We start from the raw sequence: 113,926 nt of genomic DNA, 5'->3' as shown, positions 1-113,926 counted from the left end.
GCGTTGCCGGTCAAACCGGCGGTATAAAACAGCGCATCCACATTGCGGCTGTTAATGATTGAGATGTCATCCAGCGTCAGCAAACGGCTGATGGCGATAACGATCATGACGATAAACGCCATGATCAGTACCTTGCCAAACAGAATACTGCGCGCCTGCGGTCGTACGGCGCTTTTCGCAAAGCGCTGGATGCACGGGGTAAAGTTAAATGTAAAAAGAAAAATCGGCAGCAGCAGCCACGTCTGCAATGAAATGCCAGGCACCGCCTGCTGCCCCCCCGCTGGTTGTAACAGGAAAAACACCGCCAGGATCGCCACCAGTACGATAGAAACCAGTGCCATTCTGGAAATCAGGTGCTCGATTCGCTGACTAAACGCCAACCATGCCGCTGACAGCGCGGCACTCAGCAACAGCGAAATGCCGCCCCTGACCCAGAATCCGTTGTGGAAAAAAGACGCGACAACGTTGACCAAGGTGATGAAATTTATCAGCACGATAATAATCATCGACAAAATAAACAGCACACAGACGATTGCCGCTGCCCGCTCGCCGATAAATGTCGATGATGCCGCCAGGAAATCTTTCTCCGGGTGCGAAATGATGAATTTGAAAAAAAGATAGTGCGCCATCATCGATACCGACATGGCGATAACGATAAACAGCATGAACACGTTCATCCCCAGCACGCCCGGCCCCACCGCCTGTGGCAAAAAGAAAATCCCGGCGCCGAATGCCGTGGAGAAGAAAGTGACAGGCCAATACAGGTGTGAGATTTTCATGATGATGCTCGACCATCATGGCTATGCGTGACGCATAGCCAGCTGGCACAAAAATGTCATTCGAAACAGGATTTGCCGAAGAAGACCAGTAAAGAAGGCAAAGTGAAGTTATCGTAAAAAGTTGCGGCCGCACGATAGCCGTTAAGCACGTTGACGCGTGAACACAGCGGAAAAACACCAATATGCGACGTGTAATTATCAAAGATTTTATTGGAGGAAATGCGATACCGAATAGCCCTGAACGTCGCGGCATTTCCCGCCGCGCAGGTCGGTTTATTTTCCTTGATGATATCGAACGCGTGTTCACCCACCGTCATCTTCACATTTCCGTCTTGGCGCTGAAAATACGCCTCTTTATCCATACGGTTTTTAATGTGGCGTTTAAAGCGATCCGCCATGTTTTTCTCACTAACATAAAATGCTTTGATATCAATGCCATGACGTTGATTCGACGCCAGAATGTAGTCGTTTATTTTTTCCGGAATAATGTACGGCGATGTCGCCATCTTCCTGAATTCGTTAGCGCCGTCTATCTCGCTGCCATCACTTTTTTCCATATAGAAATCATTTATTTCCATCAAGAAGTCAGGCTGAACACTGAGCCGTCTGATGGATTCGGCAATGTAGTCGATGCAGAAGCGCGCGGACTTTTCCACTTCACTGCTGACAGAAAAACGATCGTCCAAATTAACCACGGTATGCCCACCGGAAATCACCACCTTATCCGTCAAAAAAGACGATGCCAGCGCGATGAGGTCTTCAACGTTGTTATTTGAAACCTCATTGTTGATAACCTCAGCGATCCCATTCTGATCGGCTTTGTAGACAATAAAGCGATCTTCACCCTTCCAACCTTTTTTGCAGTTACATTTATATTCTTTAAAAACAACACGTTCAGCTGTCTTATAAAAATCGGCGCTTTGCAGCGGCATTAATTCGAGATCTGGCATACCCTTCTTCCCTATTCGTAGCCAATGACGCCAACTTTTTATAACAATAGCTAATGTAAATTTAGTGACCTGACTCTGATAATTAATAAACACCCACAATAAATAGGGTTTTTGTGGGTTTGCTCACATTTTCAAGTTCAGGTTATTTTAACCATTTTTATTATGTGGTTTTATATTTCCAACAAACGAATGCGGAGAGGTGGGCGAGTGGTTTAAGCCAGATTTAAGAAACTAACCGTTTCTTAAATCCACACGAGTCATCGTGTCGTAGGTTCGAATCCTGCTCTCTCCGCCAACTTTTTCTTATCAGGCGATATTTTATGGGTTCATTGGACGCCGTCGATTCGAAAGCGGCTGGCTTCGGAACTGATTAATTTTATGCACGACCCCGTTACGCAACGCGATTTGAGGTCTGAATAACCTTCGCCTTGCATGCCCCCATCCCCTCCTGCACAGCGCAAAAGCCAACAAATCGGATAATCCGCATAGTGTTTTTTGATGATAAATCCTCAACTTAGTCTTAATCTAACACCCCTGCGTTCTTAGCGACCCTCTGTCATGGAGTGAACAATGGCGTGTCATTTTGCCCGATGGACCCCGGCCTCCGCTGTCCTGGATACCCAGAGACTCTCCGACGAAGTGATAGCCGCCACCCGCACCTTTTCCGTTAAGCGCCGCACGCGTTACCTGCAAGGGCGCATTCTGCTCGCCGAAATGATGTTTTACCTGTACGGCCTGCCGACGCTTCCCCCTATAGCCACCACCCCGACCGGCCGCCCCTGCTTCGCCGATCATCAGCTGCCCGATTTTAGCCTCGCCTACGCCAGCAACACCGTGGGCGTGCTGCTCAGCGACGAAGGTAAAGTCGGACTGGATATCGAAGTGATGCGGGCGCGCGGCACCCGGCAAAGCGCGCTGCAACACGCGCATCAGACGCCGGCGGAAAGTGCCTGGATCGGCGCGCAGGACGATCGGCTGGAGGCGGAAACTCAGCTGTGGAGCATCCGGCAAAGCGTGCTGAAAATTTCCGGCCTGGGCAACAGCGGCCAGTCTACGCTGCGTCTGCATCCGTTCTCCGGGCACCTGCGCTCCAGCGCCACGCCGGACGTTCAGGTGATGAGCGACGCCGATGAATACCTGAGCTGGGCCTGCGCCGGCAGCCCCGGGCTGGATCGCCTGCTGTGCTGGCGCTACGAAGAGCGCCGCGGCCTGCACAAAGACGGGGAAATCTCGCCCCGCAGCCCGGCGGCGTCCTCGCGATTCGTCAAACTGACGGGCCTGAAGACGCCCGGTTAACGTGGCGCAAGGCGGATAAAGCCGTTTTTACCGCACGAATTTCTGCCGTAATTTGTAAAAACAGCTAAATGTTGAGCAATCGCCTATTCTCGACCCGAGCTTTAGCCTACTATTCGCCCATGTTGTCCGCTGAATCTGCTCATTCGAAAGGGAGAATCATCATGTCAGACCAAGCCTTAAAAATCGTCACTCTGCTCGGCAGCCTGCGCAAAGGCTCCTACAACGCCATGGTGGCCCGCGCCCTGCCAGGCCTGGCTCCGCAGGGTGTCACCATTGAAGCGCTGCCTTCCATCCGCGATATCCCGCTGTACGACGCCGACATGCAACAGGGTGAGGGTTTCCCTGCCGCGGTCGAAGCGATAGCAGAGCAGATCCGCCAGGCCGACGGCGTGATCATCGTCACCCCCGAATACAACTATTCCGTGCCCGGCGGGTTGAAAAACGCCATCGACTGGTTGTCTCGCTTGCCGAATCAACCGCTGGCCGGCAAGCCGGTGGCCATTCAAACCAGCTCGATGGGGCCCATCGGCGGCGCGCGCTGCCAGTACCACCTGCGCCAGATCCTGGTGTTCCTGGATGCGATGGTGATGAACAAGCCCGAGTTTATGGGCGGCGTGATCCAGAACAAGGTCGATGAACAGGCCGGTGAACTGAGCGATCAGGGAACGTTGGATTTCCTGACCGGCCAGCTGTCCGCGTTCAGCGATTTCATTCGCCGCGTGGAATGACGGTCTCGCGGCGCCCGCAGGGCGCCGCAACAGGACATGAAGTCCGCCAATTTATTGAAATTAAAGCCATAGCATCATGTATTTTTTCATTTTAGCGTTATTTTTCGTTTCCATCACCAGTCCCGCTTTCGCCGCAGACATGCGTTATCCCGCCGGTGAAGAGCCGCTGGAGCTGCCTGCGCACAGTGCGCTTAACGCCCAACTGTCGCGATCCGCGCAAAACCAGGAAGATAAAAAGCTGGGCGCCATGTCGCTGTACCTGACGCTGATGCGCGAAGACGGCCGCAACGTCTGGGCCCCCTACCAGTTGGCGGTATCGTCGGCGGAGAAAGGGCAAACCGAGCTGGCGGAGCGCTATCTGCAGCTGAGCGCCGATCGCGGCCTGTGGTACTACTACAATCTGCTGGAGGACGACGCCTTCAACAGCATCCAGCATTCCGCCACCTACCAATCCATTCTGGCCGCCACCAAAGCGCGCTATCTGCAGCACGCCCGCCGCTATGAAGGCAAAGCCAGCTACGCGATACCGGACGGCGAAGCGCCGCCCGAAGGTTGGCCAACGGTGATCTTCCTGCATACCTACGGCAAGGCCGCCGCCATCAGCCCCGAGGAACGGCTGCTGTTCGGCGAAATGGGCGTGGCCTATATCGAGATCAACGGCACGCAGATGTTGTCGGAAAACAGCTTCCGCTGGTCGAATTACAGCGACGAAAGCACCCAGGCCGCCCTTCAGCGTACGGTGCAACAGCTGGCTCCACAGTTAAAGCTGAACCCCCAGCGGATTTATCTCAGCGCTCGCGGCCAGGGTGCGCTGCACGCCGCCAATCTGATCGCGAAGTACCCGCAGTTTTACGCCGGCGCGCTATTGATCGCCCCCAACGGCGAGATCAAGCCGGCCCAGCAGTCGCTGGCGGCGAAAAAGAAAATCGTGATGGCGTATTACGATCGGCAGAACTTCAGCGAGCAGGCGCTGGCATTGCACTTCGCCAATCTGTTCGGAGAGGATAATCAGGTGCAGACGCTGCACTTCGCCCAAGGGGAGGATGCCGCCGGCAGTTGGCAGGCGCGCTTCAGGCGGCCATTGCAATGGGTGCTGGATCGGGCGCCGGATGCGACGCCGGGAGTCTAGGGTTTCAGGGCCGACGGACGTCGGCCCTTTGGCTGTCAATGGCCGTCGACGAAGACGATCTTCAGCACGAACAGCAGCGCCACGACCACCACGCACGGGCTGATTTCACGCCAGCGGCCGGTGCCGAGCTTCATCACGCAGTAGGAGATAAAGCCGAGCGCAATGCCTTCGGTGATCGAGAAGCTGAACGGCATCATCACCGCGGTGACAAACGCCGGTACCGCTTCGGTCAGATCGTCCCATTTCACCCGCGCCAGGCTGGAGGTCATCAGCACGCCGACGTAGATCAGCGCGCCGGCGGCGGCATACGCCGGCACCATACCCGCCAGCGGCGACAGGAAGATCACCAGCAGGAACAGCAGGCCGGTGACCACCGCCGTCAAACCGGTGCGGCCGCCCACGGCGACGCCGGATGAGCTTTCGATGTAAGCGGTTACGGAAGAAGTGCCCGCCAGCGAACCGGCCACCGAGCTGATGCTGTCAACGTACAGCGCCTGCTTCATGCGCGGGAACTTGCCCTGATTGTCGGTCAAACCGGCTTTATCGGTGACGCCGATCAGGGTGCCGGAGGAGTCGAACAGGTTCACCAGCATAAACGAGAAGATGACCCCGGCCAGCCCGATGTTCAGCGCGCCGGCCACGTCGACCTGGCCCACTACCGAGGTGATGCTCGGCGGCAAGGAGAACAGGCCGCCGTATTTCACGTCGCCCAGCATCCAGCCGATCAGGGTGGTGACCACGATCGATACCAGCACCGCCGCGTGGAAGTTGCGCGAAGAGAGCACGGCGATGATGAAGAAGCCGAGTGCCCCCAGCAGCACATTGTGCGAGGTCAGGCTGCCAATGGCCACCAGCGTGTCCGGGTTGGCCACCACGATGCCGGCGTTTTTCAGCCCCATCATGCCGATGAACAGACCGATGCCGCTGGTGATGCCGACCCGCAGGCTGACCGGAATGTTGGCGATCATCCAGTAGCGAATGCGGAAAATGGTCAGCAGCAGCAGGCCGACCGCGCCCCAGAAGATGGCGCCCATGCCCACCTGCCAGGAGATGCCCATCGCGCCGACCACCACGAAGGCGAAGAAGGCGTTCAGGCCCATCGCCGGCGCCAACGCCACCGGCAGGTTCGCCAGCAGGCCCATAAAGATGCTGCCGAAGGCGGCAATCAAACAGGTGGTGACAAATACCGCCTGGGTATCCATGCCCGCCGCGCCCAAAATTTGCGGGTTAACGAACACGATATACACCATGGTGAGGAAAGTGGTGATACCGGCAATCGTTTCCGTACGCGCCGTCGTGCCATGTTGCTTGAGTTTAAACACGCGCCCAAGCAAGCCTTGCTCAGCGTCAAGGCCAGATACTGGTTTGGTCATTATCAGAATTCCGAAAATGGGAATGGACAGTCGCCGGCTATCCTATAACAAAAAATGGGGCTTTTGACGCCGGTCACAGGTTTTTTTCGCCGTCTTTACGGCTAAACGCGTCAACGGCTTGTATTTACAGGCATTCATTCTCCATCACAGCCCGCCGCGTTGCCGTTTGCCGACACGGCCGATAAAATGGCCTATCGCATCTCTTACCCTACCCGCTAAAAAAACAGGAACCCGCATGTCTTCGACCTTTATCGATAAGCTCGCGTTGATCGCGCTGAAAGATGACAAAGTGGCGCTGGTGCGCTCGCACAACAAGACGCTGTTTTATGTACCGGGCGGAAAGCGCGAAGCGGGTGAAACCGATGAGCAGGCGCTGTGCCGCGAAATCGACGAAGAGCTGACCGTTGCGCTGCAGCCGCAATCCATCGCGTTTTACGGCGAGTTCACCGGCCCGGCGGACGGCAAGCAGGACGGCACTCAGGTGCGCATTCGTTGCTACCAGGCCGACTTTACCGGGCAGTTGCAGCCGGCCGCCGAAATCGCCGAGCTGAAGTGGTGCGACAGCCGCGATCTGCCGCAGTGTTCACACGTCGCCGCGCTGATTTTGCACGATCTCAAGGCGCGTAGCCTGATCAAGTGATCGCTGAGCGGCCTCAGCGGCGTTAACCCGAAGGAACCTGTCCCGCATGAATCAGATTGACTGCATTTTGTTCGACTGCGACGGCACGCTGGTGGACAGCGAAGTGCTGTGCAGCAAAGCCTATGTCCATATGTTCGCCCGCTACGGCATTCATCTGTCGCTGGAAGAGGTATTCAAGAAATACAAAGGGGTGAAGCTGTACGAGATCATCGATCGGGTCAACGCCGAGCAGGGCACGGACCTGGCAAAAGAGACGCTGGAGCCGCTGTATCGGCAAGAAGTGGCGCGGCTGTTCGACAGCGAACTGCAACAGATTGCCGGCGCCCGCGAGCTGCTGGCGCAGGTGACGGTGCCAGTCTGCACCGTCTCCAACGGGCCGGTCAGCAAGATGCAGCACTCGCTCGGCCTGACCGGCATGCTGCCTTATTTTGATGACCGGTTGTTCAGCGGCTATGACATTCAGCGCTGGAAGCCGGACCCGGCGATCGTGTTTCACGCCGCCGAACAGATGCAGGTGCCGGTGACGCGCTGCATCCTGGTGGACGATTCGCCCGCCGGCGCGCAGGCCGGCATCAATGCCGGCATCCCGGTCTTTTACTTCTGCGCCGATCCGCATAACCCGCCGATCGACCACCCGCTGGTGACAACGTTTGACGACCTGGCTCAATTGCCCGCGCTGTGGCGCGAACGCGGCTGGCGGCTGACGGCCGATTAACTGGCCGGCAACGGCGGCTTGTTGCGCCACCAGCGCCAGGAGCGCTTCAGGCCGCGGGTTTGCGCGCCGAAGCGGCGGTTGACCGCGTTGGCCAGCAGATCGAGCGCCAGGCAGAACACGAAATAGACCAGCGCCACGAACAGGAAGACTTCCATCGGGTAGACCATGCTGCGGTTGTTGACCTGGGTCGCCAGGAAGGTCAGTTCGCCAACGCCGACGATATAAGCCAACGAGGTGTCTTTGATCAGAGAAATCCACTGATTGATGAACGACGGCACCATCATGCGCAGCGCCTGCGGCAGCACGATCATGCGCAGCGTCTGCCAGCGGGTCAGCCCCAGAGAAAGCCCGGCCTGCCACTGGCCAGGGCCGATCGCGGCGATGCCGGCTTTCACCGCATGGGCCAGATAGGCCGAGGCGATCAGCGCCAGCGCGCACACGACGGTGGTGATTTCCGGGATCTCGACGCCAAACACCATCGGCAACAGGAAATAGGTCCAGAAGATCAGCATGATGACCGGAATGGCGCGGAAAAAGCCCAACACCGCCGCCAGCAGCCCGGCGGCGATGCCGCGCGACATCGCCAGCGCCACGCCGAGCAGGGTGCCGAGCACCGCCGAGGCGACCCCGGCCATCAGGCTTATCGCCAACGTCAGCGCCGCGCCGCCCAGCGGCCCATCCGGCCAGGTGCCCCACAGCAGGTAGCCCAGGTTGTCGTGAATCACGCTGAAATCCATCTCAATGCCCTCCCAGCGGTTTACGCTGTTGTCGCCACATGCCCCAGCCTTCCAGCAGCGCGATGATGGCGATATACAGTACCGTCGCCACGCCGAACGCCTGGAAAGTGCGCAGGGTTTCGGTTTCGACCTGACGCGAGGCGTAAGAGAGTTCGGCCACGCCGATCGCCATGGTCAACGACGAGTTCTTGATCACGTTCATGTATTGGCCCAGCAGCGGCGGCAGCGCGATTTTCAGCGCCTGCGGCAGCACCACATAGCGCATCGCCTGCCAGCCGGTCAGCCCCAGCGCCTGAGCGGCATATTTCTGCCCGCCGGCGACGCCGCGAATACCGGAGCGGATCTCTTCGGCGATAAAGGCGGTGGAGTACAGCGTCAGGCCGAAGAAACCGGCGAGAAACTCGAACGACGGCCACTCAAGCGGGCCAACCTGATGGGCGCTGTTCAGCCACTGCATGGCGGCGGACGGCAGGATCTGCCCGGCGGCGAAGTACCAGAAGAACAGCTGCACCAGCAGCGGCGTATTGCGAAACAGCGAACTGTACCCCATCGCCAGCCAGCGCAACGGCCGCAGGCTGCTGTCGCGCATCGCCGCCAGCACAAAGCCCAGCAGCGTAGCCGCCAGCCCCGCACAGGCGGAAAGCCACAGCGTCAGCAGAAAACCGTGCCACAGCCAGCTCAGGTATTGCGGCGCCAGCAGCCAGTCCAGGTTCATGTTCAATCCTTGTCTTGCAGAATGCATCAGGGGCGCAGCAAGCTGCGCCCCTCCGTGCCTATCTCACCGCAAGCGGTTAAGTCAGGCTTTTGGTTGCTGATCCAAAGGCGCGATTTTGAAATCGCCGCGCGGTTGAGCGGATTTGGTTTCCGGCCCGAACCAGCGATCGTAAATCTTAACCGCTTCGCCGTCTTTTTCCAGCTTGATCAGCGTCTCGTTCACCGCGGCGGTCAGGCGATCTTCACCCTTGGGAATGCCGACGCCCTGATACTCTTTGGTCAGGCTGAACGGCGAAATTTCAAACTCCGCCTTTTGCGCCGCCGGCAGGTTGCCGAGCAGGCCGACCAGCTTGGCGTCGTCCTGAGTGATCGCCTGCACGTTGCCGTTACGCAGCGCCACGAACGCCAGCGGGGTATCATCGTAGGAGATCACTTTCGCCGTCGGGAAACGCTCGCGCAGGGTGATTTCCTGCACCGTGCCCTTATCCGCGCCGATGCGCAGCTTCTTGATGTCTTCCGGCGTTTTCAACACGCCTTTGCGGGCGATGAATTTCTGGCCAGTGGCGAAGTACGGCACGCTGAAGTTCACTTCCTTGGCGCGCTCGTCGGTAATGGTGAAGTTGGCGGCAATCAGGTCAACCTTCTTCGACACCAGCAGCGGAATGCGGTTGGCCGGGTTGGTGGCGCGCAGCTCCACTTTCACCCCCAGCGCTTTGCCGATCGCGTCGGCGACATCCACATCGTAGCCCACCAGCTTCTTGCTCTGCGGATCGATGTAGCCGAACGGCGGGTTGCTGTCGAACACCGCGATGCGCACCACGCCGGCTTGCTTGATATCGTCAAGTTTGTCCGCGTGCGCGGCGCCGGCGGCGAAACCGGTCAGACTGGCTAACAACGTTAAGGCCAAAGCGCGATGTTTCATAGAAAGCTCCTAAGTGGTTGATGTCCTGCTGGCGGATAAGCTAGCAAGCGCCACATAGGTCAGGAAATAATATAAAAAGCTATATTTATAACCTTTTTATCTTTACGAGCTTAAGATGGAATAAAGGCGCGGGAAACCGCGCCTTGGAAGGATATTACCCGGAAAGGGTTAGTCGTCTTTTTCGTCTTTACCGCCCGGAGACAGCAGCTTTTCCAGGGCGTCGCCGCCCAAATGACGGAAATCCTGTCCTTTGACGAAATAGAAGATAAATTCGCAGATGTTCTGGCAGCGATCGCCGATACGCTCGATAGAACGGGCGCAGAACAGCGCGGTCAGCACGCTCGGAATGGTGCGCGAATCTTCCATCATGTAGGTCATCAGCTGACGTACGATGCCTTCGTATTCCTGGTCGACCTTTTTATCTTCACGGTAAATACGGATCGCTTCGTCCAGATCCATGCGCGCGAACGCGTCCAGCACGTCGTGCAGCATCTGAACGGTGTGGCGCCCCAGCGACTCCAGGCTGACCAGCAGCGGCTGGTGCTGGTGCGAGAACTTCTCCAGCGCGGTGCGGCAGATCTTGTCCGCCACGTCGCCGATGCGTTCCAGCTCAGAAATGGTTTTGATGATCGCCATCACCAGACGCAGATCGCTGGCGGTCGGCTGGCGCTTGGCGATAATGCGCACGCAGGCTTCGTCGATCGCCACTTCCATCATGTTGACCTTGGCGTCGCCTTCGATCACGCGCTTGGCCAGCTCGCCATCCTGATTGTGCATCGCGGTGATGGCGTCGGTCAGCTGCTGCTCCACCAGCCCGCCCATGGTCAGCACCTGGGTGCGGATATGCTCGAGCTCTGCGTTGAACTGGCCGGAAATGTGTTTGTTTAAATTCAGGTTATCCATGATGCTTCCTATCAACCATAACGGCCAGTGATGTAATCTTCAGTCTGCTTTTTCTGCGGCGCAGTGAACAGGTTATCAGTATCACTGAACTCGATCAGCTCGCCCAGATACATAAATGCGGTAGAGTCGGAACAGCGCGCCGCCTGCTGCATGTTGTGCGTCACGATCACCACGGTGTAATCAGCCTTCAGCTCGCTGATCAGCTCTTCAATCTTGCCGGTGGAGATCGGATCCAGCGCTGAGCAAGGCTCATCCAGCAACAACACTTCCGGACGAATGGCGATGCCGCGGGCGATGCACAGACGCTGCTGCTGGCCGCCGGAGAGGCTGTAGCCGCTCTGGTGCAGCTTGTCCTTGGTTTCGTTCCACAGCGCCGCTTTGGTCAGCGCCCACTGCACGCGCTCGTCCATATCGGCGCGCGACAGCTTTTCAAACAGGCGAACGCCGAAGGCGATGTTGTCGTAAATCGACATCGGGAACGGCGTCGGCTTTTGGAACACCATGCCGACCTTGGCGCGCAGCAGCGCGATATCCGAGTTGTCGGTCAGGATGTTCTGGCCGTCCAGCAGAATGCCGCCTTCCGCACGCTGTTCCGGGTACAGCTGGTACATCTTGTTGAAGGTGCGCAGCAGGGTGGACTTGCCACAGCCGGATGGGCCGATAAACGCGGTGACCTTGTTCTTGGCGATATCCAGCGTGATGTTCTTCAGCGCATGGAATTTGCCGTAGTAGAAGTTCAGATCGCGTACCTGAATTTTGCTGCTGGAAGCGTCAGTAACCATACTCATCAAGACTTCTCTCTTTTCATCAGCGCCGCCAAAGCGGCGCTCAAAATTTTATGAATGCTTTTTCTTGGCGAAAATCACGCGCGCCAGGATATTCAGTAACAGTACGCACAGGGTGATCAACAGCACCCCGGCCCAGGCCAGCTGTTGCCATTCGGCGAACGGGCTCATGGCGAATTTGAAGATGGTCACCGGCAGGTTGGCTATCGGCTGCATCAGGTCGGTGCTCCAGAACTGGTTCGACAGCGAGGTGAACAGCAGCGGCGCCGTTTCCCCCGCAATGCGCGCAATCGCCAGCAGCACGCCGGTGATGATGCCGGACACCGACGCCTTCAGCGTGATGGCGGAAATCATGCGCCATTTCGGCGTGCCCAGCGCATAAGCGGCCTCGCGCAGCGTATCCGGCACCAGTTTCAGCATGTTCTCGGTGGTGCGAATGACGATCGGCACCTGCAGCAGCGCCAGCGCCACGATGCCGGCCCAACCGGAGAAGTGTTCCATCTTCGCCACCACAATGGTGTAAACGAACAGGCCCACCACGATCGACGGTGCGGACAACAGAATATCGTTGATAAAGCGGATCACTTCCGCCAACCAGGATTTACGTCCGTATTCCGCCAGATAAATACCGGCCATGATGCCCAGCGGCGTGCCGAAGATGGTCGCCCACAGGATCAACAGCCCGCTGCCGGCGATGGCGTTGGCCAAGCCGCCGCCCGCGGTGTTCGGCGGCGGGGTCATCTCGGTGAACAGCGCCAGCGACATACCGTCGAAGCCTTTGGTCACGGTGGCGATAAGGATCCAGATCAGCCAGAACAGCCCGAACGCCATGGTCGCCATCGACAGGAACAGCGCGAGGCGGTTTTTCTGGCGGCGCCAGGCCTGCATTTTGCGGCGGCTTTCCGCCAGAACGACTGCGTTTTGCATATCCATCGTCGCCATGTTAACGCCCCTCATTCTTGGCCAGACGCATGATCATCAGTTTCGACAGCGCCAGCACGATAAAGGTGATAACAAACAGAATCAGGCCCAGCTCCATCAGTGCGGCGGTGTGCACGCCGGACTCGGCTTCGGCGAATTCGTTGGCCAGCGCCGAGGTGATGCTGTTGCCCGGCATGTACAGCGAAGCGCTGTCGAGCTGGTAGGTGTTGCCGATGATAAAGGTTACCGCCATGGTCTCCCCCAGCGCTCGGCCCAGACCCAGCATCACGCCGCCGATGACGCCGTTTTTGGTGAACGGCAGCACGATGCGCCAGATGACTTCCCAGGTGGTGCAGCCGATGCCGTAGGCCGACTCTTTCATCATTACCGGCGTCTGCTCGAACACGTCGCGCATCACCGCGGCGATGTAAGGAATGATCATGATAGCCAGGATCACCCCGGCGGCCAGAATGCCGATGCCGAAGGCCGGGCCGGAGAACAGCTCGCCGACGATAGGAATGCCCGACAGCACGTCGCCCACCGGCGTCTGGAAATATTCGGCGAACAGCGGGGCGAACACGAACAGGCCCCACATGCCGTAGACGATGCTCGGGATGGCCGCCAGCAGCTCAATGGCGATGCCCAGCGGCCGCTTCAACCAGTTCGGCGCCAGTTCGGTCAGGAACAGCGCGATGCCGAAACTCACCGGCACGGCGATAATCAGCGCGATGAGCGAGGTGACCACGGTGCCGTAGATAGGCACCAGCGCGCCGAACTGCTCCGCCGGCGCATCCCACTCTTTGGTCCACAGGAAGGCGAAGCCGAATTTCTGCATGCTTGGCCAGGAGGCGAAGATCAGCGAAACGATGATGCCGCCCAGCAACAATAGGGTAATCAGCGCAGCCAGTCTCACCAGCGCGCTGAAAATGATGTCACCGTTTTTGCCCGGTGCTTTGATGGTCGGCTTGTACTCAGCCATAGATTACTCTCTGTTTGAACCCTGGCAGCCCCAACCGGGATCGGAGCCTGAAGAACTGTGTGGGGCGCGGCGAACCCGCGCCCCTGCGTTGTTAGTACAGCGCTTTACCTGAACTGTCTTTTACGTTGGTTTTCCAGGCCGCACGCACCTGCTCAACCACTTCTTTCGGCAGGGTGGCGTAATCCAGTTCGTTAGCCTGCTTGCCGCCGGTTTTGTAGGCCCAGTCGAAGAACTTCAGCACTTCGGCGCCCTGAGCAGGGTTTTTCTGCTCTTTATGCACCAGGATGAAGGTGGTGGAGGTGATTGGCCACACGTTGTCGCCTTTCTGGTCAGTCAGATCCTGAGCGAAGGTTTTGCTCCAATCCGCACCCTTGGCGGCGTTGCTGAAGCTCTCTTCGGTCGGGCTGACCGGTTTGCCGTCGGCGGACACCAGCTTGGTGTAAGCCAGGTTGTTCTGCTTGGCGTAAGCGTATTCTACGTAGCCGATAGAGCCAGGCAGACGCTGAACGAAGGCGGCGATGCCGTCGTTGCCTTTGCCGCCCAGACCGGTCGGCCAGTTAACGGTAGAACCGGCGCCGATCTTCTCTTTCCACTGCGCGTTCACCTTGGACAAGTAGCTGGTAAACACGAACGAGGTGCCGGAACCGTCGGCGCGGCGCACCACGGCAATGTTCTGGTCAGGCAGTTTCACGCCTGGGTTCAGCTTGGTGATAGCCGGATCGTTCCACTTTTTGACGTTGCCCAGGTAGATATCGCCCAGGGTTTTACCGTCCAGCGTCAGTTCGCCGGATTTGATGCCCGGGATATTCACAGCCAGCACCACGCCGCCGATCACGGTCGGGAACTGGAACAGGCCATCGGCCGCCAGTTTGTCGTCAGACAGCGGGGCGTCGGAAGCGCCAAAGTCAACGGTGTTGGCCACGATTTGCTTCACGCCGCCAGAGGAGCCGATGCCCTGATAGTTAACTTTGTTGCCGGTTTCTTTCTGATAAGAATCTGCCCACTTGGCGTAAACCGGAGCGGGGAATGTCGCACCTGCACCGGTCAGGCTGGCAGCAGCGAACGCGGACACGGCGGTCAGGGAGAAGGTCGCTGCCACAATACTGGCGACGGTGGTACGCATCAGTTTCATAATCCCTCCTAATGGGATACTTAAAATCGACGTCGAGTCGTTTTAATCAGAGTAAGTATTGCTGCAGGAGGGAAAATAGGACAGTTTGGTGACAGAAAAATGTACGCAATATGACAGTTATATTACAGTGCATTTGAATGGGGTTTGTTTATTTAAAAATCAATCAATTAAATCAAAAATAGCGCAATTGCCAAACAACAAAAAAACCGTTTGGGCACGGCCTATCCGCTTGAATATGACAATGTTTATCGCCGAATCGGTCGCGCTGTCATCTTTAAGGTCACTCATGAAAAAAGCCGGCGCGAAGGCCGGCTTTTGCAGTTTACCTGCGGCAAATTACTCTACGGTGACAGACTTCGCCAGGTTGCGCGGCTGGTCAACGTCGGTGCCCTTGATCAGCGCCACATGGTAAGACAGCAGCTGCAACGGCACGGTGTAGAAGATCGGCGCCACGATTTCCTCAACGTGCGGCAGAGGAATGATGGTCATGCCTTCGCTGCTGACGAAGCCGGCGTCCTGATCGGCGAACACGTACAGCTGACCGCCGCGCGCGCGCACTTCTTCAATGTTGGACTTCAGCTTTTCCAGCAGTTCGTTGTTCGGCGCCACCACGATCACCGGCATATCGGCGTCGATCAGCGCCAGCGGGCCGTGTTTCAACTCACCCGCCGCATAGGCTTCAGCGTGAATATAGGAGATCTCTTTCAGCTTCAGCGCCCCTTCCATGGCGATCGGGTACTGATCGCCGCGGCCGAGGAACAGCGCATGATGTTTGTCCGAGAAACCTTCCGCCAGCGCTTCGATCTCTTTATCCATCGACAGCATCTGCTCAATACGCGCCGGCAGCGCCTGCAGGCCGTGCACAATCTCCTGCTCCACGCTTTCCGCCATGCCTTTCAGACGGCCCAGGCGCGCCACCAGCATCAACAGGACGGTGAGCTGCGTGGTAAAGGCTTTGGTCGAAGCAACGCCGATTTCCGTGCCCGCTTTGGTCATCAACGCCAGATCGGATTCGCGCACCAGCGAAGACCCCGCAACGTTACAAACGGCCAGCGAACCGAGATAACCCAGCTCTTTGGACAGACGCAGCGCCGCTAACGTGTCGGCGGTTTCGCCGGACTGCGACAGGGTGATGATCAGGCTGCCCGGACGCACCGCCGATTTGCGGTAACGGAATTCGGACGCGATCTCGACATCGCACGGCACGCCGGCCAGCGCTTCGAACCAGTAACGCGCCACCATCCCGGAGTGGTAAGAAGTCCCACAGGCGATGATCTGCACGTGCTGCACCTTGGCCAGCAGCTCGTCGGCGTGCGGGCCCAGCTCGCTCAGGTTGATTTGGCCATGACTGAAACGCCCTTCCAGGGTGTTTTTCAGCGCCAGCGGCTGTTCGTAAATCTCTTTTTGCATGTAGTGGCGGTAAGCGCCCTTGTCGCCGGCGTCATACTGCACCTGGGATTCGATCTCAGGGCGCTCGATGGCGTTACCCTGTTTGTCGAAGATGTTGACGGTGCGGCGAGTCACCTCCACCACATCGCCTTCTTCCAGGAAGATGAAGCGGCGGGTGACCGGCAGCAACGCCAGCTGATCGGAAGCGATGAAGTTTTCCCCGACGCCGCGGCCGATAACCAGCGGGCTGCCGGAGCGCGCCGCGACCAATACGCTCGGATCGCGGCTGTCCATCACCACGGTGCCGTAAGCGCCGCGCAGCTGTGGGATCACGCGCTGAACCACTTCGAGCAGCGTACCGCCCTGCAGCTGTTCCCAGTGCACCAGATGCGCGATCACTTCGGTGTCGGTTTCGGAGCTGAAGCGGTAACCGCGTTCGATCAGCAGTTCGCGCAGCGGCTCGTGGTTTTCGATGATGCCGTTATGCACCACGGTAATGTAGTCGGAAACATGCGGGTGCGCGTTCGCCTCGGTCGGTTCACCGTGCGTTGCCCAACGGGTGTGAGCGATGCCGGTGCCGCCGTGCAGATCGGTCTGCTCCGCCGCTTCGGCCAGTTTTTGCACCTTGCCTACGCGACGCAGGCGACTGACGTTGCCTTGATCGTCGACCACCGCCAGACCGGCGGAGTCGTAACCGCGGTACTCAAGACGACGTAAACCTTCCAGCAGAATTTCTGCGATATCACGTTGCGCTACTGCGCCTACAATTCCACACATTCGGTTATATTCCTAATGAACGCCTTTTATGGGCGTTTTCGATGCCTTGACCTGATTTTTGCCGGTTTTACCGTGCGTCCCCCGAGCCTGTAGATGGTGGGGGTTATTATGTTTTGTATTGGGCTCGTGAATGGAGCCCAACGCAAAACACACTATGACTTCTTCTTCACCGGGCGCTGCCAGCCCTGAATGTGCACCTGCTTGACGCGGCTCAGCACCAGTTCGTTTTCGGCGATATCTCGCGTCACCGTGGTGCCGGCGGCAATGGTGGCCCCTTTGCCGACCGACACCGGCGCCACCAGCTGAGTATCGGAACCGACGAACACGCCATCGCCGATCAGCGTCTTGTGCTTGTTGGCGCCATCGTAATTGCAGGTGATGGTGCCGGCGCCGATATTCACGTCATCTCCAATGTCGGCATCGCCCAGGTAGCTGAGGTGACCGGCCTTGGAGCCTTTGCCCAATCGCGCCTTTTTCATTTCCACGAAGTTGCCGACGTGGGCCCCTGTTGCCAGCTCCGCGCCAGGGCGCAGGCGGGCGAACGGCCCAACGGAGCAGGCGGCTTCCAGCACGCTGTCTTCCAGGACGCTGTAAGGGCTGATCTCGCAGTCATCACCGATCACGCAGTTTTTCAGCACGCAGCCGGCGCCGATTTTCACCCGGTCGCCCAGCTTGACGTGACCTTCGATAATCACATTCGCATCAATAGTGATGTCGCGGCCGTGAACAAGTTCACCGCGCAGGTCGAAACGCGCCGGATCCAACAGCATTACGCCGGCCAGCAGCAGTTTTTCAGACTGTTCCGACTGGAACACGCGCTCCAGGGTCGCCAGCTGCTGTCGGTTGTTCACGCCTTCCACTTCGCTCAAACGCGATGGGTGCACGGCTTCGATTTTCTTGCCGTCGGCATGCGCCAACGCAATGATATCGGTGATGTAAAACTCGCCCTGAGCGTTGTCGTTGTTCAACATCCCCAGCCAGCGCTTCAGATCGCGCCCATTCGCCACCAGGATGCCGGTATTGATCTCATTGATCTGACGCTGCGCTTCGCTGGCGTCCTTGTGTTCGACGATGCCCACCACGTCACCCTGCTCGCGCACGATGCGGCCATAGCCACTCGGATCGTCCAGCTTGACCGTCAGCAGGCCGATGCCGCCCTGCGGCTTGGCCGCCAACAGGCGCGTGAGCGTATCGACGGAGATCAACGGCACGTCGCCATACAGCATCAACACGTCTTCATCGTCGGCAAAATGCGGCGCCACCTGCTGCATCGCATGGCCAGTGCCCAGTTGCTCGGCCTGCAGCACCCAGTTCAGCGCGCCTTCGGTCAACGTGCTTTTCAGCAGATCGCCGCCATGGCCGTATACCAGGTGTACATGTTGCGCGCCCAGTTTCATCGCGGCATCAATGACGTGTTGCACCATCGGCTTGCCGGCCAACGGATGCAACACTTTGGGAAGATCGGAATACATGCGCGTACCCTTGCCTGCGGCGAGGATAACCACGCTCATTGCGCTGTTCGACATAAGCAACCTGATAACTCCATTTTGATAGACGAAAGTAAAACCGTTTAGCGACGATATTACTACATATTTCTCATCACGAAACCGTCGCAGGCCGCGCAGCGCTTGGCCTGCCACCATCATGTCCAATTAGGCTTCAGGACGAAAAAACTGTCGGTGATTGGCGACGGCTCCACCCTGGATATCAGGGTTACATACCACTTTCTACGCCGGGCTGAAATACTTATTTTAAAGTAAAAAAAAAGCGACCCTATAGGCCGCTTTCTTAAAGTTGGGTGCTCTGCACCCAAACATTACATCGCTTTTCTGGTGAGCTCGATAACGCGCAGTTTTGCGATCGCTTTCGCCAGTTCAGCGGATGCCTGAGCATAGTCGACATCGCCATGAGAGCTGCGAATGTGTTCTTCAGCTTTACGCTTAGCTTCCAACGCTCTCGCTTCGTCGAGGTCAGTACCACGGATAGCAGTGTCCGCCAGCACGGTAACCACGCTCGGCTGCACCTCGAGGATGCCGCCGGACAGGTAGATGAACTCTTCTTCACCGTGCTGCTTAACAATACGCACCATGCCAGGCTTGATGGCAGTCAGCAGCGGCGCATGGCCAGGGAAGATCCCCAGTTCACCTTCGCTGCCTGTCACCTGGATCTTCTGCACCAGGCCGGAAAACATCTGTTTTTCCGCGCTGACTACATCCAGATGGTAAGTCATAGCCATATCACCCTCCTCTCAAGGCGTTACAGTTTCTTGGCTTTTTCCACTGCTTCTTCAATGGTGCCAACCATGTAGAACGCCTGCTCCGGCAGGTGGTCATAGTCGCCGTCCATAATGCCTTTGAAACCACGGATGGTGTCTTTCAGCGATACGAACTTGCCCGGAGAACCGGTGAAGACTTCTGCCACGAAGAACGGCTGAGACAGGAAGCGTTGGATCTTACGCGCACGGGATACGACCAGTTTGTCTTCTTCAGACAGCTCGTCCATACCCAGGATCGCGATGATATCTTTCAGTTCCTGGTAGCGTTGCAGAATGGACTGCACGCCACGCGCTACGTCGTAGTGCTCCTGGCCAACAACCAGCGGATCCAGCTGACGGCTGGTGGAATCCAGCGGGTCAACGGCCGGGTAGATACCCAGAGAAGCGATGTTACGGCTCAGTACCACGGTTGCGTCCAAGTGCGCAAAGGTGGTGGCTGGAGACGGGTCAGTCAAGTCATCCGCAGGAACGTAAACGGCCTGTACGGAAGTGATGGAACCGGTCTTGGTCGAGGTGATACGTTCTTGCAGAACGCCCATCTCTTCCGCCAGCGTCGGCTGATAACCTACCGCGGATGGCATACGGCCCAGAAGTGCGGACACTTCGGTACCGGCCAGGGTATAACGGTAGATGTTGTCAACGAACAGCAGAACGTCACGGCCTTCGTCACGGAATTTCTCCGCCATGGTCAGACCGGTCAGCGCAACGCGCAGACGGTTACCTGGTGGCTCGTTCATCTGGCCGTAAACCAGGGATACTTTGTCCAGAACGTTGGAGTCGGTCATTTCGTGGTAGAAGTCGTTACCCTCACGAGTACGCTCGCCCACGCCCGCAAACACGGAATAACCGGAGTGCTCGATCGCGATGTTACGGATCAGCTCCATCATGTTTACGGTTTTACCTACGCCCGCACCGCCGAACAGACCGACTTTACCGCCCTTGGCGAATGGACAAATCAGGTCCATTACCTTGATACCGGTTTCCAGCAGTTCCTGGGAGCTGGACAGCTCTTCGTAGCTTGGCGCCGCGCGGTGAATCGCCCAACGCTCTTCTTCGCCGATGTCGCCTTTCATGTCGATGGGTTGACCCAATACGTTCATGATACGGCCCAGGGTAGCTTTACCCACCGGCACTTCAATCGGGTGGTCCAGGTTGTTCACTTTCAGACCGCGACGCAGACCGTCGGAGGTCCCCATTGCGATACAGCGAACCACGCCACCGCCCAGCTGTTGCTGAACTTCCAACACCAGTTTTTCGGTGCCGTTTTCTACCTCAAGGGCGTCGTACACTTTTGGTACGGCATCCTGAGGGAACTCGACGTCCACCACGGCGCCGATTACCTGGATAATCTTTCCAGTAGCCATCTTGAATCCTCTACGTAATTCGTAAACCTAGCTTAAACCGCGGAGGCTCCCGAAACGATCTCGGTGAGTTCCTGAGTGATGCTGGCCTGACGCGCCTTGTTGTATACCAACTGCAGCTCTTTGATCAGGCTACCGCCGTTATCGGTTGCGGCTTTCATCGCGACCATTCGTGCGGCCTGCTCGCTGGCCAGGTTTTCCACGACGCCCTGATAAACCTGCGACTCCACATAGCGGCGCAGCAAGGTATCAAGCAGCACTTTTGGATCCGGTTCATACAGGTAATCCCAAGGCGTTTTCTTCAGCTCTTCGTCATCGGCTGGCGGTAACGGCAGCAGCTGAAGCACCTGCGGCTCTTGGGACATCGTATTAACAAATTTGTTGCTGACAATGTACAGCTTGTCCAAACGACCTTCGTCGTAGGCCTGCAGCATCACTTTCACCGGCCCGATCAGATCCGACAGGGAAGGTTTATCCCCCATGCCGGTCACCTGGGCAACCACGTTGCCGCCCACGGAACCAAAGAAAGAGGCCGCTTTAGAGCCAATCAGCGCCAAATCGGTTTCGACGCCTTTTTCGGACCAGGCTTTCATCTCCGCCAGCAGCTTTTTGAACAGGTTGATGTTCAAGCCGCCGCAGAGACCACGGTCAGTAGACACCACCAGATACCCGACGCGCTTAACGTCACGCTCATCCAGGTACGGGTGCTTGTACTCCAGATTCCCTAACGCAAGGTGACCAATCACTTTGCGCATGGTCTCTGCATAAGGACGGCTGGCCGCCATGCGATCCTGCGATTTACGCATTTTGGAGGCGGCGACCATTTCCATCGCTTTAGTGATCTTTTGCGTGTTTTGCACGCTAGCGATCTTACTACGTATCTCTTTTGCGCCGGCCATCTCTGCTTCTCCTCAGTGCCAGACGGCCTGCTGTCTTTCAACAGCAGGACCGTTCGGCGTTACCAGGACTGGGTTTTCTTGAAGGTCTCGAGGACGTCTTTCAACTTGCCCTCGATCTCATCATTGAAGTTGCCAGTTTGGTTGATGTGGTTCAGCAGTTCGGCGTGCTCGCGGTCCGCATAGGCCACCAGCGCGGCTTCGAAGCTCACCACTTTGGCGACTTCGACGTCGTTCAGGTAACCGCGTTCTGCGGCAAACAGCACCAGAGACTGTTGTGCAACCGACATCGGCGCATACTGTTTCTGTTTCAGCAGCTCGGTCACTTTCTGACCGTGGCTCAGCTGTTTGCGGGTCGCGTCGTCCAGATCGGAGGCGAACTGGGAGAACGCAGCCAGTTCACGATACTGCGCCAGGGCGGTACGGATACCACCGGACAGTTTCTTCATGATCTTGGTCTGCGCGGCGCCACCAACACGGGATACGGAGATACCCGGGTTAACTGCCGGACGAATACCGGAGTTGAACAGGTTGGATTCCAGGAAGATCTGACCATCGGTAATCGAGATTACGTTGGTCGGAACGAACGCGGAAACGTCACCCGCCTGGGTTTCAATGATCGGCAGAGCGGTCAGTGAACCGGTTTTACCTTTAACTTCACCTTTGGTGAAGGCTTCAACGTACTCGGCGTTAACGCGCGCTGCACGCTCCAGCAAGCGGGAGTGCAGGTAGAATACGTCGCCTGGGTAAGCTTCACGACCTGGCGGACGACGAAGCAGCAGGGAAATCTGGCGGTAAGCAACGGCCTGCTTGGACAGGTCATCGTACACGATCAGCGCATCTTCACCGCGGTCACGGAAGTATTCGCCCATTGCGCAACCGGCGTATGGCGCCAGGTATTGCAGTGCAGCGGATTCGGAAGCGGTCGCCACCACCACGATGGTGTTGGCCAGTGCGCCGTGCTCTTCCAGTTTGCGCACCACGTTAGCGATGGTGGACGCTTTCTGGCCGATAGCCACGTAAACGCATTTGATGCCGGAGTCGCGTTGGTTGATGATCGCATCGATCGCCAGCGCGGTTTTACCGGTCTGACGGTCACCGATCACCAGCTCACGCTGGCCGCGGCCGATTGGAATCATGGCGTCAACGGATTTGTAGCCAGTCTGAACCGGCTGATCAACGGACTGACGCTCGATAACGCCTGGGGCGATAGCTTCTACCGGAGAGAAACCGTCGTTTTCAATCGGGCCTTTGCCGTCGATTGGCGCGCCCAGGGTGTTAACGACGCGGCCCAGCAGACCACGACCGACTGGAACTTCCAGGATACGGCCGGTGCATTTAACCTTCATGCCTTCGGCCAGATCCGCGTACGGCCCCATGACCACGGCACCAACGGAGTCGCGCTCCAGGTTCAATGCGATTGCGTAACGGTTGCCAGGCAGCGCGATCATTTCGCCCTGCATAACTTCGGCCAGGCCGTGTACGCGGATGATCCCGTCGCTGACGGAAACGATAGTACCTTCATTGTGAGCTTCGCTCACTACATTGAACTGAGCAATGCGCTGCTTGATCAGTTCGCTGATTTCGGTGGAATTCAGTTGCATGCTCCAGTCCCCTTAAGACTGCAAGACGTCTGTCAGGCGTTCAAGACGACCGCGAACGCTGCCATCAATCACCATATCGCCGGCGCGAACAACGATGCCGGCCAGTACAGACTTGTCAATTTTGCAATTCAGCTTAACTTTGCGTGACAGACGTTTTTCCATCGCAGCGGCGATTTTCGCCTGCTGTTCGTCGCTCAGCGCGCTCGCAGAGAGCACTTCGACTTCGACGGTGGATTCCAGCGAGGCGCGCAGTTCGATGAACTGCTGCAGCACGGCAGGAAGAACCAGTAAACGTCCATTTTCGGCCATTACACGGATAAAGTTCTGGCCATGTTCGTCGAGCCGATCGCCACAAACCGCGATGAACGTCTTGGACAGCGTTTCTGGCGCAACCGCGCCAGACAGCAGTTCAGAAATCTGTTCATTGCGAGTGACTTCAGCCGCAAACGCCAGCATGTCCTGCCAGCGCTCTACGCTTTGGTGCTCAACGGCAAAGTCAAAAGCTGCTTTGGCGTAGGGGCGAGCTACAGTTACAAATTCAGACATCAGCCCCTCCCTCCTTACAGTTCAGCGACCAGTTTATCAACGATGTCGCTGTTAGCAGCTTCATCCACGGAACGTTCGATGATCTTCTCGGCGCCGGCAATTGCCAGCATCGCGACTTGCTTACGCAACTCTTCACGAGCGCGCTTACGTTCGGCTTCGATCTCAGCCTGAGCCTGCGCCACGATTTTGTTACGTTCCTGCTCGGCTTCGGCTTTCGCTTCATCCATGATCTGAGCTTTGCGTTTGTTCGCTTGCTCGATGATCACCTGAGCTTCTGCTTTGGCAGTTTTCAGCTGGTCGGTCGCATTGGCTTGCGCTAAGTCCAGATCTTTTTTGGCACGCTCTGCAGAAGCGAGGCCGTCAGCGATTTCTTTCTGACGTTTCTCGATGGCAGCCATGATCGGCGGCCATACGTACTTCATGCAGAACCAGACAAACAGAACGAACGCGATGGCCTGGCCGAGGATTGTTGCGTTAAGATTCACAGCACAATGCCTCTTTAAAAGTTAATAGTTTGGTTACGTCGTAGAGGGTTGCTCTACTTACGCGACGGCGAACATCACGTACAGACCCAGACCTACAGCGATCATCGGGATGGCGTCGACCAGACCCATAACGATAAAGAACTGTGTACGCAGCAGAGGAATCAGGTCAGGCTGACGAGCAGCGCCTTCCAAGAATTTACCACCCAGGATGCCGATACCGATCGCAGCACCGATTGCCGCTAAACCCATCATCACAGCGGCAGCCATGTACAGCAGATCCATACTCAGGTTTTCCATGACAGTCTCCAGTTTGTTTCAGTTTAAAAGTGCAAGTGTTTTAAGAAAATCAGTGCTCTTCAGATGCCATCGACAGATAGACGATCGTCAGAACCATGAAAATAAAGGCTTGAAGCGTAATGATCAGGATGTGGAAGATAGCCCAAGGCAAGCTCAGGACCCACTGTGACCACCACGGCAACAGGCCGGCAATCAGGATGAAGATCAACTCACCCGCATACATGTTGCCGAACAGTCGCAGACCCAGTGAAACAGGTTTGGACAGCAGGCTGACACCTTCAAGAATCAGGTTGATAGGAATGAATACAGGGTGGTTGAACGGCTGCATGGTCAACTCTTTAACGAACCCGCCAACGCCTTTCATTTTGATGCTATAGAACAGAATCAGGATAAACACGCCCAGCGCCATCGACAGCGTGACGTTCACATCGGCGGTAGGCACGACGCGCAGCGCAGGCAGGCCGAGGATGTGTTCGCCAACGTAAGGCAGGAAGTCGATGGGCAGCAAGTCCATCAGGTTCATCAGGAACACCCAGACGAACACGGTCAGCGCCAGCGGCGCAATCACCTTGCTCTTGCCGTGGTACATGTCGCGCACGCTGCTGTCGACGAAACCGACTACCAGCTCCACGGCGGTTTGCAGTTTACCCGGCACGCCGCTGGTGGCGTTTTTGGCCACTTTGCGGAAGATCACCAGGAAAAGCGCCCCGAGGACGACGGAGAAAAACATCGAGTCGATGTTGATCGACCAGAACCCAGTCCCGACCTGAAGCTGCGTCAGGTGGTGACCGATATACTCCTGTGGAGTCAAGACTTCTCCTGCAGACATGATGCCTCTTACCCTTATTTAGTTAAGTTCGGTAACTGTTAATCACGGCCGGTGCCACTATCTGCACCACTAACACCGCTAAATAGGTCAGGCCAAGCGGTATAAACTCCGCCTTGAACACCCCCAGCGCCACGATCAGCAAAACGATGGTGATCACGACCTTTAGCCCCTCGCCGATGGCGAACGACCAGGCAACCCTACCGGGCGCCGGCGTTTGCGCCTGATGGCGCAAGGCAAACAGCATAAACATTGCACTCGGCAACCAGGCGGCGAGACCGCCTGCCAACGCCGAAGCGCTCCATTCCGGGCTTTTCAGCCAGAAAGCAACGCTGATCAGAACAAAAGTCATTAACTGCAAAAACAGCAGTTTGCGTGCGACTTTCCCGCTGTATAGGGACACAGACATGACGTTTGTTCTCTCCGTACCCCAGAGGGGGTATGCTGAGTGACGTATACAACTGTTTTTGCTGTCCTGAGTCAAGCAGCAAAAAACGAGCAAATTATACGGGGCATACCAACGAATTCAATCGATAAGTAGCGAAAAGGTGAACAATTATTTAAATTTCCCTATTCCAGCCTATTTTCACAAGAAAACGGTCGGAATAATAGGGCGCATTTAATTGTCTGATTATTCCAGCGTTGCGTTTAGAAACGCGAAGCCGATCACAATAATGCCCTTCACTGATTTATAGCCGATGGACAATCAAACCGTCTTTAGCAATTTGAGCGATCAAAAAATTATATAAATCAAAACATTATCAGTTAACTGTTCAAAAACAATCCGTATACCCGATGAAAACCTTTTATTGACAAGCAACGGGGCAATATTCCAACAGCCAATTAACATTAGCAGCAAAGGCCAATCTTTCGCACATGATTGCTAACGTGACTATTTCTAATTGCAATTACTCTATTGTCGCTAATTAGCCGCGTTTTTTGTGTTAATAGAAAGTAAATTAACTAAAAAAAGCGACCAATTAATTAGCCTGCTTACCTTTACACGCCGTACTACCGTTAATTCACGCTTGTTTGATCAAAAACAAACTCAGTTTGCCTTAAGCACCACCAGATGGCGTTCGCCTTCCAGTTCAGGCACCTGCAACCGCACGATAGACTCCAGGCTAACGCCCTCCGGCAGGTGCGCCAATTCTTCATCCGGGCGCACGCCTTTCAATGCGTAAAAACGCCCCTGCCCTTTCGCCGGCAGGTGATGGCACCAGGACAGCATATCCTGCAGCGAAGCGAACGCCCGGCTGATCACGCCGTCGAACGGCGGCTCGGCCGGAAACGCTTCAACGCGGCTCTGAACCGGCTCGATATTGTTCAGGCCCAGTTCATGCTGCACCTGGCGCAGGAAACGCACGCGCTTGCCCAGGCTGTCGAGCAGCGTGAAATGCGCATCCGGACGCACGATCGCCAGCGGAATGCCCGGTAAACCGGGGCCGGTGCCGACATCGATAAAACGCGATCCCTGCAGATGCGGGTTGACCACGATGCTGTCGAGGATGTGGCGCACCAGCATTTGCTGCGGATCGCGCACCGACGTGAGGTTATAAGCCTTGTTCCACTTATCCAGCATGCCGACATAGCCCAGCAGCTGCTGTTTCTGCTGATCGGGCAGCTCAATGCCTGCTGCCGCGAGCAGCGAGTCTAATTTTTTTTGCACAACGGATCCTCTGGCAGGCGCTGAACGACCAGCGGATGGTTAGCTGGCGTAATGAGGCGCCTATGATAATTCAGCGCGCAGGTGATGTCAGCGGCCGTTTGGCTACGGGTTGAGCAAACGGCCGCCTGGATGCGGGATTTATGCGCTGCGGCGCAGCAGCCCCTGCTTTTTCAGCCAAATCAGCAAAATCGAGATCGCCGCCGGCGTAATGCCGGAGATGCGTGAAGCCTGGCCGATGGAGTTCGGTTTGTGATCGTTCAGTTTGGCGATCACTTCGTTCGACAACCCCGAAACCTGACGGTAGTCGAGGTCCAACGGCAACACGGTGTTCTCGTTGCGCTGCTGTTTTTCGATCTCTTCCTGCTGACGAGCGATGTAGCCTTCGTATTTGACCTGGATCTCAACCTGCTCGGCGGCTTGTACATCGTCTAACGGCGGCGCGAAGGCCTCGGTGGCGGTCAATTGCGCGTAGTCCATTTCCGGACGGCGCAGCAGCTCTTCGCCGTTTGCTTCGCGTGACAGCGGCGCTTTCAGCAACGCATTGACCTGTTCGACGTTCTCGGCGTGCGGGTGCATCCAGATGTCGCGCAGGCGCTGACGTTCACGTTCGATCCGCTCCAGCTTCTCGCTGTAGCGCGCCCAACGCACGTCGTCCACCAGGCCGAGTTCACGGCCTTTTTCCGTCAGGCGGAGATCGGCGTTGTCTTCGCGCAGCATCAGACGATACTCGGCGCGTGAGGTAAACATGCGGTACGGTTCTTTGGTGCCGAGGGTGCTGAGGTCGTCCACCAGCACGCCGAGATAAGCCTGATCGCGACGTGGCGCCCAGCCTTCTTGCTCGGCGGCGAAGCGACCGGCGTTCAGACCGGCCAGCAGCCCCTGTGCGGCGGCTTCTTCATACCCGGTGGTGCCGTTGATTTGACCGGCAAAGAACAGCCCCTGAATGAATTTGCTTTCCAGCGTCGGTTTCAGGTCGCGCGGATCGAAGAAATCGTACTCGATAGCATAACCAGGGCGAATAATACGCGCGTTTTGCATTCCTTCCATCGAACGGACGATCTGCATCTGCACATCGAACGGCAGGCTGGTGGAGATCCCGTTAGGGTAAATCTCATTGCTGGTCAGGCCTTCCGGCTCGAGGAAGATCTGGTGCGCGTTGCGATCGGCAAAGCGCATAACCTTGTCTTCGATCGACGGGCAGTAACGTGGGCCGATCCCTTCGATGATCCCGGCATACATCGGGCTGCGATCGAGGTTATTGCGGATCACGTCATGGGTTTTCTCATTGGTATGGGTGATATAGCACGCCATTTGTTCCGGATGCTGGCTGGCATCGCCCAGGAACGAGAATACCGGCACCGGCGTATCGCCGTGTTGCGGCGCCAGTACGCTGAAATCGATAGTGCGGGCGTCGATGCGTGGCGGTGTCCCGGTTTTCAAGCGGTTGACGCGCAGCGGCAGTTCACGCAAACGCTGAGACAGCGAGATCGAAGGCGGATCCCCGGCGCGGCCGCCGCTGTAATTTTCCAGGCCGATATGGATCTTGCCGTCCAGGAAGGTGCCTACGGTCAATACCACCGCTTTGGCGCGGAATTTCAGGCCCATTTGGGTGACGGCGCCCACGACGCGATCGTTTTCGACGATCAGATCCTCAACCGGCTGTTGGAAGATCATCAGATTGGGCTGGTTCTCCAACGCGGTACGGATAGCCTGGCGATACAACACGCGATCCGCCTGAGCGCGTGTGGCGCGAACGGCTGGGCCTTTGCTGGCGTTTAGTATCCTAAACTGGATGCCGGCGTGGTCGATCGCTGTCGCCATCAAGCCGCCGAGCGCATCAATTTCCTTAACCAGATGCCCTTTACCAATACCGCCAATCGCCGGGTTACAGGACATCTGTCCCAGCGTGTCGATATTGTGTGTCAATAATAAAGTCTGACGTCCCATGCGCGCCGCGGCCATGGCGGCCTCGGTACCTGCATGGCCACCACCGATGATGATGACGTCAAATTGATCTGGATAAAACATGGAACTGCACCTCGCCGTATTGCGAACGATCGTATTTGCCCTGGGGTCGGGGATTCTACTCAAGTTTAGACGATCGACCAAGTGGTCAGGATCGTCGGTAATTAAAAGAAGATCTTTTTTATTTAAAGATCTCTTTATTAGATCTCTTATTAGGATCACGATCCTCTGTGGATAAGTGACTATTCACGATGAAGATCAGCAGATTAAGGAGGATCGTTTGCTGTGAATGATCGGTGATCCCGACGCTGATAAGCTGGGATCTAAAAGGCTTGTTATGCACAGGACAAAAAGCGCACTACGGTTGTTATTGGGATAACTACGGCTTTTACCCTGCTTTTAAGCTTAGTTATCCACAATCTTTCGCGCGATCTTTAGGCGAATTAGAGTAAATTAATCCAGTTTTTTACCCATTCCTCGGCCGGATCCTCGGGAATTTCATGCTCGGTCACGTCGATCTCGAGACGATCGCCGATCCTTTTAGCGCCTCTGGCGATCAATAGATCGTCGATCTGTTTGATCGCACCGCAGAAGGTGTCGTATTCCGAACTGCCTAAACCGACGGCGCCGAACTGCACCTCGGAAAGATCCGGCTGCTGCTCAGCGATCTGTTCCAACAGCGGCTGAAGGTTATCCGGCAGTTCGCCGGCACCGTGCGTGGAAGAGACCACCAGCCAGCGGCCGTTCAACGGCAGTTCATCCAGTTCAGGGCCGTGCAGCATCTCGGTAGAGAAGCCGGCGTCTTCCAGCTTTTCAGCCAAATGTTCAGCCACGTATTCGGCGCTGCCAAGCGTACTGCCACTGATCAGAGTAATGTCTGCCATGAACCAACGATCCCAACCTTCTCACTCAAAGTGGCTGCATTGTACGCTGTGAATCGGCTGGGATCTACCTGTGGATAATGTGGGTATGCAATTTGACGGGTTACGGCACGATGGTGCGCATAATGGGGTTCTGCAGCGAGATCAGCGTTTCGGTGGACTGGATCTCGTCGATGGTCTGGATCTTGTTGATAAGTACCTGTTGCAACGCGTCGATCGAGCGGCACATCACTTTAATAAAGACGCTGTAATGGCCGGTGGTGTAATAGGCTTCCACCACTTCCTCCAGGCTTTCCAGCTTCTTCAGTGCCGAAGGGTAGTCCTTGGCGCTCTTTAATATGATGCCGATAAAGCAGCACACGTCGTAGCCCAGCTGTTTGGGACTGACGTCGATACGCGCGCCGGTGATGATCCCGGCCTGTTTCATCTTCTCCACCCGCACGTGAATGGTGCCGGGGCTGACGGCGAAGTTTTTCGCCAGTTCGGCGTACGGTGTGCGCGCATTGTCCATCAGGGCGTTGAGGATGCCGCGATCGAGATTATCGATCTGATAAATTTCCGCCATTTAATCCCCCATTAATTAACGATTGTTGAATTCAGTCCGGGTAAAAATGAACGATTAAAAGTGAAAAGGCAATATTGATTAACGGATATTGAATTGGCGTATCGTTTTGTTGCTTAATCGATGGCAACAGAGACAGGTTTACAAGAGATACGGCAATGAAAAAACAGTTTATCCAAAAACAACAACAAATCAGCCAGGTCAAATCCTTCTTCTCCCGCCAGCTGGAACAGCAGCTCGGTCTGATCGAAGTGCAGGCCCCGATCCTTAGCCGCCTGGGCGACGGCACGCAGGATAACCTCTCCGGCAGCGAGAAAGCGGTGCAGGTCAAAGTCAAAACTTTGCCGGACGCCACCTTCGAAGTGGTGCACTCACTGGCGAAATGGAAACGCAAAACCCTGGGCAGCTACGATTTCGGTGCCGGCGAAGGCCTGTATACCCATATGAAGGCGCTGCGCCCGGATGAAGACCGCCTGACGCCAATCCACTCGGTGTACGTCGATCAGTGGGACTGGGAGCGGGTGATGGGCGACGGTGAGCGCGGTCTGGACTATCTGAAAAGTACCGTGCGCAGCATTTACGCCGCGATCAAGGCGACGGAAGCGGAAGTCAGCCGTGAGCATGGCCTGACCCCGTTCCTGCCGGAACAGATCCACTTCGTGCACAGCGAAACCCTGCTGCAGCGCTATCCGGATCTGGACGCCAAAGGGCGTGAGCGGGCGATCGCCAAAGAATTGGGCGCGGTGTTCCTGATCGGCATCGGCGGCAAGCTGTCGCACGGCAAATCGCACGATGTGCGTGCGCCGGATTATGATGACTGGACCACGCCGACGGCGGATGGCCTGGCGGGCCTGAATGGCGATATCGTGGTGTGGAACCCGGTGCTGCAGGACGCTTTCGAGCTTTCTTCCATGGGCATCCGCGTCGACGCCGCGGCGCTGAAACATCAGCTGGCGCTGACTGGCGATGAAGATCGCATGAAGCTGGAATGGCATCAGTCGTTGCTGCGCGGCGATATGCCGCAGACCATCGGCGGCGGCATCGGTCAGTCGCGTTTGGTGATGTTGCTGTTGCAGCTGTCGCATATCGGCCAGGTGCAGTGCGGCGTGTGGTCACCGGAAGTGCGCGGCGCGGTTGAAGGCCTGCTCTGATTCTGCCTAGCGCCGCCAGCGGCGCATCAACCGGCTTTTCAACCCGGTATCGAAGCGCCAGATGTGATCGAAGATGCGCATGATGCCGGGTTTGCCGTAGGCGGACATCGCCACCGCGTGGAAACGCTGCTGGTGGCTTTGCTGCTGCTGTTTCACCTTCTTTATTACCTCCTCCGGCAACCGCTGGGCGATAAAATCAGAAATGATCACCGCATCGGCATCGAACCAGCCGCTCTCCGCCATTTTGGTGACGGTGGCGTTCAGGCAGGCCGCCAGATCGGTGCCGCCGCGAAACTGCTGGCCGAGAAAACGCACCGCCTGCTCAATGCCGCTGGCGGCGGTGAGTTCGTAATGTACGATCTGGTTGGCGAACAGCATGATGTAGCAGCGGCGGTTGTCCGCCAGCGCAATGCGCAGCAGCGCCAGACAGAACGCCTTGGCGCACTGTTCGTTGAAGCCGCCCATCGATCCTGAGGTGTCCACGCAGACGATAAACGGCCCGCGCGGCTGCTGATCCTGCTGCTGGTGGGTGACCTGACGGATCAGGATCTGTTCCTGCCAGACGTCGCCCTGCAGGCGGTAGCTCAGCAGTCGCTTTTCCAGCAGGCGGCGATAAAACTCGAATTCCAGCTCTTCAATCCCCAGCGTCGCCAGCTCCGGCGGCAGCAGGCGCAGAATGTCGTCGCTTTGATGAATGCCGCTCACTTCTTCCGGCAGCGTGGCCGGCACCTGCACCATAACCCTGAACGGCTCCGGCTGCGCGTCCTGTTGCTGCACCGCTTTGGCCTGATAGCTGCGGCCCAGCTGTTGCGCCAGCTTTTTCAGCTCCGGCTGCTGCTGCAAAAAGTTGCCGTACTCCACCAGCCGCTGGTAATCGCCGCGCTGCAGCTGGCCTTTGCTCATGTCCCACAGCCTGCCGGCGGCGGTGTCGTTTTCCGACAGCAGCGGTTCCAGCGCGCCGCTCAGCGCCAGGCGTTCCTGCAGTTCCGCCATCAACTGCTCGCGCTCTTGTTCCAGCAGCTGGTGGTGCAGCATGGTGGCCTGCAGCGTCAGGCTGATGCGCCAGCGCTGCAGAAACAGCGTTTGAAAACTGTCGTCCAACGGATGATTGGGCAGATCGGCGGCGTCCACCAGCGCGCGCGCCTGTTCATAAAACGGGGAAACCAGCTGGCGCAGCAGCTCCATCGTGTCGTTGAGGTTGTGATAGAACTGGGTATTGTTCTCCAGCTGGCACTGTTGGTAGCGGTAAAATTCCTGCGCCAACGCCGGCGGCACCATGGCCTCCTGCAAACGCTCCTTTAGCTGCAGCTTCCAGCGCGGCAGATCGCGATCCAGCGCCCGCCGTAGGGCCGGAAACTTTTTAAAGAATACCGACAGCTGCGGCGCGGCCAGCATGCCGACGATCATCTCCTCGATCATCTCGCCTTCGGTGATCGCCAGCAGCAGATCGAGCGTCTCCAGACTGAGCATGGTTACTGGCCGCGCATTTGCTGCTGTTGCTGTTTAACCTGTTCCGCGACCTGCAGCAAACTGGCTTCGATCTTGGCCAGACCGGCGGCGGACGTGAACAGGCAGGGCTGATGTTGGCTGAAGGCGCGGCGCTGTTCCGCAAGGCGCTGGGCCAATGCGTCCATTTCATCCAGCAGCGCCTGCGGCGTAGCGGTAGCCTGTTTGCCCGGCAGCGCCAGCAGCGACGGCTGACGGCTGACGTCCAACACCGTGAGGTGCAGTTGATCGTCCACTTCCAGGTCGATCGGCTGCGCAAAGCCGATGCCGTTCAGCTTGGCGCGCACGTCGCCGCCTTTTTGCAGCCAGTTGTCCAGCGCGCTGCTTTCGATGCTCAGATGATTGACCTGAATGTCATGCAGCTGCAGCGGTTTTTGCAGCAGCAGGGTAAGGGTGCCGCCGGCGAACGGCGTGGCCGGCGCGTATTGCGGTTTGCGGCTGAACATCCCGCCTTTTTTCACCAGGCTGATGGCCTGTCGGTCGCTTTGTTGCTGCTGGTCCTGCATCCAGCGGGTATGGATCTGTTGCAGTTGGATCAACATCGACTGCTGCTGATAGGCCGATTCGGTCAGCAGTTGATCGATCTGCTGTTGCAGCAGCTTCAGCGAGGTGAGATCGTGCCACAGGCAGTCTTTCAACAGCATCAGATCGAGCGGGGCGATGGCGTCGCGCCCGCTGAAGAAGGCGCAGGCCTGCAGCAGGCGCAGGGCTTTCTTCCAGCGCCGATCGGAGACGTACGGCGCCTGTTCCAGCGCGTCCAGCCGCTGGCGCAGTTGGAAAATCAGCTCAAAGCAGGCTTCCGGCAGCGCCACCTTATCGATCTGCGGCTGCCACTGCAGAAACTCTTCGTCGCTGACGCTCAGCGCCGCCGGCACCGGGTTTTGGCTTTCGCTCTGGCGGTTGACCAGCAGCGAGCGGAAATTCTGTTTATCCTGCACCTTGTCCAGCCACAGGCGAATCAGCATGCGGTCATACAGGGCTTCGAGGCTGTTGTCCGCTTCGGGCAGTTCGTTGGAAGCGGTGACCAGCAGGCGCAGCGGGATCGGTTCTTCGCTGTTGCCGTTGCGAAAACGCCGTTCATTGATCGCCGTCAGCAGGGTGTTGAGGATCGCCGGGCCGGCCTTCCAGATCTCGTCCAGAAACACGATCTCCGCTTCTGGCAGATAGCCGGCGGTCAGGCGTTGATAGCGCCCTTCATCTTTCAGCGCCTGAATCGAGAGCGGGCCGAAGACCTCTTCCGGCGTGGAAAAGCGCGTCATCAGGTATTCAAAAGAGCGAGCGTTGCGGAAGGCAAACTTCAGCCGGCGCGCGATCAGGCTCTTGGCGATGCCGGGCGGGCCGAGCAAGAATACGCTTTCGCCGCTCAGCGCCGCCAGCAGGCACAGGCGGATCGCCTCTTGCCGCTCATAAAGGCCGCTCTCCAGCGCGCTGCTGAGGCGGGAAATTCGTTCTGCCAGAAGGGATGATGGCGTCATATAATCGTCGTATTGTCCGAGAGTTAGCCAATCTTGGTCGATAATTCGATGATAAACCACCATTATTTTTAATGGTATAGCTTATTGATTAGTAAAAATTTTCTCAGTTGAGTCGGATATCCGGTTCACATTTTGTTTATTTTTCGGCTCTGATATAAGGGTAGGCAAGCCGTATAAATGGTGCATACTGTGCGGCTTTCTGGTGGGCGTGACGGATCTTTGAGCCCGTATTTTGCCTGATGCGGATGCATCGCTAACGGATGTTCTGATAAAGAAACGAATTATGAGCGCAGAGCATAAGCAGTCCCTATCGGCGGTAACCCTGGCTGCCATCGGCGTGGTCTACGGTGATATCGGCACCAGTCCTCTCTATACGTTGAGAGAGTGTTTCTCCGGCCATTACGGCTTCGATGTTCGTCCAGACGTGGTTTTCGGCTTCCTGTCGCTGATTTTCTGGATGCTGATCGTGATCGTTTCCCTCAAATATCTCACCTACGTGATGCGGGCGGACAACGCCGGCGAAGGCGGCATTTTGACGCTGATGTCGCTGGCCGGGCGCAATACCTCGGCGCGCACCACCGCAGTGCTGGTGATACTGGGCCTGATTGGCGGCAGCTTCTTCTATGGCGAGGTGGTGATCACCCCGGCGATCTCGGTGATGTCGGCGATAGAGGGGTTGGAAATCGCCGCGCCTGCGCTCGACGCCTATATCGTGCCGCTCTCGATTCTGGTGCTGACCCTGCTGTTCGTTATCCAAAAACACGGCACCGGCAGCGTCGGCAAGCTGTTCGCCCCGGTAATGCTGTTGTGGTTCATCGTGTTGGCGGTGCTGGGCGCGCGCAGCATCATTTCGAACCCGGAAGTGCTGCAGGCGCTGAATCCCAAATGGGCGCTCAACTTCTTTATGGAATATAAGAAGGTGTCGTTCTTCGCGCTGGGGGCGGTGGTGCTGTCGATCACCGGCGTTGAGGCGCTGTATGCCGACATGGGGCACTTCGGCAAGTTCCCGATCCGCCTGGCTTGGTTCACCGTGGTGCTGCCTTCGCTGGTGCTCAACTACTTCGGCCAGGGGGCGTTGCTGCTGAAAAACCCTGAAGCGATCAAAAACCCATTCTTCCTGCTGGCGCCCGACTGGGCGCTGATCCCGCTGCTGATTCTGGCAACCCTGGCAACGGTCATCGCCTCGCAGGCGGTGATTTCCGGCGTCTTCTCGCTGACTCGCCAGGCGGTGCGCCTGGGGTATTTGTCGCCGATGCGCATCATTCACACCTCGGAAATGGAATCCGGCCAGATCTACATTCCGGTGATCAACTGGACGCTGTATATCTCCGTGGTGCTGGTGATCATCGGCTTCGAACACTCCAGCAACCTGGCGGCGGCGTACGGCATCGCCGTCACCGGCACCATGGTGCTGACCAGCATACTGGTCACTTCGGTGGCGATTAATAACTGGCACTGGAACCGCTTCCTGGCGATCGGCATCGTAACCATCTTGCTGATCATCGACGTGCCGATGTTCTCCGCCAACGCCCTGAAGCTGTTCTCCGGCGGCTGGCTGCCGCTGACCCTGGCGCTGGTGATGTTCATCATTATGACCACCTGGAAGAGCGAGCGTTTCCGCCTGTTGCGCCGTCTGCATGAGCACGGCAACTCGCTGGAGGCGATGATTGCCTCGCTGGAGAAATCGCCGCCGGTACGGGTGCCGGGCACCGCGGTCTTCTTGTCGCGCGCCACCAATGTCATTCCTTTTGCGCTGTTGCATAACCTGAAACACAATAAGGTGCTGCATGAGCGCGTGGTGCTGCTGACGCTGCGCACCGAGGATGCGCCTTACGTGCACAACGTGCGCCGGGTGACCATCGAGCAGCTGTCGCCGACCTTCTGGCGGGTGGTGGCCAGCTACGGCTGGCGCGAAACGCCGAACGTGGAGGAAGTGTTCCACCGCTGCGGGCTGGAAGGGTTGCCGTGCCGCATGTCGGAGACGTCGTTCTTCATGTCCCATGAATCGCTGATCCTCACCAAGCGGCCATGGTACCTCTACCTGCGCGGCAAACTGTTCGTTGCTCTGAGCCGCAATGCGCTGCGCGCGCCGGATCAGTTCGAAATCCCGCCGAACCGGGTCATCGAGCTCGGCACGCAGGTCGAGATCTAACCCGCCTGACAGGGGCTCAGCTAGGCTGAGCCCCTTTTGTTTGCGCTTTCTCCGTGCGCGAACGAAACGTTTCGATGACGATCACACTTCTGCATTGTCCGGGTTGCCTTCCCCTGCCGTTTTTTTACACTCCTCCAGAGAGCGAAACGTTTCGCTAGCGGAGTGAGAAGATGAAAAAAGGCGTATTACTGAATTCCGACGTGTCTGCCGTGATTGCCCGGTTGGGGCATACCGATCAGCTCACCTTGTGCGATGCGGGTTTGCCGATACCGGCGGTGACGCAGCGCATCGATCTGGCGCTGACGCAGGGCGTGCCGACCTTCATGCAGGTGTTCGCGGCGGTCACGCAAGAGATGCAGGTAGAAAGCGCCATCCTGGCGGAAGAAATCGTGAAACAAAATCCGTCGCTCCACGAGGCATTGTTGGCTGAACTGACCGCACTGGGCCAACGCCAGGGCAATACCATCGGCGTGCGTTATATCAGCCATCAGGCGTTTAAAGCGCAAACCGAGCACAGCCGGGCGGTGATCCGCAGCGGGGAGTGTTCGCCTTACGCGAACGTGATCCTGTGCGCCGGCGTAACTTTCTGAGGCGTTTATGCAACCTTTACTGCAACTGAAAGGGATTGATAAAGCCTTTCCCGGCGTGAAGGCGCTTTCCGGCGCCGCTCTCAGCGTTTATCCCGGCAAGGTGATGGCGCTGGTGGGGGAAAACGGCGCCGGGAAGTCCACCATGATGAAAGTGCTGACCGGCATCTATCAGAAAGACGCCGGCAGTCAGTATTTTCTCGGTAAAGAGGTGGCGTTCAACGGGCCTAAAGATTCGCAGGAAGCGGGCATCGGCATTATCCATCAGGAGCTGAACCTGATCCCGCAGCTGACGATTGCGGAAAACATCTTCCTCGGCCGCGAGTTCGTCAACCGTTTCGGCCGCATTGACTGGAAGCGCATGTACGCCGAGGCCGATCGCTTGCTGGCGCGCCTCAACCTGCGCTACAGCAGCCACCGGCTGGTGGGCGAGCTGTCGATTGGCGATCAGCAGATGGTGGAGATTGCCAAGGTACTGAGCTTCGAATCGAAAGTGATCATCATGGACGAACCGACCGATGCGCTGACCGACACCGAAACCGCCTCGCTGTTCAAGGTGATCAACGAGCTGAAGGCCGAAGGGCGCGGCATCGTCTATATCTCGCACCGTCTGAAAGAGATCTTTGAAATCTGCGACGACGTGACGGTATTTCGCGACGGGCAGTTCATCGCCGAGCGGCCGGTGAGCGAGCTGCAGGAAGATTCGCTGATTGAGATGATGGTCGGTCGCAAGCTGGAAGAACAATACCCGCGCCTTGATTTACCGCGCGGGGAAAAGCGGCTGGAAGTCAGTCATCTTTCCGGACCCGGCGTTGAAGACGTCAGCTTTACGCTGTATCGCGGTGAGATCCTCGGCGTGGCCGGCTTGATGGGCGCCGGGCGCACCGAATTGATGAAGATTCTGTACGGCGCCGCGCCGCGCAAGGCCGGCACCGTCAACCTCGACGGCCGCGAGGTAGTCACCCATTCGCCGCAGGATGGATTGGCGAACGGCATCGTCTATATCTCGGAAGACCGTAAGCGCGACGGCCTGGTGCTGGGCATGTCGGTAAAGGAAAACATGTCTCTGACCGCGCTGCGCTACTTCAGCCGCGCTGACGGCAGCCTGAAACAGGCCGACGAGCGGCAGGCGGTGGGGGACTTCATCCGCCTGTTCAATATCAAAACGCCGTCGATGGAGCAGCCGATAGGTCTGCTTTCCGGCGGTAATCAGCAGAAAGTGGCGATCGCCCGCGGCCTGATGACCCGGCCGAAGGTGCTGATCCTCGATGAGCCGACGCGCGGCGTCGATGTCGGGGCGAAAAAAGAGATCTATCAGTTAATCAACCAGTTCAAGCAGGAAGGGCTGAGCATCATTCTGGTGTCTTCGGAAATGCCGGAGGTGATGGGCATGAGCGATCGCATTCTGGTGATGCACGAAGGGCATCTCAGCGGCGAGTTCCCGATTGAACAGGCCACCCAGGAAGCGTTGATGGCGGCAGCCGTCGGCAAGCAATACGGCGTAAAGCAGGAGTAATCAGATATGAGTTCCCAGACTATCGCAGCTAAGCGCTGGTTCAGTAAAGAATGGCTGTTAGAGCAGAAGTCGTTGATTGCGCTGCTGGTGCTGATCGCCGTGGTCTCTTCCATGAGCCCGAATTTCTTCACCCTGAACAACCTGTTCAATATTCTGCAGCAGACCTCGGTCAACGCCATCATGGCGGTGGGGATGACGCTGGTGATCCTCACTTCCGGCATCGATCTGTCGGTGGGATCGCTGCTGGCCCTGACCGGCGCGGTGGCGGCGTCGATCGTCGGCTTTGAAGTCAACGCGCTGGTGGCGGTGGCGGCGGCCTTGGCGCTGGGCGCCGCGATTGGCGCCTGCACCGGGGTGATCGTCGCCAAAGGCAAGGTGCAAGCCTTTATCGCTACGCTGGTGATGATGCTGCTGCTGCGCGGCGTCACCATGGTGTACACCAACGGCAGCCCGATCAATACCGGTTTCACCGACGTGGCCGACACCTTTGGTTGGTTCGGCATCGGCCGTCCGCTGGGCGTGCCTACGCCGATCTGGATCATGGCGATCGTGTTCATCGCCGCCTGGTATATGCTGCACCATACGCGCCTGGGCCGCTATATTTATGCCCTGGGCGGCAATGAAGCGGCGACACGCCTGTCCGGTATCAGCGTCGATAAAGTGAAAATTATCGTCTATTCGCTGTGCGGCCTGCTGGCGGCGTTGGCGGGGGTGATCGAAGTGGCGCGCCTCTCGTCGGCGCAGCCGACCGCCGGCACCGGCTATGAGCTGGACGCCATCGCCGCCGTGGTGCTGGGCGGCACCAGCCTGGCTGGCGGCAAGGGACGCATCGTCGGCACGCTGATCGGGGCGCTGATCCTCGGTTTTCTGAACAACGGCCTGAATTTACTGGGTGTTTCTTCCTACTACCAAATGATCGTGAAGGCAGTGGTGATACTGCTGGCGGTTCTGGTAGATAACAAAAGCAACAAGTAACCTCCCCCTACAGGAATCACGATGATGAAAATGAAAAAACTGGCAACCTTAGCTTCCGCCATCGCGTTGAGCGCCACCCTGAGCGCCAATGCCATGGCCAAAGACACCATCGCGCTGGTGGTGTCCACCCTCAACAACCCGTTCTTCGTCTCGATGAAGGATGGGGCGCAGCAAGAGGCCAACAAGCTGGGTTATAACCTGGTGGTGCTGGATTCCCAAAACAACCCGGCGAAAGAGCTGGCCAACGTGCAGGATCTGATGGTGCGGGCGCCCAAGCTGCTGTTGATCAACCCGACTGACTCCGATGCGGTGGGCAACGCCATCAAGATGGCCAACCAGGCTAAGATCCCGGTCATCACGCTGGACCGCGTGGCGAGCAAGGGTGACGTGGTGAGCCATATCGCTTCGGATAACCGCGTGGGCGGCAAAATGGCCGGCGACTTCATCGCCAAGAAAGCGGGCGCCGACGCCAAGGTGATTCAGCTGGAAGGCATTGCCGGCACCTCCGCCGCGCGGGAACGCGGCGAAGGCTTTAAACAGTCGCTGGATCAGAATAAATTCAAGCTGCTGGCCAGCCAGCCGGCCGATTTCGACCGCACCAAGGGCCTGAACGTGATGCAGAACCTGCTGACCGCTCACCCGGATGTGCAGGCGGTATTTGCCCAGAACGATGAAATGGCGCTGGGCGCGCTGCGTGCGCTGCAAACCGCCGGTAAAACCGACGTGATCGTGGTAGGCTTCGACGGCACCGCCGACGGCGTGAAAGCGGTTGAAGGCGGCAAGCTGGCGGCGACCGTGGCGCAGCGTCCCGATCAGATCGGCGTGATAGGCGTGGAAACCGCCGATAAAGTGCTGAAAGGCGAAAAAGTGCCGGCGACCATTCCGGTCGATTTGAAACTGGTCACTCAGTAAGTCATACCAGCGCCATCGGGACGGGGCGTTTACGATGGCGCGCAATTCAGGAATCAATGCGATGGAAACAGGTAAGCTGGTGGTTCTTGGCAGCATCAATGCCGACCATATCCTCAATATTGAACAGTTCCCCCACCCGGGCGAAACGGTGATCGGGAAACAGTATAAGGTGGCGTTTGGTGGCAAGGGCGCGAATCAGGCGGTGGCGGCCGGGCGCAGTGGGGCGGAGATCGCCTTTATCGCCTGCGTGGGCGCCGACGATATCGGCGAACGTGTCCGCCGGCAGCTGGCGAGCGATCGCATTGATACCCAACCGATTGAAGCCATCGCCGACAGCACCACCGGCGTGGCGCTGATCTTCGTCAACGCCGAAGGCGAGAACGTGATCGGCATCAATGCCGGCGCCAACGCCGCGGTGACGCCGGATTACCTGGCGCGCTACCAACAAAAAGTGATCGACGCCGATGCCCTGCTGATGCAGCTCGAGTCGCCGCTGGAGACGGTGATCGCCGCCGCCCGCCTGGCGAAGCAACATCAAACGCAGGTGATCCTCAACCCGGCCCCGGCGCGTGAGCTACCTGACGAGCTGCTGGGCATGATCGATATGATCACCCCGAATGAAACCGAAGCCCAGCGCCTGACCGGCATCGCCGTGGACAACGACGCGGATGCGGCGCGTGCGGCGCAGGCGCTGCACGACAAGGGCATCGCGACGGTGATCATCACCCTCGGTAGCCGCGGCGTGTGGCTGAGCGAAAACGGCAACGGCAAACTGGTGCCCGGCTTCAAGGTGCAAGCGGTGGATACCATCGCCGCCGGCGATACCTTTAACGGTGCGCTGGTGACTGCCCTGTTGGAAGGCAAAGTCATGGCCGACGCGGTGCGTTTCGCCCATGCGGCGGCGGCGATCGCCGTGACCCGCCCCGGCGCGCAGCCTTCGGTGCCGTGGCGTGAAGAGATCGACGCCTTCTTGCAGCAGCAGGGGTGATCCTTTGGCCACCATGAAAGATGTCGCCCGCCTGGCGGGCGTTTCAACCTCTACCGTTTCGCATGTGGTCAACAACAATCGCTTTGTCAGCGACAGCGTGCGCGACAAGGTCATGGCGGCCGTGGAACAGCTGAACTATGCGCCTTCCGCGCTGGCGCGCAGCCTGAAGCTCAATCAGACGCGCACCATCGGCATGCTGGTGACCGCCAGCAACAACCCGTTTTATGCCGAAGTGGTGCGCGGCGTGGAGCGCAGCTGTTATGAACGCGGCTACAGTTTAATCCTGTGCAATACCGAAGAAGACGCCGCGCGCATGAACCGCAGCATGGAGACGCTGCTGCAAAAGCGCGTCGACGGTTTGCTGCTGATGTGCACCGAAAACCACCGACCATCGCAAGATGCTCTGAGCCGTTACCCGTCACTGCCGATCGTGATGATGGACTGGGCGCCGTTCGAGGGCGCCAACGACATTATTCAGGATAACTCGCTGCTGGGCGGTGAGATGGCGACCGATCATCTGATCGCCCGCGGCTACCGCAAGATTGCCTGCATCGCCGGCCCGCAGGATAAAACCACCGCTCGCCACCGGCTGGAAGGCTACCGCAACGCGATGCGTCGCGCTGGATTGCCGGTTCCGCCAGGGTATGAAGTGCATTGCGACTTTGAGTTTGAGGGCGGGGTGAACGCCATGCGCCAACTGCTGGCGCTGGATGAGCCGCCGCATGCGGTGTTTGCCGGCAACGACGCGGTGGCGGTAGGCGTTTATCAGGCGCTGTATCAGGCCGGGCTTTCCGTGCCGCAGGATATGGCGGTGATGGGCTACGATGACATTGAGTTGGCCCGTTATCTGGCGCCGCCGCTGAGCACCATTCATCAGCCGAAGGATTCGCTGGGCGAGCTGGCGATCGATGCGCTGATCAACCGCCTGCAAAACCCGGAGCGTGCTCCCCAGGTGCTGGTGCTGACGCCCGAGCTGGTGGAACGCGCCTCGGTGGGCCACCGTTAACTGGCCGCCTTCGCTTCTTTCTTGCTTTCCTGGCCGCTGATCAAGTTGCGGCCATCTTTCCTTCTCAGCAACATAAATACCAGCGCCGACGCCACGGTGACGATCCCCATGGTGATAAAGGTGTAATGGAAGTGGTCGATCATCGTGCCTAACGACAGGGATTCGTAAAAACGCAGCACCGCCGCGCTGATCGCTACGCCGAAACTGATGGACAGCTGTTGGGTGACCGCCAGGACGCTGTTGCCGGCGCTGGCGTTGGCGTCGTTCAAATCCGCCAGGCTGATGGTATTCATGGCGGTGAACTGGGTGGACATCGCCATGCCCAGTACGAACAGCGGCAGGATCATCAGCCACAGCGGCATGCCTGGGCTCTGCAGGGCGAACTGCGCGATCAGCGCTCCGATGATAACGGTGATGCCGACCAGCGTTTTACGGTAGCCGAACCAGCGCAACACCTGAGTGACGGTGGATTTCGCCATCAGCGAGCCGATGGCGGTCGGTGCCATCATGCAGCCGGCGACGATCGCCGTGTAGCCAAATCCCACCTGCAGCATGAGCGGCATTAAAAATGGCACGCAGCCGGTGCCCAACCTGGACGCGACGTTGCCGGCGATGCCGACCGAGAAGGTGCGGGTTTTGAACAGGTCGAGGCCGATCAGCGGCTGAGGATGACGGCGGGCGTGCGCGATGTAGCCGAACAGCATCACGAAGCCGCTGAGCAGAATGCCCAGCGAAACGTAGCTCGCCAGCACCCGCTCGCCAAACAGCTCCAGCCCGGTGGAGATCAGCACCAGGCTCAGGCCGAACAGCATAAAACCCAGAAAATCGAAGCGGCGCTTGGGCGTGGTGAAGTCCGGCATGTATTTGCGCGCATAGAAGATGCCGAGCAGGCCGATAGGGATATTGATCAGGAAAATCCAATGCCAGGTGGCGTAGGTCACCAGCCAGCCGCCCAGCAGCGGCCCCAGAATCGGCCCGACCAGGCCGGGCATGGTGACGAAGTTCAGCACCGGCAGCAGTTCGCTGCGCGGGTAGGCGCGCAGCAGCGCCAGTCGCGCGACCGGCATCATCATCGCGCCGCCGATGCCCTGCAGCACGCGAGAGGCAACCAGCACGCTCAACGTGGGGGAGAGGGCGCACAACAGCGAACCGAGGGTGAATAACGTGACGGCGAAGATGAACACGCGGCGGGTGCCGAAGCGGTCCGCCAGCCAACCGCTGACTGGGATCAGCATCGCCACCGTCAGCGTATAGCTGATGACGGCAGATTGCATCGCCAGCGGCGAGTGCCCGAGGCTGTGGGCGATCGCCGGCAGCGCCGTGTTGAGGATGGTGGCGTCCAGCGCCTGCATAAAGAACGCCATTGCGGCGATCCACGGGAGTCCTGCCATACTGCGCGCGGATTGGGTCATGGTCGGTCCTGGTTAAATGGTCGTCTCTCCCTCATCTCTTTCTTCTATCTATAAGCGGGGAGCGTGTCTAGTCTTTCTCTTTCAGCAAAACTTGGCAGGCGACGAGGGCGCCTGCGCTGTCTCCGGCGAGTATCGCATCGACGATAGCCTGATGGTGGCGCAGCTTGATCACTTCATTGCCTGTAATGGCGCGGAAGTAACTCTGATACACCGAACTGAACAGGTTAGCGAACGAGGTCAGGAACGGATTACCGCTGGCCTCGTAGATGAGCTGGTGGAATTGGGTATCGACCTGGATCCAGCGCTCGCGATCAAACTGGGTATGCAGCGCGCGCATCTCCGCCATCAGCTCCGCCAGCAGTTTGGTTTGCTGCGGGCTGGCGTGGTCTGCCGCCAACGCGCAGGCCTGCGGTTCCAACGAGGTGCGCAATATAAGGAAATGTTGCATCACCTGATCGAAGTTTTCCCGCGTCATCCACCAGGTCAGTAAATCCTGATCGAGGAAATTCCATTGGCTTTGCGGCATCACGCGGGTGCCAATGCGCGGGCGCGGCAACAACATGCCTTTGGCGGCTAACATCTTTACCGCTTCGCGCACCGCTGTGCGGCTGACGCCGAATTGCTCGCCCAGTTCCATTTCACCGGGCAGGATGCTGCCGGCCTGATAATCGCCCGCCAGAATTTGTTGGCCGAGTTTCTCTGCAAGCAGATAAGAAAGATTGCGTTGGGCGGCCTGTTGTTGTGCATTTAACGGCATGGCTGCGGGTCCTTACTGACATCGTTATTTCTATTTTACTCCAGCGATCGCCAGCTTTTATGGCTGTTTGCCTGAAAAAGTGACATAAATTCGCCGCTTTTTCGCTCTTTTGCCGAAAAAATCCGCGCTTGAAAAGTTTTTTGCATTTAGGGGTTGCGGCCTGCCGAGAACTCCCTATAATGCGCCTCCACTGACCGGGAACAACGACTGACAAGCCGCCGGGTCAGCGAGAGGAAAGCGAAATAAACGCTTGACTCTCCGGGTGAAAAGCGTAATATACGCAGCCCGCGCCGATGAGTTTCTCGGCACTGCTCTTTAACAATTTATCAGACAATCTGTGTGGGCACTCCACAAGACGATATCCAGCATCTTCGGATGCAAAAAAATATCAAGTCTTGAAGAGTGACTAACTGAAGTAAAATTCATGCAGTAAATCTTTGAGCATCGCTTATCGAGTGGAAGCACATCAAGCTTTTAATTGAAGAGTTTGATCATGGCTCAGATTGAACGCTGGCGGCAGGCTTAACACATGCAAGTCGAGCGGTAGCACAGGGGAGCTTGCTCCCTGGGTGACGAGCGGCGGACGGGTGAGTAATGTCTGGGAAACTGCCTGATGGAGGGGGATAACTACTGGAAACGGTAGCTAATACCGCATAACGTCGCAAGACCAAAGAGGGGGACCTTCGGGCCTCTTGCCATCAGATGTGCCCAGATGGGATTAGCTAGTAGGTGGGGTAATGGCTCACCTAGGCGACGATCCCTAGCTGGTCTGAGAGGATGACCAGCCACACTGGAACTGAGACACGGTCCAGACTCCTACGGGAGGCAGCAGTGGGGAATATTGCACAATGGGCGCAAGCCTGATGCAGCCATGCCGCGTGTGTGAAGAAGGCCTTCGGGTTGTAAAGCACTTTCAGCGAGGAGGAAGGTGGTGAGCTTAATACGCTCATCAATTGACGTTACTCGCAGAAGAAGCACCGGCTAACTCCGTGCCAGCAGCCGCGGTAATACGGAGGGTGCAAGCGTTAATCGGAATTACTGGGCGTAAAGCGCACGCAGGCGGTTTGTTAAGTCAGATGTGAAATCCCCGGGCTCAACCTGGGAACTGCATTTGAAACTGGCAAGCTAGAGTCTCGTAGAGGGGGGTAGAATTCCAGGTGTAGCGGTGAAATGCGTAGAGATCTGGAGGAATACCGGTGGCGAAGGCGGCCCCCTGGACGAAGACTGACGCTCAGGTGCGAAAGCGTGGGGAGCAAACAGGATTAGATACCCTGGTAGTCCACGCTGTAAACGATGTCGATTTGGAGGTTGTGCCCTTGAGGCGTGGCTTCCGGAGCTAACGCGTTAAATCGACCGCCTGGGGAGTACGGCCGCAAGGTTAAAACTCAAATGAATTGACGGGGGCCCGCACAAGCGGTGGAGCATGTGGTTTAATTCGATGCAACGCGAAGAACCTTACCTACTCTTGACATCCAGAGAACTTTCCAGAGATGGATTGGTGCCTTCGGGAACTCTGAGACAGGTGCTGCATGGCTGTCGTCAGCTCGTGTTGTGAAATGTTGGGTTAAGTCCCGCAACGAGCGCAACCCTTATCCTTTGTTGCCAGCGGTTCGGCCGGGAACTCAAAGGAGACTGCCAGTGATAAACTGGAGGAAGGTGGGGATGACGTCAAGTCATCATGGCCCTTACGAGTAGGGCTACACACGTGCTACAATGGCGTATACAAAGAGAAGCGACCTCGCGAGAGCAAGCGGACCTCATAAAGTACGTCGTAGTCCGGATTGGAGTCTGCAACTCGACTCCATGAAGTCGGAATCGCTAGTAATCGTAGATCAGAATGCTACGGTGAATACGTTCCCGGGCCTTGTACACACCGCCCGTCACACCATGGGAGTGGGTTGCAAAAGAAGTAGGTAGCTTAACCTTCGGGAGGGCGCTTACCACTTTGTGATTCATGACTGGGGTGAAGTCGTAACAAGGTAACCGTAGGGGAACCTGCGGTTGGATCACCTCCTTACCTAAAGATATTAGTTCGAGTGGCGTGCTCACACAGATTGTCTGATGAAAAAGTAACGAGCAAAAGCGTCATAAAAGTACGGTGTCGTGTCCCCTTCGTCTAGAGGCCTAGGACACCGCCCTTTCACGGCGGTAACAGGGGTTCGAATCCCCTAGGGGACGCCAAGCTTCCGACCCACCCGGTGAAAGCGGCGGTCTCAAGTATCTGACGATACACCATATCTTAAAGATGACTTCCGAGTCATGTTTAAGATATTGCTCTTTAACAATCTGGAACAAGCTGAAAATTGAAACATGACGGCTGAAATTTATCCCTCCGTAGATGTATTGGGATGAAGAGTAACCTGTCATAGAGTCTCTCAAATGTTTGCAGCGCGAACGATGGAAACATCTTCGGGTTGTGAGGTTAAGTGACTAAGCGTACACGGTGGATGCCTAGGCAGTCAGAGGCGATGAAGGGCGTGCTAATCTGCGAAAAGCGTCGGTAAGGTGATATGAACCGTTATAACCGGCGATACCCGAATGGGGAAACCCAGTGTGTTTCGACACACTATCATGTCATGAATACATAGTGGCATGAGGCGAACCGGGGGAACTGAAACATCTAAGTACCCCGAGGAAAAGAAATCAACCGAGATTCCCCCAGTAGCGGCGAGCGAACGGGGAGGAGCCCAGAACCTGAATCGGCTTGTGTGTTAGTGGAAGCGTCTGGAAAGTCGCGCAGCAAAGGGTGATAGCCCCGTACACTAAAATGCACAGGTCGTGAGTTCGATGAGTAGGGCGGGACACGTGACATCCTGTCTGAATATGGGGGGACCATCCTCCAAGGCTAAATACTCCTGACTGACCGATAGTGAACCAGTACCGTGAGGGAAAGGCGAAAAGAACCCCGGCGAGGGGAGTGAAATAGAACCTGAAACCGTGTACGTACAAGCAGTGGGAGCACCTTCGTGGTGTGACTGCGTACCTTTTGTATAATGGGTCAGCGACTTATATTTTGTAGCAAGGTTAACCGTATAGGGGAGCCGTAGGGAAACCGAGTCTTAACTGGGCGACTAGTTGCAAGGTATAGACCCGAAACCCGGTGATCTAGCCATGGGCAGGTTGAAGGTTGGGTAACACTAACTGGAGGACCGAACCGACTAATGTTGAAAAATTAGCGGATGACTTGTGGCTGGGGGTGAAAGGCCAATCAAACCGGGAGATAGCTGGTTCTCCCCGAAAGCTATTTAGGTAGCGCCTCGTGAACTCATCTTCGGGGGTAGAGCACTGTTTCGGCTAGGGGGCCATCCCGGCTTACCAAACCGATGCAAACTCCGAATACCGAAGAATGTTATCACGGGAGACACACGGCGGGTGCTAACGTCCGTCGTGAAGAGGGAAACAACCCAGACCGCCAGCTAAGGTCCCAAAGTCATGGTTAAGTGGGAAACGATGTGGGAAGGCATAGACAGCCAGGATGTTGGCTTAGAAGCAGCCATCATTTAAAGAAAGCGTAATAGCTCACTGGTCGAGTCGGCCTGCGCGGAAGATGTAACGGGGCTAAACCATGCACCGAAGCTGCGGCAGCGACGCTTAGGCGTTGTTGGGTAGGGGAGCGTTCTGTAAGCCGTTGAAGGTGGCCTGTGAGGGTTGCTGGAGGTATCAGAAGTGCGAATGCTGACATAAGTAACGATAAAGCGGGTGAAAAGCCCGCTCGCCGGAAGACCAAGGGTTCCTGTCCAACGTTAATCGGGGCAGGGTGAGTCGACCCCTAAGGCGAGGCTGAAAAGCGTAGTCGATGGGAAACAGGTTAATATTCCTGTACTTGGTGTTACTGCGAAGGGGGGACGGAGAAGGCTAGGCTGGCCGGGCGACGGTTGTCCCGGTTTAAGCGTGTAGGGGGTGTGACCTGGTAAATCCGGTTGCATACTAACCCTGAGGCGTGATGACGATGCACTACGGTGCAGAAGTAGTTGATGCCCTGCTTCCAGGAAAATCCTCTAAGCTCCAGGTAACATTAAATCGTACCCCAAACCGACACAGGTGGTCAGGTAGAGAATACCAAGGCGCTTGAGAGAACTCGGGTGAAGGAACTAGGCAAAATGGTGCCGTAACTTCGGGAGAAGGCACGCTGGCATGTAGGTGAAGTCCCTTGCGGATGGAGCTGAAGCCAGTCGAAGATACCAGCTGGCTGCAACTGTTTAATAAAAACACAGCACTGTGCAAACACGAAAGTGGACGTATACGGTGTGACGCCTGCCCGGTGCTGGAAGGTTAATTGATGGGGTCAGCCGCAAGGCGAAGCTCTTGATCGAAGCCCCAGTAAACGGCGGCCGTAACTATAACGGTCCTAAGGTAGCGAAATTCCTTGTCGGGTAAGTTCCGACCTGCACGAATGGCGTAATGATGGCCAGGCTGTCTCCACCCGAGACTCAGTGAAATTGAACTCGCTGTGAAGATGCAGTGTACCCGCGGCAAGACGGAAAGACCCCGTGAACCTTTACTATAGCTTGACACTGAACATTGAGCCTTGATGTGTAGGATAGGTGGGAGGCTTTGAAGCGTGGACGCCAGTCTGCGTGGAGCCATCCTTGAAATACCACCCTTTAATGTTTGATGTTCTAACTCGGCCCCATAATCTGGGGTGAGGACAGTGTCTGGTGGGTAGTTTGACTGGGGCGGTCTCCTCCCAAAGAGTAACGGAGGAGCACGAAGGTTAGCTAATCACGGTCGGACATCGTGAGGTTAGTGCAAAGGCATAAGCTAGCTTGACTGCGAGAGTGACGGCTCGAGCAGGTACGAAAGTAGGTCTTAGTGATCCGGTGGTTCTGAATGGAAGGGCCATCGCTCAACGGATAAAAGGTACTCCGGGGATAACAGGCTGATACCGCCCAAGAGTTCATATCGACGGCGGTGTTTGGCACCTCGATGTCGGCTCATCACATCCTGGGGCTGAAGTAGGTCCCAAGGGTATGGCTGTTCGCCATTTAAAGTGGTACGCGAGCTGGGTTTAGAACGTCGTGAGACAGTTCGGTCCCTATCTGCCGTGGGCGTTGGAAGATTGAGAGGGGTTGCTCCTAGTACGAGAGGACCGGAGTGAACGCACCACTGGTGTTCGGGTTGTCATGCCAATGGCATTGCCCGGTAGCTAAGTGCGGAAAAGATAAGCGCTGAAAGCATCTAAGCGCGAAACTTGCCTCAAGATGAGTCTTCCCTGGGCCTTCAAGGCCCCTGAAGGAACGTTTAAGACTAAGACGTTGATAGGCTGGGTGTGTAAGTGCAGCGATGCATTGAGCTAACCAGTACTAATGATCCGTGAGGCTTAACCTTACAACACCGAAGGTGTTTTTAGAGAGATTTTCAGCGACGTTCCAAGATTGGTTCTGATGGCTTCACGGAAGTGAGGCGGTTGGAATGAAACAGAATTTGCCTGGCGGCAATAGCGCGGTGGTCCCACCTGACCCCATGCCGAACTCAGAAGTGAAACGCCGTAGCGCCGATGGTAGTGTGGGGTCTCCCCATGCGAGAGTAGGACACTGCCAGGCATCAAACAAAGCCGAAAGCCCTGAACTGACGTTCAGGGCTTTTTGCTGTGCGTAAAACGTAAAAAAGCGCAGCTACGCTGCGCCTTTCAACCACTCGACAATAAAGTCGGCGATGCTTTCCGGTTGATTGAGATCCAACTGCTTAGCCGAAATGGATAGCGGTCGATCGCTGGCTACCGCGACGACAAACTGATCCAGCATGTCTTCCAACGGCCTGCCGATCTCGGCCCGATAAAGCAGGATCTTGCTGACCGGCTCATGTTTGAACCCTTCCACCAGAATCAAGTCGACCTTATCGGCGTCAAAGCGCCCAGCCAGATAGCGCAGATCCAAAGGTTGTTGCTCCGGCGTTTCGGTCATTAATGCCCAGCGACGATCGCTGGCGACCAGCGTTTGCTCGGCGCCTGCTTTACGCAGCTCATAGCTGTCTTTACCCGGCGTATCCACATCCATGTCGTGATGCGTATGTTTGATCAGTCCAATCCTTACCTGGCGTTGTTTCAGCAACGGGATCAGCTGTTTGAGCAGGGTCGTTTTCCCCGTTCCGCTGTAGGCGCCGATGGCCAGCAAGGGAGGCAATGAACGATTCATTTTTTGAGCTCTCGCGTTTGTTGCCAATTCAGGCAGTCAGCCGGCGTATTCAGGTTATGAAATGCCGCTTGCTGCCCGCTGAACACTACGCGTTGTGCGCCAATTTGATGCAAGAACAGCATCAGCTTGCGTTCACCGCGCGCCAGATAGTCGGCCAGCTGCGGCGCTATTTGGCTATGCAGTAACGCCAGCGTGGGGTGATCTCGTTCACCATCGCTGGCAAAGGCCGCCTGCGCCGCGCCTTTTTGCTGCCATAGCTGAGCGACTAAGTCGGCGGGAAAGTCGGGGACATCACAAGGGACGAAGACCACCCATTCGCTGGGAGCCTGTTTGAGCCCGGCCAGCATGCCTGCCAGCGGCCCGGCGAAATCGGGCGTCAGATCGCCAATCACCGGCAAACTGCTCGCCTGGTAACGTGCCTGATTGCGATTGGCGCTGATGGCGACGGAAGCCACCTGCGGGCGTAACCGAGCCAATACGTGTTGATAGAGTGCGATCCCGCCAATCGACACTAGGCCTTTGTCCTCACCGCCCATGCGCGTGGCCCGTCCGCCGGCCAAAATGACGCCGCTGATTTCTTTATGCATCTCGTTTATCCCGCCTTGTCGATGCGCTGATTGTAGCGCTAAAGCCGGCGCGACATCAGGATTTACCTTTATTGACAAGCCGGTTCTTTCACTGCGTGGGTAAGCCTGTTACTTTGTGAGTTTATTCATGCTATTGGACGATATTGAGATGAAAACGCATCGCGTAAACGAGTTGATCGAGCTGTTGCACCCGGCCTGGCAGGAAGATCCCGATCTCAATTTGATGCAGTTTTTGCAAAAGCTGGCGAAAGAAGCGGGCTTCCAGGGCGAATTGTCCGAGGTGAGCGACGATATTCTTATTTACCATCTGAAAATGCGCGGCAGCGCCGGCACGGATCAGATCCCGGGCCTGAAGAAAGATTACGAAGAAGATTTTAAAACGGCGTTGCTGCGCGCTCGCGGCGTTATCAAGGATTGATCCTCGTGCGGTGCGAGAAAGCATAGCGCGTGAAATGCGCCATTAATGCTACTATTTCTCATTCCCGGCACCGTGCTGTCAGCGATCAAACGAACGTTATGAATAACTCAGCTTTTAATTTCGACACCCTGTCGCCCGATTTGATCATGGATGCGCTAGAAGGGATTGGCCTGCGCGTCGATTCCGGCCTGACGGCGCTGAACAGCTATGAGAACCGCGTCTATCAGTTTATGGACGAGGATCGTCGACGCTACGTGGTGAAGTTTTACCGCCCGGAGCGCTGGAGCGCCGCACAAATCGGTGAGGAACATCAGTTCGCTCTGGATCTGGCCGGCGCGGAGATCCCGGCGGTGGCGCCGTTGGCGCTGCAAGGCGCTACGCTGCATACGCACGGCGGTTTTTTCTTTGCCCTGTTCCCCAGCGTGGGGGGCCGGCAATACGAGATAGACAATCTGGATCAGTTGGAATGGGTAGGCCGTTTTCTGGGGCGTATCCATCAGGTCGGCGGCGAGCGTTTGTTTGCCGAGCGTCCAACCATGGGGATTGAAGAGTATCTCGTTGCCCCGCGTCAGGCGCTGGCCGATTGCGAGCTGTTGCCGGCGGCTCAGCGTGATGCCTTCCTGCAGGCGACGGATAACCTGATTGCGGCGATCAAGCCACACTGGCATCTGAACTGGCAGCCGCGGCGTTTGCACGGCGATTGCCATCCGGGCAATATTCTGTGGCGCGATGGCCCGCTGTTCGTCGATCTTGATGACGCGCGCAACGGCCCTGCGGTTCAGGATCTGTGGATGCTGTTGCACGGCGAACGTCGCGACCAACTGATGCAGCTGGACGTTTTGCTGGAGGCGTACGGCGAATTTGCCGAGTTCGATCAGCGCGAGCTGGCGTTAATTGAGCCACTGCGGGCGATGCGTATGGTGTATTACCTGGCTTGGGTCGCTCGCCGTTGGCAGGATCCGGCCTTCCCTAAGAGTTTTCCGTGGATGGCGGAGTCTGATTTCTGGTTATCTCAGACTGCGGCGTTTAATGAACAGGTTAAGCTGTTGCAGGAGCCTCCTCTGCAGCTGACGCCAATGTATTGAAGCTTTAACACAATGGAGAGTTTAGTCTTATGAAAAAAATATGGTTGGCGCTCGTTGGCATGGTGATGGCATTCAGCGCCTCGGCGGCACAGTTTAGCGATGGCACTCAGTACGTGACCCTGGACAAGCCGGTGACCGGTGAGCCGCAGGTGCTGGAGTTCTTCTCCTTTTACTGCCCACACTGCTACCAGTTTGAGCAGGTCTATCACGTGTCCGAGAACGTAAAAAAAGCGTTGCCTGCCGGCACCAAAATGACCAAGTACCACGTGGAGTTCCTGGGGCCGTTGGGCAAACAGCTGACTCAGGCGTGGGCGGTCGCGATGGCGCTGGGCGTGGAAGACAAAGTAAGCCCGCTGATGTTTGAAGCGGTGCAGAAAACCCAGACCGTGCAAACGCCGGACGATATCCGTAACGTCTTCGTGAAAGCGGGCGTAACCGCCGCAGATTATGACGCGGCCTGGAACAGCTTCGTGGTGAAATCTCTGGTGGTTCAACAGGAGAAAGCCGCAGAAGATCTGCAGCTGCGCGGCGTGCCGGCGGTATTCGTCAACGGCAAATACATGGTTAAAAACGATGGCCTGGACACCAGCTCGATGGACGCTTACGTGAAGCAGTTCGCCGATGTGGTTAAATTCCTCAGCCAGCAGAAATAAGCCTGATTCAACATGAAAAACGCCGGCATCGCCGGCGTTTTTTTATCCGTATTGCCGCTTCAATTTATCCAGCAACCGGTCTTTTTCCTGCCACAGCGTATTCAGCCACAGCTGGAAGCGCCGCTTGAACTGTTTATCGTTGAAATAATCACCGTGCAGGGTTTCATCGATCGGTAGCGTCTCTATTCTCACCACGATACGCGTCAGGCGGCCGCACAGCATATCCAGAAAGGGCCGCTGGTTATTTTCCGGATAAAGCAGGGTGACGTTCAACACTTTGTCGAACTGATTGCCCAGCGCGCTAAGGGTAAACGCGATGCCGGCAGCTTTGGGCGCCAGCAAATTGCGATAAGGTGAATTGCTTTTAATTTTCTTGGCTTCGGTGAAGCGTGAGCCTTCGACGAAATTGACGATGGTGGTTGGGCGCTGGCGGAATTTTTCGCAGGAACGGCGCGTCGTTTCGATATCCTTGCCGCGTTTTTCCGGGTGCTTGAGCAAATAGGCGCGGGAGTAACGCTTCATGAATGGCATGTCCAGCGCCCAGCAGGCCAGGCCGACAAACGGCACCCAGGCGAGCTGCTGCTTGAGGAAATACTTATTCATTGGAATATGATTTCTGAACAGCACGCATAACACGACAATGTCTGACCAACTTTCGTGGTTGCTGATCAGCAGATACCAGTTTTTGCGATCCAACCCTTCCAGCCCTTCAATATCCCAACGCAATTGCCCGTTAATGCGCAATAACAGCGCCAGCCCTTGGCACCAACACCACATCATGAAATCGGCGAAAGCCGAGATATATCGCCAAACGGCGGGAATGGGCACAACGAGTTTCACGATGCCGGCCAGCGTGATGGGGATGGAGCATAACACCGTCACCAGAATGGTAAGTATGACGGAAATGATAAAGATAACAGGCGTTAACAATCTTGGCATGATTATGGGCTGACGGTTGGTGGGAACATCGTTGCATGCCAAAGCGCATGAACAAAAACGCATTTTAACAGAAATCGCCGGGGTAAAGCGCCGCTTAAAATCACTGTTTTTCGTCTCATCGGATAACCATTTGCTGAGTTTTCGTGCAACTTGTCCAGCTTGTGCTATGGTAATTGAGGCGCCGAATTTGATTAATAGTGCGATTAAAATCCGGCGAAAGTTATATCCACAAATCCAATAAAAGCCAATAATTAAGCGTCGCCGGAATTCGTTCTTTTAACGCGGTGATTTAAATAGGAATTTTATTCGCCGTTATAACGATAATCGCAGCGTTATAATTCGGTCTCTTTTCTATGCACAAAGTTATCCACAGGTAAGATCTTGCGGATCCTCGCGCACAATCACATCATTTTCGTCCGCAATGCACGCTAAGGTTCGTCTCCGGCGGCCAGCTATGGCATGCTTACCCCTATGTCCGATCACGATAAAGAAACGCTATGGCCCAGATTGCAGAAAACCCACTAATCCTGGTTGACGGTTCCTCTTACCTCTACCGCGCTTATCACGCCTTCCCGCCGCTGACCAATTCGGCGGGCGAGCCGACCGGCGCGATGTACGGCGTGCTGAATATGCTGCGCAGTCTGCTGTTGCAGTATCAACCGAGCCACGTTGCCGTGGTGTTTGATGCCAAAGGGAAGACCTTCCGCGATGATCTGTTCGCTGAATACAAGTCGCACCGGCCGCCGATGCCGGACGATCTGCGCGCGCAGATCGAGCCGCTGCACAACATGGTCAAGGCGATGGGCCTGCCGCTATTGGTGACGCCCGGCGTAGAGGCGGATGACGTCATCGGTACGCTGGCGCTGGAGGCCGAAAAGGCCGGCCACGCGGTGCTGATCAGCACCGGCGACAAAGACATGGCGCAGCTGGTGACGCCGAACGTCACCCTGATCAACACCATGAACAACACGATCCTCGGCCCGCAGGAAGTGTGTGACAAGTACGGCATTCCGCCGGAGCTGATCATCGACTTCCTGGCGCTGATGGGCGATTCATCGGACAACATTCCCGGCGTGCCGGGCGTGGGCGAGAAAACCGCCCAGGCGTTGTTGCAGGGTATCGGCGGGCTGGATGCGCTGTACGGCAATCTGGAGAACATCGCCACGCTGAGCTTCCGCGGCGCCAAAACCATGGCGGCCAAGCTGGAACAGAATAAAGAGGTCGCGTACCTCTCCTATAAGCTGGCGACGATCAAAACCGACGTCGAGCTGGATCTGACCTGTGCGGACCTGACGGTCTCCGCGCCGGATGTCGACACGCTGCAACAGCTGTTCAAACAGTACGAGTTCAAACGCTGGCTGGCGGACGTAGAAGCCGGCGTCTGGTTGGAAAACAAGAAAGGCGCGGGCGCGAAAGCTGCCGGCGCCGCCAAACCAGCCGTAGCCGCGGAAGCGCCGAAAGCGCTGGCGGAGGCCAAGCTGTCTCAGGACGGTTATGTCACCATCCTGGACGAAGCGACCTTTACCGACTGGCTGGCGCGGTTGAAAAAAGCCGACGTGTTTGCCTTCGATACCGAAACCGATGGCCTGGATACCCTGACCGCCAATCTGATCGGCCTGTCCTTTGCGATCGCGCCGGGCGAAGCGGCTTATTTGCCGGTGGCGCACGATTATCTGGATGCGCCGGCGCAGCTGGATCGCGCTTACGTGCTGGAGGCGCTCAAGCCGCTGCTGGAAGACGAGAAAGCGCTCAAGGTCGGGCAAAATCTGAAGTTCGATATGAGCCTGCTGGCGCGTTATGGCATCGAGATGCGCGGCATCGCCTACGACACCATGCTGGAGTCCTATGTGCTGGACAGCGTCGGCGGCCGTCATGATATGGACAGCCTGGCCGATCGTTATCTTGGCCACAAAACCATCACTTTCGAAGAGATCGCCGGCAAGGGCAAGAACCAGCTGACGTTCAATCAGATCGCGCTTGAGCAGGCGGCGCCATACGCTGCCGAAGACGCCGATGTCACGCTGCAGCTGCATCTGGCGATGTGGCTGCAGCTGAAACAGAGCGCGGAACTGCTGACGGTGTTCAACGAGATTGAAATGCCGCTGCTGCCGGTGCTGTCGCATATTGAACGCACCGGGGTGCTGATCGATCCGGCCATTTTATCGGCCCACTCCCAGGAGCTGGCCAAGCGTCTGGCTGAGCTGGAGGCGCAGGCCCACGAGCTGGCGGAAGAGCCGTTCAACCTGGCGTCGACCAAGCAGCTGCAGGCTATCTTGTACGAAAAACAAAAGCTGCCGGTGCTGAAGAAAACTCCGGGCGGGGCGCCATCCACCAACGAAGAAGTGCTGGCCGAGCTGGCGCTCGACTACCCGCTGCCGAAGGTGATTCTGGAATACCGCGGCCTGGCGAAGCTGAAGACCACCTATACCGACAAGCTGCCGCTGATGATCAATCCGGTCAGCGGGCGGGTGCATACCTCGTACCATCAGGCGGTGACCGCCACCGGCCGCCTCTCCTCGAGCGATCCGAACCTGCAGAACATCCCGGTGCGCAACGAAGAAGGGCGGCGCATTCGCCAGGCCTTTATTGCGCCGGAAGGCTACCGCATCGTCGCGGCCGACTACTCGCAGATCGAGCTGCGCATCATGGCGCATCTGTCTCAGGATGAAGGGCTGCTGAAGGCCTTCGCCGAAGGGAAAGACATTCACCGCGCCACGGCGTCGGAAGTTTTCGGCGTGCCGTTGGATAAAGTGACCGGCGAGCAGCGCCGCAGCGCCAAGGCGATTAACTTTGGTTTGATTTACGGCATGAGCGCCTTCGGCCTGGCGCGTCAGCTGGGGATCCCGCGTGGGGAAGCCCAGCGCTATATGGATCTCTACTTCGAACGTTACCCGGGCGTGCTGGATTACATGGAGCGCACCCGTCAGCAGGCTTCCGAGCAGGGCTATGTCAGCACGCTGGACGGCCGCCGTCTGTATCTGCCGGACGTCCGCTCCAGCAACGCCATGCGCCGCAAGGCGGCCGAGCGCGCCGCCATCAACGCCCCGATGCAGGGCACGGCGGCCGATATCATCAAGCGTGCGATGATAGAGGTCGACGCCTGGCTGCAGGGGCAGGAGAAGCCGTTGGTGCGCGCGATCATGCAGGTGCACGATGAATTGGTGTTCGAGGTGCACGAGTCGGTGATCGACGAAGCCAGCCAACGTATCCGCCAACTGATGGAAGGCAGCATGACGCTGGCGGTGCCGCTGAAGGTCGATGTGGGCGTCGGCATGAACTGGGATGAGGCGCACTGATCGCCGGGTTATCGCCGTATGCGCTAACTGGCGAGAAGCTAAGCACTTTTCGTAATTAAGCTACAAGATGCGGCGATAGTTTCCCCAACTTCGCCGTTCTTGCGTCTCAAATTGTGTAAGTAAACTACAAAAAATTCTTTTGCCCTGCGAAAAAATGATGTAGAGTTACAGGCGTAGGGTACAGAGGTAAGATGTTCTATCTTTCAGACCTTTTACTTCACGTAATCGGATTTGGCTGAATATTTAGCCGCCCCAGTCAGTATTGACTGGGGCGTTTTTTATTGTAAAAACAGCAGCAAACCATACGTTTTTCCTATCGCTCAGCCCCGACTTTCATTTCAACTTCCGCTCCCTCAATCCGCGTAATTCGGCGAAACAAGCCCGTTTTGGCGATAAGTCTTTATGATGGCTTTATTTCAAAAATGTAATTAGATAACGAAAAATCCCGCCTGCGGCCGATCTGCGGGCATAAAAAAGCCGATGCGGCGAGGCATCGGCTCAAACGTGCGATCAGGGCTTATTCGCCGATGTCCTCTTCCGGCAGCACTTCCGGCGGGATCTCGTTAAACCAGGTGTCCAGCTTCTGGCGCAGCTTGTCGACGCCGATCTTTTTCAGCGATGAGAAGGCTTCGACCTGGATATCCCCCATAAACGGCAGCACCGCTTCACGCACCATGTTGAGCTGTGCCTTGCGTGCACCGGAGGCCAGCTTGTCGGCCTTGGTCAGCAACACCAGCACCGGCGTGCCGACGTCGACCGCCCACTGGATCATCTGTTGGTCGAGATCTTTCAGCGGATGGCGGATATCCATCAGCACCACCAGCCCTTTCAGGCTGTTGCGCATCTGCAGGTATTCGCCCAGCGCGCGTTGCCATTTGCGCTTCATTTCTTCCGGCACTTCGGCGTAGCCATAACCCGGCAGGTCGACCAGACGAATGCCGTCTTCCACTTCGAACAGGTTAATCAGCTGGGTGCGCCCCGGCGTCTTACTGGTGCGCGCCAGGCTCTTTTGGTTGGTCAGCGTATTCAGCGCGCTGGATTTACCGGCGTTGGAACGGCCGGCAAAGGCGACTTCAATTCCTGCATCCCCCGGAAGATGGCGAATATCGGGTGCGCTGGTGACGAAATGGGTCACATGATAGTTGTAGTTCTTGCTGGTCAAAATTTTTCGTCTCCGTGAGGATGGCTAACTGGTTGGCGATTATAACTGCATCAGCGGTAAAAATGGCGTGTTTCTCCGTTTTTAAGCGGCGGGGCGCGATAAAACGACGGTTAAGCCGCTCGTACGTTGTGAGACATTTGCCATTCGAATCGCGGGTAATGTCGCTTTATTCGAAAGCGATATTTATTTTTCTTTTTTTAAAACAATGTGTTGTTTTTTCGTTGTGTGGAAATGTCAGTCAAATCGGCCTCTGGTGCCTTGAGCCTTCGCAACAATAACGTAAAGTACTCGTTAACGCAGGGTTGCGCAGGATTAGGGAACATCCGGGAAGGATGACAAATCTCAGGGAATGCACAGGGCGTGCAATGAGTGCCAGGATGAACGCAAAAGGAAGTGACCCTTTCGCACCGGAATAGGCGGCAGGCACATCGGATGGTGAAGTATCGGCAGTTTGGATGCCCGCAGGAAGCGCGCTCGGGAAGAGCGGATGCGAATGGATTGCGCCACGGACGATTTTCCTTTCAGGATGAAGGACGTAGTGGCAGGGAATGCGGTTATAGCAGAAGGAAAAACCGGGATGTTGCATGTACGCAAGGAGCGCGTAACAGGAATACCCTTCGCAAGAAGGTGCGAAATAGGCGGCAGGTTTAACCTGCCGCCTTTTTTCTTTGTCCGCTTTCTGCTAGATTCCGCCGCAATTCTATACTGAATCTACATACCTAAGAGCACACGCTATGAACCAGCCATCAAAAGCACCTCGCGGCAGCGCGGCGAAGTCAAAAACGAAAAAGAAAAGCCGTATGGAGCTCGATCAGGAAGCGCGTGAGCGCAAACGCCTGAAAAAACGCCGCGGTCACGCTTCCGGTTCACGCACTCAGGTCGAGTCCGGCAGCCAGAAAAACAAATCGGCGGCGGAAGCCAAAGATCCGCGTATCGGCAGTAAAGTGCCGGTTGCGCTGGTGGTCGACGAAACCAAAGTGAAGGCCAAACCGCAGCCGAAGCCAAAGGCCGAAGCGAAACCGCGCCTGTCGCCGGAAGAAGAGCTGGCGAAGCTGGAAAATGACGAACGTCTGAACGCGCTGCTGGATCGCATCGACGATGGCGAAACGCTGAACGCGCAAGAGCAGGCGTATGTCGACAAGACGCTGGATCGCATCGATGTGCTGATGGACGTGCTGGGCATCGAGCTGGGCGATGAAGACGACGAGGAAGAAGAGGAGAAGCAGGAAGATATTCTGAAGCTGCTGAAAGGCGGCAACCCGAAGGACGCTTTTTAACGCGCCATGTGGCTGATCCCGACAATAGCCCTACTCTTGATGTGTTATCTGCTGTGGTTATTCGGTAAACTATGGCGGCTGTCTAAGCGCAAAGCGCGTTTTCGCAGCGCTTCCGTGGCCAGACAGCGCAGACAACCGCCTCTCTCCCGGCCCGGTAGAAAAAGATATCGGAAGGAGTGAGCATGTCAGAGCAGACGATTGTCTGGGATTTGGCCCTGATCCAAAAATATAACTACTCAGGGCCGCGTTATACCTCATACCCCACGGCGCTGGAGTTTAACCAGCGCTACGACGAAGCGGCGTTTCAACGCGCCGCGGCGCGCTACCCTGAGCGCCCGCTGTCGCTGTACGTGCATATCCCTTTCTGCCATAAGCTGTGCTACTTCTGCGGCTGCAACAAACTGGTGACGCGTCAGACGCACAAGGCCGATGAATACCTGAATGTCCTGGCGCAAGAGATCGCCAGCCGTGCGCCGCTGTTCGCCGGCCGCAAGGTTGGCCAGATGCACTGGGGCGGCGGTACGCCAACCTACCTGGACAAAGCGCAAATCAGCCGGCTGGTGGCGCTGCTGCGCGAACATTTTGATTTTCTGCCCGATGCGGAGATGTCGATCGAAGTCGATCCGCGCGAGATAGCGCTGGATGTGCTCGATCATTTACGCGCCGAAGGCTTTAACCGCCTGAGCATGGGGGTGCAGGATTTCAACAAGCAGGTGCAGGCGTTGGTCAACCGCGAGCAGGATGAAGCCTTTATCTTCGCCCTGATCGAGCGGGCCAAAGTGCTGGGCTTCCGCTCGACCAATATTGATCTGATCTACGGCCTGCCGAAACAGACGCCGGAAAGCTTCGCCTTCACGCTGCAGCGGGTGGCTGAACTGAATCCCGATCGCCTCAGCGTGTTCAACTACGCGCATATGCCGAATTTATTCGCAGCCCAGCGCAAAATCAAAGATGCCGATCTGCCCAGCGCGCAGCAGAAGCTGGATATCCTGCAGCAAAGCATCGCGTTCCTGACTGACGCCGGCTATCAGTTTATCGGCATGGATCACTTTGCACGCCCGGACGATGAGCTGGCGATTGCGCAACGCGAAGGCAAGCTGCACCGCAATTTCCAGGGCTACACCACCCAGGGCGACAGCGATCTGCTGGGGTTGGGCGTGTCGGCCATCAGCATGCTCGGCGACAGCTATGCGCAGAACCAGAAAGAGCTGAAGCGTTACTATGAGAGCGTACCGGCGCAGGGCAACGCCCTGTGGCGCGGGTTGGCGCTGACGGACGACGATTGCCTGCGGCGCGATCTGATCAAAACGTTGATCTGCAACTTCCGGTTGGCGTATCAGCCACTTGAACGGCAATACGGCATCGATTTCACCGCTTACTTTGCCGAAGACCTGCAGCTGCTGGCGCCGTTTGAACGCGATGGGCTGGTGGAGCGCGACGAGCAAGGCATTCGCGTCACGCCGCGCGGGCGGTTGCTGATCCGCAATATCTGCATGTGCTTCGACCGCTATCTGCGGCAACAGGCGCGCAGCCAGCAGTTCTCTCGGGTGATCTGAGGATGAAAAAACAGCCGCTGATGCGGCTGTTTTTTTAACTGAAGAAGTTAATCAGCGCGGCGCACAACACCGCGGCGACCGCCGCCTGCGGGGTGTGGCTGGCGGCGGAGCCCAGCTCCGCGCCCTGAGAAATGAACACGATGAATGAGTCCAGCATCGTCAACCTCCAGAGTGTGCGACACGATCATACTGCGCCCGCACCGGCTGTAAAGTCTGCGGTTGGCGTTTTTTTGTGCGCTGGGCTGCGTTTTTTATCATCAACCTCAGCGCCTATTCCATGCCCAGTTCTTTGAGCTTGCGGGTCAGGGTATTGCGGCCCCAGCCCAGCAGGCGTGCGGCTTCCTGTTTGTGCCCCTGGGTGTGACGCAAGGCGGTGGTGAGCAGTGTGCGCTCCATCTCCGGCTGGGCTTCCGACAGCAGATTTTGATGACCGGAACGCAGCGCGCGATCGGCCCACTGCGCCAGCAGCGTGGCCCAGCTGTCCGGCAGGCTGTGGCTGGGGCTCTCCGGCGCGGCGGTTTCGAACAGTTCGCTCGGCAGATCCTGAATCAGCACCTCTTGTCCGGCGGCCATCACCGTCAGCCAGCGGCAGGTATTCTCCAGCTGGCGCACGTTCCCCGGCCAGGGCAGGCGGGTCAGCGCGGTTTCGGTTTCCGGATGCAGGTTCTTGGCCTCTACGCCCAGCTCCTTGGCGGCGATCTGCAGGAAGTGGCGCGCCAGCCGCGGGATGTCTTCCCGGCGCTCGCGCAGCGGCGGCAGGTGTACGCGGATCACGTTCAGGCGGTGGAACAGATCCTCGCGGAACTTGCCTTCCTGTACCCGTAATTCCAGGTTCTGGTGCGTGGCGGCGATGATGCGCACGTCGACCTTCACCGGCGCATAGCCGCCGACCCGGTAGAACTGGCCGTCCGCCAGCACCCGCAGCAGGCGCGTTTGCACGTCGAGCGGCATATCGCCGATCTCGTCGAGGAACAGCGTGCCGCCGTCGGCCTGTTCAAAGCGTCCCTGACGGATTTGGTTCGCGCCGGTGAAGGCGCCTTTCTCGTGGCCGAACAGCTCGGACTCGATCAGATCCTTGGGAATAGCGGCCATGTTCAGGGCGATGAACGGCGACTTGGCGCGCGGGCTGTGGCGGTGCAGCGCATGCGCCACCAGTTCCTTGCCGGTGCCGGATTCGCCGTTGATCAGCACGCTGATCGACGAACGTGACAGCCGGCCGATGATGCGAAACACGTCCTGCATCGCCGGCGCTTCGCCGATGATGTCCGCTGCCGGATCGCTGGCCGGCTGGCTGCGCACCGGCTGCTGCTGCTCTTGATAATGGCTGATGGCGCGCTCGACCAGCGCCACCGCTTCGTCGATGTCGAACGGTTTCGGCAGGTAGTCGAAGGCCCCTTGCTGATAGGCGCTGACGGCCGCGTCCAAATCCGAATGCGCGGTCATGATGATCACCGGCAGCATCGGGTGGCGCTGTTTGATCTGCTTGAGCAGCGCCAGACCATCGATGCCCGGCATACGGATATCGGACAGCAACACGTCGGGAGTTTGCGTGGCCAAGGCTTCCAGCACGTCATTGCCGCCTTCGAAGGTGGCGCAGCTCATGCCCGCGCCGGTGAGCGCGCGCTCAAGCACCCAGCGGATGGAGCTATCGTCATCGACGATCCAGACTATCCCTCGTTGCATAGCAAACCTCACTGACGAATGGGCAGGTAGACCGAGAATTCGGTATGACCTGGCCAACTGTTGAATTCAATTTTTCCGCAATGCTGATCGATCAGATTGCGGGCGATGGATAATCCCAGGCCGGTACCGCCTTCACGGCCGCTGACCATCGGGTAGAACAGCGTGTCCTGCAGCTGCGCCGGCACGCCGGGGCCGTCGTCTTCGACGTCGATACGCGCCGCCAGGCGGTAGCGGGTGCCGTGCAACGTAATCTGAAACGCGGTGCGGGTGCGCAGCGTGATGGTGCCGCCCGCCTCACCCAAGGCCTGCAGCGCATTGCGGGTGATGTTCAGCAGCACCTGTTCTATCTGATCCGGGTCGTGAGCCATTTCCGGCAGGCTCGGATCGTAGTCGCGCACCAGCGTGACGTTATCCGGCATTTCCAGCGACACCAGCTGGCAGACGCGCTCCGCGACCTGATGAATGCTCTGGGTGATGTGCTGGCCGGGCCGCTGCGGGCCGAGCAGGCGATCCACCAGATTGCGCAGCCGATCGGCCTGCTCGATGATCACCTTGGTGTATTCGGTCAGCGCCGGATCGGGCAGCGCCTTGGCCAGCAGCTGCGCCGCGCCGCGCAGGCCGCCCAGCGGATTTTTAATCTCGTGCGCCAAACCGCGCACCAGATCGCGGGCCGCCACCTGTTGGGCATGCTGCAGCTGTTCCTGGCTCAGGCGGCGCTGATTGTCCATCGGCGCCAGCTCGACCAGGATATAGCCTTCCGGCAGCGCCTGAGCGGTCAGGGAAAGGATATGCGCGCGGCCATCGACCACCAGGGTCACTTCGTTGTCGGTGAAGCCCTGACCGGCGCGCAGGCTTTCACGCATCAGAGAGACGTTCAGCGAAAAATAGCCGAGCAGATCGGGCAGCGGCGTGCCGAACAGCTTGCGGGAGCTTTGCGCCAGCAGCTGCTGTGCCGCAGGGTTGGCGTAGTGAACCGCCAGTGAGTCATCCAACAGCAGGATGCTGTTGATGAGTGAATTGAGGATCTGCCCAGCATCGGGCAGCTTGCCAGTTGCCATACAGCAGACTCCTGCACCTTTTTAGTGCATCTATCCTACTCCATCCGGGATCGGCGCGGTATGGAATAGTTTTGCAGAAAATACGGTGGAGAAAAAAACCCATCCGAAGATGGGCTGAAAGTTTCCACGGCAACAAAAAAGCGATAACAAAAATATAGGCGCCGTCCGCCTGAGCAGACGGCGCGGGTAGGGCTTAGACGCTGTAGTACAGTTCGAACTCAACCGGGTGTGGCGTCATGCGAACGCGGTCCATCTCTTCTTTGCGCAGTTCGATGTAGGCATCGATCGCATCGTCGGTGAACACGCCGCCGCGGGTCAGGAATTCGCGGTCTTCGTTCAGTGCGGCCATCGCCTCGTCCAGGGAGCCAGCCACTTTTGGGATCTCGGCTTCTTCTTCCGGCGGCAGGTCGTACAGGTTTTTGTCCATGGCGTCGCCAGGGTGGATCTTGTTGATGATGCCGTCCAGGCCGGCCATCAGCAGTGCGGCGAAGCACAGGTATGGGTTAGCCGCCGGATCCGGGAAGCGGGCTTCGATGCGGCGCGCTTTCGGGCTGGCGACCACCGGAATACGGATGGATGCGGAGCGGTTACGGGCGGAGTAAGCCAGCATCACCGGCGCTTCGTAGCCCGGCACCAGACGTTTGTACGAGTTGGTGGTCGGGTTTGCCAACGCGTTGATCGCCTTGGCGTGCTTGATGATGCCGCCGATGTAGAACAGCGCGGTTTCAGACAGGCCGCCGTATTTGTCGCCGGCGAACAGGTTGGTGCCGTTCTTGGACAGCGACATGTGGCAGTGCATGCCGGAACCGTTGTCGCCGAACATGGGTTTCGGCATGAAGGTCGCGGTTTTACCGAAGGCGTGCGCCACGTTGTGCACCACGTACTTGTAGATCTGAATTTCGTCGGCTTTCTTGGTCATGGTGTTGAAGCGGGTCGCCACTTCGTTCTGACCGGCGGTCGCCACTTCGTGGTGGTGCGCTTCAACCACCAGGCCCATCTCTTCCATGGTCAGACACATGGTGGAACGCAGATCCTGCGAAGAGTCGACCGGTGGAACCGGGAAATAACCGCCTTTCACCGCCGGACGGTGGCCTTTGTTGCCGCCGTCGTATTGAGTGCCGGAGTTCCAGGCGCCTTCGATGTCGTCGATGGCCACGTGGGAACCGCGGATGCTGCTGCCGAAGCGGATGTCGTCGAACAGGAAGAACTCAGGCTCTGGCCCGAACAGCACGGTGTCCGCGATGCCGGAGGAGCGCAGGAAGTCTTCGGCGCGTTTGGAGATGGAGCGCGGGTCGCGATCGTAGCCTTGCATGGTGCCCGGCTCGAGAATGTCGCAGCGAATGATCAGCGTAGGTTCTTCGAAGAACGGATCCAGAACCGCCGTGCTGGCATCCGGCATCAGTACCATGTCAGATTCGTTGATGCCCTTCCAACCACCGATAGAGGAGCCGTCAAACATTTTGCCTTCTTCGAAGAAGTCGGCGTTTACCTGATGAGCCGGGATAGTCACGTGCTGTTCCTTACCCTTGGTGTCAGTGAAACGCAGGTCTACGAATTTCACTTCATGCTCATTCAGCATCGTCAAAACGTGTTCAGCGGACATACTTAACTCTCCCGGTTTATCATTGTCGTCGTCGTGGAACGAATCTGTGGAACTGGCTTTTTTTCGCCTTGAAAAGACTAAAGCGAAAAGCGTGCCAACTTTTTAAAAAGGCTTTCATCGCCTTTCTGCGCGGGTTTTACCCAGACACAGTATGCACCATCAGCGATAATTTGCACCGCTATGGTGCAATAAGGGTGGGGGTGGGCACTGAAATGGTGCAAAAGTGCAACGATTGCGGCTTTTTGCACCGTGAAAGGGATCACAAACTGACCGGTACGCGGTTGTTTATAAGAGATGGTTGTGATCTTGTTTAGTCCCTCGCTTAATACGTGTACAATAGCGCGCTATTTCTAATGCCCGAGGCAAAGCTGTGATCGAAAATTTGCGTAACATCGCCATTATTGCCCACGTTGACCATGGTAAAACCACCCTGGTTGACAAGCTGCTGCAACAATCCGGTACTTTCGGAGAGCGTGCGGAAGCCACCGAACGCGTAATGGACTCCAACGATTTGGAGAAAGAGCGTGGGATTACCATCCTCGCAAAAAACACCGCCATTAATTGGAATGGTTACCGCATCAACATCGTGGATACCCCAGGACACGCCGACTTCGGCGGTGAGGTAGAGCGCGTGATGTCGATGGTTGACTCGGTGCTGCTGGTTGTGGATGCAATGGATGGCCCTATGCCGCAAACCCGCTTCGTGACCAAAAAGGCGTTCGCCAACGGTCTGAAGCCGATCGTGGTAATCAACAAGGTTGACCGCCCTGGCGCACGCCCTGACTGGGTTGTGGATCAGGTGTTCGATCTGTTCGTAAATCTCGACGCGACCGACGAGCAGCTCGACTTCCCGATCATCTACGCTTCTGCGCTGAACGGCATCGCCGGCGTCGACCACACCGACATGGCGGAAGACATGACCCCGCTGTATCAGGCGATCGTCGACCACGTGTCTGCGCCGCAGGTTGAGCTGGAAGCGCCATTCCAGATGCAGATCTCCCAGTTGGACTACAACAACTACCTGGGCGTTATCGGCATCGGCCGCATCAAGCGCGGTAAAGTGAAGCCGAACCAGCAGGTCACCATCATCGACAGCGAAGGTAAAACTCGCAACGGTAAAGTGGGTAAAGTGCTGGGTCACCTGGGGCTGGAGCGTATCGACAGCACCCTGGCGGAAGCGGGCGACATCATCGCCATCACCGGCCTGGGCGAGCTGAACATCTCCGACACCATCTGCGACACCAACGCCGTAGAAGCGCTGCCGGCGCTGTCCGTCGACGAACCGACCGTAACCATGTTCTTCAACGTCAACACCTCGCCGTTCTGCGGTAAAGAAGGTAAGTACGTGACGTCGCGTCAGATCCTTGACCGTCTGAACAAAGAGCTGGTGCACAACGTGGCGCTGCGCGTTGAAGAAACCGATGATGCTGACGCCTTCCGCGTATCCGGTCGTGGCGAGCTGCACCTGTCGGTGCTGATCGAAAACATGCGCCGTGAAGGTTTCGAGCTGGCGGTTTCCCGTCCGAAAGTTATCTTCCGCGAAATCGATGGCCGCAAGCAGGAGCCATTCGAGAACGTGACGCTGGATATCGAAGAGCAGCATCAGGGTTCCGTGATGCAGGCGATGGGTGAGCGTAAAGCCGACCTGAAAAACATGGATCCGGACGGTAAGGGCCGCGTGCGTCTCGACTACGTGATCCCAAGCCGCGGTCTGATCGGCTTCCGTAACGAATTCATGACCATGACTTCGGGTACCGGTCTGCTGTACTCCACCTTCAGCCACTACGACGACGTGCGTCCGGGCGAAGTGGGCCAGCGTCAGAACGGCGTGCTGATCTCCAACGGCCAGGGCAAAGCGGTCGCGTTCGCGCTGTTCGGCCTGCAGGATCGCGGCAAGCTGTTCCTGGGCCACGGTGCGGAAGTGTATGAAGGCCAGATCATCGGTATTCACTCACGTTCCAACGACCTGACCGTAAACTGCCTGACCGGTAAGAAGCTGACCAACATGCGTGCTTCCGGTACCGACGAAGCGACTACCCTGGTTCCGGCGATCAAAATGACCCTGGAGCAAGCTCTGGAGTTCATCGATGACGACGAACTGGTAGAAGTGACGCCAACCTCGATCCGTATCCGTAAGCGTCACCTGACGGAAAACGATCGTAAGCGTGCCAGCCGCGGTCCAAAAGACGCTTAATCGCTGATTGAGTGTCTCATGCTTAGGGCGCGGTTCTCGCGCCCTGAGTTTTTTCCTCTGTTGTTCCCCGTTTGTGCGGCGCGCTATGCGCTTTTCCGTTCGCTCCCTGTTCAGCTGTTCCTTTTCCCGCTACAGTGAAATCTCACCGGCCCATCAGGAGAGGACTATGCTGTATATCTTTGATTTAGGTAATGTGATCGTCGATATCGATTTCAAGCGTGTGCTGGGCGTGTGGAGCAATTTGAGCGGCACGCCGTTGGCGGTGCTGTCCGATCGTTTCACCATGGGTGAGGTGTTCCAGCAGCATGAACGCGGTGAAATCAGCGACGAAGACTTCGCCGGCAAGCTGTGCGATGAAATGGGCATCGCGCTCAGCTTTGAGCAGTTCGCCACCGGTTGGCAGGCGGTATTCGTCGCGCTGCGCCCGGAAGTGATCGACATCATGCAGCGTCTGCGCAACGAAGGCCACCGGGTGGTGGTGCTGTCGAACACCAACCGCCTGCATTGCAACTATTGGCCGCAGCACTACCCTGAAGTGGCCGCCGCCGCCGATCATCTCTATTTGTCGCAAGATCTCGGCATGCGCAAACCTGAAGCTGACATCTACCGGCATGTGTTGGCTGCGGAAAACACCTCCGCCGCCGACGCGGTGTTCTTTGACGATCACCCGGCGAACGTCCTCGCCGCGCAGGCGCTGGGGATCAAGACGGTGCACGTCACCGATCGCGACGTGGTGCCGGCCTATTTTGCTCAATGAGCGCAGGGCGCGTTAAGCTTAAGGCGTATCAACGGACATCAAGGAGTGACCATGTCGTTTTTCCGCCGCAAGAAGCTGCCTTCTGCGATTAAGCCAAGCGTCACCTTCGGACGGCTGCTGTACCAACGCATCGATCACGATGGCCTGACGATGTTGGCGGGCCATCTCGCCTACGTTTCCCTGCTGTCGCTGGTGCCGCTGGTCACCGTGGTGTTCGCCCTGTTCGCCGCTTTCCCGATGTTTTCCGACATCAGCGAACAGCTGAAGAGCTTTATATTTTCCAATTTCGTGCCGGCCGCCGGCAACGTGATCCAGAACTACCTGGAACAGTTCGTCGCCAATTCCAACAAGATGACCGCCGTCGGCACCTGCGGGCTGATCGTTACCGCGTTGCTGTTGATCTCCTCGGTGGACAGCGTGCTGAACACCATCTGGCGCAGCAAGAACAAACGGCCGATCGTCTTCTCCTTCGCCGTGTACTGGATGGTGCTGACGCTGGGGCCGCTGCTGGTGGGCGCCAGCATGGCCATCAGTTCCTACCTGCTGTCGCTCAACTGGCTGGCGCAGACCGGCGTCAACGGCCTGGTGGATCAGGTGCTGCGCATCTTTCCGCTAATTTTGTCGTGCATCTCCTTCTGGCTGCTGTATTGCATCGTGCCGACGGTGCGCGTGCCGCCCAAAGACGCGCTGATTGGCGCGGTGGTGGCCGGATTGCTGTTCGAGCTGGGTAAGAAGGGATTCGCGCTGTACGTCACCATGTTCCCCTCCTATCAGCTGATTTACGGCGTGCTGGCGGTGATCCCGATTTTATTCCTGTGGGTCTACTGGAGCTGGTGTATCGTGTTACTCGGCGCGGAAATCACCGTGACCATCGGCGAATACCGCGACTACCGCCGGCAGAAGGCGGAGCAACAGGAACAAAAACCAGAAGGGCAGCAGGAATGATTGCGTTGATTCAACGGGTGTTAAACGCCAGCGTCACGGTGGGTGGCGAGACAGTAGGCAAGATTGGCCCCGGTTTGTTAGTGTTATTGGGCGTGGAGCAGGGCGATAACGAGCAAAAAGCGCAACGCCTGTGCGAACGCGTATTGGGATACCGCATTTTCGGCGACGAGAACGACAAGATGAATCTCAACGTCCAGCAGGCCGGGGGCAGCGTGCTGGTCGTTTCGCAGTTCACCCTGGCGGCGGACACCCAGAAGGGCATGCGGCCCAGCTTCTCGCGTGGCGCCGCGCCTTTGGTCGCCGATCGGTTGTATCAATATTTTGTTGGCCAGTGCCGCGAACGCGGCGTAGAGACCCAGACCGGCGAGTTCGCCGCCGACATGCAGGTGGCGCTGGTCAACGATGGTCCGGTGACATTCTGGCTACAGGTCTAAGCATTCGGAGAACAGGCGTCTATGTATCACCTACGAGTACCCGTAACAGAGCAAGAACTGAAGGAGTATTACCAGTTTCGCTGGGAAATGCTGCGCAAGCCGCTGCACCAGCCGGTGGGTTCGGAAAAGGATGCCTATGACGCCATGGCCCATCACCAAATGGTGGTGGACGAGGGCGGTAAAATCGTCGCCATCGGGCGGCTGTACATCAATGCCGACAACGAGGCGGCGATCCGTTTTCTGGCGGTAGATCCGACGCTGCAGGATAAAGGGCTGGGGACGCTGGTGGCGATGACGCTGGAGTCCGTCGCGCGGCAGGAAGGCGTGAAGCGGGTGGTGTGCAGCGCCCGTGAAGACGCGGTGGATTTCTTCGCCAAACTGGGCTTCGTCAATCAGGGCGAGATCACCGCGCCGCAGACCACCCCGATCCGTCACTTTTTGATGATCAAACCGGTGGCGACGCTGGACGATATCCTGCATCGCCCCGATTGGTGCGGCCAATTGCAGCAGGCCTGGTATGAACACATCCCGCTGAGCGAAAAGATGGGCGTGCGCATCAGCCAATACACCGGCCAGCGCTTCGTCACCACCATGCCGGAGATCGGCAACCAGAATCCGCACCATACGCTGTTTGCCGGCAGCCTGTTCTCACTGGCGACGCTGACCGCCTGGGGGCTGATTTGGCTGCTGCTGCGCGAGCGCCATCTGGGCGGCACCATCATTCTGGCGGACGCGCACATTCGCTACAGCAAACCGATTACCGGCAGGCCGCGGGCGGTGGCGGATCTCGGCTCGCTGAGCGGCGATTTGGCGCGTCTGGCGCGTGGCCGCCGCGCGCGCGTACACGCCGAAGTGCATCTGTTCGGTGACGAGGACAAGGGCGCAGTGTTCGAAGGCACCTATATGGTGTTGCCGGCCGAGCCGGATGTGCCGTTGGATCAGGGCGGCTCTGAAGCGCTGGAGGAGTAAGGCGGCGGCCTGCCCTGAGGGCGGGCCGCGCAGTGCACTACGGCAGTTGTTGGTTCACCGCTTGGCCGTCGCCGGCGGTGGCCTGCAGATTGCCTTTCAATGAGGCCTTGAACGGCCCATCGCTGTTCAGTAGCCCTTTCAACTGCAGCTCGAGGTTGCCGTCTCCCGTCAGCGGCACCGGCTGCCATCCCCATTGCTGCAAGGTGTTGATCGGTACCGAACGGCCGTGCAGCGTCAACTGGAACGGCTTGCCCGGCAGCTGATCGACGGTCGCTTTGGCCTCAAGCAACCCATTGGGCATAAAGGCGCTGAGCTCGGTGACGGCGATCTGGTTGGCGTCGGCGTTCAGCGCCAGCGAAGGGCGTCGCACGTCGATTTTGTTGAAGGTGGCCTCGCTGCCGTTCAGGTTCAGCGAACCGGACCAAATGCCCCACTGGTGGTCGCGCGCCAGCAGCAGGTTGCTGCCGTAACCGTCCAGCGCGGTGATCTGGAACGGGAATGCCGGGTTGATATCGATAATCAGATTGCGGTTGGTGGTCAGCTTGGTGACGTACACCTCCGCCAGCCAGTCCGGCAGCGGTTTCAGCCACAGCTCGCGCCAGTCGATAGGCAGGGTGTACTCCAGCGCCGCCATGGCCACTTCATCCAGCTGCAGGCGTTTGCCGGCGCGCAGCCAGTTGCCGGAGGTGCGTAGCAGCCCGCCTTCCCAGCGGGTGGTGAACTGCTGAATGGCGATGCCGGCGGAGGAGAGCCGCAGGGTGGCGATCGGATCGATCAGGTGGAAACCGCCGTTGACCACGTCGCCGGCGTTGAAGTTGAGCGAGCCGTCTTCACTGCGCCAGTCGCCTTTTTCGACGCTGACGTTTTGCAGCGACAGGTCGAGATCGTTAACCGCCCACGCCTTGCCTTCCAGGCGCGCATCGATCAGATCGAAACGCTTGAGGGTGACCGGCGGCAGAGCGGTGAAGCGCCGCATGAATTCCGCCAACGTCATCGGGGTCTGCATGCGCACGCCGCTCAGCCGCAGGCGATCCACCTGCCAGCTGCCGTCGGTGGCGCGGCTGGCCACGCCGGTCAGGTCGCCCTGCGCCAGATCGGCGCCGAAGTTGTTCAACAGCAACTGGCCCTGTTTTTGCTCCCCCTGCACCAACACCTTCGAGGCGGGGATGCCGTTCAGCGTCATCGAACCGGCGCTGAACTGGAACTGGTTGTTGTCCCCCAGCAGATGGCCGGCCAGCGGGCGCCACGGCGTGATGCCGGCATTGACCTGCTGCGCGTTGAGCTGCCACTCGCTATCGTTGGACTGCAGCGCCATGTTGCTCAGTTGCAGCACGTCGGCCTGTACGGGCAGCGCAGCAGCCTGTGGCTGCACGTTCAGCGTGCCGTCGCGCAGCGTGACGCTGTAAAAATAGCGCGGTTCGGTGATTTGGCGCAGGCTGAGGCCGAGATCGACGCGTTTGGCGACCAGCGCCTGTGGTTGGCCGCTGCGCGCCAGCTGCACGTCTTCCAAACCGATCTGGCCCGGCTGATTCCACGAGTGGGTGATTTTTCCTATCGACAGGCGGTATTCGCTGTTGTCGCTGATCCAGGCGCTCAGACGGCCTGCCGCCCAGCGGGTTTGCCCCACCAGATACAGCACCACCGCCGCCAGCACGATCAGCAGCAGCAACGTCAGCAACAGCTTTCCGATAAATTTCATCGTCTACATCCGCATCGGTCAAAAAAGATACCCTGTTTATGCCGCAATTGGCCGGGCATCTCAAGGGCAATGGTCTGATAGACAATAAAAAACGGCCGCAAGCGGCCGTTTGAACGCCAATGGGCGGGTTACTTTTTCTCGTGTTCCTGCGGGAACACCAGGTTCAGCACGATGGCGGTAATGCCGCCGGCGGCGATACCGGAAGAGAGCAGGGTTTTCAGCCAGTCCGGCGCGAACTGCAGGATCAGCGGCTGCTGGGAGACGCCCATGCCGACGGCCAGCGACAGCGCCATGATCATGATGGCGCGCCGGTTCAGGCGTTCGCGCGACACGATGCGTACGCCGGAGGCGGCGATGGTGCCGAACATCACGATGGTCGCGCCGCCCAGTACCGGCTCGGGGATGTGCTGCACGAAGCCGGCCACCGCCGGGAACAGCCCCAGCGCGATCAGCATCAGCGCCACCACGAAGCCGACGTAGCGGCTGGCGACGCCGGTCAGCTGGATCACGCCGTTGTTCTGGCCGAAGCAGGAGTTGGGGAAGGTGTTGAACACCGCCGACAGCATCGAGTTCAGGCCGTTGGCCAGCACGCCGCCCTTCAGGCGCTTCATATACAGCGGCCCGCTGACCGGCTGTTCGGAGACGTCGGAGGTGGCGGTGATGTCGCCGATGGTTTCCAGCGACGTGACCATAAAGATCAGCATCAGCGGCAGCAGCAGGTTCCAGTCGAAGCCCAGGCCGTAATAGAGCGGCGTGGGGATAGTGATCGCCGCCGTGGGGGCCGCCGGTGCGTCGGCGGGCAGCATATCCATCGCCCAGGCCAGCAGGTAGCCGACCGCCATGGCGATCACCAACGAGGCGACGCGCAGGTAAGGGTTGCGCTGGCGGTTCAGCAGGATGATGACCGCCAGCACCGCGCCGGCCAGCAGCAGGTTTTTCGGCGAGCCGAAGCTGTGGTCGTTCATCGCGGCATAGCCGCCGCCGATCGAGGTCAGGCCGACCTGAATCAGCGACAGGCCGATGATCATCACCACGATGCCGGAAACCAGCGGGGTGATGATGCGGCGCGCCAGATGCAGCACGCGCGACAGCAAAATTTCGGTGCAGGAGGCGACCATCAGGGTGCCGAACAGCGCGGCCATCATGGTCGGCACGTCGGCGCCGCCGTTTTTCAGCGCCAGGCCGCCCATGATCAATGGCGAAACGAAGTTGAAGCTGGTGCCCTGAATCGACAGCAGCCCGGAGCCCACCGGCCCCCAGGTTTTGATTTGCAGAATGGAAGCCAGACCGGAAGCGAACAGCGACATGCTGATGATGTGTTGGGTATCCTGCGCCGGCAGACCCAGCGCCTGGCAGATCAGCAGCGCCGGAGTGATCACCGCAACGAACATCGCCAACAGGTGCTGGCCGGCGGCAAACAGCGTTTGCGGCAGCGGCGGGCGGTCTTCGAGGCGATAAATCAGTTCGCTGGCGCGGGGTTCAGAGGCGGTTTGGCGTGCGGCATCAAGCTCGGAGGATGACATGCTCATGGTGTGGCGTTTCCAGATACGGCAAAGCAGGCATTTTAATGCGCCGCCCCGCAAAAGCAAACGGTTGCGCCTAAATATTATGTTGCCGACTTTCCCGTTTATGTCGCATTTTCATTCATTTTTTCTTGTCATCTCAGCGTTTTTTACTTCTAATCCTGCACTCATCAAGTTTAAAAACTACGTGGTTTTCTATAACTTATTATTTTTATTTGGATCTTTTCCCTTACATGGAGTACCTGGATGTTTCATCTTGATACTTATGGCACGTTAGTCGCGGCGACGCTGGTTTTGCTCCTTGGGGGCAAGTGCGTCAGAAGCATTCCTCTGCTGCGAAAATATACTATTCCCGCTCCCGTCGCCGGCGGTTTGCTGGTGGCCCTCCTGCTGTTAGTCCTGAAAAAATTCGCCAACTGGGAAATCAGCTTTGACATGTCGTTGAAGGATCCGCTGATGCTGGCCTTCTTCGCCACTATCGGCCTGAACGCCAACCTGGCGCGGTTGCGCGCCGGCGGCAAAGCGCTGATGGTATTCCTGTTCGTGGTGTTGGGGCTGCTGCTGGTGCAGAACGCCATCGGCATCGGCATGGCGAAAATGCTGGGGCTGGATCCGTTGATGGGCCTGATCGCCGGTTCGATCACCCTGTCGGGCGGCCACGGCACCGGGGCGGCCTGGAGCAAGCTGTTCATCGAGCGCTACGGCTTTGAAAACGCGACGGAAGTCGCCATGGCCTGCGCCACCTTCGGCCTGGTGCTGGGCGGCCTGATCGGCGGCCCGGTGGCGCGCTATCTGGTTAAACACTCCTCTACGCCGGAAGGCACGCCGGAAGACAGCGTGCAGCCGAGCGGCTTCGAGAAGCCGGAAAGCGGCCGCCTGATCACCTCGCTGGTGATGATTGAAACCATCGCCATGATCGCCATTTGTTTGAGCCTGGGGCAACTGATTGCCGGTCTGCTGAGCGGTACGGTGTTTGAACTGCCTAACTTCGTTTGCGTGCTGTTCGTCGGGGTGATCCTCAGCAACACGCTGGCCTTCACCGGTTTCTATACCGTGTTCGAGCGGGCGGTATCGGTGCTGGGCAACGTCAGCCTGTCACTGTTCCTGGCGATGGCGTTGATGAGCCTGCGCCTGTGGGAGCTGGCTTCGCTGGCGCTGCCGATGCTGGCGATCCTGGCCGTACAGACGCTGGTGATGGCGCTGTACGCGATCTTCGTCACCTACCGGGTGATGGGCAAGAACTACGATGCGGCGGTGCTGGCCGCCGGCCACTGCGGCTTCGGCATGGGCGCCACGCCGACGGCGATCGCCAACATGCAAGCAATCACCGATCGCTTCGGCCCGTCGCACCTGGCATTTCTGGTGGTGCCGATGGTGGGGGCGTTCTTTATCGATATCGCCAACGCCATCGTCATCAAGCTGTATCTGCTGTTGCCGGTGTTCCCGGCGGTGGGGTGATATCGCGAGTCATCATGAGAAGGGCGCCTGCGGCGCCCTTTTTTATGCGTTAGAGTAGCGCGCCTTCTCCGGCAGCCAGCGTTCGATCAGCGCCTGGGCGTGTTCCGGGTAGTGCTGATGGAGATGGCGAGCGACGCGTTGCACTTCGGGGATCATCGCCTGGTCGCGCAACAGGTCCGCCACCTTGAATTCGGCGCTGCCGGTCTGGCGGGTGCCCAGCAGCTCGCCCGGGCCGCGGATCTCCAGATCGCGCTGCGCGATGACAAAGCCGTCGTTGCTGTCGCGCAGCACCTGCAGGCGCGTTTGCGCGGTTTTGCTCAGCGGCGTTTTGTACAGCAGCACGCAGTGTGAAGCCACCGCGCCGCGCCCTACGCGGCCGCGCAGCTGGTGCAGCTGCGCCAGGCCCAGCCGTTCCGGGTTTTCGATGATCATCAGGCTGGCGTTCGGCACGTCGACGCCGACCTCAATCACCGTGGTGGCGACCAACAGCTGCAGCTCGCCCTGTTTAAACGCCTGCATCACCGCCTGCTTTTCCTGCGCTTTCATGCGGCCGTGCACCAGCGCCACCTTCAGCTCCGGCAGCGCGGCTTTCAACTCTTCCCAGGTGGCTTCCGCCGCCTGCGCTTCCAGCAGCTCGGACTCTTCGATCAGCGTACACACCCAGTAAGCCTGTCGTCCTTCTTCCAGGCAGGCGTTTTTCACCCGTTGAATGATGTCGGCGCGGCGGGTATCGGGAATGGCGACGGTGGTCACCGGCGTACGGCCCGGCGGCAGCTCGTCGATGACCGAGGTATCGAGATCGGCGTAGGCGGTCATTGCCAGCGTGCGCGGGATCGGCGTGGCGGTCATGATCAGCTGATGGGCGTGGAAACCTTGCTCTTCGCCTTTCTCCCACAGCGCCAGCCGCTGATGCACCCCGAAGCGGTGCTGCTCATCAATGATCACCAGCGCCAGGCCGTTGAACTGAACCTGCTCCTGGAAGATGGCGTGGGTGCCGACCACCATCGACACCTGGCCGCTGGCGATGGCTTCCTGCTGCGCGATGCGCGCCTTGCCTTTCTGTTTGCCCGCCAGCCAGCCGACCTCCAGCCCCAGCGGCTCGAACCACTGGCGGAAGTTGTTGGCATGCTGTTCGGCCAGCAGCTCGGTCGGCGCCATCAGCGCCACCTGCTTGCCGTGCGCGATGGCGCGCAGCGCCGCCAGCGCCGCCACCAGCGTTTTGCCGGAGCCGACGTCGCCCTGCACCAGCCGCATCATCGGGAAGTCTTTTTGCATATCGGCTTCGATGTCGGCCACCACGCGCGTTTGCGCGCCGGTTGGCGAGAACGGCAACTGGGCGAGAAAACGGTTTTTCAGCCGATCGTCCGGCAGCAGCGGCTGCGCCTGATAACTCTGCGCGCCGGCACGCACCGCCAGCATGCTGAGGTTATGCGCCAGCAGCTCTTCGAGGATCAGACGCTTTTGCGCCGGGTGTTTGCCCAGCTCCAGATCCGCCAGCTGGATGTCCGGCGGCGGGCGATGCAGGGTGTGCAGCGCCTGCGGCAGGCTCATCAGGCCGCCGCTCAGCTCCGGCGGCAGCAGTTCGGCGATGGCGCAGGTATCCAGCAGCTCCAGCGCCTGGTCGGTCAGCTTGCGCAGCGTGGCCTGCCGCACCCCCTCGGTGGTGGGGTAGACCGGCGTCAGCGACTCCTGCAGCTCAACCTCGCTGGTTTCGCCCTGAATACGGTACTCCGGATGGATGATCTCCGCGCCGTGGTTGCCGCGTTTGATCTCGCCGTAGGCGGTCACGCGGCGGCCGGTGGCCAGGCTGTTCTTCATTGCGGCGTTGAAGTTGAAGAACCGCATGGTGAGGATGCCGGTGCCGTCGCTGATCTGGCAGGTCAGCATGCGGCGGCGGCCGAAGCTGATGTCGCTGCGCAGCACTTCCCCTTCTACCGTGGCGTAGATGCCTGGCAGCAGATCGTTGATCGGGTAGAGGCGGGTGCGGTCTTCGTAGCGCAGCGGCAGGTGCAGCAGCAGATCCTGAATGGTGTCGAGGCCAAGCTTGGCCAGTTTGCCCGCCTGGCTGGCGCCAACCCCGGAAAGCGTGGTGAGTGGGACAGCATCCAGCAGGCGGCCTTTCATTTGCGCACCGTCGCCTGCATGGCCGCCCACCATTCGGCGCTGGCGACCACCTGGCCCTGTTCGTCGATCTGCGGACGCGGCAGCCCCTTGCGCTTGGCCACGTTGGCCAGCACCGGATAGCCGCCTTCGAACAGCAGACGCTGCTGCTCTTCTTCGTCCAGCATGCTGTTGTCGCGGCGATACAGGCCGGCGTTTTGCCGCTGGCGCTGCGCCTCATACAGGATCAGCGCCGAAGCCACGGAGACGTTGAGCGATTGCACCATGCCGATCATCGGAATGACGATGTCCTGATCGGCGAGCGCCAGCGCTTCTTCGGTGATGCCGGTTTTTTCCTGGCCGAGCAGCACGCAGGTTGGCCGAGTGTAGTCCACCTCGCGGAAATCGACCGCGCGCGCAGACAGGTTGGTGGCCAGAATTTGCATGCCCTGCGCTTTCAGGTGGCCGACCGCGTCGCCGATGGTGCGATGGGTCTTGACGCTGACCCAGCTGTTGCTGCCGGCGGCGGAGGAAACCAGGGTGCGCATGCGGGTGGTGGGCCACACGGCGTGGACCTGATGCACGCCGACGGCGTCGGCGGTGCGGATAATGGCGGAGACGTTATGCGGTTTGTGCACTTGCTCCAGGCAGACCGTCAAATCCGGCTGCCGGGTCGCGAGCATTTCACAAATCCGCGCATAGCGTTCAGGACTCATAAGCGCTAGTTTCGGTTGCGGTTAACTTTGATCACATCCGGCATGATACGGATTTTACGCATAATGTTTGCCAAATGGATGCGATCGCGGGTGGTCAAGCGGATAAAGGCGCTATAAACCCGACCGTCTTTCTCTTCGGTGTTCAGGCTCTGAATATTGGATTCGGCCGCGTTGATTGCCGCCGTCAGGTTGGCCAGCGCGCCCTGGTGGTTAAACATATCCACCTTGATCTCGGCGATGAACTCCTGCTCGGTCTCTTTATCCCACTCGACCGCCATGAACTTCTCAGGCTCTTTCTGATAGCCGCGAATATTGCGGCAGGATTCATGGTGGATCACCAGCCCTTTGCCCGGGCTGACGTGAGCGATAATCGGGTCGCCCGGAATCGGACGGCAGCACTTGGCGAAGGTGATCAACACGCCGTCGGCGCCCTTGATGGCCAGGTTGCGCACGCCGGAGGTGGTGCCCAGGCTGGACTGATCGCCCTGCAGGTTCTTCGCCACCACCACGCTCATGGCGTTGCCGAGGCCGATTTCCGCCAGCAGATCGTCCAGCGTCGCCAGCTTCATGCGGTCCAGCTCGTGCTGAATGTTTTCCTGCGGGATTTCGGCCAGCTTGCGGCTGCCGCCCAACGCATGGTTGAGCAGACGGCGGCCGAGGCCGACGGAGTCGTCGCGCTTGAGGTTCTTCAACATCTGGCGAATCTTGGCGCGCGCTTTCGAGCTGACCACGAAGTTCAGCCAGGCGGCGTTGGGCCGTGCGCCCGGCGCGGTGATGATCTCGACGGTCTGGCCGCTGGTCAGCGACTGCGACAGCGGGTATGGCTGACGATCGACGCGTGCGCCGACGCAGGCATGGCCGATATCGGTATGCACCGCATAGGCAAAGTCGACCGGCGTGGCGCCGGCGGGCAGCTCGACGATGCGGCCTTCCGGGGTGAAAACGTAAATCTCATCCGGGAACAGATCGGATTTAACGCTCTCGATAAATTCAAACGAACTGCCGGCGCTTTGCTGCAGCTCCAGCAGGCTTTGCATCCAGCGTTGGGCGCGGATCTGCGCCGTGGTGCCGGTTTCGCCCTGTTCTCTTTCCTTGTAAGCCCAGTGCGCGGCCACCCCCATCTCAGCCATCTGATCCATGTCTTCGGTGCGGATCTGCACTTCGACCGGCACGCCGTGCGGGCCGATCAGCGAGGTATGGAGCGATTGATAGCCGTTGGCCTTGGGAATGGCGATGTAATCTTTCACCCGCCCCGGGCGCGGTTTATACAGGCTGTGCACCTGGCCGAGCACGCGGTAGCAGGTATCGACCTCTTTCACGATCACCCGGAACGCGTAGATATCCATGATGGAATGGAAACGCTGTTCTTTCAGGTGCATCTTGAGGTAGATGGAGTAGAGGTGTTTTTCCCTTCCGCTGACGCGGCAGGCGATGCCGGCCTCGGTCAGCCGCCCTTCGATCTCGGAGAGGATTTTTTGAATCATCTCTTTGCGGTTGCCGCGCGCGGCTTTCACCACTTCCTTGATCACGCGATAACGGTTTGGGTACAGCGCCTCGAAGCCCAGCTCTTCCAGCTCGGTTTTCAGGTGATGAATACCCAGACGGTGGGCGAGGGGGCTGTAGATTTCCAGGGTTTCACGCGCGATGCGCCGGCGTTTGTCGGGGCGCAGCGAACCGAGGGTGCGCATGTTGTGCGTACGGTCGGCCAGCTTGATCAGCACGACGCGGATATCCTGCACCATCGCCATGATCATCTTGCGGAAGTTTTCCGCCTGCGCTTCTTTCTTGTCCTGGAACTTCAGCTTGTCGAGCTTGGAGACGCCCTCAACCAGTTCGGCGACGCTCTTGCCGAACAGCTGTTCCATATCTTGATAGGTGGCTGGGGTGTCTTCGATGACGTCGTGCAGCAACGCCGCCATCAGCGTCTCGTGATCGAGACGCATTTCCGCCAGGATGCAGGCCACGGCGACCGGGTGAGTAATGTAGGGCTCACCGCTGGAGCGTGTCTGGCCCTCGTGCGCGTCGCGCGCGACGAGGTATGCCTGTTTGAGGCGCTTAATCTGCTCCTCGGGCAGGTAACGTTGAATCAGCAGATTCAGGCTTTCAAACAGGTACAAGGCGGACTCGCAGTCTAATTAACGACGACCTTCAGCAATCGCGGTAACCGCTTGAATCTCTGCGGCTTCCTGCTCTTGCTGTTCCTGGCGCTCACGCACGTCGAGGATCTGGCTGGTGATCAGGCCTTCTTCGATTTCGCGCAGGGCGATAACGGTGTACTTGTCGTTCTCTTCCGGAACCAGTGCATCTTTGCCGCCGGTCTGGATCTGACGCGCCCGACGAGCAGCGACCAACACCAGGTCAAAACGGTTACCAATTTTCTCTACAGCGTCTTGAACAGTTACGCGTGCCATATTTGTGCTACTCCACAGGTGACGAAAAGACTGGGCATGATACTGAAACTGCCTTCAGTCTGCCAATAGTTTGCTGATTAAAGCGTCATGCCGCAGCAACTGGCGGCCCAAACGCAGGCGTTCGGCGCGAATGATGGTCTTCAGATCGGACAGCGCCAGATCGAAATCATCGTTCACGATCAGGTAATCGTACTCCGCGTAATGCGTCATTTCCGCCACGGCCTGAGCCATGCGTTTGGCGATCACCTCTTCGGAATCCTGCCCGCGCCCACGCAGGCGGCGGCCCAGTTCTTCCTTCGACGGCGGCAGAATGAAGATGCTGCGCGCCTGCGGCATTTTGGCGCGGATTTGCTGCGCGCCCTGCCAGTCGATATCCAGAAACACATCCACGCCGGTCGACAAGACTTGTTCGATGGCGGCGCGCGAGGTGCCGTAATAGTTGCCGAACACTTCGGCGTGCTCAAGAAACGCGTCCTGCTCGATCATCCGGCGGAATTCGTCTTTCGAGACGAAGAAATAGTGCTCGCCGTGATTTTCACCCGGGCGACTGTCGCGCGTGGTGTGCGAAACCGAAACCTGCGTGTCGTACAGCGGTTGCGTCTTTAACAAAGCCTGAATCAGACTTGATTTACCTGCGCCACTGGGAGCAGAGACAATATAAAGCGTGCCTTGAGCCATGATGATGTTCGTTGATAACGGTTGATATGCCAAAAACAGCGGATGTGTATTTTCTCCGCACAGTATACACGGCTAACGCGCCGGGTGCAGCGTTAGCTCGCATTTTGCCCGCGGCTTTGCGTGGAAAAAGCGCCGAAAGGGCGAATATGCGCGCTGAAGGGCGACATTTTTGCAGTTTTGGCCTCGGCGGCGGCGCGTTGCCGCCCCGAGATCAGTGATCCGGATGCTGGTAGTTGAACACCGGCAGGCCGAGGCGGAAGCGCAGGGCGATAAGACGCGCGCTCAGGCCGGCGACCAAGGTGAGGATCACCACCAGATTGTGCGGCAGGCTAAGGTGCTGCAGGCCGATATACAGCCAGGCGGCGCTGAAGGAGATGCCGGCGTAGATCTCCTTCTGGAAAACCAGCGGGATGCGGTTGCAGAACATATCGCGCAGCACCCCGCCAAAGACGCCGGTGATCACCGCGGCGATGGCGGCGATAATGGCGCTGTGCCCCATATCCAGGGCCACCTGCGCGCCGATGATGGAGAAGACGATTAGGCCGACGGCGTCGAGCACCAGGAACAGGCGGCGCAGATGGCGCATCAGAGGAGCCACCCAGGTGGTGACGATCGCCGCTATCGCGACGATGACGATGTATTCCGGGTGTTTGACCCAGCCCAACGGAAAATGCCCGAGCAACATATCGCGCACCGACCCGCCGCCGATTGCGGTGACAGAGGCGATGATGATCACGCCGAACATGTCCATTTGGCGGCGGCCGGCCGCCAGCGCGCCGGTCATGGCTTCGGCGGTAATGCCGATGATATAAAGGATGCTCAGTAACATAAGGGGTTCACAGCGTAATTGCGTCAGAATGATGGCCGGCAGGGTAATCGCCGCCGAGGACGCGCGCCACTGAGTTTTTTTCACCGATGGCGTTTCGGATTAATATAGCTAATCCAAACTCCATTTTTATTGCCGATAACCAGCCTTTTTTAACATCTGGCTGTTAATGAAAGCATTAGAAATTTCGCGCTAATTTCCATCGCTGACTATGATTTTTGCAGCGAATCCTTCAACCGAAAAATCGAGATTGCAGATGAAAAACTCCCCGAGACTGGCCGCCGGCGCCATGGTGGCCGCCCTGCTGCTGAGCGGCTGCGTGGCGCCAGGCCACCAGGCTGTTTCCCCCACCCCGGCTTGTCGCACCGGCGATCCGCTGGTGCAGACAACGCTCTACTTCGGCCTGAACCGGCCGGCGGGGCCGGCGATCACCGCCGCCGAGTGGCAAACCTTCGTCGATAGCCAGGTGACGCCGCGTTTTAAAGACGGGCTGACGGTGTTTGATGCCAAAGGGCAGTGGCTGGGTCACGACGGCAAGCTGGCGCGCGAGAACAGCAAGGCGCTGCTGTTGATCCATGCGCCGGGCAAAGAGAGCGAGGCGAATATCGAGGCGCTGCGCAGCGGCTATAAGCAGCAGTTTGCGCAGGATTCGGTAATGCGGGTGGATGCGCCGGTGTGCGTGGCGTTTTAAAGCGAACTCCCGGCCCTGCGGCCGGGAGTGGGGATTACAGCACCAGGCCGGCGATGGCCGCCGACAACAGGCTCACCAGCGTCGAGCCGTAAACCAGCTTCAGGCCAAAACGGGAAACCACGTTGCCTTGCTGCTCGTTCAGTCCTTTGATGGCGCCGGCGACGATGCCGATGGAGGCGAAGTTGGCGAACGACACCAGGAACACCGACAAAATGCCCAGCCCGCGCGGCGACAGCTCCGCCGCGATCTTCTTCAGTTCAATCATCGCCACGAATTCGTTGGCCACCAGTTTGGTCGCCATGATGCTGCCCGCCTTCAGGGCCTCCTCCGCAGGGATGCCGATCAGCCAGGCCAGCGGATAGAACACGTAGCCGAGGATTTGCTGGAAGCTGATGCCGAGCACCGCCGAGAACAGCGCATTGATGGCGGAGATCAGCGCGATAAAGCCGATCAGCATCGCCGCGATGATCATCGCAATTTTGAAGCCGGCCAGAATGTACTCGCCCAACATTTCGAAGAAGCTCTGATCTTCGTGCAGCTTGTTCAGCTTCAGCTCCGGCTCGTCTTCGACCTGATACGGGTTGATGATCGACAGGATGATGAAGGTGCTGAACATATTAAGGATCAACGCCGCCACCACGTACTGCGCGTCGATCATCGACATGTAGGCGCCGACGATGGAGAGCGATACCGTCGACATGGCGGTCGCGGCCATGGTGTACATGCGGCGCGGCGAGATGTCGCCGATGATGCCCTTGTAGGCGATGAAGTTCTCCGACTGCCCCAGCACCAGCGTGCTGACGGCGTTGAACGATTCCAGCTTGCCCATGCCGTTGACCTTGGACAGCAGGGTGCCCACCAGACGGATGATCAGCGGCAGGATGCGGAAATGCTGCAAAATGCCGATCAGGGCGGAAATAAAGATGATAGGGCACAAAACGCCGAGGAAGATAAACGCCAGGCCATCTTTGCTCATGCCGCCGAACACGAACTCCGACCCTTGTGCGGCGTAGGCGAGCAGGGTGTCGAAGAAGCCGGCGACGTGTTTGATCACGCTGAGCCCGCTGGCGGAGTGCAGGAAGAAATAGGCCAGCGCGCCTTCGATCACCAACAGCTGGATGATATAGCGCAGGCGGATTTTCTTGCGATTATTGCTGACCAGCAGCGCCAGGGCGATGATCACCACCAGGGCCATAATAAATTGCAGAATTTGTGGCATAAACGGTCCGTACGGTTCACGGGCAGGAAAAAAACACATTTAGCCACAGCATCGCCGTCCTTTCATTACCTTGCGTGATAATTAGAACAAAATACTTATGGCGTGCGGGATATCTTGCCGATTGTCATCCGCACGCGCTGCTCGGCAGTTTTTCATAAGCCCCCGAAGTGCCTTAGTGAGCCGTCTTCCATGATGCCTGCCGGCTCGCAGCCTGATGCAACCACCGTCCCGCACGTTCAGGCACCTGGAATATGGCTCGCAATGGGCGATTTTTCATGGCGCAAAGCGTGGCTTTCTTGGCTGAGGAAGAGAAACATGTTTGGACAAGGCGCCGGTCGCGATCGGCGCGCATTTTATCGAACAAGGAGACGAACGATGAATATCGGCACGTTGCTCAGGGCGCTGGCCAACGGCGTTAATCCCGACACCGGCGAGCTATTGAGACCGGCTTCAGCGGCCTGCGCGCCGGAGGCTATCCGCCTGCTGTTCGCGTTGGCCGACGAGTTTGACGGTGAATCTGAACTGCAGAAAAAAGCCAGGCTGACGCCGGAAGAAAAGCGGCAGAAGAATCTGGCCGAGGGCCGGCCGGCCAATGCCTACTTCCCTTGGCCGGAAGAAGAAAAACTGCGGCTGCGCGAGAGCCATGCGGCCGGGACGACGCTGGAGGCGCTGAGCGATGAGTTCGAGCGTTCAACCTGGAGCATTGCGGTGCAACTGCAGACAATGGGGTTGATCGGTGAGGAACAGGCGGCCGCCTATCGCTGATCTATAGCCATAAAAAAGCCCGCGTGGCGCGGGCTTGATGGCGTGCGGAGCGGATCACTCGATGTTCTGGATCTGCTCGCGCATCTGTTCGATCAGCACCTTCAGCTCGATGGCGGAGGCGGTGACGTCGGCATTGATTGACTTGGAGGCCAGGGTGTTCGATTCGCGGTTGAATTCCTGCATCATAAAGTCGAGGCGGCGGCCGACGGCTTCTTTCTTCTTCAGGATGTTGTGCGTCTCTTTCACGTGCGCTTCCAGGCGATCCAGCTCTTCGGCGACGTCGATGCGCTGCGCCATCAGCACCAGCTCTTGCTCCAGGCGAGTGTTTTCCAGCTGCACCTGCGCCTCTTCCAGCTTGCTGACCAGGCGCTCGCGCTGCCATTGCAGGATGTTCGGCATCTGGGCGCGCACTTTGACCACTTCGGCGCTGACGCCGTCGAGGCGCTGTTCGATCAGCGTTTTCAGCGCGGCGCCTTCGCTTTCGCGTGCGACGATAAAGTCATCCAGCGCGCCGTCCAGCGCTTGCATCAGCTCGGCGCTGATGGCGTCCAGATCCTGCTCCTGCGCGGACATCACGCCCGGCCAGCGCAGCACGTCGATCGGGTTGATTTCCCCTTCGTCGCTCTGCATTTTCACCCAGTTGGCGGCTTCGACCAGCTGTTTGGCCAGTTTTTCGTTCAGGATCAGCGAGCTTTGCGCGCTTGGATCCAGTTCAAAACGCAGGTTGCATTCGACTTTGCCGCGGGTCAGGCGGCCACGGATACGTTCACGGATCACCGGCTCCAGGCTGCGGAATTGTTCCGGCAGGCGGATGTAGGTTTCTAAGTAGCGCTGGTTAACGGAACGCAGCTCCCAGGCTGCGCTGCCCCATTCACCCTTGATTTCACGCCGGGCGTAGGCGGTCATGCTGCGGATCATTGATGCGTACCCGTAATAGGAAAAGATGGGGCGATTATAGCGTCGCGGCTGCGGGCAGGATAGGCATTACGTCACGAAGCCCGTATAATGCGCAGCCAATAGTTGATTTGAAGCCGGAGAGAGCCCATGCGTCCTGCAGGCAGAGCACCACAGCAAGTTCGCCCCCTGACACTGACCCGTCACTATACCAAACACGCTGAAGGTTCAGTGCTGGTTGAGTTTGGCGATACCAAAGTCTTGTGCACCGCCACGGTAGAAGAGGGCGTTCCGCGCTTCCTGAAAGGCCAGGGGCAAGGTTGGATCACCGCCGAGTACGGCATGCTGCCGCGCTCCACCCACAGCCGCAACGCCCGTGAAGCCGCCAAAGGCAAACAGGGTGGCCGCACGCTGGAGATCCAGCGCCTTATCGCCCGTTCGCTGCGCGCCGCGGTGGATCTGAAAAAGCTCGGTGAATTCACCATCACTCTCGACTGCGACGTACTGCAGGCCGACGGCGGTACCCGCACCGCTTCCATCTCCGGCGCCTGCGTGGCGCTGGCCGATGCGCTGAACACCCTGGTGGCCAACGGTAAGCTGAAAGCCAATCCGATGAAGGGCATGGTGGCGGCGGTTTCCGTCGGCATCGTCAACGGCGAAGCGCTGTGCGATCTGGAGTATGTGGAAGATTCCGCGGCGGAAACCGACATGAACGTGGTGATGATGGAAGACGGCCGCATGATTGAAGTGCAGGGCACCGCCGAAGGCGAGCCGTTCAGCCACGATGAGCTGTTGGCGCTATTGGCGCTGGCCCGAGGAGGCATCGAAACCATCTTCCAGGCGCAGAAAGCGGCGCTGGCGGACTAATTTTTCAAGGCGACTGAGAAGTCGCCTTTTTTATGCCCGCCGATCGGGCGGCAGTAATGACAAGACCCAAGCAGATTCAGACGAGGAGAAGCAGTAATGAAAGCCTATCAGCGCCAGTTTATCGAGTTCGCGCTTAACAAGCAGGTATTGAAATTCGGCGAGTTCACCCTGAAATCCGGCCGCACCAGCCCGTATTTCTTCAACGCCGGCCTGTTTAATACCGGGCGCGATCTTGCGTTGTTGGGGCGCTTCTACGCCGAAGCCCTGATGGATTCCGGCATCGATTTCGATCTGCTGTTTGGCCCGGCCTATAAAGGCATTCCTATCGCCACCACCACGGCGGTTGCGCTGGCGGAACACCATGAGCGCGACGTGCCTTACTGCTTTAACCGCAAGGAAGCCAAGACCCACGGCGAGGGCGGTTCGCTGGTGGGCAGCCCGCTGCAGGGCCGCGTGATGCTGGTGGACGATGTGATCACCGCCGGTACCGCGATCCGTGAGTCGATGGAAATCATCGGCGCCAGCGACGCTTCGTTGGCGGGCGTGCTGATCTCCCTCGACCGCCAGGAACGCGGCCGCGCGGACATCTCCGCCATTCAGGAAGTGGAACGCGACTACCACTGCAAGGTGATTTCGATCGTGACGCTGAAGGACCTGATCGCTTATCTGGAAGAGAAACCGGAAATGGCGGACCACCTGGCGGCGGTGCGCGCTTACCGCGAGCAGTACGGGATATAAGTAAAAACGCCGGGCATGCCCGGCGTTATCGTTATTGCAGCTGGGCCGCCAACAGCGGCCAGCGGGCGTCGAATTCCTGCGTTGGGCGATAGCGGAATTCCGAACGCACATAGCGCGACAACATGCCTTCGCAGAAGGCCAGCAGCTGGCTGGCCAACAGCGTTTCATCGACGATGAAGCCTTTGCCTTCGCGCAATTTGCGCTCTTTCAGCACCTGACGCAGCTGCGCCTCGATGCGTTCGAACAGCTGGTTGATGCGGCCCTGCAGGCGATCCTGTTCAAACATCAGCGCGTGGCCGGTCATGATACGCGTCAGCCCCGGGTTGCGTTCTGCAAAGCCCAGAATCAGCAGTAAAATCAGGCGCAGACGATTAAACGTCTCTTTCTCGTCCTGCAAGATCAGGTTGATGCGGGTGATCAGGCTGTCTTCGATAAACTCGATCAGACTGTCGAACATCCGTGTCTTGCTGGGGAAATGCCGGTACAGCGCAGCTTCAGAAACACCCACGTTCGCGGCGAGCTTGGCGGTGGTAATGCGCTGGCTGCCGTCGCTGGATTCCAGCATCTGGGCTAACGCCTGCAATATTTCCTCGCGCCGATTCCTTTTCGTATTTTCTTTTTCTGCCATGTCTGATTAGACCCTTGCTAAAACTTAACTGACGGAAACCCGGGCACCGGCCGCTGCAGAGCAGGCTCTGTGCGGCTTATGTGATAGCTTTTTTACGATGCTGGGGTCAGCGGCCTTAACGGCCTTTTTCCGCGCTGCCTGGTGTGCGCTGCAATTGTCGCGGTAAAACCTTGCCGCAGAGACATCCTTCTCCCCGGAAAGGCAAGGTTCAGGCGACGTTTCCCTGCCGGCCATCGTGCATTGAGTGGCGCTTAGTGGCGCCCCGAGTGGCCGAAGCCGCCTTCGCCGCGCTCGCTGCTGTCGAACTCTTCCACCAGGTTGAACTCGGCCTGCACCACCGGCACGAAGACCATCTGCGCGATGCGTTCGCCCGGTTCGATAGTGAATGACTTCTGGCCGCGGTTCCAGACCGACACCATCAGCTGGCCCTGATAATCGGAGTCGATCAGGCCGACCAGATTGCCCAGCACGACGCCGTGCTTGTGGCCCAGGCCTGAGCGCGGCAGGATCACCGCCGCCAGGCCGGCGTCGGCGATATGGATCGCGAGACCGGTAGGCAGCAGCGTGGTTTCACCCGGCGCCAGCTCCACCGCGCTGTCCAGGCAGGCGCGCAGGTCGAGACCGGCTGAGCCCGGAGTGGCGTAGGTCGGTAGCGGGAAATCCTGACCGATGCGCGGGTCGAGGATCTTAACGTCGATTTTTTTCATCATAACGGCTGACTATCTCGTCTATTAAACGTTGGCCAAGGAGTGCCTTGTCGCTCAGCGCCAGGCGTTTCTCTCCATCCTGCCAAAAAAGGTGCAGGGCATTGGTGTCGCTGTTGAACCCGTGCTCTGCGAGCGATACATCGTTAGCGCAAATCAAATCCAGCTTCTTACGCGCCAGTTTTTGCCGCGCGTATTCTTCCACATTCTGGGTTTCGGCGGCAAACCCCACGACAAACGGTCGATTTTTGGTCATCGCCGCCACGCCGGCGACGATATCGGGGTTTTTTACCATCTTGAGGACGATTTCATCACCCTGTTTTTTTATTTTTTCATCGGCGATCCGCTCGGGACGGTAGTCGGCTACGGCGGCGCAGGAGATGAAAATCTGCTGCTGAGCGGCGCGCTGTTGCACCGCCTGCTCCATCTCGAGCGCGCTGGTGACGTCCACGCGTGTGACCTTCGGCGGCGTCGGCAGGCTCACCGGCCCGGCGATCAGCGTCACCTGCGCGCCGCGGGCGGCGGCGGCGCGGGCGATGGCGAAGCCCATTTTGCCGGAGCTGTGATTGCTGATGAAGCGTACCGGATCCAGCGCTTCGCGCGTCGGGCCGGCGGTGATCATAACCTGCAAATGTTGCAGATCCTGCGGGGCGGAGAAATGACCGTTCGCCAGCTCGACGATGTCCAGCGGATCCAGCATGCGGCCCGGGCCAACGTCGCCGCAGGCCTGGCTGCCGCTGTCCGGCCCCCAGAGCAGCATGCCGCGCGCCTGCAGCGTTTGCAGGTTGGCCTGCGTGGCGGCGGCGCGATACATCTGCTGGTTCATGGCGGGGGCGGCGGCGATAGGGGCGTCGGTCGCCAGGCAGACGGTAGTCAGCAGATCGTTGGCCATGCCGGCGGCGACGCGCGCCAGCAGATCGGCGGTCGCCGGCGCCAGAATCACCAGATCCGCCCATTTGCCGAGTTCGATGTGGCCCATGGCGGCTTCGGCGGCGGGATCCAACAGATCGTCGGACACCGGGTGGCCGGAAACGGCCTGTAGCGTCAGCGGCGTAATGAACGCCTTGGCGGCGTGGGTCATCACCACGCGCACTTCCGCGCCCCTGTCGCGCAGGCGGCGCACCAGCTCTGGGCATTTGTAGGCGGCGATGCCGCCGCTGATGCCAAGCACAATATGTTTGCCGGAAAGTCCCGTCATCATCATTGTCCGATTGAAAGCCGAAAGATGCGCCATTTTAGCATATCCGCCGTTCAGGTGAGCGATTCCGCAATGGCTGCAGGGCGTTACATTGTGCTTTGCGAAACACTTCGCAATGTTATCAAACACCTGTCGAACGCGCCGGGGGGCGCATGGCATGCTGTAGCCCTTTCAGGGAGGAACACGATGAGCAACCCGACTGTGGCGTGCTGGCCGGGCGCGCTGGCGCCGCGTGAAAAGCTGTTGATGCAGGGGGCCGCGGCGCTGTCCGACGCAGAGCTGTTGGCCATTTTCTTGCGCACCGGGTTGCCCGGCGTGCACGTAATGCAGCTGGCGGAGCAGCTGCTGCGCCGATTCGGCTCGCTTTACCATCTGATGTCGGCCGATCATCAGGCGTTTTGCAGTCAAAAAGGCCTGGGCGACGCCAGCTATACGCAGCTGCAGGCGATTGCCGAGCTGGCGCTTCGCTTCTTTTCCAGCCATCTCTCGCAGGAAAACGCCATGCTTAACCCGCGCGTCACCCAGCATTATCTGCAAAGCCTGCTGGCGCATCGTGAGCGAGAGGTCTTTTTGGTATTGTTTTTAGACAATCAGCATCGGGTTATTCGCCATCAGGAGATGTTTGCTGGTACCATCAGCAGCGTCGTCGTCTACCCGAGAGAAATTGTGCGTGAAGCGTTGAAGGCTAATGCCGCCGCGCTGATTCTCGCGCATAATCACCCCTCGGGTAAGGCTGAACCCAGTCATGCCGACCGTTTGATAACTGAACAGGTGGTGAAAGCCTGCCAGTTATTGGAGATCCGAGTGCTCGATCATTTGGTGATCGGTCGGGGTGAATGCGTCTCTTTTGCCGAGCGCGGATGGCTTTAAGCGATTTTTTCGCGATCCTTGTGGGATCTTTAGCTGTTCGGGACTTGAGCACTTACGCTTCAGAGCGTATACTACGCCACCTTTGAGAATCTTGGGTTTGGCGCAAGAGCCTATCTCAGCAGGTTTCTGACCTGATGTGTGGTTTCTACCTGATGACGAGAGTCTCCTCAGTATGAAGTTTGCTGAGATGGGCTCTAAAAGCCTGACGAGGCGGCCATACCCTATACGAAGCTCGAGCTGATTTGATTTTTGGAGAATAGACATGTCCCGAGTCTGCCAAGTTACTGGCAAGCGCCCGGTGAGCGGTAACAACCGTTCCCACGCAATGAACGCGACCAAACGCCGTTTTCTGCCTAACCTGCACTCACACCGTTTTTGGGTTGAGGCTGAGAAGCGCTTTGTAACTCTGCGTGTATCTGCTAAAGGTATGCGTGTTATCGATAAGAAGGGTATTGAGACGGTTCTGGCCGATCTGCGTGCCCGTGGTGAGAAGTATTAAGGAACTGAATCATGGCTAAAGGTGTTCGCGAGAAGATCAAGCTGGTTTCTTCTGCTGGTACTGGTCACTTCTATACCACCACGAAGAACAAGCGTACTAAGCCGGAAAAATTGGAACTGAAGAAATTCGATCCAGTTGTCCGTCAGCACGTAGTATACAAAGAAGCTAAAATTAAATAATTTTAGTGGATTAATGAAAAACCCGGCCTTGGCCGGGTTTTTTGTTTTATAAAGGGTAGAAAACATCGGAGGGGAAGCCAGATGCCTGAATTACCGGAAGTTGAGACGAGCAGACGCGGTATAGAGCCTTATCTTGTCGGCCACAGCATTCAGTATGCGGTGGTGCGCAACGCGCGCCTGCGCTGGCCGGTTTCCGAGCAGATCCTGACGCTGAGCGATCAGCCGGTGCTCAGCGTGCAGCGTCGGGCCAAATACCTGCTGATTGAGCTGGAGCGCGGTTGGATTATCGTGCATCTGGGCATGTCGGGCAGCCTGCGCATGCTGCGTGAGGAAAACGAAGACGAAGCCGGCAAACACGACCACGTCGATCTGGTGATCAACAACGGTATGATCCTGCGCTATACCGATCCGCGCCGCTTCGGCGCCTGGCTGTGGTGCGAAGACCTGGCGACCAGCAGCGTGTTGGCGCATCTGGGGCCGGAACCGCTGAGTGAGGCGTTCAACGGTGACTACCTGTATGAAAAATCACGTAATAAGCGCACGCTGATCAAACCGTGGCTGATGGATAATAAGCTGGTGGTCGGGGTCGGTAACATTTACGCCAGTGAATCGCTGTTCAGCGCCGGGATCCTGCCCGATCGTCCGGCGGGATCCTTGACCAAAGCCGAAGCGGCGCTGTTGGCGAAGACCATCAAGGCGGTGTTGCAACGCTCCATCGAGCAGGGCGGCACCACATTGCGCGACTTTTTGCAGTCGGACGGCAAACCGGGGTACTTCGCGCAGGAGCTGCAGGTTTATGGACGGGCGGGAGAACCCTGCCGCGCATGCGGCACGCCGATTGAATCCGCCAAGCACGGGCAACGCAGCACCTTCTTTTGCCGACGCTGCCAGCGCTGAGTATCACGCGGCGGCGAGCTTCGCCATCAGCGCCTGAGTGACCACATCGGGCAGGAAAGGCGCGATATCGCCGCCGTGGCGGGCGACCTCCTTCACCAGTGAGGAGGAGATGAACGACCACTCTTCGGAAGGCATCAGGAACACGCTTTCCAGCGTCGGCATCAAATGGCGGTTCATGTTCGCCAGCTGCAGTTCATACTCAAAGTCAGACACCGCCCGCAGGCCGCGCACCAGGATATTGGCATTCTGGTGAGCGGCGAAATGCGCCATCAGCTCGCTGAAGCCCAGTACCTCCACATTGTCCAGATGCGAGGTGACCTGCGTCGCCAGCGCCACGCGCTCATCCAGGCTGAACAGCGGCTTTTTGCTCGGGCTGGCGGCGATGGCCAGAATCACGTGATCGAACATCAGCGACGCGCGCGTCACTAAATCCAGGTGGCCGTTGGTCATGGGATCGAAGGTCCCGGGATAGATGGCTTTGCTGGTCATGATTCACTTCTCTGAGTAGTTGCGGCCCAATGCCCATAATGCGGCATATTTATTGAAGGTATATTGCGCGTTGACCACCGCTAACAGCAACCCCTGTTTACCGTCGAGGAAGCCGGCCCGCAGCAGCCAGGTTTTGACGAAGGCGCCGAGCGTGTGGGTCAGGATGGACAGATAGCCGCAACGCTTGCCGGCCCGGTGGCGCTGTGTGGCCCACTCTTCGGCATAGCGCAGCTGTTTGCGCTGAAAGGCGAAGAAGTCGCGGCAGGTCAGGTGCAGCATATCGCCGCTGAGGGGGATCACTTTGGCGTCGCCGATGTTCAGCGACTCGTGCACCAGATCGTCGTTATAGCGATAGCGTGAATTGGCGTACAGGCGGTTGACGCGGTCGGGATACCAGCCGCTGTGGCGCATGAAGCGGCCAAGGAACAGGTTGCGCCGCGCGCAGCTGTAAACGGCGCCGTCGTCCGGCGCGTTCAACACCCGCTCGATGGATTGCCGCAGTTCGGGGGTGACGCGTTCGTCGGCGTCGATCATCAATACGTAGTCATGGCTGGCGTAGCTTTGCGCCAGCTGGCGCTGCTTGCCGAATCCTTGCCAGTCGGTGTGCGTGAAGACTTTGGCGCCCAGACTTTCGGCGACGGCGACGCTGTCGTCCTCGCTGCCGGAGTCCAGCACGATGATTTCATCGGCCCAGGCGACAGAGCGCAGGCAGTCCGGCAACAGCCCGGCTTCGTTTTTGGCGATCATCACCACCGACAGGCTTTTGCGGCTGCTCATTCAGTGACTCCGGGGCGGCAGGTGCGGTTCCAGCAGCTGCAGCAGGCGCTGCAACGCTCCCTGATTCTGATACAACACTTCCACCGCATGGCGGCCGTAGTAACGGCGGTAGTCTTCGTCGGTCAACAGGGTTTCCACTTCCTTTACCAGCGAATCCACGTCGGTCACGGTGATCAGGCCTTCGGCCTGCGAAAGCTTGGCGCAGATGTCTTTAAAGTTGAAGGTGTGCGGGCCCATCAGCACCGGGATGGCGTGGGCGGCGGCTTCCAGCGGGTTATGCCCGCCACGTTCCACCAGGCTGCCGCCGACAAAGGCCAGATCGGCGATGCCGTACAACAGCATGAGTTCGCCCATGGTATCGCCGATCACCACCTGGGTGCTGCCGGACGGGATTTCGCCGCTGCTGCGCAGGGTGTAGCTGAAGCCGGCCTTCTGTACCAGTTCCTTGGCGGTCGGGAAGCGTTCCGGGTGGCGCGGCACCAGGATCAGCAGCAGGTCGGGGTGTTTTTCCAGCAGCTTGCGGTGCGCTTCGAGCAAGATGGTTTCTTCGCCTTCATGGGTGCTGGTGGCGATCCACACCGGGCGGCGCGGCGCCCATTGGCGGCGCAGCGTAACGGCGCGGGCGGCCAGTTCCGGGGTGACGGAGATATCGAATTTCAGGCTGCCGGTAACGGCCAGCTGCGAGCGTTTCAGGCCCAGTTCGATAAAACGATCGCCGTCTTCCTGGTTCTGTGCGGCGATCAGCGTAATGCGGCGCAGCATATCGCGCATGAATCCGCCAATTTTCTTATAGCCGGCGGCGGATCGCGCCGACAGGCGCGCATTGGCGATCACCAGGGGGATTTGCCGCTGATGCAGTGCGTTGATCAGGTTAGGCCATAGCTCGGTTTCCATGATGATCACCAGCTTGGGATTCACCTGGTCGAGGAAGCGGTTCATGGAACCGGGCAGATCGTAGGGCAGATAGACATGATGCACGTCTTTGCCGAAAGCGGACTGGACGCGTTCTGAACCTGTCGGGGTCATTGTGGTCACAGTTATCGGCAAAGCGGGGTAACGATGGCGCAGCGCCCGCACCAGCGGGATGGCCGCCAGCGTTTCGCCGACGGAGACGGAATGCAGCATAATGCCGCCCGGCACGACTTTCCCGGCGCAGAAGCCATAGCGTTCCGCCCAGCGTTTACGGTAGGCTGGAGCTTTGCGGCTGCGCAGCAGTAAGCGGAGCCAGATCAGGGGTTGGATGAGGTAGAGTAGTACCTGATATAAACGCAGCAACATTCTATCAATTTCATTTATATGGGTTATTCGGAATAGTACCATAACTGGAAGGGAAAGGCGCTAATTTGGTAACCTTGGGTGTCAGTTTCAGACAACCGGCGAGCGATTTCGCCGATAGGCTCGGAATGAAGAATATTTTAATTATTCGCCGCGACAACATCGGCGATCTTGTTTGCACCACGCCTCTGATTGAAGGGGTGAAAATTGCCTATCCAGACGCAAAAGTTTATCTGCTGATCAATAAAGTCAGCCAGGACGTTGTTAAAAACAACCCTCATCTCGAGAAAGTCTTTGTCTATAAAAAGGCCAAGCACAAGGCGAAAAATGAAACGACGTTGGGCGTTTATTTCGAACGTCTGATGATCTTCCTGAAGCTGCGCAAAATAAAGTTCGATGCGGTCATTCTGGCTAACCCGGTGCCTTGCAAATACAGCCTGCGTTTAGCGAAAATGGCCGGCGCCACCCATATCATCGGCGCCGATTTGGGCACGAAAGATATTCAGCGCCCGTTCCGCAAGGACGATTTCCGCGGTCTACATCAGGTCGAACACACCTACAGCTATTTATCGGCGATAACCGATCAAGCCATTCCGATCCCGCCGGTGCGGGTATTCCTGACGCCGGAAGAGCGGCAGCTGGCGGCGCAGCGGCTGCAGGAACGCCTGCCGTCGGTCGAACGGGTTTGCGCCGTGCATATCAGCAGCCGCAGCCCGAAAAGGCGCTGGCCGGTTGAACGCTATGCCGAAATCATCAACCGCCTGACCGCCGATCCCCGCACCGGCGTGCTGATCTTCTGGTCGCCGCAGGGCACGCTGGCGCCGGACGACATCGGCGATCAGCAGCGCGCAGAACAGCTGTTGGCGTTGTGCCAAAACGAACGCGTTGCGCTTTATCCGACGGCCTCGGTGCGCGAGCTGTTGGGCGGGTTCGATTTATGCGACCGGGTGCTGTGCAGCGACGGCGGGCAGATGCATCTTGCCGCCGCGCTGAATAAGGATATGGTGGTGTTCTTTGGCGATACCGATAAAACGTCCTGGCATCCATGGACCGGCCGTCATCATATTTTGCAGAGTGAGTCGGGGCACTGTGAAGATGTTTCTGTCGATGAGGTTTGGCAGAAAATGCAGGCGCTAAGCTAGCGAAGAAAATAAGGCAGGTATCACCTGCCTTATTTATTACTTTATTATTTTTCTTTCAGCTCAATATATTGACGGCAAATAGGCTCCAGCCCATAGCTCAGCAATTGCTGTTGATTTATCTGCGGCGGATTGGCGTAAATTTCCGCCATTTTTTCTGCCAGCGACGCTTCGTTTAATTCCGCCAACGCGTTAGCCATGCCGGCTTTTTCCAGAATTTCCGCAGGGCCGCCCGGACAGCGGGTGCTGACCACCGGCGTGCCGCACAACAGCGATTCTACCAGCACATTGCCAAACCCTTCGCTATCGGAGCTGAGCACCAACAGCGAGGCATGGCGGATAAACGGATAGGGATTGGCCTGGAAGCCGAGGAACAGCACGCGCTCTGCGATACCCAAGTCTGCCGCCAGACGCTTGACCTCGGCGACGCGGGCGTCATCCCCGGTGCCGATCAAAGCCAGCGGCGCCTGAATACCGGATTGCGCATAGGCTTTCAGCAGGCGGTCATGCCGCTTGGTGGCGTGAAAGCGGCCGACGTGCACCAGATAGTCCTGACCGGCCAGTTCGCAAGGTGCCGCCGCCTGTTGCCGGATGGCGTCGATGTCGAACGGGTTATTGATGACCGCCAGCCGACGCGGGTGGATCGGCAAATTCTGCTGCAGATCGCCGCCGACCGCCTGTGAAACGGCGACGATATTTCTCCCCTGGTAAACGTTGGCGATTTTACGTTGCTTGAGCCAGCGATCCAGGCCTTTGCGGTGGCCGAGGTAGGAGGTGGAGAGAATGCCGTGAATGCAGAACCACAGGCGATCCGAAGCCAGCCGCTTGCTGCGGCTGACGATGCGATCGGTTTTGTGCAGGTTGGAGAACACCAGATCGAACGCGCCGTTTTGGCGCTCGTGTTCGGCTACCGCCCGATCCAGCGCGGCGGCGCGGCGCGACAGCTCGGTCAGCTTGCGCCAGGGGGCACGGCTGCGATCGGCCACCACCTGATAATCAATGCCTGACGGGATAGGGTAATTGCAGACGTCACGCAGCGAGATCAGACTGACGTCATGCCCCTGTTGCTGCATGCCTTGGCACAGGGTCAGCACCACTTTTTCCGCGCCGCCTCCCGGCAGGCCATCGATGATCATCAGAATACGCATAGCTAATCCAGTAACCGGTTATAGAGGGAAATGAGCTGTTCGGAGAGATGCGCCGGCGTAGCCGTCATAATGCGCAATCTTGCCGCTTCGCCCATGGAGGATCCCAGCGCCTGGCGCGGCAGCGCCCGAATGGCTTCCGTGATGGCCGGCACGTCGAGCGCGTCGGTCACGAAGCCGTTCTGGCCCGGGGTGATAAACTCGGCGCCGCCGCAGGTGGTGCTGGTGATAACCGGCAGGCCGCAGGACATCGCTTCCAGAATCACATTCGGGAACGGATCGTAAAGCGTCGGCAGCAGCAGCGCATCCGCGGCCTGATAGAACGGCAGAGTCTGCTTCTGCACGCCCATAAAGTGAATGCGATCGCCGCAGCCCAGCGACTGCGCCAGCGCCCGGTAACGCTTTTCGGCTTTGTCTTTACCGACCACCAAGAGGTGGCTGTCGGTCGCCGCCACGGCGCGGATGGCGGCGGCCAGCCCTTTGCGCTCGAAACCGGAGCCGACGAAGATCAGGCAGTGCGCCTGTTGCGGGATCTGATATTGCTCACGCAGGCGTCGGCGCTGGGCCTCGTCGGCGGGCAGGAACTTTTGATTGTCGATGGCGTTATAGATCACCGTGATTTTGTCGGCGGGCACGCCAAAGTCGGCGATGATTTCCCGTTTGATCATTTCGGCGTTGCAGATGACGGCTTTCAGCTCCGGTGCGGCGTACATGGCGCGCTCGGCGCACATCACATAGCGGTGATAACGGTTGGAAAACAGCCACTTGCGGCGCCACTCGGGCAGCAGCCGCGCGCGTTGCAGCAGCCAGCGGCGGTGTACGCCGTCGCCGGCGCGGTAGATATCGCAGCCGGGAATGCGCTCATGGCTTTGCACCAGATCGAAGCGCTCTTTCTGCCACAGCGCCCTGGCCGCCACGGCGAAGCCCCGTTCGCGACTGATGCGGCCTAGTTTCAACGGGTTACACAGGTGGATATGCCAGTTGGGATTGGCGTCACCCTGCCATTCGCGGGTGATGACGTTCAGATCGAGATCCTGTTGTTCCAGCGCTTCCAGGGCGCGGGAAACGAAACGTTCGGCTCCGCCGTCCGGGCGGTATTTTTGGCGAACGATCGCCAAACGAAATGCTTTCATGCCAGCGTGCTCCGCGCGGCTGCAATCACCGCGTCTGTAGGAATAAGGTCGAGATACCGTTCGTCGGTGCCGGTATCAATGGCGTCCGGATCGGGTAGTTCGCCGAAGTCGCCGGCCCAGATCACGGCGCCGGTAGCCTGCCATGGCCGCCAGAAAGTCAGCTTGGAAGGGCCGAACAGCGCCACGCACGGCGTTTGCAGCGCGGCGGCCATGTGCATCGGCACCGAATCCACGCCGATAAACAGCTTGGCGTGGTCGATCAGGGCGGCCAGCTGGCGCAGCGTCAGCTGGCCGGCCAACGAGATCACGCCCTGCGGCGGGCAGAGCGCCAAAATGCGCTCGACCATGGCTTTTTCTCTGGCGTCGGGGCCGGAGGTGATCACCAGCTGGTGGCCGTCGGCCTGCAAGGCGGTGAGGGTGGCGGCCATTTTCTCTTCGCTCCAGCATTTGAAGAACCAGCGCGAGGTGGGCTGCACCACAATATAACTGCCGGCGACGCCCTGTTTCTGCAACCGTTGCTCACAAGCCTGCCAATCTTGTGGCTCATAACTCATGGTCACATGTTCGCTGAGCGCGGGCAGGTTCAGCGGCGCCAGCAGCGAGAGATTTTGTTCGACGGTATGCAGGTGGGCGTGATTGTCGACCGGCACCAGCTGCGTGTGGCAGTGGCGCCACAGGAAGCCGCGGCGTTTAGGGAAATCGAAGCCCAGACGGATGCGCGCGCCGGTCAGGCGCGTGATAATGGCGCTGCGCCACTGATCGGCCAGGTTGACTACCAGATCGTAGCGCTGCGCCTTCAGACGACGCAGCAGCGCCAGCTCGTGCCCCAGATGCGCGCGGGCGCCCTGTTTTTTCCATTGGCGGTCGATGGCGAACAGCGTCGACAATTCCGGATTACTGGCCAGCATCTCCTGCGTTTCCTGATACAGCAGCACATCGATCTGCGCCTGCGGGTAGTGTTGCCGCAGGCTGCTGATGACCGGCGTGACCAGCAGCATATCGCCGTGATGGCGCAGTTTTATGATCAAAATACGCTGTACGGATGGGGCGGAAGTTGGGGCTGGCGCGTCGTTCATCATGAGTCGCTTTCTGGGAAACCAATCTTTGATTCTAAATGACCCGATCGCATGTGGCTACTGTTGCACGGTTTTCTTGCCGGGCCGCAAAAAAATCGCCGAGCCGGGGACGAATGCGCTTCAACGTTGTCCAAACCAGGCAGCAAAGTCGTTTGCCCTGGCGAAACGGGCTGCGTAACATAGCGTATTCTGTTGATATCAGGTTCGATATTCATGACTAAACCGGCGTTTCTCATCACCATTGATACCGAAGGCGATAATCTGTGGCAAAACCACGATCGCATCGCGACCGAAAACACGCGTTTCTTGCCGCGCTTTCAGGCGCTGTGCGAGAAATATGCCTTCAAGCCGGTTTATCTCACCAACTATGAAATGGCGATGGATCCGGCTTACGTCGAGTTCGCGCGTGACGTGATCGCCCGCGGTGCCGGTGAAGTCGGCATGCATCTGCACGCCTGGAACAGCCCGCCGCTGACGCCGCTCACCGATGACGACTGGCGCCACAAGCCTTATTTGATCGAGTATCCCGCCGATCAGATACGCGCCAAAGTCGACCACATGACCAAACTGCTGGAGGACGCCTTCCAGACCAAAATGCTCAGCCATCGCGCCGGCCGTTGGGCGTTCAACGAATACTATGCCTCACTGCTGCTGGAATACGGCTATCAGGTGGATTGTTCGGTCACGCCGCGGGTCAACTGGCAGTTTTCGCCGGGCAACCCGCAGGGCAACGGCGGTACCGATTACAGCCGGTTCCCGTCGCAGGCCTATTTCATCGATCCGCAGAACATCGCCAAGCCGGGCGCTTCGTCGCTGCTGGAAGTGCCGATGAGCATCCAGTACAAGCATTCGGCGCTGATGAATGCGTTCAAGCAGGGCTATGATCGGCTGCGCGGCAAGCGGCGTTCGCCGTCCGTCAACTGGCTGCGGCCGAGTGGCGGCAACGTGGCCAAGATGATAAGCGTGGCCGAGACGTCGTTGGCGCAGGGGCATGACTACGTCGAGTTTATGCTGCACTCCTCCGAGTTTATGCCGGGCGGCAGCCCGACGTTCAAAACCGAGCAGGATATCGAAGTGCTGTACCGCGATCTGGAGCAGCTGTTTGACTGGCTGCAGCAGCGCACGGTGGGCATGACGCTGGCCGAGTATTATCAACTTAAAGCGAACTAAGCACGCACATGTCGAAGAAATGGAAAATCAAGGTTGCCGACTGGTTTTTGCGGCGCTATACGGCGAAGTACGGCCGTTTTCAGGACAAGGCGACGTTCGACGGCGCCCAGCAGTTTGACAATATCGTCATCTATTCCACCACGGCGTTGGGCGACTTCATGTTCAACACGCCGGCACTGAGGGCGATGAGGGAACGCTATCCCAACGCGCACATCACGCTGGTGGTGCACAAGAAAAACCGCGAACTGGTGGAAAACGGCCGCTATTACGATCGCGTGGTGTATTGGGACAGCAAGATCAAGACGATACGCCCATTGCTGAAATCGCTGCGCGAACATCAGCCGGATTTGGCGCTGATCCTGCACTCTCACCTGCCTTATGACATCATCAGCGCCGTCATGGCGGGGGCAAAGTACATCATCAGGGATAACTACAGCTCGGGCATTTGCGGGCTGGAACCTTGGTTAACCAACTATATCTTCCATTATTACGGCCATTTCGTGCGCCGCAAGCTGGAGCTGATTTCCATTTTGGGTTGCCGCAGCGACGATCCGACGATGGAAATTCCCGTGGACTATCAGCGCGGCGTCAAAAGCAGCGACCATCCCACCATCGGTTTTCAACTTGGGGCATCGACGGAGTCGCGTTGCTGGCCGGTGTCGCACTATGCGCGCCTGGCCGATGAGCTGGTGGCGAAGCACCCCAATGTGCGCATCGTGCTGATTGGCGCACCGCTTGACGACGGCAAAGCCCAACAGTTTATGAGCCTGATCGGCCCGCAAACGCTGGCCTGCGTGGATAATCAAATCGGTAAAACGGGGCTGCAAGGCTTGCTGACGTTGCTCGACAGTTTCCATGTTCTGGTCACCGGCGACACCGGGCCGCTGCATCTGGCGGTGGCGCTGAAGGTGAAAACCATCAGCCTGTTCGTGACCGCCGATTCACGCTCCACCGGGCCGATTCAGGATCCTGAACTGCACCGCATCATTCAGGTGTCGCGTACCGGCTATACGATGCCGCTGGAGGCGGAAAGCCCGATGGGGGTCATTCAGCCGCAGCGGATTTATGACGAACTGGTCGCGCACGTGCCTTTAGCGCGCTAGAGGTGCGGCGACGCATCGGCCGCCAGGCCGATGCGGTTAGCGTGGTTTGCGCCCGCGCAGCTTCGAAAGAAAGGTATCCACTCGCGCATAGCGCATCTGGCGGACTTTTTTGCCCGGCACGTCGCTGTTGCGGCAGACAGCGGCGGCGCGGCGCAGAATTTGCAGCGTTGCCGGCGCGTAATGATAATAACCGTACACCGCCTTGGACATGCTTTTCACCTCGGAAAAGCAGTTGGCCAGCATCAGGGCGGCCAACCGGCGCAGCGGCTCATCCCCAGGATGCTGCGCCACAAAGCGCAGCATCTTCTCCATGGCGAACAGCAAATCTTCAATATCTTTGGGTTTGATATTGCGGGTGATGCCCTGGCTGTTATCCCGGTAGAAATAGAGTTCGCAGTCAAGATGGGCGATGCGGCGAGTTTTGAAATACTGAAAAGGCGTGAAAATCACGTCTTCATAACGCCTGCCGTCTTCGAACGTTTCCCCTGCCAGCAGCGTGCGCTTATATACCCGGCTCCAGAGGTGCCACATCGAGCGTGCGAACAGCGGTTGCAGGCTGCCCAGCCCCAACGAGGAAAAGTCGTAGGCTGCGGGCTGCGTCGCGCGGTTCTCGGGTTTCGGCGGTTGTTCGGTGAACTTCTGATAATTAAAATCGATCAGGTCATATTCATCGGCGATCAGCAGGGGCCGCAGGATCGCCAGATAGTCGTCGCTCAGCAGATCGTCGCCGTCGAGAAAGGTGACGTAGCGCCCGGTGGCTCGCTGCAGGCCGACATTGCGGGCGTGCGCAATGCCGCCGTTGGCCTGTGAAATAAAAGCCACGTGCGGATGCTGCCGCTGCGCCAGATACCGGCTGACCAGCGCCCCTGACGCATCGGTAGAGCCATCGTCGATGATGACCACCTCAATCTCATCAGAAATCTGCGTAAATAACGAATCCAGCGCAGCGATGACGAACGCTTCGTTATTGTAAAACGGCACGATAACGCTGAGCAGCGGTGGCTGATGAGTTTTCACGCGGTCTGCTCCTGGGCGGAAGGCGGTTTCGCCACGGAGAGCACGGCGGCGATCAGCGCCAGACAGAACATGACGGTGCCTTCCGTGCTGAAGAAGATGACATCGCTAAGACCGTAAACGAACAGGCTGGCGCTCACGCTCAGCAACAGCGCGTTGCGCTGCGGCCGGAATGAAGAGAAGAACAGGCCGATATACAGCGCCAGCAACAGCAACGTCCCCCAGACCCCCTTGAGCGAATAGGTTTCCAGCAGCTCGTTATGCAGATGCACGTTGATGTAAGGCATGACGCCAGACAGGCGAGGTTGCTGCGCGACGATGGCGCGGATCTCTTCACCGCGCTGCTCGGCGGATTGACCCCAAGGAGCTTGTGAGCCGGTGCGCCATGCCAGCGTTTGCATCGACAGTCGGGAAATGATCGAGTTTTCAGTCTGTGGCTGATCCATCAGACGCATGTCGGTCTCAAAGGCCTGAATGCGTTCTTCTATCTGCGGTTTGAACACCAGGCCGCAGGCTACGAGCAGCAGCGGTACCGAGGCCATCAACGCGAGCTTGTGTTTCCTGGAAACCAGATGCTTGGTCGCCAGCAGCGACAGACAAATCGCCACCGGGTAAACCAGCATCGCCGCGCGGGTGCCGGTCAGCACCAACGCAGAGAAGGAAAGCAGGAACGCCGCAATGTACAGCACCAGGCGGTAGCGGGTGCGCAGCATCAGGATGGCTTGCATCATCACCAGATCGATGGCGGTCATCAGATAGGCAGCGACCGTGGCGCGATCGAAGTTAAGCTCCACGCGAGGAATATCCAGCCGCAATCCCTGATAGAGAGAATAGCCGTTGATCGCCAGGCCGGTAACGAGGGCCACGACGATCAGTAGGCGCTGCACGCACAGCCGCTCATTGAGCGCAATCAGCAAGATGAAAGCGGTTGCGAGCTGCAGTTTGCCGGTCGACATATAAGAGCGATAAATGTTGATGTACTCACCCGGCTGTTTGAAGTGATGCATCCACAGGATGGTGCCCATGCCGACGCAGAACATCAGCGCGGGCAACAGCAGATTTTTAACGTTGCTGAAGTAGTAGCGCGGATACAGGCAAACGGCGATAAAGGCGATGTAGCTGGAAACGTAAAACAGATTGCGTCCGGTCGCGGAACCGAAAGGAATGGTGCAAAAAGCGATGGCGCATCCCAGATAAATCAAATAACTGAAGGCAGGGTGCGGCGTTTTTTGTTTTAGCATCGGGCGTGTTTTCCGGCTCACGTGTTGATTAAACGATGAAGGATCGCAGCGTGTCGTCAAACTCAGCTTTGAACTGAGCATAGTTGAAATGTTCAGCAGGATAGCGCTGCGCGTTTCGGCTCAACGTCTGGTAGGTTTCGCCCGCCAGCAATGTCTCAACGGCATCCGCACAGTCGATATGCGACAACAGCTTGGGCGACACCAGGCTGTCGGTTAACGGATCGTAGACTTCATGCGGGAAGTCGACCTCGATATCGGTGAGCTGCCGGTGTTGTTCGATGGTGACCGACGGAACCAGGCCAATGCCGCAGACGCCGTCTTTCACCGCTTCCGGCTGGCCGTCAACCTGCGGGAAGATGACCGGCACGCCGAAATAGAGCGATTCCATGCAGGACAAGCCGAACGGCTCGGTGATCGGCGTGCTCATGTAGATGTGCGTGCGATTGAAGAAGCCGGCGACGTCATCCTGATAACCGCTGAAAGTGATGCGGTCGCCGAGCTGAAGCCGAGTCGCCAGCGCCTCGAACGCCGCGCGATCCGGCCCTTTGCCGGCCACTTCCAGCGTGACGTCATGCCCGCGCCGCCGCAGCTCCTGCATCATCAATAATGAAACGCTGATGCCTTTCAGGCTGACCAGGCGTGAGGCCGTGCCGATCCTGACCGGTTGCGACAGCGTTTTCGGCGCAGTGTCGATCCCCGCCGGCGTCTTGATGCGGTTGATCACCACGTGATTGGGGCAAGGCAGATTAAAGCGCAGCTCCATCACCCGCTTCGACGCGTGTGAAGCGGAAATGACGCCGTCCAGCATGGCGAAGAAACGCAGCGTCTTTTTATTCTTGGGGTAACGCCAGGAGCAGCCGTGATCGTAGTAAACCAGCTTGCCGCGCTTGGGTTTGGCCGCCAGCCCCGGAACCAGGTCCCAGACGATCACCACATCGGCGTTCGCCCGTTCAATTTTCCACTTCAGCAAAAATTTGCGCAGGAACTGCGGGCAGCGCAACGGCAGTGCATTGATCAGGCGGTTGGCGAAGGTGACGGGCTGATGCGCAGGCAACTGGCGGCGGATCTCTTCGCCAATGTCGCCGCTGATGCACAAGACCTGGTTGCTGCCGTCGGTGGTATCGTTGATGTACTGCAGGAACAGGCGCTCGACGCCGCCCATTTTACCCAGGTTGATAATATGCAGTTTTTTCATGCTATAACCTTTTGCAACGCCTGCCATGCCGTATCGGCGTCGATTGTCGCCATGCTTTTTTCCGGCGAAATCAGCGAGTGCTGATTTTGCCCATAGCCGCCGATCAGGCCGGGATCGGTTGGCCCGAACAGCGTGATGTTCGGTCTGTCGAGCGCGGCGGTCAGATGACTTAGCCCGGTGTCGACCGAGACCACGCCCCTGGCGCCCGCCAGCACGTCAGCCACCTGCTGCAGGCTGAGCTTCGGCAGCACCTCGACATGTGGGAAACCTTCCGCCAACCGCAGCGCGCGCTGATGTTCATGCTCCGCCCCCCAGGGCAGTTTGATCTTCAGCCCGCTGTCGGCCGTCAGCGCGATCAGCTCGCGCCAGTTCTGCTCCGGCCAATGCTTGTCGTCGCGGGTCGTAGCGTGCAAAAACACCAGATATTGACCGGCATCGACCGGCGGCTGGCTGAGAAAACGCGCGGCGATGGCATAGTCGCCGTAGCTGCCCGGTTTATCGTAGCCGAGGCTTTTGGCGAACAGCTCGCGCGTGCGTTCCACCGCGTGCTGCCGTTTGTCTATCTCATGGCGCACGTTGTAGAACCAGCTGGCGAACGGTTCGCGCGCGCTTTTGCAGTCCGGGCCATGTTTGTTGCCCTTGGCGACGCGCGTGATCAGCGCGGCGCTTTTCATCAGGCCCTGCGCGTCGATCACCACGTCGTAACGGCGTTCTTGCAGCGCGCGCTTGAAGTCGCAGCGCTGCTGTCGGGTGTCGCTGCCGAACCAGTTTTTGCGCCAGCGGCGAATGGCCACCGGGATCACGCGATCCACCGCCGGGTGCCAGGTGGGGATTTGGCTGAAACCTTCTTCCACTACCCAGTCGAAGCGGATATCGGGAATGGCCTGCAGCGCATCGGTCAGGGCGGGCAGCGTATGCAGCACGTCTCCCATCGAGGACGTTTTTACGATTAACACCTGCATGACTATTCCTCGCTGGCGACAAGCAACGGCGTCAGCGCATCCAACACTTGCTGCGGCTGAATATCGATCAAACTTTGGTGATACCCCTGTTCGGCATCGCCCTTACGCACCTTGTGGTAGCCGCTGATTAAGCGAATCACCCGCGCCTTGTCGGAGAGCGGCGGCGTGAAGTCGGGGCTGCTTGGGCCGTACAAGGCTATCAGCGGTTTGTTCAACGCTGCGGCAACGTGCATTAAACCGGAGTCGTTGCTGACCACCGCCCGGCAGGCCGCGATCAGGATCACCGCCTGCTCCAGCTGGGTTTTTCCGGCCAGATTAAGGCAGAAATCGCGCGCGTCGTCCTGCAACGCGGCGCGGATCTGTTCGCCGGCCTCATGGTCTTTTGCCGAACCGAACAGCGCGATTTGATAGCCGCTCTCGATCAGCCGTTGAGCCAGCGCCGCGTAGTGATAGTGCGGCCAGCGCTTGGCGGGGCCGAACTCCGCGCCTGGGCAGAAGCCGACGATCGGGCGGCTGTCGGTCAGGTTGAAGGCTGAGGTGGTTTCGGCGATCTCTTCGTCGCTCACCCGCAGCTGCGGCCACAGCAGCGGCTGCGGCAGATCGTCGGCGCGCTGAACGCGGCCTTTGTCATAGGCCAGCGCCACATAGCGCTGCACCATCAGCGGGAAAGCCGCCTTGTCGAGCACGCGCACGTCGTTCAGCAGGCCGTAGCGCATTTCGCCCCGCCAGCCGGTGCGCTGCGGGATATCGGCGAAGAAAGGCACCAGCGCGGATTTGAACGAGTTGGGCAGAACGTAAGCGCGATCGTAACGGTTGGCGCGCAGAGCGCGCCCCAGGCGGCGGCGTTCGCCGAGCCCCAGCGCGCCGTGGCCCAGCGGCATCGCCAGCGCCTGATTGACTTCCGGCATGCGCGCCAGCAACGGGCGGCACCAGGCCGGCGCCATCACATCGATCTCCGCCGACGGGTATTCGGCCTTCAGGGTGCGATAGAGACTTTGCGACATCATCATGTCGCCAACCCAAGAAGGGCCGATAACCAGTATTTTCATACCCAGCGTTAATTCCTTCAGCTTATGCGGTGCGGTTCAACCAGGCCATGTACTCTTTCACGCCTTCGGCGACCGTTTTGAACGGTGCGTCGTAGCCGGCGGTGCGCAGCTTGGTCAGATCGGCCTGGGTGTACGCCTGATAGCGGCCCTTCAGCTTCTCCGGGAACTCGATGTATTCCACCGCGCCTTGCTGATGGAAGTCCACCACCGCGTCAGCCACCGCCTGGAAGGTTTCCGCCCGACCGGTGCCGCAGTTGAAGATGCCGGATTTGCCGGTTTCCCAGAACCACAGGTTGACCGCCGCCACGTCGCCGACGTAGATGAAGTCACGCTTGAAGTTTTCGCTGCCGGCGAACAGTTTCGGGTTTTCGCCGCGGTTGATCTGGGTGTTCAGGTGGAAGGCGACGCTGGCCATGCTGCCTTTGTGGCCTTCGCGCGGGCCGTAAACGTTGAAGTAGCGGAAGCCGCAGATCTGCGAGTCCGCTTCCGGCAGGATCTCACGCACGTACTGATCGAACAGGAATTTGGAATAGCCGTACACGTTGAGCGGCGCTTCATACTGACGCTCTTCGATAAACTCTTCGCGGCCGCCGTAAGTGGCGGCGGAGGAGGCGTACAGGAACGGAATTTCGCGATCCAGGCAGTAGTGCAGCAGGTCTTTGGAGTACTGATAGTTGTTGTCCATCATGTACTTGCCGTCCCACTCGGTGGTCGCAGAGCAGGCGCCTTCGTGGAACACCGCTTCGATCTCGCCCAGATCGTCGCCGGCCACGATGCTGGCGATAAAGTCTTCTTTATCGATATAGTCGGCGATGTCCAGATCGACCAGGTTGACGAACTTGGTGCCGTCTTTCAGGTTGTCCACCACCAGGATATCGCGATATCCCTTGTCGTTCAGTGCCTTAATGATGTTGCTGCCGATCATGCCGGCGCCGCCAGTAACGATAATCATTGGGTTACCCCTGCTAAGCTGCCTGGTGGGGCACAATGCCCCACGCTCAATGGCGGTTATCATAGCATTTCATGCCGCGGCAAACAGCGGAAGGGCTCCGAATATCCCGCATTGCCATTGAAGTCCGCCGTTTGCCGTGATATCTGCTGCAATTTTAATATTCTCTCCCGCGCATTCTCGTCAGTTTGGTTACAAATCAGTAAAATATGCCGCAATTAGCCCAATCCTGGAGATAACCGAATGTCAGCGTCTTTTTATCAGCAGTTGGAACAACAGCTTGCCGCCACGCGCAGTGAAGGGCTGTTCAAGGAAGAACGCATCATTACCTCCGCGCAACAGGCGGACATCGCCGTCGCCGACGGCAGCCATGTGATCAACTTCTGCGCCAATAACTACCTGGGCCTGGCCAACCATCCGGCGCTGATCGCCGCCGCCAAATCGGGGATGGACAGCCACGGTTTCGGCATGGCGTCGGTGCGCTTCATCTGCGGCACCCAGGACAGCCACAAGCAGCTCGAACAGAAACTGGCGGCCTTTTTGGGCATGGAAGACGCGATCCTGTACTCCTCTTGCTTCGACGCCAACGGCGGGCTGTTCGAAACCCTGCTCGGCCCGGAAGACGCCATTATCTCCGATGCGTTGAACCATGCGTCGATCATCGACGGCGTGCGGCTGTGCAAGGCCAAGCGCTATCGCTACGCCAATAACGACATGGCCGAGCTGGCCGCGCAGCTGAAACAGGCCAAAGCCGACGGCGCGCGCCACATTCTGATCGCCACCGACGGCGTGTTCTCGATGGACGGCGTGATCGCCAACCTGAAAGGGGTTTGCGATCTGGCGGACGAGTATCAGGCGCTGGTGATGGTGGATGACTCCCACGCGGTGGGCTTTGTCGGCGCCAACGGGCGCGGCACCCATGAATACTGCGAAGTGATGGGCCGCGTCGATATCATTACCGGTACGTTAGGCAAGGCGCTGGGCGGCGCGTCCGGCGGCTACACCGCCGCCAAGAAAGAAGTGGTGGAGTGGCTGCGCCAGCGCTCGCGCCCATACCTGTTCTCCAACTCGCTGGCGCCGGCGATCGTCGCCGCGTCGATCAAAGTGCTGGAACTGTTGGAAGAGGGTGATGCGCTGCGCGATCGCCTGTGGGCCAACGCGCGTCTGTTCCGCGAAAAAATGACCGCCGCCGGCTTCACCCTGGCCGGCGCCGATCACGCCATCATCCCGGTCATGCTGGGGGAGGCGAAGCTGGCGCAGGAATTCGCCAATGCGTTGCTCAAGGAAGGCATCTATGTGACCGGTTTCTTCTATCCGGTGGTGCCGAAAGGCCAGGCGCGCATCCGCACCCAGATGTCCGCCGACCACACCCCGGAGCAAATCGAACGCGCAGTGGCGGCGTTTACACGTATCGGTAAGGATCTTGGCGTTATTGCATAAGGTAAAACCATGAAAGCACTGTCAAAACTGAAAGCGGAAGAAGGGATTTGGATGACCGACGTGCCTCAGCCGGAGCTGGGCCACAACGACATCATGATCAAAATCCGCAAAACCGCGATCTGCGGCACCGATGTGCATATCTACAACTGGGACGAGTGGTCGCAAAAAACCATTCCGGTTCCGATGGTGGTCGGCCATGAATACGTGGGCGAAGTGGTGGCGATCGGTCAGGAAGTCAAAGGCTTCAGCATCGGCGATCGCGTGTCCGGCGAAGGCCACATCACCTGCGGCCACTGCCGCAACTGCCGCGGCGGCCGCACGCACCTGTGCCGCAACACCATCGGCGTGGGCGTGAACCGTCCGGGCAGCTTCGCGGAATATCTGGTGATCCCGGCGTTCAACGCCTTCAAGATCCCGGATAACATCTCCGACGAACTGGCTTCGATCTTCGATCCGTTTGGCAACGCGGTGCATACTGCGCTGTCGTTCGATCTGGTCGGGGAAGACGTGCTGGTGTCCGGCGCCGGTCCGATCGGCATCATGGCGGCGGCGGTGTGCAAACACGTCGGCGCCCGTCATGTGGTGATCACCGACGTTAACGAATACCGTCTGGAACTGGCGCGCAAGATGGGCGTGACCCGCGCGGTGAACGTCAGCAAGGAAAACCTCAACGACGTGATGGCCGAGCTGGGCATGACCGAAGGATTCGATGTCGGTCTGGAAATGTCCGGCGCGCCGCCGGCGTTCCGCACGCTGCTGAACGCCATGAACCACGGCGGGCGCATCGCCATGCTGGGCATTCCGCCTTCGGATATGTCGATCGACTGGAACCAGGTGATTTTCAAAGGGCTGTTTATCAAAGGGATTTACGGCCGCGAAATGTTTGAGACCTGGTACAAGATGGCGGCGCTGATCCAGTCCGGTCTGGATTTGACTCCGATCATCACCCACCGTTTCTCGATCGACGAGTTCCAGCAGGGCTTCGACGCCATGCGCTCCGGCAAGTCGGGCAAAGTGGTGCTGAGCTGGGATTGATCTCGGCAGGCGTGAAAAGGGCCGGAATTCCGGCCCTTTTTTTATGCTTGCGGTTTGGTTTGCGTCCAGTGCTGCCAATGACGCTTGATGAAGGTCACCGGCGGCGAGGTGGCAATGCTGTCGGCGATAACGCCCAGCGCGGTGCCGGCGTTGGTTTTTTCCTTCGGCGGTTTGACCTTGCACTGTTTGATGCCGCCGCTGAACGGGTTCTTCGGCTGCGGTTTTTGCGGTTTGACCGGCGGCGGGACGTAGCTGCCGCCACCGTTGCCCTGCGGTTCGTTCAGCAGCGCGCTCGGTTTGACCAGCACGATATCGGCGGGCAGCGACGGCAGCATCTGCTGCAGTACTTTCACCGTTGCCGGGCGCGGGTGGCCGATGGCGATGGCGGAACCGTTGCGCCGCGCCAATTCAACCGCGCGGTTGAACTGACGGCGGATATCGGCTTCGTTCGCGGTATCGTCGAGGAACACCTTGCGTTTGATCACCTTCACGCCGGTGCCGGCCGCGGCGCGGGTCGCCTGGCTGTTGCCGATGGTCATGCTGTCGAGGAAGTACAGACGGTAGCTTTCGAGCGCCTGCATCACTTTCTGCATGCCCGGCAGGCTGGAAGTCATGGCGCTGCCCATGTGGTTGTTCATGCCGACCGCGTAAGGCACGTTGTTCACCGCGTTGCGGATGATGCGCTGGATCTCGTCGCTGCTCATGGCGGGCTGCAGGGTATCGCGCTCCAGCGGCTGCTTGCTGAGCGGCGCCATCGGCATGTGGATCAGCACTTCGCGGCCCTGGCTGTGGGCGCGGGTGGCCATCAGGCGGGCATGCGGCGCGTTGGGCAAGACTGCGACCGAGATCGCCGTCGGCATTTGCAGCACCGCGTTTTCTTCGTGGGGGCGGTAGCCCACGTCATCGATGACGATGGAGAGTTTTCCTGCCTGCGCAGCGTAAGCCTGCAGCAGACAGCCCATTAACAGAGCTGTACGGGTTTTGACATAGCGCAAATCTATCTTCCCAACCACGGCAGTGGGTTAACCGCCTGTCCCTGACGACGGATTTCGAAATAGAGCGACGGCGTTCCCTGGCCGCCGCTGGTGCCGACCAGAGCGATCGGCTGGCCGGCGCGCACCTGCGCCCCGACGTTGACCAACGCGCTTTGGTTATAGCCGTACACGCTCATGTCGCCTTTACCGTGTTCGACCACCACCATCAGGCCATAGCCTTGCAGCCAGTCGGCCAGCAGCACGCGGCCATCGGCGACGGCTTTCACTTCGCTGCCTTCGCGGGCTTCGATCACCATGCCTTTCCAGCGTAGCTCGCCCTGCTGCTGCTCGCCAAAGCCGTGCAGCGTGCGGCCGCGCACCGGCCACATCAGCTGGCCGGCCGGACGGCCGAGGCCGCCGGTTCGCGCCATCAGCGAGCGATCGGCTTCGCTAGGTTTGTAGGTGGTGCCGGTTTTCTTCGCCTGCTGTTCCTTGATGCGCACCTGTTCGCGCACCTTGGCCGCTTCACGCGCTTCGCGTTCGGCGCGCGCACGGGCTTCGCGCTCCGCCCGGGCGATCTTGTCGCGCATGCGGGCTTCGTTTTGGCGCAGTTCCACCAGGCGTTGTTGGTCTTTTTCCAGCGAGGCTTCCAGCGCGGTCAGCGTTTTCTTGCGAGCGCCGCGCGCCTGCTCCAGCTTCTGCTGCTGCGTCTGTTGTTCGCTCAGTAAGGATTTTTGCTGGCCCTGTTTGGCCACCAGCGTGGTTTTTTGCTTCGCCAGCTCGGCGCGGGTCTGTTTCAGCTCTTCGATGGTTTTCCGGCGCGCTTCGTTCAGATAACCGAAATAGGCCAGAATACGTTCGCTGCGCTGGCTTTCTTCACCGCTGAGGATCAGCTGCACGGCGCTGTGCTGCCCTTGCCGGAAGGCGGCGTCAAGCTGTTTGGCGAGGAGGTTTTGCTGGGTCGATTGCTGCTTTTGCAGCTTGGCGATCGAGGCGTTCAGGCCGGAAATGTCCTTGCCCAACTGGGTGAGCGTGCCCTGGGTGTCGCGCAACTGGCGGCTGGCCTGGGCGATGGTTTTTTCCTGCTGCCGCAGCTGATCCTGCAGCGAGCTGCGCTGCTGTTGCTGCTGCTTCACCGCTTTTTCTTTCTCGGCGATGCTCTGCTGAATGTCTTTCAGCTGGGATTTATTGTCTTCCGCCGCCTGGCCGGCGAGCGGCAACAGCAAGACGCCAGCGCAAAATACGCTGGCGCACATGGCGGTGAACGTCCTTGGCGCGGTGCGTTCAGGCAGCGGCCGGCTGCCTGCGTTTGCGCTTCGGGTTACCCTTGATAGTGCAAAAAACGCCTTCTCCCTCATGGAGAAGGATTATTCCACGATGAACAGCGGCTTACCAGTCATCTCTTGCGGGATTTCCATTCCCATCAGCGTTAACAGGGTTGGCGCGATGTCCGAAAGCTTGCCGCCTTCGACCGCCTGCGCCGGTTTGCCGACGTAAATCAGCGGCACCGGCAGGCTGGTGTGGGCGGTATGCGCCTGGCCGGTGGCCGGATCGCGCATCTGCTCGGCGTTGCCGTGATCGGCGGTGATCAGCAACTGACCGTCGACGTCGCGCACCGCGTCAACCACTTGGGCGATGCAGGCGTCCAGCGTTTCCACCGCTTTGACCGCCGCTTCATACACGCCGGTATGCCCCACCATGTCGCCGTTCGGGTAGTTGCAGATAATGGCGTCGTATTTGCCGCTGCGGATGGCGCTCAACAGTTTGTCGGTCAGCT

General features: G+C 58.4%; 104 protein-coding genes, 1 tRNA gene, 3 rRNA genes and 1 pseudogene (2 of these 109 only partly in view). 43 read left to right on the top strand and 66 right to left on the bottom strand.

Going from position 1 to position 113,926, the window contains the following annotated elements:
• A protein-coding gene (locus EDY99_RS21400; RefSeq protein WP_123062052.1) for a threonine/serine transporter crosses the window boundary here: on the bottom strand, window positions 1–779 show its 5' portion. Its footprint begins 334 nt before the window's first position; the window shows 779 of its 1,113 coding nt (coding positions 1–779); the start codon lies at window positions 777–779; the stop codon falls past the left edge of the window.
• Between the two features lie 56 nt (window positions 780–835).
• Window positions 836–1,729 carry a hypothetical protein gene (locus EDY99_RS21395; RefSeq protein WP_103101716.1) on the bottom strand — a complete coding sequence of 298 codons (894 nt, stop codon included), beginning with the start codon at window positions 1,727–1,729 and terminating at the stop codon, window positions 836–838.
• A gap of 193 nt (window positions 1,730–1,922) precedes the next feature.
• Between EDY99_RS21395 and EDY99_RS24695 the strand changes: the two are divergent.
• The 4 genes and pseudogenes from EDY99_RS24695 (at window position 1,923) to EDY99_RS21380 (ending at window position 4,882) form a co-directional block, all read left to right on the top strand.
• Window positions 1,923–2,024: pseudogene (locus EDY99_RS24695) on the top strand.
• A gap of 275 nt (window positions 2,025–2,299) precedes the next feature.
• Window positions 2,300–3,025 (top strand): 4'-phosphopantetheinyl transferase superfamily protein, encoded by a 726-nt coding sequence (locus EDY99_RS21390; protein ID WP_033645147.1) that lies wholly within the window; start codon window positions 2,300–2,302, stop codon window positions 3,023–3,025.
• Between the two features lie 161 nt (window positions 3,026–3,186).
• Window positions 3,187–3,753, top strand: a complete 567-nt coding sequence (locus EDY99_RS21385; protein WP_033645148.1) for an NADPH-dependent FMN reductase — start codon at window positions 3,187–3,189, stop codon at window positions 3,751–3,753.
• Window positions 3,754–3,829: 76 nt separating this feature from the next.
• Entirely contained in the window at window positions 3,830–4,882 is a 1,053-nt protein-coding gene (locus EDY99_RS21380) for a hypothetical protein (protein ID WP_033645149.1), read from the top strand.
• A 35-nt stretch (window positions 4,883–4,917) separates the two neighbouring features.
• Here EDY99_RS21380 and EDY99_RS21375 read toward each other — a convergent pair whose 3' ends face one another.
• Entirely contained in the window at window positions 4,918–6,255 is a 1,338-nt protein-coding gene (locus EDY99_RS21375) for an NCS2 family permease (protein ID WP_033645150.1), read from the bottom strand.
• A 235-nt stretch (window positions 6,256–6,490) separates the two neighbouring features.
• Here EDY99_RS21375 and EDY99_RS21370 point away from each other — a divergent pair, with 235 nt between their 5' ends.
• Together EDY99_RS21370 and yieH are read left to right on the top strand one after the other, a co-directional pair.
• The gene (locus EDY99_RS21370; protein ID WP_033645151.1) at window positions 6,491–6,895 is read left to right on the top strand and encodes an NUDIX domain-containing protein; all 405 of its coding nucleotides are present in this window, start codon (window positions 6,491–6,493) and stop codon (window positions 6,893–6,895) included.
• 46 nt (window positions 6,896–6,941) lie between these two features.
• Window positions 6,942–7,610 carry a 6-phosphogluconate phosphatase gene (yieH, locus tag EDY99_RS21365; RefSeq protein ID WP_004933845.1) on the top strand — a complete coding sequence of 223 codons (669 nt, stop codon included), beginning with the start codon at window positions 6,942–6,944 and terminating at the stop codon, window positions 7,608–7,610.
• Here the strand turns inward: yieH and EDY99_RS21360 are convergent.
• From EDY99_RS21360 to asnC, 23 genes are all read right to left on the bottom strand, one after another.
• Window positions 7,607–8,347, bottom strand: a complete 741-nt coding sequence (locus tag EDY99_RS21360) for an amino acid ABC transporter permease (RefSeq protein WP_033645153.1) — start codon at window positions 8,345–8,347, stop codon at window positions 7,607–7,609. The genes yieH and EDY99_RS21360 overlap by 4 nt on opposite strands.
• Before the next feature lies 1 nt (window position 8,348).
• Entirely contained in the window at window positions 8,349–9,062 is a 714-nt protein-coding gene (locus tag EDY99_RS21355; protein ID WP_033645154.1) for an amino acid ABC transporter permease, read from the bottom strand.
• 81 nt (window positions 9,063–9,143) lie between these two features.
• A complete protein-coding gene (locus EDY99_RS21350) occupies window positions 9,144–9,983 on the bottom strand; it encodes an ABC transporter substrate-binding protein (RefSeq protein WP_025304747.1) in 840 nt (279 codons plus the stop codon).
• A 168-nt stretch (window positions 9,984–10,151) separates the two neighbouring features.
• Window positions 10,152–10,886, bottom strand: coding sequence for a phosphate signaling complex protein PhoU (phoU, locus tag EDY99_RS21345; RefSeq protein ID WP_004933833.1), 735 nt, complete (start codon window positions 10,884–10,886; stop codon window positions 10,152–10,154).
• 11 nt (window positions 10,887–10,897) lie between these two features.
• Entirely contained in the window at window positions 10,898–11,668 is a 771-nt protein-coding gene (gene pstB / locus EDY99_RS21340; RefSeq protein WP_016929614.1) for a phosphate ABC transporter ATP-binding protein PstB, read from the bottom strand.
• 54 nt (window positions 11,669–11,722) lie between these two features.
• Complete coding sequence (gene pstA / locus EDY99_RS21335; RefSeq protein WP_019455481.1) at window positions 11,723–12,613, bottom strand: phosphate ABC transporter permease PstA; 891 nt, start codon at window positions 12,611–12,613, stop codon at window positions 11,723–11,725.
• Between the two features lies 1 nt (window position 12,614).
• Window positions 12,615–13,571: a phosphate ABC transporter permease PstC gene (gene pstC / locus EDY99_RS21330; protein WP_016929615.1), complete on the bottom strand. Its 957-nt coding sequence runs from the start codon at window positions 13,569–13,571 to the stop codon at window positions 12,615–12,617.
• Between the two features lie 91 nt (window positions 13,572–13,662).
• Window positions 13,663–14,703, bottom strand: coding sequence for a phosphate ABC transporter substrate-binding protein PstS (gene pstS, locus EDY99_RS21325; RefSeq protein WP_033645155.1), 1,041 nt, complete (start codon window positions 14,701–14,703; stop codon window positions 13,663–13,665).
• Between the two features lie 336 nt (window positions 14,704–15,039).
• The gene (gene glmS / locus EDY99_RS21320; protein WP_033645156.1) at window positions 15,040–16,869 is read right to left on the bottom strand and encodes a glutamine--fructose-6-phosphate transaminase (isomerizing); all 1,830 of its coding nucleotides are present in this window, start codon (window positions 16,867–16,869) and stop codon (window positions 15,040–15,042) included.
• A 152-nt stretch (window positions 16,870–17,021) separates the two neighbouring features.
• Window positions 17,022–18,395, bottom strand: coding sequence for a bifunctional UDP-N-acetylglucosamine diphosphorylase/glucosamine-1-phosphate N-acetyltransferase GlmU (gene glmU / locus EDY99_RS21315; RefSeq protein WP_123062051.1), 1,374 nt, complete (start codon window positions 18,393–18,395; stop codon window positions 17,022–17,024).
• Between the two features lie 290 nt (window positions 18,396–18,685).
• Window positions 18,686–19,105 carry a F0F1 ATP synthase subunit epsilon gene (locus EDY99_RS21310; protein ID WP_004933814.1) on the bottom strand — a complete coding sequence of 140 codons (420 nt, stop codon included), beginning with the start codon at window positions 19,103–19,105 and terminating at the stop codon, window positions 18,686–18,688.
• Window positions 19,106–19,125: 20 nt separating this feature from the next.
• Complete coding sequence (gene atpD, locus EDY99_RS21305; RefSeq protein ID WP_004933813.1) at window positions 19,126–20,508, bottom strand: F0F1 ATP synthase subunit beta; 1,383 nt, start codon at window positions 20,506–20,508, stop codon at window positions 19,126–19,128.
• A gap of 32 nt (window positions 20,509–20,540) precedes the next feature.
• Complete coding sequence (gene atpG, locus EDY99_RS21300) at window positions 20,541–21,404, bottom strand: F0F1 ATP synthase subunit gamma (protein WP_004933811.1); 864 nt, start codon at window positions 21,402–21,404, stop codon at window positions 20,541–20,543.
• A 59-nt stretch (window positions 21,405–21,463) separates the two neighbouring features.
• The gene (gene atpA, locus EDY99_RS21295) at window positions 21,464–23,005 is read right to left on the bottom strand and encodes a F0F1 ATP synthase subunit alpha (RefSeq protein WP_033652328.1); all 1,542 of its coding nucleotides are present in this window, start codon (window positions 23,003–23,005) and stop codon (window positions 21,464–21,466) included.
• A 12-nt stretch (window positions 23,006–23,017) separates the two neighbouring features.
• The gene (atpH, locus tag EDY99_RS21290; RefSeq protein WP_025160298.1) at window positions 23,018–23,551 is read right to left on the bottom strand and encodes a F0F1 ATP synthase subunit delta; all 534 of its coding nucleotides are present in this window, start codon (window positions 23,549–23,551) and stop codon (window positions 23,018–23,020) included.
• Between the two features lie 14 nt (window positions 23,552–23,565).
• Entirely contained in the window at window positions 23,566–24,036 is a 471-nt protein-coding gene (gene atpF, locus EDY99_RS21285) for a F0F1 ATP synthase subunit B (protein WP_004933804.1), read from the bottom strand.
• Window positions 24,037–24,093: 57 nt separating this feature from the next.
• Window positions 24,094–24,333 carry a F0F1 ATP synthase subunit C gene (gene atpE / locus EDY99_RS21280; protein WP_004093904.1) on the bottom strand — a complete coding sequence of 80 codons (240 nt, stop codon included), beginning with the start codon at window positions 24,331–24,333 and terminating at the stop codon, window positions 24,094–24,096.
• A gap of 49 nt (window positions 24,334–24,382) precedes the next feature.
• Window positions 24,383–25,162, bottom strand: coding sequence for a F0F1 ATP synthase subunit A (gene atpB / locus EDY99_RS21275; RefSeq protein ID WP_015376132.1), 780 nt, complete (start codon window positions 25,160–25,162; stop codon window positions 24,383–24,385).
• Window positions 25,163–25,184: 22 nt separating this feature from the next.
• The gene (gene atpI / locus EDY99_RS21270; RefSeq protein WP_004933796.1) at window positions 25,185–25,568 is read right to left on the bottom strand and encodes a F0F1 ATP synthase subunit I; all 384 of its coding nucleotides are present in this window, start codon (window positions 25,566–25,568) and stop codon (window positions 25,185–25,187) included.
• A gap of 639 nt (window positions 25,569–26,207) precedes the next feature.
• On the bottom strand, window positions 26,208–26,828 hold the full coding sequence (gene rsmG / locus EDY99_RS21265) for a 16S rRNA (guanine(527)-N(7))-methyltransferase RsmG (protein ID WP_025304738.1): 621 nt from the start codon (window positions 26,826–26,828) through the stop codon (window positions 26,208–26,210).
• A 138-nt stretch (window positions 26,829–26,966) separates the two neighbouring features.
• Window positions 26,967–28,856: a tRNA uridine-5-carboxymethylaminomethyl(34) synthesis enzyme MnmG gene (gene mnmG, locus EDY99_RS21260; protein ID WP_033645158.1), complete on the bottom strand. Its 1,890-nt coding sequence runs from the start codon at window positions 28,854–28,856 to the stop codon at window positions 26,967–26,969.
• Window positions 28,857–29,236: 380 nt separating this feature from the next.
• Window positions 29,237–29,677: an FMN-binding protein MioC gene (mioC, locus tag EDY99_RS21250; RefSeq protein WP_015379470.1), complete on the bottom strand. Its 441-nt coding sequence runs from the start codon at window positions 29,675–29,677 to the stop codon at window positions 29,237–29,239.
• A 100-nt stretch (window positions 29,678–29,777) separates the two neighbouring features.
• Window positions 29,778–30,239 carry a transcriptional regulator AsnC gene (gene asnC / locus EDY99_RS21245; RefSeq protein WP_004933786.1) on the bottom strand — a complete coding sequence of 154 codons (462 nt, stop codon included), beginning with the start codon at window positions 30,237–30,239 and terminating at the stop codon, window positions 29,778–29,780.
• Window positions 30,240–30,394: 155 nt separating this feature from the next.
• Between asnC and asnA the strand changes: the two genes are divergently transcribed.
• Window positions 30,395–31,387, top strand: coding sequence for an aspartate--ammonia ligase (asnA, locus tag EDY99_RS21240; RefSeq protein ID WP_033645159.1), 993 nt, complete (start codon window positions 30,395–30,397; stop codon window positions 31,385–31,387).
• A gap of 6 nt (window positions 31,388–31,393) precedes the next feature.
• Here asnA and viaA read toward each other — a convergent pair whose 3' ends face one another.
• A complete protein-coding gene (gene viaA / locus EDY99_RS21235; protein WP_004933781.1) occupies window positions 31,394–32,857 on the bottom strand; it encodes an ATPase RavA stimulator ViaA in 1,464 nt (487 codons plus the stop codon).
• A 2-nt stretch (window positions 32,858–32,859) separates the two neighbouring features.
• Complete coding sequence (gene ravA / locus EDY99_RS21230; protein ID WP_089197564.1) at window positions 32,860–34,368, bottom strand: ATPase RavA; 1,509 nt, start codon at window positions 34,366–34,368, stop codon at window positions 32,860–32,862.
• A gap of 283 nt (window positions 34,369–34,651) precedes the next feature.
• Here ravA and kup point away from each other — a divergent pair, with 283 nt between their 5' ends.
• The 7 genes from kup to rbsR all read left to right on the top strand — a co-directional run bounded on the left by kup (window position 34,652) and on the right by rbsR (window position 42,504).
• Window positions 34,652–36,520 (top strand): low affinity potassium transporter Kup, encoded by a 1,869-nt coding sequence (gene kup, locus EDY99_RS21225; protein ID WP_015379467.1) that lies wholly within the window; start codon window positions 34,652–34,654, stop codon window positions 36,518–36,520.
• A 170-nt stretch (window positions 36,521–36,690) separates the two neighbouring features.
• Window positions 36,691–37,110: a D-ribose pyranase gene (gene rbsD / locus EDY99_RS21220; protein ID WP_033652331.1), complete on the top strand. Its 420-nt coding sequence runs from the start codon at window positions 36,691–36,693 to the stop codon at window positions 37,108–37,110.
• Window positions 37,111–37,117: 7 nt separating this feature from the next.
• On the top strand, window positions 37,118–38,623 hold the full coding sequence (gene rbsA, locus EDY99_RS21215; RefSeq protein WP_033652332.1) for a ribose ABC transporter ATP-binding protein RbsA: 1,506 nt from the start codon (window positions 37,118–37,120) through the stop codon (window positions 38,621–38,623).
• A 6-nt stretch (window positions 38,624–38,629) separates the two neighbouring features.
• Window positions 38,630–39,598, top strand: coding sequence for a ribose ABC transporter permease (gene rbsC, locus EDY99_RS21210; protein ID WP_033652333.1), 969 nt, complete (start codon window positions 38,630–38,632; stop codon window positions 39,596–39,598).
• 24 nt (window positions 39,599–39,622) lie between these two features.
• Window positions 39,623–40,510: a ribose ABC transporter substrate-binding protein RbsB gene (gene rbsB, locus EDY99_RS21205; protein ID WP_025304729.1), complete on the top strand. Its 888-nt coding sequence runs from the start codon at window positions 39,623–39,625 to the stop codon at window positions 40,508–40,510.
• 61 nt (window positions 40,511–40,571) lie between these two features.
• Window positions 40,572–41,498: a ribokinase gene (gene rbsK / locus EDY99_RS21200; protein WP_123062050.1), complete on the top strand. Its 927-nt coding sequence runs from the start codon at window positions 40,572–40,574 to the stop codon at window positions 41,496–41,498.
• Window positions 41,499–41,502: 4 nt separating this feature from the next.
• Window positions 41,503–42,504, top strand: coding sequence for a ribose operon transcriptional repressor RbsR (gene rbsR / locus EDY99_RS21195; protein WP_049299632.1), 1,002 nt, complete (start codon window positions 41,503–41,505; stop codon window positions 42,502–42,504).
• Here the strand turns inward: rbsR and mdtD are convergent.
• Window positions 42,501–43,916 (bottom strand): multidrug transporter subunit MdtD, encoded by a 1,416-nt coding sequence (gene mdtD, locus EDY99_RS21190; protein ID WP_033645165.1) that lies wholly within the window; start codon window positions 43,914–43,916, stop codon window positions 42,501–42,503. The genes rbsR and mdtD overlap by 4 nt on opposite strands.
• A gap of 67 nt (window positions 43,917–43,983) precedes the next feature.
• Window positions 43,984–44,673 carry a FadR/GntR family transcriptional regulator gene (locus tag EDY99_RS21185; RefSeq protein WP_033652336.1) on the bottom strand — a complete coding sequence of 230 codons (690 nt, stop codon included), beginning with the start codon at window positions 44,671–44,673 and terminating at the stop codon, window positions 43,984–43,986.
• Between the two features lie 475 nt (window positions 44,674–45,148).
• On the opposite strand from EDY99_RS21185, the gene EDY99_RS21180 reads away from it, so the two are divergent.
• The 4 genes from EDY99_RS21180 (at window position 45,149) to rrf (ending at window position 50,216) form a co-directional block, all read left to right on the top strand.
• A 16S ribosomal RNA gene (locus tag EDY99_RS21180) occupies window positions 45,149–46,690 on the top strand.
• Window positions 46,691–46,778: 88 nt separating this feature from the next.
• Window positions 46,779–46,854 (top strand) — tRNA-Glu (locus tag EDY99_RS21175).
• A gap of 239 nt (window positions 46,855–47,093) precedes the next feature.
• Window positions 47,094–50,001 (top strand): 23S ribosomal RNA (locus EDY99_RS21170).
• A gap of 99 nt (window positions 50,002–50,100) precedes the next feature.
• Window positions 50,101–50,216: ribosomal RNA gene (rrf, locus tag EDY99_RS21165) — 5S ribosomal RNA — on the top strand.
• Together the 16S, 23S and 5S rRNA genes with 1 tRNA gene alongside form the textbook arrangement of a ribosomal RNA operon.
• Window positions 50,217–50,288: 72 nt before the next feature.
• On the opposite strand, the gene mobB is transcribed toward rrf, so the two are convergent.
• Together mobB and mobA are read right to left on the bottom strand one after the other, a co-directional pair.
• A complete protein-coding gene (gene mobB / locus EDY99_RS21160) occupies window positions 50,289–50,807 on the bottom strand; it encodes a molybdopterin-guanine dinucleotide biosynthesis protein MobB (RefSeq protein ID WP_033652270.1) in 519 nt (172 codons plus the stop codon).
• Complete coding sequence (gene mobA / locus EDY99_RS21155; RefSeq protein ID WP_089195318.1) at window positions 50,804–51,394, bottom strand: molybdenum cofactor guanylyltransferase MobA; 591 nt, start codon at window positions 51,392–51,394, stop codon at window positions 50,804–50,806. Before mobA ends, mobB begins: the two co-directional genes overlap by 4 nt.
• A 148-nt stretch (window positions 51,395–51,542) precedes the next feature.
• Here mobA and EDY99_RS21150 point away from each other — a divergent pair, with 148 nt between their 5' ends.
• The 3 genes from EDY99_RS21150 to dsbA all read left to right on the top strand — a co-directional run bounded on the left by EDY99_RS21150 (window position 51,543) and on the right by dsbA (window position 53,550).
• Window positions 51,543–51,812 carry a YihD family protein gene (locus tag EDY99_RS21150; RefSeq protein WP_096242861.1) on the top strand — a complete coding sequence of 90 codons (270 nt, stop codon included), beginning with the start codon at window positions 51,543–51,545 and terminating at the stop codon, window positions 51,810–51,812.
• Window positions 51,813–51,910: 98 nt separating this feature from the next.
• The gene (locus tag EDY99_RS21145) at window positions 51,911–52,897 is read left to right on the top strand and encodes a serine/threonine protein kinase (protein ID WP_042785605.1); all 987 of its coding nucleotides are present in this window, start codon (window positions 51,911–51,913) and stop codon (window positions 52,895–52,897) included.
• Between the two features lie 29 nt (window positions 52,898–52,926).
• A complete protein-coding gene (gene dsbA / locus EDY99_RS21140; RefSeq protein ID WP_025304721.1) occupies window positions 52,927–53,550 on the top strand; it encodes a thiol:disulfide interchange protein DsbA in 624 nt (207 codons plus the stop codon).
• A 42-nt stretch (window positions 53,551–53,592) separates the two neighbouring features.
• On the opposite strand, the gene EDY99_RS21135 is transcribed toward dsbA, so the two are convergent.
• The gene (locus EDY99_RS21135; RefSeq protein ID WP_033645170.1) at window positions 53,593–54,489 is read right to left on the bottom strand and encodes an acyltransferase; all 897 of its coding nucleotides are present in this window, start codon (window positions 54,487–54,489) and stop codon (window positions 53,593–53,595) included.
• 497 nt (window positions 54,490–54,986) lie between these two features.
• Between EDY99_RS21135 and polA the strand changes: the two genes are divergently transcribed.
• The gene (gene polA, locus EDY99_RS21130) at window positions 54,987–57,785 is read left to right on the top strand and encodes a DNA polymerase I (protein WP_123062049.1); all 2,799 of its coding nucleotides are present in this window, start codon (window positions 54,987–54,989) and stop codon (window positions 57,783–57,785) included.
• A 517-nt stretch (window positions 57,786–58,302) separates the two neighbouring features.
• Here the strand turns inward: polA and yihA are convergent.
• Window positions 58,303–58,947 carry a ribosome biogenesis GTP-binding protein YihA/YsxC gene (gene yihA / locus EDY99_RS21125; RefSeq protein WP_004931258.1) on the bottom strand — a complete coding sequence of 215 codons (645 nt, stop codon included), beginning with the start codon at window positions 58,945–58,947 and terminating at the stop codon, window positions 58,303–58,305.
• Between the two features lie 734 nt (window positions 58,948–59,681).
• On the opposite strand from yihA, the gene yihI reads away from it, so the two are divergent.
• Window positions 59,682–60,224: a Der GTPase-activating protein YihI gene (yihI, locus tag EDY99_RS21115; RefSeq protein ID WP_015379455.1), complete on the top strand. Its 543-nt coding sequence runs from the start codon at window positions 59,682–59,684 to the stop codon at window positions 60,222–60,224.
• Between the two features lie 182 nt (window positions 60,225–60,406).
• Window positions 60,407–61,780 carry an oxygen-independent coproporphyrinogen III oxidase gene (gene hemN / locus EDY99_RS21105; RefSeq protein ID WP_033645172.1) on the top strand — a complete coding sequence of 458 codons (1,374 nt, stop codon included), beginning with the start codon at window positions 60,407–60,409 and terminating at the stop codon, window positions 61,778–61,780.
• Between the two features lie 34 nt (window positions 61,781–61,814).
• Here hemN and EDY99_RS24690 read toward each other — a convergent pair whose 3' ends face one another.
• The 4 genes from EDY99_RS24690 to glnA form a co-directional block, all read right to left on the bottom strand.
• On the bottom strand, window positions 61,815–61,937 hold the full coding sequence (locus EDY99_RS24690) for a YshB family small membrane protein (protein ID WP_015379453.1): 123 nt from the start codon (window positions 61,935–61,937) through the stop codon (window positions 61,815–61,817).
• A gap of 113 nt (window positions 61,938–62,050) precedes the next feature.
• Window positions 62,051–63,463 (bottom strand): nitrogen regulation protein NR(I), encoded by a 1,413-nt coding sequence (glnG, locus tag EDY99_RS21100; RefSeq protein ID WP_033652266.1) that lies wholly within the window; start codon window positions 63,461–63,463, stop codon window positions 62,051–62,053.
• 8 nt (window positions 63,464–63,471) lie between these two features.
• The gene (glnL, locus tag EDY99_RS21095) at window positions 63,472–64,521 is read right to left on the bottom strand and encodes a nitrogen regulation protein NR(II) (RefSeq protein ID WP_004931246.1); all 1,050 of its coding nucleotides are present in this window, start codon (window positions 64,519–64,521) and stop codon (window positions 63,472–63,474) included.
• A 193-nt stretch (window positions 64,522–64,714) separates the two neighbouring features.
• Complete coding sequence (gene glnA, locus EDY99_RS21090) at window positions 64,715–66,124, bottom strand: glutamate--ammonia ligase (protein WP_033645173.1); 1,410 nt, start codon at window positions 66,122–66,124, stop codon at window positions 64,715–64,717.
• A gap of 370 nt (window positions 66,125–66,494) precedes the next feature.
• Between glnA and typA the strand changes: the two genes are divergently transcribed.
• The 5 genes from typA to fabY all read left to right on the top strand — a co-directional run bounded on the left by typA (window position 66,495) and on the right by fabY (window position 71,423).
• The gene (gene typA / locus EDY99_RS21080; RefSeq protein WP_004931243.1) at window positions 66,495–68,318 is read left to right on the top strand and encodes a ribosome-dependent GTPase TypA; all 1,824 of its coding nucleotides are present in this window, start codon (window positions 66,495–66,497) and stop codon (window positions 68,316–68,318) included.
• A gap of 166 nt (window positions 68,319–68,484) precedes the next feature.
• Complete coding sequence (gene yihX, locus EDY99_RS21075; RefSeq protein WP_123062048.1) at window positions 68,485–69,075, top strand: glucose-1-phosphatase; 591 nt, start codon at window positions 68,485–68,487, stop codon at window positions 69,073–69,075.
• A 51-nt stretch (window positions 69,076–69,126) separates the two neighbouring features.
• Window positions 69,127–70,020 carry a virulence factor BrkB family protein gene (locus tag EDY99_RS21070; protein WP_025304713.1) on the top strand — a complete coding sequence of 298 codons (894 nt, stop codon included), beginning with the start codon at window positions 69,127–69,129 and terminating at the stop codon, window positions 70,018–70,020.
• Window positions 70,017–70,454, top strand: coding sequence for a D-aminoacyl-tRNA deacylase (gene dtd / locus EDY99_RS21065; protein ID WP_016929644.1), 438 nt, complete (start codon window positions 70,017–70,019; stop codon window positions 70,452–70,454). Before EDY99_RS21070 ends, dtd begins: the two co-directional genes overlap by 4 nt.
• Before the next feature lie 21 nt (window positions 70,455–70,475).
• Entirely contained in the window at window positions 70,476–71,423 is a 948-nt protein-coding gene (fabY, locus tag EDY99_RS21060; RefSeq protein WP_101452714.1) for a fatty acid biosynthesis protein FabY, read from the top strand.
• A 37-nt stretch (window positions 71,424–71,460) separates the two neighbouring features.
• Here fabY and EDY99_RS21055 read toward each other — a convergent pair whose 3' ends face one another.
• Both EDY99_RS21055 and EDY99_RS21050 read right to left on the bottom strand, forming a co-directional pair.
• Window positions 71,461–73,122, bottom strand: coding sequence for an AsmA family protein (locus tag EDY99_RS21055; protein WP_089195314.1), 1,662 nt, complete (start codon window positions 73,120–73,122; stop codon window positions 71,461–71,463).
• Window positions 73,123–73,250: 128 nt separating this feature from the next.
• Window positions 73,251–74,651: an NCS2 family protein gene (locus EDY99_RS21050; RefSeq protein ID WP_033645176.1), complete on the bottom strand. Its 1,401-nt coding sequence runs from the start codon at window positions 74,649–74,651 to the stop codon at window positions 73,251–73,253.
• A gap of 240 nt (window positions 74,652–74,891) precedes the next feature.
• On the opposite strand from EDY99_RS21050, the gene gltS reads away from it, so the two are divergent.
• A complete protein-coding gene (gene gltS, locus EDY99_RS21045; protein ID WP_033645177.1) occupies window positions 74,892–76,103 on the top strand; it encodes a sodium/glutamate symporter in 1,212 nt (403 codons plus the stop codon).
• A 42-nt stretch (window positions 76,104–76,145) separates the two neighbouring features.
• Here gltS and recG read toward each other — a convergent pair whose 3' ends face one another.
• The 6 genes from recG to EDY99_RS21015 all read right to left on the bottom strand — a co-directional run bounded on the left by recG (window position 76,146) and on the right by EDY99_RS21015 (window position 82,837).
• Window positions 76,146–78,227, bottom strand: a complete 2,082-nt coding sequence (gene recG, locus EDY99_RS21040) for an ATP-dependent DNA helicase RecG (protein WP_033645178.1) — start codon at window positions 78,225–78,227, stop codon at window positions 76,146–76,148.
• On the bottom strand, window positions 78,224–78,919 hold the full coding sequence (gene trmH, locus EDY99_RS21035) for a tRNA (guanosine(18)-2'-O)-methyltransferase TrmH (RefSeq protein ID WP_004931227.1): 696 nt from the start codon (window positions 78,917–78,919) through the stop codon (window positions 78,224–78,226). The genes recG and trmH overlap by 4 nt, the downstream gene beginning before the upstream one ends.
• Window positions 78,920–78,924: 5 nt before the next feature.
• On the bottom strand, window positions 78,925–81,036 hold the full coding sequence (gene spoT / locus EDY99_RS21030; protein WP_015379445.1) for a bifunctional GTP diphosphokinase/guanosine-3',5'-bis pyrophosphate 3'-pyrophosphohydrolase: 2,112 nt from the start codon (window positions 81,034–81,036) through the stop codon (window positions 78,925–78,927).
• 18 nt (window positions 81,037–81,054) lie between these two features.
• Window positions 81,055–81,330, bottom strand: a complete 276-nt coding sequence (rpoZ, locus tag EDY99_RS21025) for a DNA-directed RNA polymerase subunit omega (protein ID WP_004931221.1) — start codon at window positions 81,328–81,330, stop codon at window positions 81,055–81,057.
• 54 nt (window positions 81,331–81,384) lie between these two features.
• Window positions 81,385–82,008 (bottom strand): guanylate kinase, encoded by a 624-nt coding sequence (gene gmk, locus EDY99_RS21020; RefSeq protein ID WP_033636481.1) that lies wholly within the window; start codon window positions 82,006–82,008, stop codon window positions 81,385–81,387.
• 211 nt (window positions 82,009–82,219) lie between these two features.
• The gene (locus tag EDY99_RS21015; protein WP_025304704.1) at window positions 82,220–82,837 is read right to left on the bottom strand and encodes a trimeric intracellular cation channel family protein; all 618 of its coding nucleotides are present in this window, start codon (window positions 82,835–82,837) and stop codon (window positions 82,220–82,222) included.
• A 253-nt stretch (window positions 82,838–83,090) separates the two neighbouring features.
• On the opposite strand from EDY99_RS21015, the gene EDY99_RS21010 reads away from it, so the two are divergent.
• Window positions 83,091–83,525 carry a DUF3574 domain-containing protein gene (locus EDY99_RS21010; RefSeq protein WP_047573283.1) on the top strand — a complete coding sequence of 145 codons (435 nt, stop codon included), beginning with the start codon at window positions 83,091–83,093 and terminating at the stop codon, window positions 83,523–83,525.
• Between the two features lie 34 nt (window positions 83,526–83,559).
• Here EDY99_RS21010 and EDY99_RS21005 read toward each other — a convergent pair whose 3' ends face one another.
• The gene (locus EDY99_RS21005; protein ID WP_089195310.1) at window positions 83,560–84,744 is read right to left on the bottom strand and encodes a NupC/NupG family nucleoside CNT transporter; all 1,185 of its coding nucleotides are present in this window, start codon (window positions 84,742–84,744) and stop codon (window positions 83,560–83,562) included.
• A 375-nt stretch (window positions 84,745–85,119) separates the two neighbouring features.
• Here EDY99_RS21005 and EDY99_RS21000 point away from each other — a divergent pair, with 375 nt between their 5' ends.
• Window positions 85,120–85,509 (top strand): hypothetical protein, encoded by a 390-nt coding sequence (locus EDY99_RS21000; protein ID WP_116286936.1) that lies wholly within the window; start codon window positions 85,120–85,122, stop codon window positions 85,507–85,509.
• 54 nt (window positions 85,510–85,563) lie between these two features.
• Here EDY99_RS21000 and EDY99_RS20995 read toward each other — a convergent pair whose 3' ends face one another.
• Window positions 85,564–86,427 (bottom strand): YicC/YloC family endoribonuclease, encoded by an 864-nt coding sequence (locus tag EDY99_RS20995; protein WP_015379441.1) that lies wholly within the window; start codon window positions 86,425–86,427, stop codon window positions 85,564–85,566.
• Window positions 86,428–86,553: 126 nt separating this feature from the next.
• Here EDY99_RS20995 and rph point away from each other — a divergent pair, with 126 nt between their 5' ends.
• A complete protein-coding gene (gene rph, locus EDY99_RS20990; protein ID WP_025160305.1) occupies window positions 86,554–87,270 on the top strand; it encodes a ribonuclease PH in 717 nt (238 codons plus the stop codon).
• Window positions 87,271–87,366: 96 nt separating this feature from the next.
• The gene (gene pyrE / locus EDY99_RS20985; RefSeq protein ID WP_116286935.1) at window positions 87,367–88,008 is read left to right on the top strand and encodes an orotate phosphoribosyltransferase; all 642 of its coding nucleotides are present in this window, start codon (window positions 87,367–87,369) and stop codon (window positions 88,006–88,008) included.
• A 31-nt stretch (window positions 88,009–88,039) separates the two neighbouring features.
• On the opposite strand, the gene slmA is transcribed toward pyrE, so the two are convergent.
• From slmA to coaBC, 3 genes are all read right to left on the bottom strand, one after another.
• Entirely contained in the window at window positions 88,040–88,636 is a 597-nt protein-coding gene (slmA, locus tag EDY99_RS20980; protein WP_025304700.1) for a nucleoid occlusion factor SlmA, read from the bottom strand.
• A 251-nt stretch (window positions 88,637–88,887) separates the two neighbouring features.
• Entirely contained in the window at window positions 88,888–89,346 is a 459-nt protein-coding gene (gene dut / locus EDY99_RS20975) for a dUTP diphosphatase (protein ID WP_033652257.1), read from the bottom strand.
• On the bottom strand, window positions 89,324–90,541 hold the full coding sequence (gene coaBC / locus EDY99_RS20970; RefSeq protein WP_033634306.1) for a bifunctional phosphopantothenoylcysteine decarboxylase/phosphopantothenate--cysteine ligase CoaBC: 1,218 nt from the start codon (window positions 90,539–90,541) through the stop codon (window positions 89,324–89,326). Before coaBC ends, dut begins: the two co-directional genes overlap by 23 nt.
• Window positions 90,542–90,724: 183 nt before the next feature.
• On the opposite strand from coaBC, the gene radC reads away from it, so the two are divergent.
• The 4 genes from radC (at window position 90,725) to mutM (ending at window position 92,983) form a co-directional block, all read left to right on the top strand.
• Entirely contained in the window at window positions 90,725–91,408 is a 684-nt protein-coding gene (gene radC / locus EDY99_RS20965; protein WP_016929682.1) for a DNA repair protein RadC, read from the top strand.
• A 262-nt stretch (window positions 91,409–91,670) separates the two neighbouring features.
• Window positions 91,671–91,907 (top strand): 50S ribosomal protein L28, encoded by a 237-nt coding sequence (rpmB, locus tag EDY99_RS20960; RefSeq protein WP_004931195.1) that lies wholly within the window; start codon window positions 91,671–91,673, stop codon window positions 91,905–91,907.
• Window positions 91,908–91,918: 11 nt separating this feature from the next.
• Window positions 91,919–92,086 carry a 50S ribosomal protein L33 gene (gene rpmG / locus EDY99_RS20955; RefSeq protein WP_002442576.1) on the top strand — a complete coding sequence of 56 codons (168 nt, stop codon included), beginning with the start codon at window positions 91,919–91,921 and terminating at the stop codon, window positions 92,084–92,086.
• An 81-nt stretch (window positions 92,087–92,167) separates the two neighbouring features.
• Window positions 92,168–92,983, top strand: a complete 816-nt coding sequence (gene mutM / locus EDY99_RS20950) for a bifunctional DNA-formamidopyrimidine glycosylase/DNA-(apurinic or apyrimidinic site) lyase (RefSeq protein WP_046687975.1) — start codon at window positions 92,168–92,170, stop codon at window positions 92,981–92,983.
• Between the two features lie 3 nt (window positions 92,984–92,986).
• On the opposite strand, the gene coaD is transcribed toward mutM, so the two are convergent.
• Genes coaD through waaA form a run of 3 tightly spaced genes read right to left on the bottom strand, consistent with a single transcriptional unit; the run spans window position 92,987 to window position 95,527 of the window.
• Window positions 92,987–93,472, bottom strand: a complete 486-nt coding sequence (coaD, locus tag EDY99_RS20945) for a pantetheine-phosphate adenylyltransferase (protein ID WP_033645183.1) — start codon at window positions 93,470–93,472, stop codon at window positions 92,987–92,989.
• 3 nt (window positions 93,473–93,475) lie between these two features.
• Window positions 93,476–94,249, bottom strand: coding sequence for a glycosyltransferase family 2 protein (locus EDY99_RS20940; RefSeq protein WP_033645184.1), 774 nt, complete (start codon window positions 94,247–94,249; stop codon window positions 93,476–93,478).
• Window positions 94,250–95,527 carry a lipid IV(A) 3-deoxy-D-manno-octulosonic acid transferase gene (gene waaA, locus EDY99_RS20935; RefSeq protein WP_019452200.1) on the bottom strand — a complete coding sequence of 426 codons (1,278 nt, stop codon included), beginning with the start codon at window positions 95,525–95,527 and terminating at the stop codon, window positions 94,250–94,252.
• 125 nt (window positions 95,528–95,652) lie between these two features.
• On the opposite strand from waaA, the gene EDY99_RS20930 reads away from it, so the two are divergent.
• Entirely contained in the window at window positions 95,653–96,666 is a 1,014-nt protein-coding gene (locus EDY99_RS20930; protein ID WP_033645185.1) for a glycosyltransferase family 9 protein, read from the top strand.
• 44 nt (window positions 96,667–96,710) lie between these two features.
• On the opposite strand, the gene EDY99_RS20925 is transcribed toward EDY99_RS20930, so the two are convergent.
• From EDY99_RS20925 to rfaQ, 3 genes are read right to left on the bottom strand one after another with little or no spacing between them, the layout of a single operon-like run.
• Window positions 96,711–97,811 carry a glycosyltransferase gene (locus EDY99_RS20925; protein ID WP_033645186.1) on the bottom strand — a complete coding sequence of 367 codons (1,101 nt, stop codon included), beginning with the start codon at window positions 97,809–97,811 and terminating at the stop codon, window positions 96,711–96,713.
• A gap of 2 nt (window positions 97,812–97,813) precedes the next feature.
• On the bottom strand, window positions 97,814–98,941 hold the full coding sequence (locus EDY99_RS20920) for a glycosyltransferase family 4 protein (RefSeq protein ID WP_033645187.1): 1,128 nt from the start codon (window positions 98,939–98,941) through the stop codon (window positions 97,814–97,816).
• Complete coding sequence (gene rfaQ / locus EDY99_RS20915) at window positions 98,938–100,020, bottom strand: putative lipopolysaccharide heptosyltransferase III (protein WP_046687972.1); 1,083 nt, start codon at window positions 100,018–100,020, stop codon at window positions 98,938–98,940. The genes EDY99_RS20920 and rfaQ overlap by 4 nt, the downstream gene beginning before the upstream one ends.
• A 210-nt stretch (window positions 100,021–100,230) precedes the next feature.
• Between rfaQ and EDY99_RS20910 the strand changes: the two genes are divergently transcribed.
• Both EDY99_RS20910 and EDY99_RS20905 read left to right on the top strand, forming a co-directional pair.
• Window positions 100,231–101,187 carry a polysaccharide deacetylase family protein gene (locus tag EDY99_RS20910; RefSeq protein ID WP_033645189.1) on the top strand — a complete coding sequence of 319 codons (957 nt, stop codon included), beginning with the start codon at window positions 100,231–100,233 and terminating at the stop codon, window positions 101,185–101,187.
• Between the two features lie 8 nt (window positions 101,188–101,195).
• Window positions 101,196–102,290: a glycosyltransferase family 9 protein gene (locus EDY99_RS20905; protein ID WP_033645190.1), complete on the top strand. Its 1,095-nt coding sequence runs from the start codon at window positions 101,196–101,198 to the stop codon at window positions 102,288–102,290.
• Window positions 102,291–102,326: 36 nt separating this feature from the next.
• On the opposite strand, the gene EDY99_RS20900 is transcribed toward EDY99_RS20905, so the two are convergent.
• The 6 genes from EDY99_RS20900 to rfaD are packed head-to-tail and all read right to left on the bottom strand — an operon-like array spanning window position 102,327 to window position 108,703.
• Window positions 102,327–103,307 carry a glycosyltransferase gene (locus tag EDY99_RS20900; RefSeq protein WP_069099995.1) on the bottom strand — a complete coding sequence of 327 codons (981 nt, stop codon included), beginning with the start codon at window positions 103,305–103,307 and terminating at the stop codon, window positions 102,327–102,329.
• Entirely contained in the window at window positions 103,304–104,545 is a 1,242-nt protein-coding gene (locus tag EDY99_RS20895; protein ID WP_033645192.1) for an O-antigen ligase, read from the bottom strand. The genes EDY99_RS20900 and EDY99_RS20895 overlap by 4 nt, the downstream gene beginning before the upstream one ends.
• 28 nt (window positions 104,546–104,573) lie before the next feature.
• A complete protein-coding gene (locus EDY99_RS20890) occupies window positions 104,574–105,740 on the bottom strand; it encodes a glycosyltransferase (RefSeq protein ID WP_101452717.1) in 1,167 nt (388 codons plus the stop codon).
• Window positions 105,737–106,702, bottom strand: a complete 966-nt coding sequence (gene rfaC / locus EDY99_RS20885; RefSeq protein ID WP_033645194.1) for a lipopolysaccharide heptosyltransferase RfaC — start codon at window positions 106,700–106,702, stop codon at window positions 105,737–105,739. Before rfaC ends, EDY99_RS20890 begins: the two co-directional genes overlap by 4 nt.
• Window positions 106,703–106,704: 2 nt before the next feature.
• Entirely contained in the window at window positions 106,705–107,751 is a 1,047-nt protein-coding gene (rfaF, locus tag EDY99_RS20880; RefSeq protein ID WP_047025854.1) for an ADP-heptose--LPS heptosyltransferase RfaF, read from the bottom strand.
• 22 nt (window positions 107,752–107,773) lie between these two features.
• Window positions 107,774–108,703 carry an ADP-glyceromanno-heptose 6-epimerase gene (gene rfaD, locus EDY99_RS20875; protein WP_122016978.1) on the bottom strand — a complete coding sequence of 310 codons (930 nt, stop codon included), beginning with the start codon at window positions 108,701–108,703 and terminating at the stop codon, window positions 107,774–107,776.
• 240 nt (window positions 108,704–108,943) lie between these two features.
• Between rfaD and kbl the strand changes: the two genes are divergently transcribed.
• Both kbl and tdh read left to right on the top strand, forming a co-directional pair.
• Window positions 108,944–110,140 carry a glycine C-acetyltransferase gene (gene kbl, locus EDY99_RS20870; protein ID WP_033645197.1) on the top strand — a complete coding sequence of 399 codons (1,197 nt, stop codon included), beginning with the start codon at window positions 108,944–108,946 and terminating at the stop codon, window positions 110,138–110,140.
• Between the two features lie 9 nt (window positions 110,141–110,149).
• Window positions 110,150–111,175 carry an L-threonine 3-dehydrogenase gene (gene tdh, locus EDY99_RS20865; protein WP_033645198.1) on the top strand — a complete coding sequence of 342 codons (1,026 nt, stop codon included), beginning with the start codon at window positions 110,150–110,152 and terminating at the stop codon, window positions 111,173–111,175.
• Window positions 111,176–111,216: 41 nt separating this feature from the next.
• Here the strand turns inward: tdh and EDY99_RS20860 are convergent, their stop codons facing one another.
• The 3 genes in view from EDY99_RS20860 to gpmM are tightly spaced (at most 9 nt apart) and all read right to left on the bottom strand, a layout consistent with a single transcriptional unit that may run on beyond the window.
• Window positions 111,217–112,170, bottom strand: a complete 954-nt coding sequence (locus EDY99_RS20860) for a divergent polysaccharide deacetylase family protein (RefSeq protein ID WP_047025852.1) — start codon at window positions 112,168–112,170, stop codon at window positions 111,217–111,219.
• 2 nt (window positions 112,171–112,172) lie between these two features.
• A complete protein-coding gene (gene envC / locus EDY99_RS20855; protein ID WP_123062047.1) occupies window positions 112,173–113,507 on the bottom strand; it encodes a murein hydrolase activator EnvC in 1,335 nt (444 codons plus the stop codon).
• Window positions 113,508–113,516: 9 nt separating this feature from the next.
• On the bottom strand, window positions 113,517–113,926 hold the end of the coding sequence (gene gpmM / locus EDY99_RS20850; RefSeq protein ID WP_123062046.1) for a 2,3-bisphosphoglycerate-independent phosphoglycerate mutase. It continues 1,135 nt past the right edge of the window; 410 of the gene's 1,545 nt are visible here — the last part of the coding sequence; its start codon lies off the right edge, out of view; its stop codon occupies window positions 113,517–113,519.

This window comes from Serratia sp. LS-1, from assembly GCF_003719595.1.
Lineage (GTDB): Bacteria > Pseudomonadota > Gammaproteobacteria > Enterobacterales > Enterobacteriaceae > Serratia > Serratia ureilytica.
Note: the sequence above shows the minus strand (reverse complement) of the source record. Positions and strands in the feature narration are given on the sequence as shown.

Excerpts from the sequence above, each read along its gene's own strand:
- EDY99_RS21395 (WP_103101716.1), bottom strand. The coding sequence starts at position 1,729 with ATGCCAGATCTCGAATTAATGCCGCTGCAAAGCGCCGATTTTTATAAG.
- EDY99_RS21390 (WP_033645147.1), top strand. The coding sequence starts at position 2,300 with ATGGCGTGTCATTTTGCCCGATGGACCCCGGCCTCCGCTGTCCTGGAT.
- EDY99_RS21385 (WP_033645148.1), top strand. The coding sequence starts at position 3,187 with ATGTCAGACCAAGCCTTAAAAATCGTCACTCTGCTCGGCAGCCTGCGC.
- EDY99_RS21380 (WP_033645149.1), top strand. The coding sequence starts at position 3,830 with ATGTATTTTTTCATTTTAGCGTTATTTTTCGTTTCCATCACCAGTCCC.
- EDY99_RS21375 (WP_033645150.1), bottom strand. The coding sequence starts at position 6,255 with ATGACCAAACCAGTATCTGGCCTTGACGCTGAGCAAGGCTTGCTTGGG.
- EDY99_RS21370 (WP_033645151.1), top strand. The coding sequence starts at position 6,491 with ATGTCTTCGACCTTTATCGATAAGCTCGCGTTGATCGCGCTGAAAGAT.
- yieH (WP_004933845.1), top strand. The coding sequence starts at position 6,942 with ATGAATCAGATTGACTGCATTTTGTTCGACTGCGACGGCACGCTGGTG.
- EDY99_RS21360 (WP_033645153.1), bottom strand. The coding sequence starts at position 8,347 with ATGGATTTCAGCGTGATTCACGACAACCTGGGCTACCTGCTGTGGGGC.
- EDY99_RS21355 (WP_033645154.1), bottom strand. The coding sequence starts at position 9,062 with ATGAACCTGGACTGGCTGCTGGCGCCGCAATACCTGAGCTGGCTGTGG.
- EDY99_RS21350 (WP_025304747.1), bottom strand. The coding sequence starts at position 9,983 with ATGAAACATCGCGCTTTGGCCTTAACGTTGTTAGCCAGTCTGACCGGT.
- phoU (WP_004933833.1), bottom strand. The coding sequence starts at position 10,886 with ATGGATAACCTGAATTTAAACAAACACATTTCCGGCCAGTTCAACGCA.
- pstB (WP_016929614.1), bottom strand. The coding sequence starts at position 11,668 with ATGGTTACTGACGCTTCCAGCAGCAAAATTCAGGTACGCGATCTGAAC.
- pstA (WP_019455481.1), bottom strand. The coding sequence starts at position 12,613 with ATGGCGACGATGGATATGCAAAACGCAGTCGTTCTGGCGGAAAGCCGC.
- pstC (WP_016929615.1), bottom strand. The coding sequence starts at position 13,571 with ATGGCTGAGTACAAGCCGACCATCAAAGCACCGGGCAAAAACGGTGAC.
- pstS (WP_033645155.1), bottom strand. The coding sequence starts at position 14,703 with ATGAAACTGATGCGTACCACCGTCGCCAGTATTGTGGCAGCGACCTTC.
- glmS (WP_033645156.1), bottom strand. The coding sequence starts at position 16,869 with ATGTGTGGAATTGTAGGCGCAGTAGCGCAACGTGATATCGCAGAAATT.
- glmU (WP_123062051.1), bottom strand. The coding sequence starts at position 18,395 with ATGTCGAACAGCGCAATGAGCGTGGTTATCCTCGCCGCAGGCAAGGGT.
- EDY99_RS21310 (WP_004933814.1), bottom strand. The coding sequence starts at position 19,105 with ATGGCTATGACTTACCATCTGGATGTAGTCAGCGCGGAAAAACAGATG.
- atpD (WP_004933813.1), bottom strand. The coding sequence starts at position 20,508 with ATGGCTACTGGAAAGATTATCCAGGTAATCGGCGCCGTGGTGGACGTC.
- atpG (WP_004933811.1), bottom strand. The coding sequence starts at position 21,404 with ATGGCCGGCGCAAAAGAGATACGTAGTAAGATCGCTAGCGTGCAAAAC.
- atpA (WP_033652328.1), bottom strand. The coding sequence starts at position 23,005 with ATGCAACTGAATTCCACCGAAATCAGCGAACTGATCAAGCAGCGCATT.
- atpH (WP_025160298.1), bottom strand. The coding sequence starts at position 23,551 with ATGTCTGAATTTGTAACTGTAGCTCGCCCCTACGCCAAAGCAGCTTTT.
- atpE (WP_004093904.1), bottom strand. The coding sequence starts at position 24,333 with ATGGAAAACCTGAGTATGGATCTGCTGTACATGGCTGCCGCTGTGATG.
- atpB (WP_015376132.1), bottom strand. The coding sequence starts at position 25,162 with ATGTCTGCAGGAGAAGTCTTGACTCCACAGGAGTATATCGGTCACCAC.
- atpI (WP_004933796.1), bottom strand. The coding sequence starts at position 25,568 with ATGTCTGTGTCCCTATACAGCGGGAAAGTCGCACGCAAACTGCTGTTT.
- mnmG (WP_033645158.1), bottom strand. The coding sequence starts at position 28,856 with ATGTTTTATCCAGATCAATTTGACGTCATCATCATCGGTGGTGGCCAT.
- mioC (WP_015379470.1), bottom strand. The coding sequence starts at position 29,677 with ATGGCAGACATTACTCTGATCAGTGGCAGTACGCTTGGCAGCGCCGAA.
- asnC (WP_004933786.1), bottom strand. The coding sequence starts at position 30,239 with ATGGCGGAAATTTATCAGATCGATAATCTCGATCGCGGCATCCTCAAC.
- asnA (WP_033645159.1), top strand. The coding sequence starts at position 30,395 with ATGAAAAAACAGTTTATCCAAAAACAACAACAAATCAGCCAGGTCAAA.
- viaA (WP_004933781.1), bottom strand. The coding sequence starts at position 32,857 with ATGCTCAGTCTGGAGACGCTCGATCTGCTGCTGGCGATCACCGAAGGC.
- ravA (WP_089197564.1), bottom strand. The coding sequence starts at position 34,368 with ATGACGCCATCATCCCTTCTGGCAGAACGAATTTCCCGCCTCAGCAGC.
- kup (WP_015379467.1), top strand. The coding sequence starts at position 34,652 with ATGAGCGCAGAGCATAAGCAGTCCCTATCGGCGGTAACCCTGGCTGCC.
- rbsD (WP_033652331.1), top strand. The coding sequence starts at position 36,691 with ATGAAAAAAGGCGTATTACTGAATTCCGACGTGTCTGCCGTGATTGCC.
- rbsA (WP_033652332.1), top strand. The coding sequence starts at position 37,118 with ATGCAACCTTTACTGCAACTGAAAGGGATTGATAAAGCCTTTCCCGGC.
- rbsC (WP_033652333.1), top strand. The coding sequence starts at position 38,630 with ATGAGTTCCCAGACTATCGCAGCTAAGCGCTGGTTCAGTAAAGAATGG.
- rbsB (WP_025304729.1), top strand. The coding sequence starts at position 39,623 with ATGAAAATGAAAAAACTGGCAACCTTAGCTTCCGCCATCGCGTTGAGC.
- rbsK (WP_123062050.1), top strand. The coding sequence starts at position 40,572 with ATGGAAACAGGTAAGCTGGTGGTTCTTGGCAGCATCAATGCCGACCAT.
- mdtD (WP_033645165.1), bottom strand. The coding sequence starts at position 43,916 with ATGACCCAATCCGCGCGCAGTATGGCAGGACTCCCGTGGATCGCCGCA.
- EDY99_RS21185 (WP_033652336.1), bottom strand. The coding sequence starts at position 44,673 with ATGCCGTTAAATGCACAACAACAGGCCGCCCAACGCAATCTTTCTTAT.
- mobB (WP_033652270.1), bottom strand. The coding sequence starts at position 50,807 with ATGAATCGTTCATTGCCTCCCTTGCTGGCCATCGGCGCCTACAGCGGA.
- mobA (WP_089195318.1), bottom strand. The coding sequence starts at position 51,394 with ATGCATAAAGAAATCAGCGGCGTCATTTTGGCCGGCGGACGGGCCACG.
- EDY99_RS21150 (WP_096242861.1), top strand. The coding sequence starts at position 51,543 with ATGAAAACGCATCGCGTAAACGAGTTGATCGAGCTGTTGCACCCGGCC.
- EDY99_RS21145 (WP_042785605.1), top strand. The coding sequence starts at position 51,911 with ATGAATAACTCAGCTTTTAATTTCGACACCCTGTCGCCCGATTTGATC.
- dsbA (WP_025304721.1), top strand. The coding sequence starts at position 52,927 with ATGAAAAAAATATGGTTGGCGCTCGTTGGCATGGTGATGGCATTCAGC.
- EDY99_RS21135 (WP_033645170.1), bottom strand. The coding sequence starts at position 54,489 with ATGCCAAGATTGTTAACGCCTGTTATCTTTATCATTTCCGTCATACTT.
- polA (WP_123062049.1), top strand. The coding sequence starts at position 54,987 with ATGGCCCAGATTGCAGAAAACCCACTAATCCTGGTTGACGGTTCCTCT.
- yihI (WP_015379455.1), top strand. The coding sequence starts at position 59,682 with ATGAACCAGCCATCAAAAGCACCTCGCGGCAGCGCGGCGAAGTCAAAA.
- hemN (WP_033645172.1), top strand. The coding sequence starts at position 60,407 with ATGTCAGAGCAGACGATTGTCTGGGATTTGGCCCTGATCCAAAAATAT.
- EDY99_RS24690 (WP_015379453.1), bottom strand. The coding sequence starts at position 61,937 with ATGCTGGACTCATTCATCGTGTTCATTTCTCAGGGCGCGGAGCTGGGC.
- glnG (WP_033652266.1), bottom strand. The coding sequence starts at position 63,463 with ATGCAACGAGGGATAGTCTGGATCGTCGATGACGATAGCTCCATCCGC.
- glnL (WP_004931246.1), bottom strand. The coding sequence starts at position 64,521 with ATGGCAACTGGCAAGCTGCCCGATGCTGGGCAGATCCTCAATTCACTC.
- glnA (WP_033645173.1), bottom strand. The coding sequence starts at position 66,124 with ATGTCCGCTGAACACGTTTTGACGATGCTGAATGAGCATGAAGTGAAA.
- yihX (WP_123062048.1), top strand. The coding sequence starts at position 68,485 with ATGCTGTATATCTTTGATTTAGGTAATGTGATCGTCGATATCGATTTC.
- EDY99_RS21070 (WP_025304713.1), top strand. The coding sequence starts at position 69,127 with ATGTCGTTTTTCCGCCGCAAGAAGCTGCCTTCTGCGATTAAGCCAAGC.
- dtd (WP_016929644.1), top strand. The coding sequence starts at position 70,017 with ATGATTGCGTTGATTCAACGGGTGTTAAACGCCAGCGTCACGGTGGGT.
- fabY (WP_101452714.1), top strand. The coding sequence starts at position 70,476 with ATGTATCACCTACGAGTACCCGTAACAGAGCAAGAACTGAAGGAGTAT.
- EDY99_RS21055 (WP_089195314.1), bottom strand. The coding sequence starts at position 73,122 with ATGAAATTTATCGGAAAGCTGTTGCTGACGTTGCTGCTGCTGATCGTG.
- EDY99_RS21050 (WP_033645176.1), bottom strand. The coding sequence starts at position 74,651 with ATGAGCATGTCATCCTCCGAGCTTGATGCCGCACGCCAAACCGCCTCT.
- gltS (WP_033645177.1), top strand. The coding sequence starts at position 74,892 with ATGTTTCATCTTGATACTTATGGCACGTTAGTCGCGGCGACGCTGGTT.
- recG (WP_033645178.1), bottom strand. The coding sequence starts at position 78,227 with ATGAAAGGCCGCCTGCTGGATGCTGTCCCACTCACCACGCTTTCCGGG.
- trmH (WP_004931227.1), bottom strand. The coding sequence starts at position 78,919 with ATGAGTCCTGAACGCTATGCGCGGATTTGTGAAATGCTCGCGACCCGG.
- rpoZ (WP_004931221.1), bottom strand. The coding sequence starts at position 81,330 with ATGGCACGCGTAACTGTTCAAGACGCTGTAGAGAAAATTGGTAACCGT.
- gmk (WP_033636481.1), bottom strand. The coding sequence starts at position 82,008 with ATGGCTCAAGGCACGCTTTATATTGTCTCTGCTCCCAGTGGCGCAGGT.
- EDY99_RS21015 (WP_025304704.1), bottom strand. The coding sequence starts at position 82,837 with ATGTTACTGAGCATCCTTTATATCATCGGCATTACCGCCGAAGCCATG.
- EDY99_RS21010 (WP_047573283.1), top strand. The coding sequence starts at position 83,091 with ATGAAAAACTCCCCGAGACTGGCCGCCGGCGCCATGGTGGCCGCCCTG.
- EDY99_RS21005 (WP_089195310.1), bottom strand. The coding sequence starts at position 84,744 with ATGCCACAAATTCTGCAATTTATTATGGCCCTGGTGGTGATCATCGCC.
- EDY99_RS21000 (WP_116286936.1), top strand. The coding sequence starts at position 85,120 with ATGAATATCGGCACGTTGCTCAGGGCGCTGGCCAACGGCGTTAATCCC.
- EDY99_RS20995 (WP_015379441.1), bottom strand. The coding sequence starts at position 86,427 with ATGATCCGCAGCATGACCGCCTACGCCCGGCGTGAAATCAAGGGTGAA.
- rph (WP_025160305.1), top strand. The coding sequence starts at position 86,554 with ATGCGTCCTGCAGGCAGAGCACCACAGCAAGTTCGCCCCCTGACACTG.
- pyrE (WP_116286935.1), top strand. The coding sequence starts at position 87,367 with ATGAAAGCCTATCAGCGCCAGTTTATCGAGTTCGCGCTTAACAAGCAG.
- slmA (WP_025304700.1), bottom strand. The coding sequence starts at position 88,636 with ATGGCAGAAAAAGAAAATACGAAAAGGAATCGGCGCGAGGAAATATTG.
- dut (WP_033652257.1), bottom strand. The coding sequence starts at position 89,346 with ATGATGAAAAAAATCGACGTTAAGATCCTCGACCCGCGCATCGGTCAG.
- coaBC (WP_033634306.1), bottom strand. The coding sequence starts at position 90,541 with ATGATGACGGGACTTTCCGGCAAACATATTGTGCTTGGCATCAGCGGC.
- radC (WP_016929682.1), top strand. The coding sequence starts at position 90,725 with ATGAGCAACCCGACTGTGGCGTGCTGGCCGGGCGCGCTGGCGCCGCGT.
- rpmB (WP_004931195.1), top strand. The coding sequence starts at position 91,671 with ATGTCCCGAGTCTGCCAAGTTACTGGCAAGCGCCCGGTGAGCGGTAAC.
- rpmG (WP_002442576.1), top strand. The coding sequence starts at position 91,919 with ATGGCTAAAGGTGTTCGCGAGAAGATCAAGCTGGTTTCTTCTGCTGGT.
- mutM (WP_046687975.1), top strand. The coding sequence starts at position 92,168 with ATGCCTGAATTACCGGAAGTTGAGACGAGCAGACGCGGTATAGAGCCT.
- coaD (WP_033645183.1), bottom strand. The coding sequence starts at position 93,472 with ATGACCAGCAAAGCCATCTATCCCGGGACCTTCGATCCCATGACCAAC.
- EDY99_RS20940 (WP_033645184.1), bottom strand. The coding sequence starts at position 94,249 with ATGAGCAGCCGCAAAAGCCTGTCGGTGGTGATGATCGCCAAAAACGAA.
- waaA (WP_019452200.1), bottom strand. The coding sequence starts at position 95,527 with ATGTTGCTGCGTTTATATCAGGTACTACTCTACCTCATCCAACCCCTG.
- EDY99_RS20930 (WP_033645185.1), top strand. The coding sequence starts at position 95,653 with ATGAAGAATATTTTAATTATTCGCCGCGACAACATCGGCGATCTTGTT.
- EDY99_RS20925 (WP_033645186.1), bottom strand. The coding sequence starts at position 97,811 with ATGCGTATTCTGATGATCATCGATGGCCTGCCGGGAGGCGGCGCGGAA.
- EDY99_RS20920 (WP_033645187.1), bottom strand. The coding sequence starts at position 98,941 with ATGAAAGCATTTCGTTTGGCGATCGTTCGCCAAAAATACCGCCCGGAC.
- rfaQ (WP_046687972.1), bottom strand. The coding sequence starts at position 100,020 with ATGATGAACGACGCGCCAGCCCCAACTTCCGCCCCATCCGTACAGCGT.
- EDY99_RS20910 (WP_033645189.1), top strand. The coding sequence starts at position 100,231 with ATGACTAAACCGGCGTTTCTCATCACCATTGATACCGAAGGCGATAAT.
- EDY99_RS20905 (WP_033645190.1), top strand. The coding sequence starts at position 101,196 with ATGTCGAAGAAATGGAAAATCAAGGTTGCCGACTGGTTTTTGCGGCGC.
- EDY99_RS20895 (WP_033645192.1), bottom strand. The coding sequence starts at position 104,545 with ATGCTAAAACAAAAAACGCCGCACCCTGCCTTCAGTTATTTGATTTAT.
- EDY99_RS20890 (WP_101452717.1), bottom strand. The coding sequence starts at position 105,740 with ATGAAAAAACTGCATATTATCAACCTGGGTAAAATGGGCGGCGTCGAG.
- rfaC (WP_033645194.1), bottom strand. The coding sequence starts at position 106,702 with ATGCAGGTGTTAATCGTAAAAACGTCCTCGATGGGAGACGTGCTGCAT.
- rfaF (WP_047025854.1), bottom strand. The coding sequence starts at position 107,751 with ATGAAAATACTGGTTATCGGCCCTTCTTGGGTTGGCGACATGATGATG.
- rfaD (WP_122016978.1), bottom strand. The coding sequence starts at position 108,703 with ATGATTATCGTTACTGGCGGCGCCGGCATGATCGGCAGCAACATCATT.
- kbl (WP_033645197.1), top strand. The coding sequence starts at position 108,944 with ATGTCAGCGTCTTTTTATCAGCAGTTGGAACAACAGCTTGCCGCCACG.
- tdh (WP_033645198.1), top strand. The coding sequence starts at position 110,150 with ATGAAAGCACTGTCAAAACTGAAAGCGGAAGAAGGGATTTGGATGACC.
- envC (WP_123062047.1), bottom strand. The coding sequence starts at position 113,507 with ATGAGGGAGAAGGCGTTTTTTGCACTATCAAGGGTAACCCGAAGCGCA.